The organism is Zhongshania aliphaticivorans (assembly GCF_902705875.1).
GTDB lineage: Bacteria > Pseudomonadota > Gammaproteobacteria > Pseudomonadales > Spongiibacteraceae > Spongiibacter > Spongiibacter aliphaticivorans_A.
Genome location: NZ_CACSIK010000001.1, coordinates 2,306,854 through 2,422,196, shown reverse-complemented (window position 1 = coordinate 2,422,196; position 115,343 = coordinate 2,306,854). Strand labels below are relative to the sequence as shown.

Genomic DNA, 115,343 nt, shown 5'->3' with positions numbered 1-115,343 from the left:
ATAAAGCATCTTGTAGGCGTTTGTTGAATGCGGCTTGTGCGCTGGCGTGGGGCTGTAAGCTGCGAAGCTCGTTATCGAAAGTGTGTTTAATACACTGGGCAATATAGCGGCTCTGTTTTTCTACCATATAAATAATAGAGCTATGACCTAGGTTGGTGTTGGGACCATACAACATATAAAAATTGGGGAATCCGTTTAGCGCAACGCCACGATGCGCTTCGGCACCTTGCTGCCAGGCTTGGTTGAGCTCAATACCATTTTCTCCGTGAACACGAAGAGGGACTAAAAATTCGGTAGCTCGGAACCCCGTGGCGTAAAGAATGACATCAACAGGGCGACTAATTTTATCGTCACTGATAACACCAGAGGCATTAAGCCCACTTATCGGTGAGGTCACCATATCGATGGCGTCACTGTTTAATGCTTGGTAGAAATCGTCACTTACCAGTACGCGTTTGCAGCCGAGTGGATAGTCTGGGGTCATTACATCGCGTAGCGCTTGCTTGTGAATCGTAGAGCGCAAATTGCGTTTTGCCAGCCATTTGATCAGTTTGCTGCGAAGCGAGCCAGACAACATCGCACCATAGAAGAGGCCTTCCTGCCGTAAATAATAATATAGGCGTACTAATTTTTGCGTCCATGGCAGCGTGTGAAAGAGATATTTTTCAGTGGCGCTGTATTCACGATCTCCGCGGGAGAGGATGTAATTTGCACTGCGCTGATAAACGTATAGCTTTTTGGCCTGCTGAGCGACATGAGGGATTAACTGAATAGCACTGGCGGCGCTGCCAATAACGGCAACGTGTTTGCCGCGAAGATCAATATCATGGTTCCAGCGCGCAGAGTGAAAGCTAACCCCTTTAAATTCGTTCGCGTCTTGGAGCTCGGGGGTGTTTGGTTTATTTAATTGACCAAGGCCAGAAACAACAATACGGCTGAGTAATTGCTCGCCATTCGCGAGGGTGACAAGCCATTTACCATTTTCTTGCTGGTAGTCAGCGCTAATTACTTCACTATTGAAACGAATGTGAGGCATTAGATCGTATTTATTAGCGCAGTGTTGAAAGTAGTGTTGTATTTCTACTTGAGGTGAATAAATCCTGCTCCAATTGGGATTGGCTTCAAACGAAAAGCTGTAAAGTGCTGATGGTACGTCACAGCACGCCCCTGGGTAGCTGTTGTCAAACCATGTGCCGCCGACATCACTATTTTTTTCGATGATCTCAAGTTTGTTTACCCCTCTTTTTTTGAGCTCAATCGCCATGCACAAGCCTGACATTCCTGCGCCTAAAATAATTACATCCAATTCTTTCATTTATGTCTCACTTTCTTCTTATTAAATGGCCTTGCTTCGCATTCAATTAGTTGAACATATACGGAGTTAAGCGCTTATTTGTTCATTTCTATGCTTTTTCTCGGCTTGTTTGATGTGGCACTACTATAGAGAGCATAAATCCTGAGTCAGCAAAAATACACTGAATATAGCTTTTGATTTTGTCGTGTAGATGATGGATTGAAGGTTTTTCTGGGTGTTACCTAGCCTTTATGAAATAAATTTTATTCCTATTTAGTCTTTGATAATCATTATCATTTAATGTAATCTTTCGCTTTTAAACTTTGTGCTGTTGGGCAGTGTACTTTTCTGGGTCAGCTTGGTGATAGTGGAATAGGGAAATAAAGGCTGTGGCGCGACAATTAGCAGGAAGGGCGTACAGCTCAAGATCTCGGATGTGTATTGTTGATGTTGGTTTACTTGTGATGAAATCCGAGCATATAAGGTTTGCCCTGTGAAAAAAGGCAAGGAATCTTATTGGGGCTTGCTGTTGGTGCTGCTTATACATGGCGGAGCCATTGCCGCAGTGGTATGGGCGCCGTCACCCAAAAGTAAAACTGTGGTCATGCCAAGCATTCAAGGGGTTTTGATTCCTGCGCCTCCAGCCGAAGCTGTGCAGATACCAAGCGCGAGAAAGACACCACCGCCGCAGAAAGAGATCGAGCGGCCAAAGCCGAAACCAAAACCGAAGCCGAAGCCAAAACCCAAGCCAAAACCAAAATTGCCTCCGCCTCCCAAGGCGCCTCCCTCTGAAACGGCGATAAGCCCTGAGGAAGTGGTCGAGGAGGAGGTTGAGCCACCACCGCCATCACCAAAAACGGCGCGGGTATCGGAAAAAGACAACAAAGCGTTGGGGGCACCGATTACGCCGCCAAGACATGACGCTAATCCGCTAAATAATCCGGCGCCAGCGTATCCGAGTATTTCTCGGAAGTTAAAAGAAGAGGGTGTTGTGATTTTGGAACTGCTTATTTTGCCCAATGGCAAAGTGGGCGAAGTCAGAATTAAGAAGTCCAGCGGTTTTGACCGTTTGGATAAGACGGCGATTAAGGCGGTTAAGCGCTGGCGGTATTTGCCTGCTAAACGAGGCGATCAAGCGATTCCCTATTGGTATTTGCAGCCATTAGAGTTCTCGCTTAATCAGTAAACATTGTCGATTTATTAGAAACACATTATTTGTCTTCGATAAACATTTGAACATAGTTACTTGTAGGAAGTTGATTTTATGGAAAATCCCTATGGCGTAGAAGCGCTCTGGACGCAGGGCGATACCGTTATAAAGGTAGTGGCAATGATGTTGTTAGCCATGTCTATAGCATCGTGGTATGTCATTGTTATTCGCTCCTGGCGTTTGTTTAAGTTGCGCAAACCGACCCGTGCTTTGGCCGATTTCTGGCATGCTCAAAGTTTTGCTGAAGGCTTGCATTTACTTGGGCCTCAGCAGGACAACCCATTTCGGCATTTAGCTGAAGAAGGTCAGTCTGGCCTAGATCACCATGTCAATCACAAAGCTGATTTGCACGGACATTTGCCTTTAGGTGATTGGCTTACCGCTTGCTTGAAGGGCTCCATAGATGAAAGTGCTGAGGGCTTGCAGCGTGGCTTAGCGGTATTGGCCTCAGTGGGTTCTACCGCGCCGTTTATTGGTTTGTTTGGTACGGTTTGGGGGATTTATCACGCCTTGGTTAATATCGGTGTTTCCGGTCAAGCGGGGATTGATAAAGTTGCCGGACCAGTGGGTGAAGCCTTGATTATGACGGCATTTGGTTTGGCCGTGGCGATTCCTGCGGTGTTGGGATACAACACCTTGGCGCGTGGTAATAAGGCGATTATCAGCAAGCTGCATCGCTTTGCACATCAATTGCACGCTTACTTGATTACCGGTGCAGCGCCAGCGAATCGCAGTACAGATAGTGTCAGTCATTTTGTAAAACCACAGCAAAACCGCGAGGTAGTCTGAGATGGCTTTTGGTGGCGGTTTAGATGATGACAATAGCGAGGTAATGAGCGAAATCAATATGACGCCGCTGGTCGATGTCATGCTGGTTCTTCTTATTATTTTTATTATTACAGTGCCTGTTATCACTAACTCGGTGAAGGTTGATTTACCGCGTGCCAGTAACACCCCTAATGACATCAAGCCCGATACCGTTACGCTGTCTATCACTGCTGAAGGTCTTATCCACTGGGATAAAACTGAGCTAACCATGGAAGACTTGGAGCAACGCTTACTAGCTGCTGCTGCCAAGCCTGTACAACCTGAGGTGCATATTCGTGGCGATCGCAGTGCGAGTTATGAGCATGTATTAAAGGTAATGGCTGCGGTACAGCAATCAGGTATTTTAAAGCTTGGCTTTGTTACCGAGCCAGAGAGTTAACATTAATGGCATCTAGCAGTTGCGATATTAATTTGTCGTATAGAGTGTGTGCATCATGGGTTTAGCGACAATGAAAGGGCGCTGGTATTTGGGTTCTTTACGACAGTGGCATTGGATTAGTTCTGCAGTCTGTTTAGTGGGAATGCTGTTGTTTGCGGTAACGGGCATCACCTTAAATAACGCGTCAATTATTCCCGCAACACCATATGTTGTTTCTGTCGAGGCAGTTCTGCCTACGCAAGTGTTGTCTGAAATTGAAGTGCCAGATAATGAAATGGCGCCGTTGAGTGCGGAGCTTCGCACCTGGCTCGAACGAGAGTTGGACTTGTATATTCCTGGTTCACGTCGCGGTGAATGGAGTGACGATGAGGTTTATGTGGCGCTGCCAAGGCCCGGTGGTGATGCATGGTTTAGTTTGGATTTAGACAGCGGTGATATTTTATACGAGCGCACCACAAGAGGCTGGGTTGCCTACTTGAATGATCTTCACAAAGGCCGCGATACCGGAACGGTATGGAGTTGGTTTTTGGATGTGTTTGCGGTGGCTTGCGTGGTGTTTTGTGTGTCGGGCTTGTTGTTATTACAGCGTCACGCGGCTAGTCGACCAACGACATGGCCAATTGTTGGCTTGGGCTTGGTGATTCCCCTGCTCTTGATCCTTTTGTTTGTACATTAAGACATATTTTGAGACGGACATTGTCGAAGACTTCGTCGACGGTAAACGTAAATAGAGGATGGAAGTTCACATGATCAAAAAAATGACGGCAATAACCTTATTAGGTCTTGCGTTTGCTGGTAGTAGCCATGCGGAGGAGATTGCGTTGTCGGTTGAGGTGCCACAGATAGATGTTGCCGAATACCATCGGCCCTATGTTGCTATGTGGCTTCAGAATGTAGATAGCGGCGATATCACCAATATTAAAGTGTGGTATCAAATTAAAGAAAGTGATGAAAAAGGCGAGCAGTGGCTAAAGGATATGCGTCAGTGGTGGCGTCGTAGCGGTCGAAGCTTAGATATGCCCGTTGACGGCATCAGTGGCGCCACCAAGAAACCAGGCGTCCACACTGTGGATATGACTAACTTGAAAAATCTTGCGGCTGGCAGCTACAAATTAAATGTTGAAGCTGTACGGGAAGTAGGTGGTCGTGAAATGTTGAAAATTCCTTTCACATGGCCAGTTACTTCGGCGCAATCATTAGAGGCGCAGGGTGAGACAGAGCTGGGCAAAATTGTACTTCAGTTAAAGCCATAACGGGTTTATTGGTCGCGGTGCCTTAGGGTCGTGACATGTCTATGTATTTGGGAGAAATAAATGATGAAATCTAAACTACCTTTACTTGCTTTATTAGCGATATCTCTGCCTATGGCGGCCAATGCCCATCGTGCATGGGTGCTGCCGGCAGCAACCGTATTGTCAGGTGAGAAAGCTTGGGTCACGTTTGATGCGGCAGTCTCGAACGATATTTTTTACACAGATCACGCACCGATGCGTCTTAAAGGCATGAAGGCTATTGGACCTGACGGTAAAGCGGTAGAAATGCAAAACCCTCATACCGGTAAGTATCGCAGTAGCTTTGATCTGGAGTTGGTTAAAGAAGGGACTTACAAGGTCTTTAGTGCGAGCAGCGGTTTGCGTGCACGCTGGGAAACTGAAGATGGTAAACGTGGTTCGTGGCCTCGCCGCGGTGAGTCACCGGCGCCAAGTGAGTTTGAAAAAGCGGTGCCAAAAAACGCAAAAAATCTTCAAGTGAGTCAAACATCGCGGCGCATGGAAACCTTCGTCACCGCTGGCCAGCCGAATAAAACCGTGTTTGATTTGAAAAAAGTGGGTTTAGAAATGCAGCCTATCACTCATCCTAATGACTTGTTTTCGGGAGAGGAGGCGGAGTTTCGTTTTTATATTGATGGCGAACCTGCCGTTGGTGTTGAGATCACCGTAATTCCTGACGGTTCGCGTTACCGCAACAGCCCTAATGAAATTAAAGTGCTTAGCGATAAGGGTGGCGTGGCAACAATCATATGGCCTTCAGCAGGTAGATATTGGTTAGAGGCTGAATACCAAGATGACAAGGCGGCTGCGCCGGCAACTACGCGTCAAGGTGGTTATTCAGCAACGCTAGAAGTCTTACCTCAGTAAGGTAGTGCTAAGGTAATTTATTGCAATGGCAATGTGGGAGCGTGTAATTTGGGTCTTGCTTGTTTCAGGCCTGTATTTAATGTTGTGCGCTTACTGCATGTGGCGATGGCGGCGGCATCACCATCGCAGTGATGGCGATAATGCCTTTGCTGATACCTCTGCATCGGTATTGGTAGCATACGCCAGTCAGAGCGGTTCGGCGCTGGCCTTAGCGACATCAAGTGCCAAGGCTTTGCAGAGTGCTGGACCGGTACGAGTATTGCCACTAGACCGTGTTGACGGTGATGTATTGGCCGAAACTCAACATGCTTTTTTTGTTGCCAGTACCTACGGTGAAGGCGAGCCGCCAGATAATGGCAATCGCTTTGCGCAGAAATATTTTAAAAAACAATCTGCGCAGTTTTCACATCTCAAATTTGCTGTGCTTGCCTTGGGTGACAGTGCGTATCAACACTTCTGTGCCTTTGGTCATATGTTGCATTCAGGTATGGCAGATCATGGTGCTATAGCTGCGTTTGACACTTTAGAGTTGGACGGTAGCAATGCTGGCACACAATCTGAAATCATGCAGCGCTGGTATCGCCAGTTAGCTCATTTTGGTGATGACGAGACATCGATATCAGAGTTCATACCCGCCGTGGCAGAATATCAGTCATGGCGACTGGATTATCGGAAAGTGGTGAATAGTGGTAGCCCAGGGGAGCCCTTGGTGTACCTGAGCTTGTTGCCGCCTACTAATCAAAATGAACTTGCTGAGCAGTGGCAGGCGGGTGATATCGCTGAAATTATTCCCTTTAATAGCGTAAAGCGCTGCGGTGAAGTGGCGGCGCAGCTAGGGTTTGACCTTAATGCTGAGCTTGAGTTGGATGGTGAGCGTATTACCTTAGGGGCTGAATTGGCCCGTAGGGATTTAGCAAAAATAGCGCGCGCTGACGTGGCCAACTTAGCACTAGAAGGCTTGGCAGGCTGGCTTGCTCAGCTTCCACTGCTGATTAAACGAGAATATTCCATTGCCTCTGTTCCCCACTGCGGCAGCTTAGATCTATTGGTGCGGGTTCAGTGTACCGATGGCGTGCCGGGCGTGGCGTCAAATTGCTTGGGTAGGCATTTGGCAGTTGGCGATACTGTGTCGCTACATATACGCAGCAATCCGCTCTTTCACTCGCCTACCGTGTCTAGGCCATTAATATTGATTGGTAATGGCTCTGGCTTTGCTGGCTTGCGGGCTCATCTACAAGAGCGCGTACATGCTGGATGTAAAAATAATTGGCTGATATACGGTGAGCGCAGCCCAGATGCCGACCGTATCTTTAGTCATGAACTCAATGAGTGGCAAAATAAAGGGTATTTACCCCACATCGATTTAACGTTTTCACGCTGTTCTCGTCAGCCTGCTTACGTACAAGATGCTATTCTGGCGAATGCTGATGAGCTTAAAGCGTGGTTGGCGATGGGGGCGGCGATCTATGTTTGTGGTAGTCGTAATGGTATGGCCGAGAGTGTTGATCAGCAGCTTCGTGCGCTGATGGGTAACAATGCGATTGACGACTTGAGCCGCAGCGGTTTATATCGCCGAGATGTGTATTAAAGGCGTGTATCTCGAGCTTCATAGCTAACTTTTCTTTATCAAAAATATTAAGTGACAAAACAAGGTGTTTTTTTGTCACCTAGTCATTTACATTTGTTGCTGATATCGCGAAGGATTTCTTCCTGAGCTGTGTTTAACTCTAAATACTAAATTTAAATGCTCAGTCTATATGGTCATTTTTGTACTGCAGCGTCCGCAATGGTTTTAATAAATGAATAATTCCCCGCGTTTGAGTGGTGCCCAGAAGGCTTTAATCTGGGCTGTAATTGCACTGATATTTATTGCTGGCATTTGGTATGTGCTGATTCGTACACCGCCTTCGGCGGCACCCACCATGCGGCGAGGCTTTGGTGGTATGACGTCATCTGTCAGTGTCGTTCCCGTGCAAAAGGGTGGCCTAGAGGTGCAGATTCGCTCAATAGGTACGGTGACTCCTTTGAATACCGTTATTGTTCGCAGCCGTGTTGGTGGTGTATTAAACAAAATTGCGTTTACGGAAGGGGCTGAAGTCGCCAAGGGTGATTTATTAGCAATCATAGACCCCGATCCTTACCGAGCTCAGCTTGATCAAGCGCTGGGACAGTTGCAACAAAATCAGGCGCAGCTCGAAAATGCAGAAGTAGACTTAAAGCTCTACCAAGGTCTTTATGAGGAAGACTCAATTGCGCGTCAGCAGCTCGACAGTCAAGCCGCGCTGGTGCGTGAATTACAAGGCGCCAATAAATCGCAGCAAGCCTTAGTGGATGACGCGCGTTTAGAGTTGTCATGGACACGCATTGAGGCTCCTATCGCCGGCCGGCTTGGTTTACGGCAAGTTGATGCTGGTAATTTAATCACGGCCAATGACACGGATGGTCTTGTCACAATAACCCAAACCAAGCCCATTGCGGTGTTGTTTACCGTGCCAGAGGTAGAGGTTTCAGCCTTGGTTAAAGCTTTTAATGGCGGTGAGCCTCTGCGTGTAGAAGCCTTAAATCGCAATGAGCAAACCGTGATTGCCACCGGCAAATTAGTCACCCTAGATAATCAAATTGACACCACAACCGGCACCTTGCGGGTGAGGGCGGTATTTGAAAACGCGGACAACGAACTATTCCCCAATCAATTTGTGAATGTTCGTCTGCGCCTTACTAGCATTGACGATGTTTTAACGGTTCCTGCTGATGCTGTTCAACATGGCTCGCAGGGTAGTTATGTTTATGTAATAGAAGACAGCAAAGCCTATATTCGCCAAGTTACCACGGGTATTGTCGATAGTGATCGGGTTGCCATTACTGACGGCCTGCAACCCGGAGAGCGGATAGTATTAGAGGGCTTGGATCGCTTGCGTGATGGTCGAACAGTCATAGTAGAAGGTGATGAGCCTGTAGCCATGCCCGCACAACAGGAGCGCTCGGGTCGTCCAGAAAGACCTGGTGGGGGAATGCGAGAGGGCAATCGCGGTGAAGGTGGGCCACGAGACGGCATGCCAAAACGTGAAGGCGGTGGAAAAGGCATGAAGGGCGGCGAGGGTGGTCAATCGCGTCCTAGTAGAGATGGTGGTCCTTCAACTTCACCGGCTAATTAGGCGCAGTAATGAATAGTATTTCTCGCCCATTTATTTTAAGGCCTGTTGCGACCTCGCTACTAATGTTGGCTTTGTTGGCAGCCGGTATTTTGTCATGGCGCTTGCTACCGGTATCGGCCTTGCCACAAGTTGAATACCCCATTATTCAAATATATACCTTTCATCCGGGTGCTGGGCCAGATGTGACAGCACGCACGATTACCGCGCCATTAGAGCGACAACTGGGGCAAATTCCCGGGCTAAAGCAAATGGCCTCAACCAGTTCTGGGGGCGCATCTGTCATTACCTTGCAGTTTGCGCTTGAGGTTGATTTGGGCGTTGCAGAACAAGAAGTACAAGCGGCCTTAAATGCGGCCGATAGTCTGCTGCCAAGTGATTTACCTACACCGCCAATCTATCGCAAAGTTAATCCGGCAGACGCGCCGATAATGACCTTGGCAATAACGTCTGAAAGTCTGCCGCTGCCTGAGGTTCACGATTTAGTCGACACTCGCATGGCGCAAAAGCTGGCCCAACTGCAAGGCGTGGGCTTGGTTAGCTTGGCGGGTGGGCAGCGCCCAGCACTGCGTATACAGGTTAACCCAACAGCGGTTGCAGCCTACGGTTTGAGCTTAAACGAAATTCGTTCGGTCATTACCGCCACCAATGTTAATCAACCCAAGGGTAGTTTTGATGGGCCTAACCGGACGACATTGCTAGATGCCAATGATCAGATTCGCTCGGTTAAAGATTATGAAAAACTGATTATTGCCTACCAAGATGGCGCGCCATTGCGCTTAGGTGATGTGGCAAAAATTAGTGACGGTGCGGAAGATCGCTTTCTTGCTGCGTGGGCTAATAGTCAATCTGCGGTACTGCTTAATATCCAGAAGCAGCCCGGCGCCAATGTTATTGAAGTGGCTGATCGGGTGCGAGCGCTATTGCCGCAATTGTCTGCCACCATGCCAACGGCGGTAGACGTTACTGTACTCACCGACAGAACCGATAGTATTCGGGCCTCAGTCAAAGACGTGCAAAAAGAATTATTATTTGCGATTTTTTTGGTGGTGTTAGTGACGTTTGCGTTTTTGCGTAGCATACCTGCCACGATCATTCCGAGTATTGCTGTGCCCCTGTCCCTTGTCGGCACATTTGCCTTTATGTATTTGGCAGAGTTCTCAATTAATAATTTAAGTCTGATGGCCTTAACGATTGCCACCGGGTTTGTGGTTGATGACGCTATTGTGATGCTTGAGAATATTGCCCGCTATCGCGAGGCCGGTGATTCACCAATGACGGCAGCCTTAAAGGGAGCCAAGGAGATTGGTTTTACCCTGATATCGCTGACCTTATCGCTGATCGCGGTACTGATTCCGCTGTTGTTTATGGCCGATGTGGTGGGACGTATGTTCCATGAGTTTGCTGTGACCTTGGCGGTTGCGATTGCTATTTCTTTAGTGGTATCACTCACACTCACTCCCATGATGTGCGCACGCATGTTGCGTGAGCCAATACAAACCGAAAACCACAATACTGGCCTAATGAGTAAAATTATTGCTCGTTACAGCGATATGTTGGACTGGGTACTTGCTCGTCAGCCTGCTGCCATGCTGGCTATGCTGGCCACCATTGTTCTGACTGTGTTGTTGTATTTTGCCGTTGATAAAGACTTCTTCCCCGTCCAAGACAGCGGTGTTATTCAAGTGGTTACTGAAGCGCCTCAGAATTCCTCCTTTGCGTCGATGTCACGACGTCAGCAAGCCTTGGCCGCTGCCTTACTGGAAGACCCAGGGGTGTCCAGTTTGTCATCGTTCATCGGCGTGGATGGTAGCAACACAACGTTAAATAGCGGCCGGATGTTTATCAATTTACCTGCCCACCATTTGCGCAGTGAATCCGTGTTTGATGTTATTGCACGCTTACGTGAACGCGCCGAAGACCTGCCAGAAATAGAGGCTTGGTTCCAGCCAGTACAAGAGCTCAGCATTGAAGACCAAATAAGCCGTACTCAGTATCGCTTTACCCTCACCGCAGCGAGCACTGCTGAACTGGCAGAGTGGGTCCCTAAATTAATGACGGCTTTAGCCCAGCGACCTGAGTTGGTTGATGTTGCCAATGACCTTCAGCAACAGGGCGAGCAAGCTTATATCAATATTGATCGTGATGCCGCCGCGCGCTTGGGTGTCAGCGTGTCATCAATTGCCGATACGCTGCAAAATGCCTATGGCCAACGTCAAATTGCGACCTTGTTTACCCAAGCTAATCAATATCGGGTCGTGCTTGAAGTCGACCCAGTGCAAAGCAGTGGTATTTCCGCGCTAAAGAGCTTGTATGTTCCCACTGAATCGGGTGTACCCGCGCCTTTGAGTAGTGTGGCAACGGTAGAGCAGCGCCCCGCGGCATTGCTCATAAATCATCAAGGGCAATTTCCCGCTGCCACCCTGTCGTTCAACTTAGCCAAGGGCGCATCGCTAGGTGAGGCCGTTGAAGCGATTGAAGCAGCGCAGTTAGATATTGGCTTGCCCTTGGGAATAGAGAGCCGTTTTCAAGGTGCCGCTGAAGCCTTCAGGGCCTCGCTTGCTAATACTTTATGGCTGGTGCTCGCTGCGGTGGCGACAATGTATGTAGTGCTGGGAGTTTTGTATGAAAGCACTATTCACCCAATTACCATTTTATCGACCTTGCCCTCGGCCACTGTTGGAGCTTTACTGGCCTTATTAATCACCGGTCGCTCATTGGATATGATTGCGGTGATCGGTGTGGTGTTGTTGATCGGGCTGGTTAAGAAAAACGGCATTATGATGGTGGATTTTGCCTTAGATGCGCAGCGCAATCAGGGCATGAGTCCCCGTGAGGCGATTCATCGCGCCGCGCTATTGCGTTTTCGACCAATCTTGATGACTACTTTGGCTGCTCTGTTTGGGGCGTTACCTCTTATGTTTGCCGGTGGTTCCGGTGCCGAGCTGCGTCAACCCTTGGGCTTGGTCATGGTGGGTGGTCTACTGGTCAGTCAGGTGTTAACCCTATTTACCACGCCTGTGGTGTATTTGTTTTTTGATCGTTTTCGCACTGGAGAATACTCGGCTGAAGATATGGCGACCACGGATCAACTCGACTCACCGGATGCTAAAGCATGAACCTGTCACGGCCGTTTATTTTTCGTCCGGTCGCGACGGGTTTGCTGTCTTTGGCGCTGGTATTGGTAGGTTTGTTGGCGTGGCGTATGTTGCCTGTAGCGCCGCTGCCGCAGGTTGATTTTCCGGTTATTAGAGTGACGGCGAGTTTGCCGGGGGCAAGCCCTGAAAGTATGGCCAGCACGGTGGCGACACCCTTAGAGCGAGCACTGGGCAGTATTAGTGGTATTGCGGCAATTTCCTCATCGAGTAATAAGGGCTCAACCTCGGTAGTGCTAACCTTTGATCTGGACCGCAATTTGGATGAAGCCGCTCGTGATGTGCAGGCGGCCATAAATGTGGTTCGCGGTGAATTACCCGCCGGTATGCCGGGCAATCCTGAGTTTCGAAAAATAGATCCTTCGCAAGCGCCTATTATGGGCTTGGCGCTAAGTTCATCTACCTTGTCCCCTAGCGAGTTGTACGATGCCGCATCGACAATTCTCTCTCAGCGACTAGCGCAAATTGTTGGCGTTGGCGAAGTGGGGATCAGTGGCGCGTCGCTGCCTGCAGTGCGGGTGCAACTAGACCCCGGCGCCTTATTGCATCGAGGTATTGCTTTGGATGAAGTGCGTAGTGCAATCAGTCAAGCCAATGCTTTGCGTCCCCTAGGGGTTATCGAAGACAGCAGTCATCGCTGGCGAGTGAGCACCAATGATCCGCTGCGTAAAGCGAGTGAATACCGCGATTTAATACTTCGTCATAGTGACGGTGCAGTGGTCCGACTGGGAGATGTGGCAGAGGTAACTGAGTCGGTAGAAGATCGCTATAGCAGTGGTTTTCACAATGATCGTCCGGCTGTCATTCTTATGGTTAGCCGCCAAAGCGGTGCCAATATTGTTGAGACCATAGACGCCATATATAAAGAGTTACCCCGCCTACGTGCCCTTATGCCGTCAAATAGTGAGTTGTCGGTAATAATGGATCGTTCACCGGTAATTCGCGCCACGCTCAGTGAAGCACAGCTCAGCTTATTAATATCTGTTGCGCTGGTGATGTTAGTAGTATGGCTATTTTTGGGCAGTTTACGCACGGCGCTGATACCGTCAATTGCAATTCCGGTGTCGCTGATTGGTGCCTTTGTAGTGATGTATTTTTATGGTTTTTCCTTAAATAATTTATCCCTCATGGCGCTAGTGGTTGCCTGTGGTCTGGTGGTCGATGACGCCATTGTGGTGCTAGAAAATATAGAGCGGCATATTGAGGCAGGTTTGTCTCCTTTGCGTGCCTCGCTACTCGGCGCCAAAGAGGTTGGCTTTACTTTGTTAGCCATGAACCTCGCCTTGGTCGTGGTGTTTGTCTCCATATTATTTATGGGCGGGGTTGTAGAGCGTTTATTTCGTGAATTCTCAATTACCTTGGCGGCGGCAATGTTAATTTCACTGCTGGTGTCGCTTTCTTTAACGCCAAGTTTATGCGCGCGTTGGTTGCGTCCACATTCAAACTTATCTGATAGAGAGCAGAGTAAGGGGGTATTAAGCGGCTTTGAAAATCGAATGGCTGATTATAGTTATGAGATGTTTGAGTCGCTTAAAAACGGTTATGCACGTAGTTTAGACTGGGCGTTACGGCATGGCATTGTGGTTATGCTGATCTTGGCTGGGGTCATTGCCTGCAATGTTTATTTATACTCCTCGTTACAGAAAACAACCTTGCCTCAGCAGGACACGGGCCAAGTGCGTGGTTTTGTTCGTGGCGACGATGGCTTTTCGTTTCAATTAATGCAGCCCAAAATAGAAATTTTTCGTCAGTATATTTTGACTGATCCTGCCATAGCCGATGTGACGGGTACCAGCGGTGGCAGCGGTGGCTTAACCAATGCGCAAATAACTTTAAATTTAAAGCCCTTATCTGAGCGTGGTGTCTCGGCTCAGGCTGTAGTCGACCGTTTACGAGCTGGTGCGCCTAAAGTACCGGGTGCCATGCTGCATATGATGGTGGATCAAGATATTCGCCTGGGTTCGCCGTTTAGCAGTAGTGAGTATGAATTAATACTCCGCTCTGATTCTCTAGAAGCCTTGGATAAATGGAGCCGTCTTGCCTCGCAAGCCATGATGGATTTACCCGAGTTGGTTGATGTTGACTCGATTGGAAATGAAGATGCTAGGCAAGTAACCCTCAATATTAATCGAGAGTTGGCTAAGCAATACGGCGTAGATATGAGCACCGTGGCATCGATGTTGAATAATTCCTTTTCCCAGCGTCAGGTTGCCACGCTATATGATGATATGAATCAGTATCGCGTGGTGATGGAGTTGGCACCGGGCTATACCTCGCAGCCTGCAGTGCTAAGTCAGCTAAACGTGATTGCCAGCGATGGTTCAAGAATTCCGCTGTCTAGCTTTGCAACGTGGGATTATGGCATGGGCGAAGACCGTATTCGTCATGAGGGTCAATTTGCTTCCGAGGGTATTGGTTACGGGCTAGCCCCCGGCGTGACCCTGCCCGAGGCTGAGGAGGCCATTGCAAATGCCTTGGATCAAATTAAATTACCTACCCAAGTGCATGTTGCACCGGATGGTGGTCGTCCGAGTTTTGGCGCTGACTTAAGCCAGCCTTGGTTAATATTGTGGGTTTTGTTGGCAGTGTATTTGGTGTTGGGGGTGTTATACGAAAGCACATTACACCCACTGACTATTTTATCCACGCTGCCATCTGCCGGTATTGGTGCCTTGCTCGCCCTTAAAATTAGTCAGATTCATTTAAGTTTAATTTCTTTACTGGGTTTGTTTTTATTGATTGGCATTGTAATGAAAAATGCCATTTTAATGATTGATTTTGCCTTGCAAGCACAGCGACGTGATGGCTTAGATCCAGATCAAGCTATACGACAAGCAGCACGTTTGCGTTTGCGCGCCATATTGATGACCAATCTGGCGGGCTTATTAGGTGCGGTGCCACTGGCAATTGGTTTTGGTGAAGGTGCAGAGCTGCGTCGTCCACTTGGGGTAACCATTATCGGTGGTTTGGCGGTAAGCCAATTTTTAACCTTGTATACCACACCAATTATTTATTTGTATTTTGAGCGTTTGCGGCAATGGGTATTGCGAACAAAACCTCAAGATCATGGCCTTGCCATTAGCTCATCGACGGCTATTACTAGCGATAAAAAAGTAAAAAATCACTTATGAAATTATTCACTTTAAAATATTTACCGACTCTTCCGCTGTTAGTGAGTTTGGCCGCGTGCACAGTTGGGCCAGACTATCAGCAGCCGGAATCGAGAGTGCCTGCAGAATTTAAATACGAAGCCGGATGGCAAACCATTGCTCCGCAAAGTTGGGCTGCGCAGGGAGATTGGTGGACTGCATTTAAGGACCCAGAGCTTAGTGTATTAATTATTCAGGCCAACGCTGCCAACCAAAATTTAGCGCAAGCGGAAGCACGATATCGAGCCGCTCAAGGCCAATGGCGTTTGGCGCGTGGTGATTATAGTCCCCAGTTGGACGCCTCTCTTAGCGGTAGCCGCGACGGTGGCGATAGTATCAGCGTGACGGAAAGCTATAGCGCGCGGTTGAGCGCGAGCTGGGCTCCAGACTTATGGGGGCGAGTTCGTCGCAGTGTAGAAGCCAGCCGCACGGGAATGCAAAGTAGCGCTGCGGATCTTGTTGCTGCCGGCCTTAATATTCAGCTTGCGGTTGCGCAAAGTTATATCCGCTTGCGGGCTTTAGATGCCCAGCGCCTTATCTTAGAGCAAACCATGGAAACCTATGCGCGCTCAACTGTACTTACACAAAATCAATACAAAGCGGGGATTGTGCCTCGCTCTGACGTTATTCAGGCAGAGACACAGCAGCAAGCGTTAAAATCCGATTTGATAGATTTAGCTAGTCAGCGGGCGCTTGAAGAAAACAGTATTGCGGTGTTGCTAGGTAAGGCGCCGGTGAATTTTACATTAACGCCGGAAGGAAAATTGCCCGAGCTGCCTGTGCTACCGGCTTCGCTACCGTCAACTTTGATATCACGCCGGCCAGACGTGGTATCAGCCGAGCGGCAGCTCGCGTCGGCCAGCGCCCAAATTGGCGTTGCGCAAGCTGCGTGGCTGCCGAGTTTTACCATCAGTGCCGGTTACGGGGCTAATGCGGGGCGATTTGGCGATCTTTTTGATGCGCCGAATGCAATATGGTCTGTTGGCCCTTCATTGGTACAAACCCTGTTTGACGGTGGCGCAAGGCGGGCAAGTAAAGCGATTGCTGTAGCACAATACGATGAGCAGCTTGCGGCGTATCGGCAGACGGTTTTAGATGGCTTAGCGGAAGTAGAAAATGCTTTGGCAACGTTGAGCTTATTAAAAGAAAAAACCGAGCAACAGGCTATTTTGTTAGAGCTAGCAGAAGAGAATGAGCGCATTGTTAATAACCGTTATAAATCGGGTTTGGTGACTTTCCTTGAAGTGGCTACCGCGCAAAATCAAACCTTGAATACGCGCCGAACCAAAGTAGCCACTGAGGCTGATCGCTTGCAAGCGGCTTTACAATTAGCGGCTGTTATAGGCGGGGGCTGGGATCTTGATGATCCAGTAGTGCAGTCGGTGAATCACGCACAATCTCAGAATAAAGAGGGGGGTTAGATATTTTTATTCACTAGCTTAGCTGGCTAGTTTTGCGTGCGGTTATCGTTAATGTGGATAATAGTCTTGTCCAGATAATACTGAGGAATTCAGGTTGTACTCACATGAGTTTGATTTGTTGTCGAGACATAATGCTCGACAGCATCAAATATAGTTAGGCCTATGTGTCAGTTTTGATAAAGAAACGGAGCTGGATCACTTAGAGATCCAGCTCCGAAAGCCTTATTCAATTTTCACCTCTAGTTCCACTTTTCCTTCTGAGAGATAACTGCCGGGAACCGGTTCTGTGGGAGGGGTTCCAGGAAACGCATTAACGGATAAAGAGGAATCCGGCGCGATTAGTACACTTCCGGCAATGCCATAAATAATTAGGTCAGTATTGCCATTGCCAGTGGGGGCGTCTAAGACAAACTCCACCTCAAATGGCGTAACGGTATCACCTTGCTCAGGTTTGCAACTAGCCGAAAATAGCTGTGGTGAACGGTAGTTTCCTTGCTTGTCTTTAATACTGGTATTGCCTTCCTCTTCATAATTGTAGGGGGTCGTGCCATTTTCGTATCGAATTGCCACTATGCTCAAGGGCGCGAGTCCCGTACCGATGTTGCCTTCCAAGCCGGTACAGCTCAGGCTGCCGCTTAAGGTTACCGTTGTTTGTTTAGTGATGTCTTGATAGATGAAGCCGCCGAAACCAATGCCGCCGCCGCCACTTGCACACTCTATATCACCGTTAGAATAGCGCTCACAGTTTGTTTCTAAACGGGCATCGACACTGGCCGCCAATGTGCCATCGGCTCTGCCTTCATAGGTAACGTCTGCATCCATAAGTCCTGATAGTGAAATACTGCTGCAGCTATCATCAGAACCGTTATTGTTATCTTTATCATCGACGATATGGCGCATGGAGTTATGAGTATATCCCCATGTTTTGCTTTCTGTGTGTACATCCCAGAATTCGGACTCAGCGGGTAACTGAGGGACTTCTGGAATAATCGGTTCGTCAAATGACTCCGTTTGATCGTCGGCTATAGACTCCTGCGGACATAATTGGCCTTCGTCGCTATAGGTACCGTTATTATCAATGGAAAAACCGCCGACTGGATACCAAATTTTGCGTATGCAATTATCGGCGACGGTAAAGCGTGATTCATCTTTTTCGTTTGCATCATAGGTGGCTGTGGCGGTAATAACATACTCGCCGTTAGCTTGTGGAGCTACCCAGGTTGCGGTTAAGTCTGTTTCATTTTTAAAGCTACCGCCGGTGGCGCTAAAGTCAACTTCTTGCTCGTCTTCATCAAAACCTGTTAGCTCGGCAATAAGTGGGACTTCATCACCAGCTTCAAGACAGGGAGTATCATCCGGCGTTAATTTAACATCGAGTTCAATCTCAATATCGGCGAGTTTGTCATGTGGTGGGCTACCCGCTGGCAGGGTAGTATTTAGGCTGGTAAAGCGCACCTGTACGGGATATTTCTCGCGATCCGATGTGGGGACAATTGTTGCGGTTAAAAAGTCACCTTCGACGCGTAAATTAGTAACTTCTCCACGACTGACTCCACCGACAACCTCGACATCAAAGTTGGCTGGATCGGCTTCTGAGTTACTAATTGTCGCTGAAATCTCAACTTCTTCACCTGCTTCAGCAATTCGCGTGGTAGAGGGCAGTAATGACAAGACCTGAGAGTTGACATTCACTGGGAGTGTTTTCTTGGCATTGCTTGATGTGCCAAAGGTTTCACCTATAATTTTAACTTCAATCTCAGATAGACCAATATCACTAGGCATGTACTGGTGGTGGCCCACAAGTGAAATAGTACTACCGATAAGCTTCCCTGCGGTGTAGTTTTCATAGGTGGCATCGAATGGGCCGTATTCTGGGGCCTCTACTTTAAAGCAGCTGTCTTTTGTTACTCGGTCTATTTCTGCGTTTACTTCGTTGCCGTAGGCAAAGGTCGCCGTAGATAAAGCCGTACCCACTGGGCCGGGAATAAGCCCTAGGCCCTGGATAATGGTTTGTGCAGCTGCTTTTTCCAGATTGAAATCGATACCCTTTGCGGCTATTTTCGACTGCCATGCTGCTGGGTTAGTGGCTTCGCGATCTTCAACAATTTGGCTGTCACCAGTGACTATAAATTGACTAAACACCTGTGGCAGTGCGGCATTTAGCGCTTCATCAACCGTCGAGACAATAAATAATATATTGCCAACACCGGTGGCTTTACTCCAGTTGGCGGTACCGGCATAGTTAGTGGCGGTCGCGCTATGACTAGTGACGTTTTTGATCGTCCTGTTCTTTGCGGATTTCATTGCCGAGGCCAAGTCGAAAATGTTCTTAATGTTCGGCTTAGTCGCGCCAGGGAATTGTAGACCTCCGCCACAGCTCCCCGTGTTCCGATAAACGCGTTGTTCCTCTTTTCGTATAATCTGCTGACCTTTGCTGCCGCTGTCATTGTGGGCAATGGATTGTACCGCTGGCTCGCTTTGATCCAAGAAAAGTGTGTCATCGAGTAAACGCTCCTCTATGTCGAGTGCCATCAAGAAACGCTCAAGGAGCATGTCAGAGTCAGCGGCGGCCTCATCGGCAAGTGCTTTAATGGAGCCGGGGGCGTTAGGGTCGTCGGCGGTGTCTAGCGCTAGGCGCATAACTGCAGCCATGCCAGTGAGTTCGCTTTCCTCCGCTGCGCGCAGTTGCGCTGGGTCAAGGCCAAGATGCCGAGCGGCTGCTTCCACCCATGAAACTAAGGCAGCTTGAACATCTTGGGCGTAATCGGCTGGGGCGGTGGGTAAGGCATTGATCGTAAACGTTTGCTGGGGGCAGTGGTTGCTTCCATCCCCAATTTCTATCAGCACCTGACCACCTTCAGCGGGAGTATTGGGATGCATAGGCAGTTCAAACTGCCAATCTTCGTCGCCTTCACGAACGCGAAAGAACGCTGGGGTGACAATTTCCGAGTCCTGAGCGTCAATAATGCGTAGGCCGGGGGCTGTCATTGAAGAAGGTAAGCCATTAACAAATATCGTAGTACCCACATCCGCAGCTAAGGTGTCGAACTGTAAGTCTGGGCAGCTAGCTTCTGAGCCTAGCGGACTAAGCGCGGTCAGTGCTGGCTCATCACCGCCACCACCGGATCCACCGCCACAGGCGTTTAATAGAGTGATAAATGTAATGGTGGTAGAAAGTTTGGTGAGTCGCTGCATGGGTAAGTTCCCTGTTTTTCGTGATTGACGACCCACGTGTGTTTTTCTATTGAGGGGCGCTGATCAAATTCCTTTGTGATATTGTGCCATGATGCAGCGGCGTTATGTCAATTGATCAAGGCTATTGAAATCGGCCTTAGTTCACAAAAACATAAAAGTGAGACGGGTTGCCGCTATTTTCTGCTTGCTGGGATGCTATCTTTTGTGGGATCCACCCAAACACTGGTCTGACAAATTGCTAGAGTTAAGCGATCGATGAATCACCGTACAGATGATGAAATGAACTTGTAGAGGCGAGGCAGGCTTCATCTCAAGCAAAAAGAAACTATAATATTGCTACGGTAATATTAATTACAGCGCTAGTTTCTTCTCTATTTATTGGTTATATGCAATTGGCAAAGCCATTATCAATTGAAAGAAAAAAATTAGAAATAATTAGTTCTAGTCTAGCGTCACAAGCAACCCGACGCCCTAGGCGCGGGCTTTTTTTGGCGTTAGGTTTGTAGTTATTCGTATACTTTAAACAATTTAATATAGGAATAAGTCATGGTTGATGGAAGTTGCCTTTGTGGAAAGGTTAGGTATCAGGTAGAAATCAACCCAGATAATGTGCTGAATTGTCACTGCAAGTTTTGTCGAAAAGCTCATGGTGCTGACTATGCGACCATGGCGATCGTGGATTCTTCTACATTAATACTCAATGATGAAAGTAGCTGTTTAAAAGAGCATCAGAGTGGCGCAGGGGGTTATCGAGCTTTTTGTTCAGAGTGTGGAACAAGGTTAATGAACTATTCCCCAGATAGAACAAGTTTTTTCTGCGTTACATTGTCAACTGTCGATACGCCTTTGGATTTGAAGCCTGCTGCTCACATTAACGTGGAGTCAAAGGCCGGGTGGTGTGCCCCTTATGAGGGTATTCCCCAGTTTAGTGCCTTTCCAGAAGGCTTGTGAAATGTATAACAAAACGCTGCGCGTCTGACAGCCTTATGCGTGGTGTTGAGATTTAGAACGCTCTCCGCGTCCACTTTGATTGTTCTAGTTGTCGTCTGCCCTGATCATGGCTGTCTGCTTATTATAAAAAGCCATCACGCTAAACATTTAACATTGTGCTGTGATGGTTGGTTTTATGTGAGTGGGGAGTGAAGGGCTGTTAAATCAGCCCTTGGGCATATTAAAGTTGAAGTAATTCACCCGGCGGCATCGGCGCTGGCAGGTCGCTACGACGGCCGTTGCTAGCCTCTACCGTACGACCGTGTAATACCACATTGTCGATTTGATTTCGGTAATGTGGTGCGGGCAAGGCTGTACTGTCATCGTGGGCAAAGCTGACCATTTGATAACCGAGTACATCGGGTGAGTCGGGGGTGGTTTTATCTTGCCACCAGAATTCAAAAATTGCTTCTTCTGAGTTTAGGTGGATTATGCCATAGCCGTGATCTACCCATTCTTGGTATTGCACGTTTTTGTTGGCAGTGATGCTGGCAAGTTCAAGTGCTCTAGCTCCGGCAATTTGTACCTCTTCTGTACTTCCTGCTAGGGCGTTGGCCACCATTTCATCTGCGCCGCCGCGCCCCATTGAGCTGGGCGCAAATTCTACGCCGACTGAGTCAGCACGATTATTGATCAGTGCGATATTGCCGGTGCCAGCTCGGCCAAAACCAGCCAAGATATTACTTGGGCGAGACCCTGTGCGTAAATTTGGTAAAGGTACTGAAGACTGATAGCGGCTAATGAGTGCATTGTCTGTGACTAAATCGCTGGCCCAGCTGCCGTGCATGTCTCCTGAGAGAACCACGTTGTTTACAATACTGTTGTCTCGCAGGTATTGAAACCACTGGCTTCGTTCTTCTGAAAAATCGGTCCAGCGAGTTGAGATTGGCGAGCCGGGAACAGTGGTCTCAGCTGTTAATGCCGGAATGTTCCAGGGGGCTAGCCATGTTTGATGAGGCAAAATACGCCATGTTTTACCCGCTTCGCTGGAGGCTTTCATTTGCTCGGTAATAAACGTGTACTGGTTTTTTCCGAGTAGTGAATTAGCTCCTTCAAGATGATCAGAGTAATCGGCTGGAAGCTGGTCGTTATCAAGCTGTCGATAGAGTTCAATGTCAGTACATAAAATATCGGCAAGGGGGCCGTAATCCAGTTTTCGCCACAACTGTTGGGGTAATGGTGGTTCAGGATAGCTGCCATCGTCAACCGTTAAGGGTGTGCCTTGAAGGTCGGCAGGAGGGCGGCAAGGGGTCCAAAGCCAGAAGGTATTGATTGTGTCAGCCAGTGTTGTGGTTTGGGTGCCGCGGTCGATGCTTGAGTCGTTCAGCTCATTACCAAAGCTGGGGTCAATGTCGTGATTGTCCCAGATGATGGTCCAAGGGTGCTGTTGGTGGGCACGAAGTAGGTTTGGTTCAGAGCGGTAAAGGGCGTAGCGGCGGCGAACTTCATCAATGTTTAGCCAGTCGCGATAATCTGCGTCATTGATGTCGTTACGGGTTACGCCATCGCGGTCGATTCGGGCGCGAACCTCTTCATCTTGATCAACAAAGTCATAAATATAATCACCAAGGTGAATGACCAAGTCTAGGTCATTGCGGTTTGCAATGTGTCCGTAACCCGACCAGTGGCTAGACCAATAACTTGAACAGGAAACAACGGCTAGGCGAAGTTCGTCGCTGGTGCTGGCCGGGCTGGGAGCAGTTCGGGTACGCCCGACAATTGAGGTTCGTTGAAACGCGCCAAAAGCGTAATAATAACTTGTTTCGGGGTTTAGACCGGCAACATCAACTTTTACCGTCCAGTCACGCTCGGCGGTGGTGATGGTGTTGCCAGAGGCGATAACATCTTGCAGTTCTGGATCTGTTGCAAGTAGCCAGTTTACTTTGGCTTCGGTGAATCCCTGTGGGTCGCTGACTAGTGGGCCGCGTTCATCGGGTAGGGTAATGCGAGTCCAAATGATGACTCTGTCTTGCATGGGGTCGCCGGAGGCTACGCCGTGGGCAAAGGGCAGTAAAGCATCGATTATGGGGTAGTCAAAACCAAGCAAATTGTCAAAATCAGCACTTTGTGGGCTGTTCTGGTCATCATCGGGAAGGGGATATTCGCTATTATGACTGCGATTAGATGAATTGCAGGCTGTGAGAAAGGCTACTGAACTGGCGCTGGCGATACCCACCATACCTTTGATGAGAGTGCGACGTGAAACCGGCGGCATATAACTTGTCTCTGTGTAACGAATTAAGGGGCAGAGCAAGGATCGCAAATGGATATGACGAGCGTAAGACAGGGAGCGTTTCTAACGAAAGTTATTTGCTTGGTAACAATAATTATTGTCTAGAAAACGGCGAAAATCTTGTGATGACTGAAAGTGTTCAGTGTAAGAAAAAGGCGAATAGCTAAAGCGCATGACTTTAACTATTCGCTGTAACAGCTATTTGACCCAAATTTGTTTGCTGTTTACAAATTCACGAATACCGTGGGGGCCAAGTTCACGGCCGTAGCCTGAGCCTTTAATACCGCCACTAGGTAAACGAGAGTCGGTTTTGACAATGCCGTTAATGGCGACTTGGCCAGCTTCAAGACGGTTGGCAATATTGGTGGCGACTTCTGCATTAGTGCTCCAAACAGCCGCACCTAAACCATAGGGTGTTTCATTGGCGAGTTGAACCGCTTCTTCAACATCGGCCGCGCGTATCACAACCATAATGGGACCGAAGGTTTCTTCCTTAAAGGCGCACATACCTTCGGTAACATCAATAAGTAGAGTAGGCGGGTAAAAGAAGCCGGGGTCGTTGCTTAATTCACCGCCCAACAAACACGTGGCACCGGCCGCAATGGTTTCTGTGACTTGGCGGTGAAGGTTTTGGCGAAGGTCTTCACGGGCTATGGGGCCGACGTCTGTGTCGCTTAATAGAGGGTCACCCATAGTAAATTTGGCCATTCTACTTTGAAGTTTTTCAACAAAGACATCATAGACGGAATCTTCGACAATAATGCGTTTTGCCGCGATACACGATTGCCCTGCGTTAATCATACGAGAAAGCGTGGCGACATCTGCGGCCGATTCTAAGTCAGCATCGGCAAGTACAATACAGGGATCGGAACCACCTAGTTCAAGGACGGTGGGTTTGATTTCTGAACCAGCGATTGACGCTACAATTCGCCCTGCATTGCCAGAGCCAGTAAATGAGACAGCGGCAATTCGTGGATCACGTATTGCAGTTTCGATGGTTTCATTGGCTATGGGTAAATTGACGACAATATTGTCTGGTGCGCCGGCATCTGCAAAGACTTTAACAATAGCTGCCGCGCAGGCCGGTACGTTGGGGTCGTGTTTCATGACGCAGGTATTTCCCGCCATTAAGGCGGGCGCTAAGTAGCGAAAGGCCAGCCACAGCGGCGCATTCCACGGCAATATGCCAAGTAAGGTCCCCAGTGGAGGGTGGCATACATAGCTAATACTAGCGTCCGAAGGAAGCGTTTGAGGGGCGAGGTGTTCAGCGGCGTGCTCAGCATAATACTCGGCACAACCAGCGGCTTTTTCAACTTCAGGCCCACCTTCTTTTATCGGTTTGCCCATCTCGATAGCCATTAACTCAGCAAGGTGGTCTTTCTGCTTACGCAGTTCTGCGGCAACTGCGCGCATGGTTTGTGCACGTTCTTCATAGCTACAAGCCTGCCATTGGTCTGCGGCGCGAAAAGCGTCACCAATGTGCTCGTGAAGCTCGGTATTATTGAGAGTTGGGTATTCGGCAATGATTTCACCGGTGCTAGGGTTTTTCGCTGTTAGCATAGCTACCTCGTTATAATGATAATGTCGGCAAAGGCGCCGCCAGTGACGATCTGCATCGTCACGGTTAACTTTTGGCTTTGCTTTTATCGTCTGCTTTGCTGGCTTCGGCTTTTTCGCGTTTGTTTTTACGTGCCTCGTCAAATTCAATGAGTGCGGGCTCGGCTTGTTCAGCCTTTACCGTGAAGTCTCTGTCCATTGTGAAAAAAGATTCACAACCGGTATCGGTGATGTAGATAGAGTCAGAAATACCACAGGTTTTGTCGCCGTCCACACCCCACATCCAAGGAATAATGTGGAAGGTCATACCGGGTTGTAAGACGGTAGATTCGCCCTGTTTAAGACTGACGATGTAGCCTTCATCCCAGCTGGGAGGAAAGGCTATACCAATTGAATAACCTGACCGTGTAATTAGACGGGCGTCACAGTCATTTTCAGAAATGATATTGCGAACTAAATTGTCCGCGTCAGAGACAGTCATTCCCGGTTGCACTTTATCGTGAACAGCGTGTAATGCGTGTTTCATTTTTTCTTGAGCGTGATGCATAGAATCGCTGAGCTCACCCAGTATAACGGTGCGCATCATGGCGGTGTGGTAGCGGCGATAACAGCCGCCAACTTCTAAGAAGACATGCTCGCCGGGAAGTACTGCGCGTCCTTCCCAGGTGGCGTGGCCAATCATGGTACGTGGTCCAGAAGTGACGTAGGGCATGACTGCGGGTGGTTCGCCACCGGCACGAAACATGGCGGCACTGATCGCCGCGCCAATTTCGTTTTCTGTGACGCCTACTTGGCAGGCGTCGATACCTGCTTGCATGCCTGCCTCTGTGGCGATTGCGGCTTTACGCATAAGTTGTATTTCTGCGGGCGATTTACAAATTCGACCCTGTTCAACAATGCCAAAGCAATCCAGCAGTTTTGCTTCAGTCAGTGTGGTGTGCACGCGATCTTGTTGATAAGCGGGGAAGAAGTAGCTATTTCGCTCGTAGCCGATACGTTTCTTAGATAAACCAAATTCTCTAAGGGCGTCTACCAGCATTTGAATTGCGTCACCGGTATCTGGGTAGGGGCGGGTGCGCTCTACCCAGGTGCGGGCGATGATATTAGACTCTTCCATCGCCCTAGTTATCATAAAGGGCTCGTCATCTAACGGCACAACTAAAGCTTGAAAAAATGAATAACCGGTGGTTTGGTAATCGGTAAGGTACATGATGTTTTCTGGGTCAGAAATCACCACAGCATCTAATCGACGCTCGGCAATTCTCAACCGCAATTCGCTTAAACGGTGCTGATACTCTTCAAATGGAAAGGTCATATCATCGCGTTGAATCATATTTAAGCCTCCATCACTTTACGTGTATTGTCGATAAGTATATCTAGCCCGTGTTTTAGGTCTTCATCTGGAATGGTTAGTGGTGGAATCAGTTTGACAACGCGACCACCAGATCCACAGCTGGCAATGAGCAAGCCGTCGGCAAAGCAGCCTTCCACAATGGCTTTGGCCTGTTCGCCGCTACCTACATCCAAACCTAGGATCATACTGCGGCCACGCACTTCCACGCTTTTGAAATCAGTTTCCAAAGGCGATATGGCATCAGCCATTACCTGTGCTTTTTTGGCGACTTCAGTCATTAATTCTTCGTCTTCAAAGTAACTTAGGGCTTCGCTACCTGCGACAAAAGACAGGGATTGTCCGCGGAAGGTGCCGGTGTGCTCACCGGGAGACCAATGTTTATCGATTTCTGGTTTGACCAGATTAAGTGCCATGGGTGTGCCCATGCCGCCAACGCCCTTGGCAAGACAAATGACATCGGGTTCAATTCCCATATTGTCGAAACTGAAATAACTGCCGGTGCGACCGCAGCCAACTTGAATATCGTCAATAATTAATAAAGCGCCCACGTCTTTGGCAAGTTTTGCTAAGGCCTGTAACCATTCTTTACTGGCAACATTAACCCCGCCTTCGGCTTGTATTGTTTCGACTAAGAAAGCAGCCGGTGCGGCGATCCCGCTAGAGGCGTCTGCGTAGTACTCTGCCAGTTGATTTAGATAGTCGGTGCAGTTGAATTTGTGATGAGAGACATTGTTGAGGGGAACCCCAGCAGCGCCGCGAAAGTAGCCATTGGCAGTACAGGCGAGAGAACCCAAGGTCATACCATGAAAACCGTGGGTGAAGGCGGCAATATCTTGGCGTCCGGTAGCCCGTCGTGCAATTTTTAGGGCCGCTTCAACTGCATTCGTTCCTGTTGGCCCCATGAACTGCATTTTGTGACTCATATTGCGGGGTTCGAGAATGGTCTTAACAAATCGCTCCATAAATGCCCGCTTGGCGGTACTGTGCATATCTAAGGTGTGGGTGACTCCGTCGGATTCAATATAGTTAATCATGGCTTTCTTCATGCGTGGATTGTTGTGGCCAAAATTCAATACGCCAGCACCAGCAAAAAAATCGATATATTGCTTTCCGTCTTCATCTATTTGGCGCGCATTACTCGCCTTGTCGAATACCACTGGGTACACTCGGCAATAAGCGCGGATATCTGACTCACGTTGCTCAAAAATACTCATGGGAACTCCTTTTTATAAATAAAGTTCGTCGACATGTCGACGGTATGCTATTTCAAATAGTTTGATCTGTGGGTTTTTCGGGCGTTGTCACACCGCATAGGCGTGAAAACAAATTGCTTACTAACGGAATTAATTTGTCGTTAAAATCGTAGTGTGGGCTGTGGCAGGGAACTTGGTGATGTTTGTCGCCGTCATTGGCTCCAATCAGTGCAAAGGCGCCAGGAATTTCACGTAGATAATAACTAAAATCTTCGGATGCCATAATTGGCGTGGGGGTATTAACTTCAATTGAATCTGGGCCGTAACTTTCCTTCCAAAGCTGCCGCATATATTGCGCCTGCTTTGGATGGTTAATGGTTGGATTGTAGCGCGGGCTTATTTCTACACTACACTCAACACCATAGCTGTGAGCAGTTTGCTGACTTACTTCGATAATAAGTGAATTGATTTTTTCTCGAGTGGCGTCATCCGGCACTCTTATACTGCCACCGAGAACAGCTTGTTGAGGAATGATCGTTGCGCCGCTCTCGGCCATAAAAGAGGTTACGCTGATAACCGCTGCTTGTTGTGGCGCTAAGCGCCGGCTAATGATTTGCTGTAGTGCAAGGGTAATTGCACTTGTCGCAAGTACGGGGTCTCGGCACAACTCTGGTTGGCTAGCGTGGCCGCCTTTGCCGTTAACGGTAATAGTGAAAGTACCGTTGCCACACATAACAATACCATCTGGGCATACTAGTTTTCCAAAGGGAATGGCAGGCCAATTATGCCAGCCATAAATTTCGTCGATGCCATCTAATGCGCCTTCATTAATCATTTCTCGCGCGCCGTGTCCGCCTTCTTCAGCTGGTTGGAATAATAGTGTGACCGGATGCGTTAAGCTTTGTTCATTATGTTTAAGCCATTGTGCGCTGGCTAATAAAGTGGCGGTGTGACCATCGTGACCACAGGCATGCATACAGCCTGAATGCGTGGAAGACCACTCTCTATCTGTTTGTTCAATGATGGGTAGGGCGTCTATATCACCGCGTAGGGCAATGTGTTTCGCGTTGGCCTTAGGGTTTATCGGTTGTAGGGTGGCGATGGTGCCAGTGCCAGCACATTTACGCCAAGGTATGGCTAGTCTATCGAGTGTATTGCGTACCATTTCAGCGGTACGAACCTCTTGCCAGCCAGGCTCGGGGTGGGCGTGTAAGTCGCGGCGCAGAGTCTGTGCGGCGGCCATTGTGTTCAGCCAGAAGTCAGTCATTACGTTTTTACTGTGTCACAGCTTTTGCCTTGGGGCAAACTTACTTTGCACTATTTTTAATATTTTTTTCTAAAGCTCATCTTTGGTGCGTTATTCAATTTAATGGTGCGTTAAGCCAAGTGTAATTGTAAAAATAGAAATTATTGATAATTATTAGATTTTTTATAATTTTCTGAGCTATCACTGGGACGGTGTTTGTAGCGTTATTTTGGGAGTGAGTAAAAAGTCGTCGGCACAATTTCTGCATGTTTTGTGTGTGCACAGTAAGTTGCAGTGCACTGCCTAACTATTTAGGTGCGTGCACTGTGTTGTAAGTTGGTGTTATGAATTATTTATAACAGCACCCGGAGTCTGGTGGGAGCTGGGCTCTGCGTTCAAACGCAGGTATTATTAATGCTTTTAGCAACAGATTTAGACGGTACGTTTCTCGCAGGCGATAATGAACAACGCCTTAAACTCTATCAGCTTATTGCGGCTCATCCCGAAATCAAGCTGGCTTTTGTCACTGGTCGCGGACTTGAATCAGTGCTTCCGCTACTCTCTGACCCTACAATCCCTGAGCCTGATTATATAATTTGTGATGTGGGCTGCACGGTAGTTGATGGGCATACCCAACAGGCGATTCAGCCTCTTCAAGGTGATATAGATAAATTCTGGCCTGGTGATCATGTGGTCGAGCAGGCCGTGGCGCATATTCCCAACTTGCAACGTCAAGATGTTCCCCAAGAACGTCGTTTTTCTTTTTTCTGCGATGCTGCGGCTATCAGTGATGAGCTTGAAGAAGCGGTTCGCGGTTTAGATTGTGACCTTCTCTATTCTGCTGGCCTATATTTGGATATTTTACCCAAAGGGGTGAATAAGGGCTCAACGTTACGTGGTTTGGTTAAACTGCTGGGCTTGAGTGACGAGGATGTCTTGGTTGCAGGGGATACCCTTAATGACCTCTCAATGTATGAGCATGGGTTTATTGGTGTCTGCGTGGGAGAGTCTGAGCCAGCGTTATTGCAGGGCACGGAAAATCGGGCGCGAGTATTTCATGCCGATGAGCCAGGTTGTGGCGGGATCTTACAAGCGTTTGAGCATTTTGGTTTTCTTGGTACAGCAGGTATGGAGGCAGAGCAGCGCGATGTAGCGGTGCCGGGAAAGTCTGATCTGGTGATCGTGTATCACCGGCTACCTTATGAGGAATTACGAGAGAATGGGGTGACCATTCGCCGTAAACCAACCTCACCCAATGGCATAATCCCGACGTTAATGAGCTTTTTTGCCGATGGTCGAGCCGGTTCATGGGTGGCGTGGTCGGTACATGAGCCTGAGGATGGCAAGTTTGAAACCCATACTGAGGTTGATGTAGCCCAGTATCCAAATTTAGTTGCATCGCGGGTAGCGCTGAGTAAAAGCGATGTTGATGTGTTTTATAAGAAATTTTCGAAAGAGGCGTTTTGGCCTACCTTACACACATTTTGGGAGCGGGCAACGTTTAGAGAAGACCACTGGGAGATCTTTCTCGATGTGAATAGACGCTTTGCCGAGGCCGCTGCTGTGGAAGCGGCAGAGGGGGCCACGGTGTGGATTCACGATTATAATTTGTGGATGGTGCCGGCGTTTTTACGCGAGTTACGCCCAGATGTGGTTATTGCCTTTTTTCATCATACTTATTTCCCCTCTGCTGATGTCTTTAACGTCATTCCTTGGCGTCGAGATATTATTGGTAGCTTGTTGCAATGTGACTATATTGGCTTTCATATTCCTCGTCAGTCCGAAAACTTTGTGGATGTTGCTCGAGGTGTGACACCGCTTGAGGTCACGGCCGAAATGAACTGTGCACCGCGATTTTTTACCTACGGTTGCGCGGTGGGGCTTGATGAAATGAGCACGGAAATTAAAGTCAATGACCGTCTCATTCGGTTGGGAGCTCACCCAGTTGGTCTAGATTTAAAACGAGTAGAAAGTGCATTACAGGATGTGAAAGTACAGCAGCGAATGGAGGAGCTGCGTCAGGAGTTACATAGCACACGAATGATATTGTCGGTAGGCAGGCTTGACTATACCAAGGGTATATTGGAACAACTTGAGGCCTACGAGAGGTTGCTGGATGAATACCCTGACCTACACGATAAAGTAACCTTAATGATGGTGTGTGTTCCCGCGGCCAGCGAAATGACGATTTATCGTGATCTACAAAGCCAAATTGAACAAGCCGTGGGGCGGATTAATGGCCGGTTTGCCAAGGTGGGTTGGACGCCGTTGCAGTTCTTTTTCCGCAGCCTACCCTTTGCCGAGTTGGTGGCTTACTACAGTATGGCTGACGTAATGTGGATTACGCCCTTGCGCGATGGGCTGAACTTGGTGGCGAAGGAGTATATAGCGACTCAAGGAATGACCGACGGTGCAGGTGTATTGGTTTTATCGGAGTTTGCCGGTGCAGCAGCTGAATTGCGAGGCCCCATATTGGCCAACCCCCATGACCGTACAGAGCTGGTTAAAACCTGTTATTTAGCCCTTACTTTGAAGCGTGATGAGGCGCGTAGTCGTATGCGCGAGGCTTATGAAGTGGTTCGTCACAATGATATAAAAGTGTGGAGTGACGAATTTATGAGTGCGGTTGAGGCCAGTCGAAGCGGCGCGGCTGATTTAAGTGAAGACATTCCTACTAAGGTGGCTTAGTGGGAAAGTAACACTTAGCGTGCCTGACTCGGTGGCTTGTGATTGACCTAGTAAGCTGAGGTTTTGCTCTGCAATAGTCCGCTCTAAATAGGCAATCATGGCTACCGCGGGCAGTGCTGCCGGTAAATGTATACGTTGGGTAACATCTGTTGAGCTTTTTTCTAGAACAGTATTACAAGTTACAGAATTATCTGGAGTAATCTTTAAGAAAGGCGATGCCGTGGCGTTGTTTTTTTTGAATAGGCCAATCAAGATGCGAGTGCAATCAGCGATTTAGGTATAAATTTAAAAGCTAGTCTATGTAAAAAATAGAAAGTAAGGTGCGGAGCAAAATTAATCTTGCTCTGCACTTTATAGTGGTTTGCTACTATTTAAGTAGCTTGTCTACTTTTTGCCAATTGATAATTTTGAAGTTTTGATTAGCTGCTGGACTCATATTGCGGCCATCTTGTACCACTAATATGCCGTTAGGGTAGCCTGCAATAGGATTAGCGGTAACGGCCAAACCATCAGTTTCTGATGCGCCGTCTAGTCCTAGGTCTGAGTTGGCACCAATGCGGAATTTACTTAACATTTTCCACGGTGCCAGTTGATATACCACATAGCTGTCATCGCCTTGGCTTGACGCAATCAAGTAGTTTTTCTCACCGTAGTAAATATCCAATCCTTCGACATCAGCGACAAGGTTCCCCGATGTCATTGATTCAATTAAGTCTCTTTCACCATTTTCTGGTGCTATTTTCCAAATACCGGTGTCCTCTTGGCCTACGTAAAGCTGTTGATCTGCGGTGTTATAAACACAGCCTTCGGTCTGGGAGTCGAAGTGGTATTCATTGAGCATTTCGCCGTTTTGATAATCACTACTCAATTGCCAATATTGCACTAGGCCTTCAGAGTCACCAGCAAACACGGCAACATTACCGTTAATTTCAGCCATGCAAAGACCATAGGGATCATCCATCGCTAAGGGAATGGCTGACAGAAATTTAATATGGTTTTTATCGGGTTCAGCAATGAAAGTATCAATGCTATGTGTGGTGCGATTGGTGGCAGTGAGCAAAAATCGATGGTTGTCAATTTCGAGGCTGTCGACATTGTTTAAACGGCCACGATTAAGAAAGTGGATTTGTTTGCCTTGGGCATTATATATCCGCAAGCCTTGTTGCTTATCTGTGCCGGCGATCCACAATGTTCCCTGCTTAGATAATAAAATGGCAGGGTCATCTGCTGCGTCTCCAGCGCGATCGACCGAGTCGGTCTCAATATCTGCGCTAATAGTTGGTATGACTGCTTCGATGAGAGAAAGCGTATTTGGTATGACGCTAGACTCAGACGCGGGTGACAGTTGTGCAATGAACTTGCCTTGTTTTGCTGTATCGGTAGGGCGTATAACAGGGTCGGTTTCTGGGTTGCGGTCAATACTCATCGTACCCAAATATGGATCTTGGTAGATCAATGCATCATTGCTAATTACACAGCGCTCTACGTCGGGGTTGGTGGCCAAGCGGCGTACCGAGTTTATGGTTTTTTGCTGTGGGTCTACCCAGTAGTGATGCATGCCACCATCACCATCACTGATAAACACATCTAGGGTTGTCTCGGACATTGGGGCAACACAAATGCCGTCTACGCCATGCTCTAGTGTGGCAAGGTGTGTTGCCGCTAAAGCTGTACTGTTAGCTGGCGCGATCCAAAGTTCTCGACGCGGGTCTTCTGCCCAGACAAGCCAGTCAGTTGTTGCCGCAACGGCTTCAATTTCTTCATGGCTACGATAGATTGACTTACCTTCTTGTAGGATATGCTGCTTATTAAAACTGATTGTGCTGCTATTGGCGTTTTGTGCTGTAGGTAATAGCGAGCAAGCGCTACTGCTTATCACGCAGGCAAGTAAAAGATATTTGCTAATATGTTTCATAAATAATCCAAATAATAATCACAGGTTGTGAGCTAAAGAACAGCTTGCGGTCATTGTTATAAACGTAAATTTAGAAACTGCCACGCAGTGTTAATAAAATTGCGGGGGACGTGTTTTCTACCTCCGTTTCTGTTGATTCGTATTGGCCGCTACTCAAGGCCGCGCTATCATCATATTGGCGAATTAGTTCGTTCTTCTCGGCGTCTAGCAAGTTCTGACCGGATAAGCGCAGGGCGTAGTTGTTATTGTCAAAACGTTTTTCTATGAAAATTTCTAAGTTACCATCGTAGCTAATGCGGTTGATTTCGTTACCTTCGAATTCCTCGCTGTCTCCCTGCTGTTGATAGCTAACACCGTAACTGGCTTGAAGGGCAGCCAATTCATGCTCAAAGCCTAGGTTGTATACATATTTAGCTTGGCCACTGAAACGTCTTTCTAGACCCTCAAAGTAGTCATCTTTCACTTCTGAATCGAGTAGTGTTAGGTTGAAAAATGCTTGCGCTGATGGGGCGTTGATTAAGGTCATTGGCGCGCTGAAATCAAACTCTACGCCCATTATTTTTCCGGTATTGCGATTATTGATGGCCTGACGAAGTTCAAAGTCAGTTCCTCCCACGGTAATGTCGCTTTGGGTGTACTCAATAAGATCCTCTACCTCACGGTAGAAAAAGTTGATTCCAATAACGCCGCTATCAGCAATAAAGTGATCATAACCAAGGTCTATACCTACAGCGCTTTCTGGATCAAGATCACTATTGCCGCGGAATTTCTCATCGTCGATGGTCAGTTCCACGGGGTTTAATTGATCAAATTGTGGCCGGCGTAGAGTACGGGCAATACTGGCGCGAAATTGGTCTTGCTCGTTCATATGCCAACGAATATGAGCAGAGGGATTATAGTCAATGCGATCGTCACTGCTGCGGGTGATGTTGCCGTTAAAGTCACGACCAGTAATTTCAATATCACGATATTCCGCCCGCAAACCGAGTTCAAGTTCAAGGTCATCTCGTAAAGCCCAGCTACCGCTGGCAAACAGGTTAAGACCTTGATCATCGACTTCAAAATCAGCAAATTCGTCGTTTTCGTCATCGAGATTGCCATCATCGTCTAGGACGGCGACATTAAAGTCCCGCGTTTTATTAACATACTCCATACCTATTTTAGATTCGACTGTGGAAAATTGGTGTTTCCAATTTACACCAAGACGGTTTTCGGTATCGTCAATGTCGGTAATTTCCCGTTCGTCCAACTCTAGCGGGTCACCAAAATCCGCTTCAAAATTGGTTTCGTTTTTATCTTGTTTAAACTGGTGGCTGCTAGCGTAAATGTTCAGCTCACCAGCGCTGGTTTTTAGCGCGTAATCCATTCCAAAACTGGTGTTGCTTTGATCGATATCTTCAAGCTGGCTTTCATTAACTACCTCGTCCACCGTGAAGGGGGAGTTGCTGTCGGCACGTTTTAACGCGGTAACGCGAGTATCTTCTTTTTCTTCTCGCTGAGTATCCATATGTAAAATATTGAAACGTAATTTTCCGTCTTTACTTAGTTGAAAAGCCATGTCTGCAGCTAGGGCTACGTCGCGGCTATCCCTAACATCACTCTCTTTAACCTCTTCGCGTTCATCGCCTTCTTGGGCGCCGGCAACCTTGCTTTTAGGGTTGTAGCGCTCTTGGACATTGATGGAGAATCCGTATTCGATTTTATCGCTCACACCCGACATGCCTATAAATCCGCTGCCGCGATTTTCTTTCATGTTCACTGCGCCTACTCGCCAAATACCACCTTCATGGCGAGCACCATCTTTTAAAATAATATTTAAAGAACCGCCAATGCCTTGGCTGCTGATGTCACTGCTTGGACTGCGTATGATTTCAATTTTTTCGACCATTTCAGCAGGGATTCTATCAACAGCAATAGCGCCACTATTTTCTTCACCAGGCATGCGGCGGCCATTAATTAAGACTTGGGTGTAGCGGGAGTCTAAGCCACGTAAACGGGGGAGATCGTATTCACCGACGTCACTGTTAAACGTGACACCCGGTACCCGCTTTAGCATGTCACCCACTGAAATTGGTTCAAAGCGTTGGAAAAAGTCTGCATCGTAGACCAGCTTGGGTGCAGGGGTGTTGACGTGGTTACGCTTAACCACTCGCTTTGCAATGACCTGCACATTTTCCATTTGGCTAGTTTGGGCTTGCTCTTGGGCTAGGGCACTGTGATTTCCAAGCGCCATGGCAACGGCTGACGCGATTAAACTTAATGTGAGTGTAGTTGAGCGATTACGGCTAGCCGGATTCATGGTGTATTCCTTTAAAGTGAAATGTTTACCGAGTAATGACACAGCACCTTAATATTGCTGTGTGACACTTTATTGACGTTGTTTGGTGGCTTTGGCTGTAGACGTGGTTATTTCGTCGTTTAGGGCTGGTTTTGAGCTGATATGACCTTTTGTTAACGGGGTTCCTGGCTACACTGGGTGGCAATAAGACGGCTTGCGGAGGCGTCAGATCTTAAAAGCGGTGTCATTGTTGAAGGTAAAAGTATGAAAAAAGAAAATTCGCTGAGCTTTTCTGACTGGCAGGGCTTGCATCACAAAGTACCAGCACTGAAGTCAGCTGGACGTTATCGCTATGGCCGCGTCTATGGCGCCATGGCATTGGGTTGCGTTTTATTCGCTTTAGCGGCATCAATTACCGGAGAGCTTAAAGCGTGGTCAGACATTGATTGGCTGGATGTTGCCGGAGAAGGCATGGTGGTGGTTGCTGTATTAAGTTGGCTGCATTTTTTATTGCAGTGGCGGCCACCAGGCCCAGTCACACAATGTTTGTTGGCGGGGTTTGGTAGCTTAGGTTTTGGTTTTTATCTTGATGTATTGGATGAGTTTATCCGCTTGGGTGGTTCGGGGTGGGGGGCTTCTTTAGAGTCTGTGGTTACGCCATTGGCGGTATTACTGATTACTTATGCTGTGATTGCGCTTAGTCAAGAGCAGCGGGTATTCGCGCGCCAACAGTTGCGCCGTGAAGCTGGGGTGCGTGATCATCGGGATATTGACCCTGTTACAGATTTATACAGTGGCAGCTATTGTCGCCATGCCTTGGCGGATGCCTTGAGTGAGACCAAAGCGGTCTCTCTTTGGTTGATTGATTTAGATAATTTTAGTGCGGTGAATCGCCTGCATGGATTTGCCTGTGGCGATGCAGTATTAAATCGTGTCGCGGCGACGTTGGTGGCCGCCGTACCAGAAGAAGCTTTGGTGTGTCGCTACGGTGGTGATCGCTTTGTGGTTATTGCTGGCCCCACCGAACGCCCCGGCTTGCAAGGGGCATTAGGGCGGCTTCTCAGTGAGGCAATTCAACTTGCCTTATATCATCGTACGGGAGACAGTTTTGAAATTGCTGTGCGTTTAGCGGTGGTGGAGTCGAGCCCTGGTGAAGATGCTGCTGGATTACTAGCTCGTGCTAATGCCGAAATATTGGCTACAAAGCGACGCGATAATGAACACTAATTCTTATATTGTCGCAACGGATAAGGTTATTCCTGCGTGGTTGCAACCGGTGGCAGTGCTGGACTTATGCGCGGCTCGAGGCATTAATCCCCATGCTTTATTACAAAATACGGCGCTGTTTGCCAGCGATTTACCGTTTACTGGTCGATACCTTAGTCTACGCCAATTCCAACAATTGTTATTAAATGCTAATAATTTGTGGCCGGGTTCAGACTTTCCTTTTCAGCTGGGGCATCAACTGTTGCAGCATGGCTTGGGTCCTGTTGTGACCTTAGTTGATAGTTATACCGCGTTAACGCCACTATTGTCCTTGCTATGTAACTATTCGGCCATCATTTCACCCGCGCTCACTATGCGGTTGGTGGAATCTACCGAAAATAAGCTGCTGTTAATGATTAGTCCCTCGGCGTTTGAGCGAGTAGATAATATTGCGCTGGTTGCGGCCATGACGTCATTAACTAGTATGATTACGCGTTTTTCCGGTGTTGGTGAGTTGCGTTACTTTTTTAGTGCGAGGGAGGGGGCGGGGCGCGAGAATTTTACTGCGCATTTACAAGGTATATGTTGTTTTAGTGCGCCCTTCGACGGCGTACGTATTGAAATAGTTAATAAAGAAAGCGCAGCTGAATGTCAAAGTTTGCGTGGTCGTGTAGCTATTGCCGAGTGCGATGCTTTGCTCTCTGCGCCACCTTACCTCTCTCAACGTCTACGAGAATTATTTGCTCGTCAACATGGTCTTCAATCCGACCTTGCTGGCTGTTCCGAGGCGCTGGGTGTTAGTCAAGCAACCTTAAAGCGTCGTTTACGTGAACATGGGCTCTCTTTTCAGCAACAATTAGATAGTTTTCATCTCGAATTAGCATTGATTGAACTGCTTTTAAAACAGGCGACGGTTGATGATGCTGCGGCACGTTTGCACTTCCATGATAGCAGTAATTTTCGGCGTGCATTCAAACGCTGGACAGGATTGAGTCCTAGCCTGATGAAAGCTAATTTTCATGATTTGATGCTACCTGTATTAAAGTAATAGGACAGATGAGTTAGCTAATTCTTCGCAAGCGCCCCTGTGTTTTGGTGGGAGCTCGATAGGAGTTTGGACAGTTTGCGTTATTTATCTGAGTGAAAGGCTAAAAAAACGGCTTTTATTGCCCTTGAGTGCACCAGTTATTTGCATGCTTGCAGCGCAGTGGTTATGGTTGAGTATCCCTCACAGACTGGAGCCGTCGTATGGCCTTGCGCAATGCTGTGCAGATGATTTGTTATCCTAATCGTCTTGGTAATGACCTCAAAGATTTACACACCGTGATTGAGCGGCATTTTTCAGATGCTATTGGTGGTGTGCACATTTTACCTTTTTTCCCTTCCAACGCGGATGCCGGTTTTTCGCCGCTAACCCATAAAGAGGTTGATCCTGAATACGGGACTTGGGAAGACATTGAGCGGATTTCTTCTAAGTACGATTTGTGCTGCGATGTGACGGTTAATCATATCTCCGACGAGTCTGAAGAGTTTAAAGATTTTATCGCCAAAGGCTACGACTCTGAATACGCGGATCTATTTGTTCACGTTGATAAGTTTGGCGAGATTACGCCAGATGATTTAGCCAAAATCCATATTCGTAAAGAGAAGGAGCCTTTTCGCCGAGTTGATTTTGCTGATGGCAGTACGGGGCGAGTGTGGTGTACCTTCACCGAACATCAGATCGACTTAAATTATGAGTCAGAGCTGACGTATCAATTGATGGAAAATTATATTGGCTTTTTGGCGCAGCGGGGGGTGAACCTCTTTCGGCTGGACGCTTTTGGTTACACCACCAAGCGTATAGGCACGAGTTGTTTTTTGGTTGAGCCCGATGTCTATCGCAATCTTGACTGGATAAACGGCGTTGCGCATTTACATGGCGCAGAAGTCCTGCCAGAGGTCCATGATCACAGCAGTTATCAATACGCCATAAGCCGCCGAAATATGCACCCTTACGGTTTTGCTTTGCCGCCGCTGTTGTTGTTTTCATTGCTTGACGCTAATAGCGTGTACCTTAAAAACTGGCTGCGTATGTGCCCGCGAAATATGGTTACCGTATTAGATACCCACGATGGTATTTGTATTCCGGATGTTGAAGGGGTGCTACCTGAGGAAAAAATACGCGCACTGATCGATAATATTTCTAGTCGTAGTGCTGACCCGATATTGCGACGTTCGGCTGCCAATATCCACAGCGTTGGGGCAATCTACCAATTAACCTGTACTTTTTATGACGCCATGATGCGCAACGACGATGCTTATCTGGCAGCTCGGGCGATTCAGTTCTTTTCGCCGGGAATACCTCAGGTTTATTACGTTGGGCTTTTGGCGGGCTGTAACGATAATGAGTTGATGGACGAAACTGGTGAGCTCAGAGATATCAATCGTCATTTTTATAGTATGGATGAAATTGATGAGGCAGTTGAGCAACCGGTAGTGCAGCGCTTACTGGCATTGATGCGATTCAGAAGTAATTATCCCGCATTTGATGGCCATTTTGAGTTGGGCTATTCCAACGACTCCAGTGTGTCTATGGGTTGGCGACATGGTGAATATTATTGCCATCTTTTTGTCGATCTTAATTTTAACACTGCCACTGTGACTTATTTAGATGAGGAGTCCTTGGCGGAATGTCGCCTGCAGTGTTAACGGTGTTCTCCTGAAGTGATGTTGCAACCGTTTGCAGGGCGCAACATCACTTGATGTGATTTTTGGGAGGGATAACCCCTCCATTCTGATTCACCTGCCCCTTTTCAAACTCTTTTTTGTTTGTCATTAAACTGTCTTTGAACCGTCAATTTCTAGCGACGATATTGTCATATCCGCTTGTTAGTTTGTTTCTCGTATTGTGGCTAGGACCCTAGCCAGAAACTAACTAAATTCGTCAGCGGAGTGTTTATGAAGCATCGTTTAAGTGCGATGGCTATTGCAGCTATAAGCCTGTATGGCCAGCAGGCCATGGCAGCCAGTGATTTACACCGAATTGCATGGACAGCGGATCCAGCTACTACAATCACGATTGCTTGGCGACAGCTTTCTGGTGATGACGCCCACGTTATGATCGGAACGTCGAGCGACGGTTCTGCGTGGGTCCGTGAGGAAATTGATCAAAGCACCTCATTACAGCATCCGGGTGATGCGATTGGCGATACCTTAGATAGTGAGCTTGCTCATATTGCTGGCCTGAACGCGGACACGGCCTACTATTATCAAATTTGCGACAGCGAAGGCTGTTCAGAGACCTCCTGGTTCAAAACCGCCCCTAATAACCCTGTGGACTTTACCTTTATAGCCGGTGGTGACTCGCGAACTAACCAAGAGCCAAGACAGATTGGTATGGCTCTGGTGGGTAAAATTAGACCCTTGTTTGTGTTGTTTAATGGCGACTTCACCGATGTTGGATCACGTGAACAGTGGGAGTCTTGGTTAGAAGATTGGCAGTCGGCGCGCAGTGCAGATGGTCGGGTGTATCCGGTTTTGGCGAGCCACGGCAACCATGAAAATGACGTAATCGATATGCTCAATTACGTGTTTGGCGTCCCCGAGAAAGCCTATTACGGTTTGAATGTGGGTGGCGATATGATGCGTATCTACACCTTGAACTCAGAAACTGAGCCCGGTGTTGGTTACGGTGAGTATTCACTGCAATCAGACACGGTGTGGAATGAACAAACCGCTTGGTTGAGTGCTGACGCGAACGCGTCAACGGCGACATGGAAAATGGCGAGTTACCACCGCCCAATGCGGCCACATACAAGTGGCAAAGCTGAGGGTGAGGGGCGAATTACTGCGTGGGCGCAAACGTTTGTAGACGGCAATTTCGACGTGCTAGTTGAATCAGACACCCATATGGCGAAATACACCTTTCCCGTTGTTTTCGACAGTGGCGAGGGTAGTTACCAAGATTTTAAACGCGATGATTTGAACGGTAGCTTGTTAATTGGTGAGGGCAGTTGGGGTGCACCCACGCGTCCTACGGATGACGACAAACCATGGACAATGGATAGTGCCTCTTTTTGGCAGTTTAAGTTAGTTCATGCCTCACCAAGCAAACTTGATATTCGCACTGTTCGTTTTGGCTCGGAAGTTGAAATGAATGCAGGTACTTTGCCCGACCCAGATGACGTGGTGGCATTGACTCAGGCCGAGCAAGATGCCGATGCCTTTGCTATACCAAGCGGTTTACCACTCTGGAAGCCGCTATCGGGTGAAGTTATCTCCTTGCCGGCGACGGGTTTTGTTGGAGCCGATATTGATAATGTACAGCTGGTGGGTAGTGGCGCGCTATGGCATTTCTTGGACGACGGCAGCAGCCCAGATAACTGGCAGGATAATGCGATTGATGACGCAGCATGGGCAACTGGCCACGCGGCTCTAGGCTACGGCGACGGTGATGAAACGACGGTTATTGGCTTTGGCGGTGACGATAATAATAAATTCACCACCTCGTATTTTCGTCGTCATTTCACCGTGGGCTCACCCGAAGACGTCATAAAACTTACCTTGCGCTTGCAGCGGGATGATGGCGCGGTTGTCTATATCAACGGCCAAGAAGCACTGCGCAATAATATGCCCAGCGGCGATATTAGCAGTTCAACTTTTGCGGTGAATGCTATTGGCGGAACGGCAGAAAGCACGTATTACGAATTTGCCTTGCAGCCTGATTTGTTAATGGCCGGTGATAACGTAATTGCGGTTGAAGTCCATCAGTCTGACGCGGGCAGCTCTGACGTCAGCTTTGATCTGGATTTAACAGCGGTGGTGTCGAATCTGGTGGCAGACGTTCCTGAGGTGACCACAACACTAACGGCAACGGCGCTGTCGACCAGTGAGATTGAAGTAAGCTGGGATGATGTTGCTGAGTTCGATGAACTGGGTTATCAGCTTGAGCGTAAAAACGTTCACGGCTACTGGGATATTTTAACGTGGCGTATTGATGCGGATACTACGACGTATTTAGACAGTCAGTTAGAAGAGGGTGCGAGCTATGAGTACCGTGTTCGTCCCTATAATGCGGCGGGCCTAGCGGCAGCGAGTGAGCCGGTGCTTATCGCCACGGAATCAGATGCGATCCCACGCTTATATGACGAGGGTTTTGACAGCGAAACGTTCGGTGACATGACCACCTATAGTCGTAGTAGCGACAAAGACTGGTCGATAGGCAGTTACGATGGTCAGTTCTACGCTCATGCCAACGGCTACGGTGGCGATACTGCCAGTGATGATTGGTTGATTACGCCGTCATTTGCGCTGGCGTATTATCGCGATGCGAGCTTGGCATTTGAAGCGGCTTACAACTACGGCGGACCATTGCTTAAGGTGATGTACTCTCTGGATTACCAGCCTGACGTCAATGCTGACCCAGCGTCAGCAACATGGTTGGAAATACCCGAATGCGCTGCCGCGGCGGATGACATGTGTTGGAACGAGCCATCAGCAGGTTCTTACACCTTTGAGCCATCCGCAATTGATGTTTCTGGTATCAATGGCGAGTCGGTGCATTTTGCTTTCCAGTACATCTCTGATAGTGGCGACAGTGGTGATGGCCGAATTTGGCAAATCGACAATATAGTACTCCGTGGTGTTTATCAAAATGCCGAAATCAGCGGTAGTGATTTCGCCAGCGGTATTCCAGGTGAGTGGACAAATTACGACGGCGGCAGTGATAAAAACTGGGAGGCAGGTTCAGAAGGCGGCATTGATGGCGCTTTCATTAATGGCTACGGTTCTGCTGGAAACGAGCAAAGTAATGACTGGCTCGTATTTCCACAAACAAGCTTGGCTGCCGGTAGTGACAATGCACTGGAGTTTGATTTCTACAAAAAGTATGACGGACCAGCGCTGAAAATCATGATCTCGACAGATTATGTCGACGGTGCTGATCCGGCTAGCGCAACTTGGACTGATCTCAATATTGAGTTACCTGACCTCTACGATGAGTGGGCGACGATAGGGCCTATTAGTCTAGCGGGCTATGAGGGTAATGTTCATGTTGCCTTTGTCTATACCTCAACCGGCGGCGCCCCTGGTGAAGCGGCGGCGATCGGCATTGGCAATGCGCGAATCGTTAAAGCGTTGGAAGGTGTGGAGCAGCAACGAGAGCTCGTGGTAGAAACCTTTGAGGATCCAACATCTTTGGGCAGCTTTATAGCCTACTCACGTAGCAGTAATGCGGATTGGGTTGTGGAGACGCGCCAAGAGCAGCAGGGAGCGGTCGCGAACGGTTTTGGTGCTGATGACGTAAGTGACGACTGGTTGATTTCACCGAAACTAAGTATTTTAAATTGGCAGAATGCGCTTGCTGAATTTGAAATCTACACCAACTACGGTGGTCCCGCTTTAGAAGTATTAATATCGACTAATTATTCAGGTACTGGCGACCCCTTGGCTGAAGGTGTTACTTGGGATGCCCTGGATATTGATCAAAGCGGCGAAGTAAGTGACGCCTGGAATAGTTACTCTGTGAGTATTGCTCAATACACGGGCGAGGCCTATATCGCCTTCCGCTATACCACCGTTGGAACCGGCGGCGGTGAAGGGCGTCGTCTTGGTGTAGACAATTTTAAAGTGCTGAGTAACTACGGTGAAGAAAGTTTGCGCAGTAGCTTCTCTCTGGCAAAAACTAGCTATACCACGATTGAGCCCGTCAGTTTCAGTGCCTCAGTATCGGGCGGTAAAGCGCCATTTACTTATGCTTGGGACTTTGGCGATGGCAACACGTCAGACCTTGCCGAGCCAAGCCATACTTATGACACCGCCGGAGTTTATAGCGTTAGTTTGAGTGTGGTAGACGCTGACGGTAAAACCTCAATGATTAGTCGAAATGATTTTGTGACTATTATTGAGTCGACAAATGAGGGGGTTGCTGAAAAACAAGGCGATATACGTGTAGCGACCTTTAATGCTTATTTAAATCGCAGCAGTGAGGGTCAAATCCTGACCGACGCGCAGAGTGGTGACGATGCGCAAATTGCGAACGTGGTTGAAATTATTCAACGTGTACGTCCTGAGATCTTGTTACTAAACGAGTTCGATTATGTTGCTGATGGTTCTGCAGTACAGGCATTGCAAGACGAGTACCTGAGCGTTAGCCAAAATGGGGCAGAGGTGATTGACTACCCCTATGTCTATTTGGCGGAGTCGAATACCGGCATTATGACGAGCTATGATTTTAATAATGACGGTGAGTCAGGCAGTGGTGGTGACGATGCCTACGGCTTTGGGGAATTCCCCGGTCAATATGGCATGGTGGTGTTATCGCAATATCCTATCGTGACCGAAGACGTGCGTACCTTCCAAACCTTCTTGTGGAAAGATATGCCCGATGCCTTATTACCTGTTGATCCTGATACGGGTGATAGCTGGTATACCACTGACGAGTTGGCAGTGTTCCGTTTGTCGTCAAAAAGCCATTGGGACGTGCCGGTGCAAGTGGGCGATCAAGTTGTGCATATACTTGCTAGCCACCCAACGCCACCGGTGTTTGATGGTGCTGAAGATAGAAACGGTAAGCGTAACCATGATGAAACTCGGTTCTGGGCTGACTACGTTAACCCAGCGGCGTCGTCATATATCTACGATGATGCGGGTACCACTGGCGGCCTAGCGGCGGACACTCGATTTGTGATTCTTGGTGACTTGAATGCATCCAGCGTAGAAGGTGACGCCACGGGCGACCCGATTGCTCTGTTAACCGATAGCAGCTTTATTGATGGCAGCCCCATGCCGAGCAGTACCGGCGGTGTTGAAAATGACCCTGATAATAGCTATTCGGCCATGCACACTGCAGATTGGATGATGCGTGCTGACTACGTATTGCCTTCGGTATACGGCTTAGAAGTAGAGCAGTCGGCGGTGTTCTGGCCTGGTCAAGCTGATGTGCTGTATCGTCTAGTGGGTCCCGGTGTTAAGAGTTCAGATCATCGTTTGGTGTTTGTTGATATGAGCATTACTGATGAGACCACTGACCCCGGCACAGATCCCGGCACAGATCCCGGTACAGATCCCGGTACTGATCCAGGGACAGACCCTGGAACGGATCCAGGTACTGATCCTGATTCGACCGATGATTCATCAAGTAAGAAAGACGATGATAAGTGGTATGGTAGCAGTGGTTATGAGTTCTTAATGTTTGCTGTGGCTTTGCTTGGACTGAGCCGTTTTCGTAAGCAGAAATAAACCCAAGCAATTCCGCGGAGATCAAGTCTCGCGGTAGCTGGAAACTAGGCCCCGCTAATATGCGGGGCTTTTTTTAAGCTCAATTTAAGCTAGATTACTGCGTATGCTACTGAGGTTTTGGTTTGGATCGAGTGCCGTATAGATCAACCTAGGCACTCAGTTATCGCTTAACAGTTAGGGTGAATATCGGCGGGGTTGGCAAGAGGAGCTTCATGACCAGAATAGCCACGTTGTTATGTTTACTCGTGAGGTTGGGGCTAGCCGAGGGGCGCTAGGGTGAATCTATAATGTGCTGCCAATACCTGCAGCTCGTGTCGTTCATTCATCGTGCGTTTAGTCCGCAATGGGGTGTTGCTTAGTTTTTATTACGGCCATCATCGTAGCGCTAACAGTGATGCCTGCGACTACACCATATAGGTGGGCAGCGGTGGCGACGTTTCCGCCAGTCATTGTGGTGCTGTAAGTCATAGGGCCAATGGTCTGTTCAATAGTGATTTTAACAATAAGGAACGCCGCAATGATGCAGGCAGTTGCTTGACGCCAGGCTACAATACTGCCTCCAGCGAGTAGCGCATAAAACACGCCAGAAAACCCCAAGTAGTATTCCATATTAGGGTTGAAGCATAGCAACGCGATGCTAATTCCAAGGCTGCTAAATACTATCAAGGCCATGAGTCTAGCTGGCTGGCGTAAAACTGGCAGCAAGAATAAAGCGCCGAGAAAAGACATTAGATTGAGTAGCGTATGCTCAGTATTTGCGTGCACCCAATGGCCGGTGAATAACCGCCACCACTGACTCTGAGTGAGAATGGCGGCGCGATCAAACTGCCAGTGCTCTGCATTATCCAATAGATTTAACGCTAGCATTATGACGACGAGCATCGTGATAAGTGCGATCGCTTTTTTGTTTATGCCTTCTTCGCTCACGGGTTAGTTGTTGTTATCTGCATCTTCTAGGACCAAACGGAGTGGGTGGAGATGATAAGAGTGGCGTATTTGCGAGTGATCGAAGACCGCCAGCCACAAATATACGTCGTCCATGACAGCTAAGTCGAATTTTGAACCGGTATTTAATTTGCGTTTTAGTTCCAGTGTCCAGCTGCCGTTTCGCCATTGTGCACCGCTGTCGATATCACCTCGGTCACCGCTAAATTTACCCAGCGATAATACCGATGGCATGATGCTGCCCACGGGGAGGGTGTCAGCACTTGTGCTATAGGGGTTGGTGTCTTGCCATCGCATCCACCAACGACCTTTATCGCTAGTGTCGGCGCTAAGACTGATAGTTTGTAAATGTTGAATTTGTTTTGGGTTGTTGGGCAGGCGGCGTGGTTGAATAATGCCTTCCTCATATAATTCCCAGTTCATTATGTAACCACCGCATTCGTCCTTGACTCGGTAATCGTGATTTTCCCAGCGCAGTAAGTGTTCGCAATCAGGATCTTTTTGATAACCTCCGGTATAGCGAGCAATCTCAGAGGTGGAGGGTAGCGGCGGCCCAAAGTAATTGTCATCGGCTTGGCCAATACTCAAGCCGGTACGTACTGCTTTCCAGTGCCAGACATCGGTGATGCTGCCATCTAGAGTGTAATGTAGGCCTCTTTGGGCGGCGGGGTTGGGTTGGTTTTTTAATGGTTGGGCACCCAAATGAACGGTGCCGGCCCCCGCAATTTCCGATGAGGCTGAAAGCATTAGGGCTAGTTTGTCTTCGTAAAAGGTGTTCTCGTCCGCGACGGTTGCTTGGGTCTGCATGATTTTCCAACCCTCAGCAGTTTTGATCAGTGGCAAGTGTTTTAGGCTTTGGGTGGCATCCGGCCAGCTAATCAGAAAATAAACATAGTGATTGTCGTGAATGGCGCGAATGTTGACCGCTAATGGTGGCAAAGACTGTTCGCCACTTTTGGTGGTATTGACTGTCGTGGGATTAATTTGATTCCAAATTGATTCTCTTGCTTCGCCGTCAAGGTCAATTTTTTGGGCGCTGTAATGTATTGTCAGGCTGTCTTTTTGAGCGCTTTCACCAAGTCCAACTATTGCAACACCAATAATGGCGGCGAGTCCGAGGCTGATGAGGCTGATGCGAGTTTGCATGAGCCTTGGTCGAAAAATACTCAGGAGTCGTTGCCAGCCGCCCTCTGCGATTAGGGCGGCAATGTGCAGTATTAAATAGCTTAGGTAGCTCCAAGCTGCAATGTAGTGAATGGTTCTGAGCAGGTGCTGCAGGTGGGGGGCGGCATTACTGTAGAGTGCGTAGCCAGTAAACAATGAACTGGCGAGTAATAACCATCCCAGCCATATAATCAGCTTGCTCAGGTTTTCTGCTGTATAGATAGGGTTGCGTGGACTAATAATGTATTTTCGCCAGCGCTGACTCATCGCCAAATAAGCAATATATCCAAAGGCTAGGAATATAAGGCTAATACCGACCCAGCTATGCCATTGGTAGACGCTGCCCAGGGGTAGCAAGAAATCAATGGCGGCAGCCCAGCTATCGGGAGAGCCGGCGGCCGCGATTCTCATACCACTAAAGAAGGCGGCTAATAGCCCAAATAATAACAGGAGATGCATTACGCAAATCGTTAGACTAATAGAGGGATATTTGGTTTTTAACATAAGTTGCGAATAATCTGTGTCATGTGTATTTCATGTCATAGTTTATCGCCTTGATGTGACATTCTTAGGTCCTTAAATAAGGCCAACTGCATGGCCGTTTTAATGACAGTGCCGTGACATAGTTAATGTTGACACTGTGTTTTCGTAAAAATGGGTTGGCGGGGTTATTTATAAGGCAACTACACCGGGAATAGGGGTATTAGGGGGTGGACAAGCACGGAAATGTCTATATACTCAGTCGCAGCTAGAAAGTTCGACCTATATTTATGTACACCATTTCGAAGTCCTGTCTGTAGTTTTCGTCCTGTACTTCATAAGTAATAGAATCACTTCCAGCCTAACCGACCTGATTTCAGGTCAAAATTACCTTTGAATATTTTTCAGGAATAAAATTATGTCTACTACTACTGGCACAGTAAAATGGTTCAACGAATCTAAAGGCTTTGGCTTCATCGAGCAAGAATCTGGCCCAGACGTTTTCGCTCACTTCAGCGCTATCTCTGGTTCAGGCTTCAAAACTTTGGTTGAAGGCCAGCGCGTTCAGTTCACTGTTACTCAAGGCCAAAAAGGTCCTCAAGCAGAGAACATCGTAGCACTGTAATTTGCTATAGGCTGGGCTCTCGGGCTCCAGCCAGCTTCAAGCCCTAGTGGATTGAATGCTAAAAGGGCAAGACCTAAGGGTCTTGCCCTTTTTTCTTTTCAGTAACATTATTTGTCTCTATACAGCGCGCTACCGCCGCGTTTTTTCTTTGCGGTATTACAGGATAAATACCGTGAGTCAGACTGCATTTTCGTCCCTTCCCCTTAACGCCGCATTACTCGATAACCTAACATCCTTGGGCTATCATGAAATGACCCCGATTCAAGCCCAAGCTTTGCCACATACCCTACACGGGAAGGATGTGATCGCACAGGGTAAAACCGGTTCAGGTAAAACAGCGGTGTTTGGTTTAACACAGTTGCAAAAGCTCAATGTAAAACGTTTTTGTGTTCAATCATTGGTGCTGTGCCCTACGCGTGAGTTAGCTGACCAAGTTGCTAAAGAGCTCCGTAAACTAGCGCGCACTATTCATAATATTAAAGTGTTGACCTTGTGTGGTGGTATGCCCTTTGGTCCACAAATTGGCTCTTTAGAGCACGGTGCTCATATTGTGGTGGGTACCCCAGGGCGTATCGAAGAGCATGTGCGTAAAGGCACACTAAAATTAGACAATGTGAATACCTTGGTGCTGGATGAAGCAGACCGGATGTTGGAGATGGGGTTTCAAGATTCGCTGGATACCATCATTGGCTATATCCCAAAAGAGCGTCAAAGCTTGCTATTCAGTGCGACGTACCCTGATGAAATTCAAGATGTCGCCATGCGAATTATGCAGCGTCCGCTATTGGTCAAGGTTGAGTCAACACATGATAACGACAGCATTGCCCAGCACTTTTTTAAAGTAGCGGATAATACTCAACGTATTGTCGCTGTTAAATTACTGCTACTGAGATACCGGCCTGATTCTACCGTTATCTTTTGTAATACCCGTCATGAAACCCAACAAGTATGCGACGATTTACGTGAGGCAGGCTTTAGCGTGCAAGCGCTCCATGGTGATTTAGATCAAAAAATGCGTGACCAAACTTTGGTGCGCTTTGCGAATAAAAGCGTATCGGTTTTGGTGGCAACAGACGTTGCTGCGAGAGGGCTAGATATTGATGCACTAGATGCGGTGATTAACTACCACATTGCCCGTGATGCAGAAGTGCATATCCACCGTATTGGTCGTACTGGTCGTGCTGGCGGTAAGGGCATTGCGTGCAGCCTTTACACGGCTAAGGAAAGCGCCAAGATTGCCCGTATTGAAGAGATGCGTGGCAATAAAGTTGTCCCCGAATCCCTACCTGATATTAACCATCTAGATAAACCAACGTTTAAACCGCCTATGGCGTGTTTACAGATAGATGGTGGTAAAAAGCAAAAGGTTCGCCCCGGTGATATTGTAGGGGCGCTCACAGGGCAAAATGGCATTGCTGGCACCGATGTTGGAAAAATCCACGTTTTTGATAATACGGCTTATGTTGCCGTGCGCAATGATGTGGCTGCTGACGCACTGCGTAAGCTGAGTGAAGGCAAATTGAAGGGGCGTAATTTCAGAGTGCGACGTATCCGCGGTTAAGTGTCAGGGCGTGAGGCGCTAGTTGGCGGAATACAGGGAGTAGTTTGTGTTGAGTAAACGGTTTCTTATATTCGGTAATTCGGGTTCTGGTAAGTCGACGTTGGCGAGCGCCTTGGCTGCTAGCAAGGGTATTGCTCATTTAGACCTTGATACCCTCGCATGGTTACCAACTACGCCGCCGCAACGAGCACCGCTTCAGGATGTTGAAGGTGAACTGCGCAACTTTGTACAAAGTCATTCTGCCGAGGAGAGCGGCTGGGTTGTTGAAGGCTGTTATAGCGATTTGTTGGCACTACTTAGTGCTGATGCGGATCATATTTTATTCTTAAATTTGCCCGTAGACGCCTGCATTGAAAATGCCAAAGCGAGGCCGTGGGAATCACATAAATACGCCTCCAAGACGGCACAGGATGCCAACTTGGCAATGTTACTAACGTGGATTGGCCAATATACTCATCGGGGTGATGAGTTTTCTTTTTCGGCTCACCAACAGTTTTACGATGCTTTTACGCGTCGTAAAACCATGATCAGTGAAAATATGCATTTTGACAGGGTGCTAGATGGGCTTATTAATGGTTGTGCCGGGTGAGTTTGTCTAGCATGCCCATAGCAAATGCCGAAAGTACAAACGTTAAGTGAATAATGACGTACCACATTAATTTATCATTTTCGATTTTATCGGCATTCATAAATATTTTGAGAAGGTGAATGGATGAAATCGCGACGATTGAGGCTGCAACCTTGTTTTTAAGGCTTCCGGTATCCAGCTTGCCCAGCCAGTCTAATTTTTGATCACCTTCCTTTAAATCGATTTGTGAGACAAAGTTTTCGTAGCCTGAAAACATCACCATCACAAGTAATCCGCCCACTAGCGATATATCGATGAGTGATAACACCAACAGAACCAAGTCCATTTCTGATGTCTCAAAAATATGTGGAAGGACGTGGAATAATTCTTGGAAAAACTTAATCGTTAGCGCCAATATGGCGAAGCTCAAACCTAAGTAAATGGGTGCGAGCACCCAGCGAGCAGAATATAAAATGCGTTCAAATACTTTTTCCAGCATGGGGGAATGCCTACGTTACTAGTGGGAAAATTGGCTGCTTATTTTAGTGCTGCGACTGCAAAACGGGAAGTCATTTACGGATAAAACAGATGTAACTGACAGTGGCAGCAAGCAGAGAGCGCGACACTGGGTTAGGAGTGTCGCGAGCTGATTAAGCTTTTGGTGCGCTGTGGGCTTGATTGCCTTTGTTGCGATTACCATTAGGTCTGCTATTTCTGCTACGGGGGCTGGCGGGGCGTTGGCCGTCGCGATGCTCGCTGCGGTTTTTTGGGCGAGGCTTGCGAGGTGGTCGCTGATTGAGTCGAGACTCGGGCAGAGGATGAGTGGGAATAAAACCTTCAACAACTTCCCTTGGCAATATTTCCTGTATCAGACGCTCAATATCCGTGAGAAGTTTGAAGTCATCAAGGCATACCAGTGATACCGCGTTACCCGTTGCACCAGCGCGGCCGGTTCGGCCAATACGGTGTACATAGTCTTCAGGCACGTTTGGTAAATCAAAGTTAACAACTTGGGGTAGCTGGTCAATATCCAAGCCCCGTGCGGCAATATCAGTTGCAACTAGTGCACGAACGGCGCCGCTTTTAAAGTTGGCTAGGGCCTTGGTGCGCGCTGCCTGACTTTTATTGCCATGAATGGCTGCCGCGGTAATCCCCACTTTGTCTAGCTGTGTGGCTAGGCGATTGGCGCCATGCTTGGTCTTAGAGAAAATGAGAACCTGTTGCCAATCATTGCTTTGAATAAGGTGAGTTAATAAGTTAGGTTTTTGACTCTTATCGACAGGGTAAATAAATTGGCTAACGCTTTTAGCAGTCGAGTTCTCAGGGCTTACGGAGACCTCTACTGGGTTGTTAACTAATCCTTTGGCGAGGGTGCGAATGTCGCCTGAGAATGTGGCCGAGAACATGAGATTTTGTCGCTGTTTGGGTAACACCGCCAAAATTTTGCGAATGTCATGAATAAAACCCATGTCGAGCATGCGATCTGCTTCGTCAAGCACCAAAATTTCTAACTGTTGAAATTTAACCGCATTCTGGTTGTAAAGATCGAGTAGGCGACCGGGGGTGGCAACGAGTACATCTACGCCACGGCGCAGTTTCATCATTTGTGGATTGATTTTAACGCCGCCAAAGACCACGGCTGAACGCAATGGCAAATGCTTGCCGTAGGTGGCCACGCTTTCGCCAACTTGCGCGGCTAATTCACGAGTGGGTGTTAATATCAAAACGCGTGCTTGGTTTGCTTGGGCACGTTCACCGCGAGACAAAAGCTCTAATATGGGCAAGGTGAAGCCAGCCGTTTTGCCTGTACCTGTCTGAGCTGCGGCCATTACATCCCGGCCCTCCAATACAGCGGGTATGGCCTGTGCTTGGATGGGGGAGGGTGTGTCGTAACCTTGCTCGGCTATAGCCGCCAAAATTGGGGCAGATAAGCCCAGAGAGGTAAAACTCATATAATCATTCACTCAAAATTGTCGCGTGTCGCGGCGTGATGGTCGTTGCCAGGGTGACAGCGGGCGTGCAGCTTACTGGAAATAGGGCATTTTCGCCAGACTTGAAAGGTGTGAATAGGGCCGCTATGGGTAAGCTGTGGTGCGTGGATAATGCCTGTTTGCGTGGTGAATATCACCTAAAACCAAGCAGTATTGCTGTTGTTTTTTGTTTGATTAGCTTATGGACGAGGCTAGTGAAACGGGTGGTTCGCTAATTATTTTTATTAAAATACTGCTTGGAAAGAGTGGCAGATTGATTGTATGGCGCGGATCTACAACTCATTAATCGTTTCTTCTGCACCCACGCTGATCCATATTGACCTCGCTTTGGCTAGTATCGTATACCAATGCTGAAATGTAATTGTTAAATCCAGTTCTCATCAATGGTTTGAAACGCCAAAGCGAAGTGGTGTTACATCGTTCTTTTAAAAATGAGTGATGTGTTTATACCGCCAAAAGCAAAATTATTGCTCATAATGTAATCTACATTTATGTTTCGTCCATCATTGACTAAATAGTCGAGCTCGCCGCATTCTGGGTCAATGTTATTTAGGTTTGCGGTGCCGTGAAACCAACCCCTGTTCATCATCTCAATTGCAGTCATGGCCTCTAATGAGCCGCAAGCGCCAAGGGTATGGCCTGTAAAACTTTTCAGTGCGCTGATTGGGGTCTTGTTGCCAAATAATTTTGCAGTTGCTTGCGACTCGGCAATATCGCCACGGTCTGTTGCTGTGCCATGGGCGCTTATATAGCCAATTGCAGATGCGGGTAGATTGGCAATTTTCAGTGCTCGCTGCATGGCGATAAACATTGTTTCAGTCTGTGGTTGTGTTACATGACTGCCATCGGAGTTTGTTCCAAAACCGACGATTTCAGCGAGTATATTTGCTCCACGTGCAATGGCATGTTCCCGCTCTTCAAGAATTAAACTGCAAGCACCTTCGCCAATGACTAGGCCGTCGCGGTCCCGGTCAAATGGGCGTGGCGATAAATGAGGTTCATCATTGCGAGTGCTGGTAGCGTAAAGAGTATCAAAAACGGCAGCTTCGGTTGCACAGAGCTCCTCACCACCGCCGGCAACCATGAGTTCTTGGTGACCATATTTGATTGCTTCGTAAGCATAGCCAATGCCTTGGCTAGCAGATGTACACGCGCTTGACGTTGGTATAACACGACCTTTTAATTCAAAAAATACGCCTATATTTACAGCGGCGGTATGGCTCATCATCTTAAGGTAAGAGTTGGCGTTGATACTGGCACTAGCATGGTTTATCAGCATATTGCCAAAGTCAGACACGGCGTCTGGGCTGCCGGTAGATGAACCATAGCTGACCCCCATGCGACCGTCTTGGATGCATGGGTCGTTAAGTAATCCTGCGTGTTCTAATGCGAGCTCAGTTGCGCGAGTACTCATTAGAGCCACACGACCCATACTACGAATTTTCTTACGTGCGTAGTGTGTAGGCCTTGAAAAATCGCTTACTGGTGCGCCAAGCCGGGTATTGAGATCAGGGTATTTATTCCATTCCTCCATCACTTTTATACCGTTTGTGCCTGAGCGTAGGTGGTCCTCTATGGTTGACCAGTCTGAGCCAATTGGGGATATGCCTGCCATACCGGTAACGACAACTCGACGCATTAGCACATACCTCCGTTAACAGAGATTACCTGACGGGTTATGTAAGCAGCCTCTGGTGAAAGTAAGTATTTTACTAACGAGGCTACTTCTGAAGCCTTGCCCGCTCTGCGGGCTGGAATCATATTCATCACTTCTTTACTCAATATGTCGTCTGTCATTTCTGTTTCAATTAGGCCAGGCGCAACACAGTTGACGGTTATTTCACGTTTGGCGAGCTCTAGAGCCAAGGATTTACTGGCGGCAATAATCCCAGCTTTTGAGGCGCTATAGTTTGTTTGGCCGCGATTACCCATTAGCCCTGATACCGATGCAAGCGTAACAATACGGCCTGGTTTGCGACGTCTTACCATAGGCATAATGAGTGGGTGTAAGACGTTATAAAATGCGTCTAAGTTTGTGTGTATAACGGAATCCCAGTCCTCACCGCTTAATGCAGGAAATGCACCATCGCGAATAATACCTGCGTTACAAACCACGCCATAATAAGCGCCATGAGTCTCTATGTCTGTCTCAAGTATTTGCTTGCATTGATCTCGGTCAGTAACATCGAATTGAAGGAGGCGAGCATTTCCACCAATGCTGGCTATGTGCTTTTGAAGCTCCTCCGCTTGGCTTCGTTCTTTGCGGTAATGGATAACAACTGAGTAGCCTGCTTGGGCAATTTCTAGCGCAATGGCGCGTCCGATACCTCGACTTGAACCAGTGACAAGTACGCTATTGTTCACGATAAATTCTCCAGCATAAATTGATCCACGTTGTCAGGCATAAATACATTGAGATTGGATTGCACGCTTATGTTGTGACCAGTGATCTGGCACTGAAATATTTGCAGGCCGGTATTACCATCTGTTACTGCTTCAACAGATACGTCTAATAGACTGCCAAGAGGAAAGTGGCTACACATTGGCTCATAACGTCGAGTGCTTACAAGGAAGCCAATTTTAACTGCACCACCGGAAGTTCGCGCTTTTAGACCTGCGTAGGCGGCTATGGCTTGTCCCATATATTCTATGCCTACCCAGCTTGGTACGCCCTCAGTTTCAGCAAATAAAGCGTCTTCATTAATACGAACTTGAGCGGTGATGCCGTTGGGTCGTTGCGAAATAATAGTATCCAAAAGTGACATGGCACCGTCATGAGGAATAAAAGGGGCAATTTTGATTGGTGCTATAGCGCTGTCAGTATTGTGATCACTCATGGCATTCTCTGGTCATAATTAAAGACAAATTATTGCCGCCAAAGGCAAAGGAGTTGCTCATTACGGCCTTTGCCGGTGCGAGCCCAGGGCATCCTAACCCCGTTAAGCCTGGTATTTTACTATCTTTAATGCCGTCCCATAAATGTGGCGGCAGTTGCTTGTCTTCTCGCTGGACAGTGAGCCAGCAAAAAGCGGCCTCGATTGCACCGGCGGCGGCTAATGTGTGGCCAGTTAAAGGTTTTGTCGAACTGCATGGAACGTCATTGTTGAACACGCGATGAATTGCAGTGCCTTCCATTAAGTCATTTTGTAATGTGGCGGTGCCGTGAAGATTGATGTAATCAATATCTGCGGCCTGTAAATTGGCATTGTGTAGCGCTTTTCTGATTGCGGCTTCGGCGCCTTTGCCCTCTGGATCTGGCGATGAAATATGGTGGGCATCTGATGTTTCGCCATAACCTGCTAGTCGCACCTTGGCATGTTCGCGGCTAACAATAAAGACTGCCGCGCCTTCGCCAAGATTTACACCGTCACGGTTGGCGCTAAATGGGTTGCAATGATTTTGTGTTGTTACTGCCAATGCGTCAAAACCGTTTACTGTCATGCGGCATAGGCTGTCTACACCACCGGCAATAACGGCGTCGCACATCCCAGTTTTAAGCAATCGCGCTGCACTGGCCAAGGCTTTTCCTCCAGATGTACAGGCTGAGGAAACACTCCAGCATGGACCATCTATGCCTAGCCAATGGGCTAAAAAACGACTGGATGCCGCTAGTTCCTGATTGCGATAGTGATAGTCGTCGCTTAAATAGAAGCCATTTTCATTCACCTGCATATCGTCTTCACACTCGGCGATACCCGATGTACTGGTGCCAATAATGATGCCGATACGATGGCTGCCTAGGCGTTTGATTAATGCCTCTATCTCCTGACGCATGGGTAGGACAGCTTGGGCTAAAATTCGATTGTTTCGTGTATTTTCGCCACCGATTGCAACATCAGGGATATCTTTTACTCGCCCTAAGGGAATGGGCTTGCCAGGAGAATAGTCATCGCTGGAGCGGAGTGGGCTAGTAATATTTTGAGAGAATAGCGCGTGGTCTACTTCCTTAATAGTATTACCTAACGCACAGCAAATACCGGCTTGATGTAGATAAATGGGCGTCGAGTTCACAGGACAGTCCTTGAAAGCGTTTTGATTTCTAGTGTTAATGGCTGGCCGTCAATATAAATGTGGCGTTGGCGGTTGTTTGAGTCATTTTGCACATATTTTATAGTTAATTTAACGCTGTCGTTATAACGTAAAGTTCGAGAATTTTCTTTAATAATTACAGTCCATTCTGGAGCAAGTGAGTGCCAATCTGATGCCTGTAATTGGTCAAGATAAATGGCGAGTAGTATGTGTTTGCTCAGACGTGTATCCCAGTCAGGAGGTGCATTTAAGGTGTGTAAGCCAGCTTGGTCCTGCCTAAATGTTGCTAGGTTATGACCTAAAGGATCTAAAATAACAACAGTGAGGTGGTCGTTTAGCAGCTCTAAAGCACTGAGAAGCTCAATTGATTGCTCGCTGCCAGAAATACGGATAGTTTCTAGTGACTGCCAACAACAATTAAGTGTGGTAAACGAAGGCGTATCCAGATGGTATAACGCCCTTTGATCCTGACTTGCGCAGGCTTGTAGCAACGCCAAGCATAATAGGATAACTAGCCTTGACATAGGGATACCACAGTTTGAAGCCGCTTTGGTTGGCTAACAAAGGGATTGCTTTGATCCCAAGCATACCCTGCTAAAATAGAACAAATCATACCGCGTACTTCCGGCTGGCGTCGGTATGAAAAAATGACATCCTGAAATGATCCGTCGTACCACGCGTTTACATAGGCGCGAAAAGTATCGATCCCAGACTGTAGGGGGTGAGCATATTCTTTTTGCCAGTCAACCTCTTGGCCTGATAATTGACGATTTACCAGAGGCGCGGCGAGGCTAGCCGATTTCATGGCGATAGTAACGCCGGATGAAAATACGGGATCCAAGAATTCGGCCGCATTTCCTAGTAACGCAAAGCGTTTTCCCCAAAGTGATTTTACTTTGCACGCATAGCCTCCCAAGACGGAGATGGGGGTGTCAAATTGTGCATTACTGAGTAAATGGCGTAGTTCTGGGCTTTCGTGTACTGCATTTTTTAATAATGCTTCAGCGGTATTATTGTCTAGATCAAAATATTCCTGTGCGGCGACAACACCAAGTGAGCAGCGACCATTACTAAAGGGAATCAACCAGTACCACACATCTTTATGTTCTGGGTGTACAACAATCAATATTTTATTACGGTCATAATTTTCGTCGCTAATATTGTCTTCGATATGCGTAAACAAGGATCGACGAACAGGAAAGTCTGATGGCATTTCTAAGTCTAATAAGCGTGGTAACACACGTCCAAAACCTGAGGCATCTAGTACAAAGTTACTGTGTAGAGTATGGGCCTCCCCATCCTCATCTTTATAGTTTAATACCGGCAGGTCGGCATCATCATAACCGAATCCGTCTATGCGTTTGCCAAATCGAATATCAGCACCGCTAGATATGGCTTGATTGGCTAGTAGGTGATCGAAATCTGCTCGCTGGACTTGGAATGTTGTACCAGGGCCTTCACTAAATTTTTGAGTAAAGTCAAATGCGCCGGGTAAATTGTTACGACTAAATGCAGCACCATTTTTAAATTGAAAGCCGGCATTATTTACTGCCTCAAGCATTCCTGCTTCTTCTAAAAAAACCATGCACTGTGGAAGTAAGCTTTCACCAATAGAAAAACGTGGGAAATGGCTTTGTTCTAGTACTACAACCTGGTGCCCAGCTTTACAAAGTAGCGCGGCAGCGACACTGCCTGCAGGTCCAGCGCCTATAATTGCAACATCACAGTGTTCTTTCATGACAACTTTTCCTTGTTACATAGGGAGGGGGAGTTCTTGGTATTGTGATCAATATTTACGTTGAAAAGGTAAAATATCAAGGGGCAAATTAACCAAGTGCAAATAAGACCTGTAAATACGACGCTACCAAATTGATGCAAAATGGGCACTTCACTCAGTGCGAGTAAGCCAAAGGCAAGTGTCGACGTTATTGTAGAAAGGCTAGCGGCTAACCAAGTTTCAGAGTTTAACCCTAGCTCTAAATAAAATACTGCGGTATCTACTGATAAACCAATAACAAGGAGTAGCGCAAGAATATGAAATAAGCTAATACCAGTACTAGCCCCTAATGCAATACTAGTTGTAATCGAAATGCCAAGTGTGATGAGTGGTGCAAAAGCGTTGGAACGGTAGATGGCTAACATTATTAGTGAAAATGTTATTAAGAATACACCGAGCGCAAGGCTAGTCTCATGGCGAAAAAGTTGTAGACTTCGTGATAAATTTTCGACGTTGTCAATATAGGCTATTTTAGCTGTGGAGCTAACGAACTCATTGAACTCTTGAGTAATGGGTATATTGCGAGGAAGCAATATACGGGTTTCACGTTCTTGGCTCATTAAAAATGCTGGTGCTAATGTCTTTACATCTTGTGGTAGATTTTTTAGTAATAAACTTGGATTGAACGTAATGTTATTTAACTGCCATGCACTACAGTCATTGGCAAGTAATTTACATAATTCATTTAGGGCGCCGTGAGGACCATAGATTTTTTCTTGGATTAAAGAAAAATCTGATTGCTGTTGCGAAATAGAGGGAAGCACTAAGCCAATGACATTGGCGTTGGGTGTGGGTACCCCTAAGTTGTTTAGTGTATGTCCTACAGTAGCACTAAGATTTAATAATTCCTGGCTGTTTTCTGCAGTGATTTTTAAATATCGTTGATTATCTGGGAAATTGAGGAGTGTTTGTACTTTCACTTCAGATTTTAATAGCGCTTGGCTCGATGAATTTAGGTTTCTAATGTCATCACTACCATTCTTATTAATGACAACCGTCATCAATATGATAAAAATAATGAGTAGTACAAGGCTTGTGACACGCTTAGCTTTAGCAAGTTTGAGATAATATGGCGCTATATACTTGGGGAAAATATTAAGTGATCTAGAAAAAGACCTTGAGTCGTGAAAATAGAAGCTTAATACAACTATATTTATAGCGGCTGCGGCAAGCCCTGAGCACATAAAGACAGCTATTTGTTGTAAACCTGACAGCGGGGATATTAGTTGGAAAATATAAGCTAGAATACTTGTTGCCGCACTAAATATTAGCCCCCTTAAAATTCGTTTTCCTGTCAATTTAGCGTCATTCAGTTGCCGGTATTTAATAAGAAAGTGGAAGCAGTAGTCTACAGCTAAGCCAAGAAGTGTTGAGCCAAAGGCAATGGTTATAAGGTGAACTTTCTCAAAAATTAAAAAACATGATGTAAGGCCGATAAGTACGCTAATACCCAGTGTAGTAATAATAGCGAATAATGCGGCTGATGAGCGAAAAACGACAATAACTAATATTATGATTGCGAGTATAGAGCCGGCGCCAACGGTAGATATTTCTTTTTTGGATAGGCTTGCTGCTTCAGCGGCATGAAATATCACCCCAGATTTTAGAATTTTGATATCTGGGTTTTGTAATGTAAATTCTTTAAGGGTGTCTGTAATCGCTTGTTGCTTGCTTGGCGAGAATGGGCTGGTATTGAGCTTGCCAGAGACGATATACCACAGCTGGTTTCCGTCTTTTAATGACGGGATTTCTGATGCACGGAATTGCTCTTGAGAGGGTAGTAATTTATTAAACCAATCACCAGCAAGATTAAATGGGTCAATTTGAATATTATGAGGGTGATAAGGCTGTGCTGGGCTAAATAGTTCGGTGTAGCGTTTTTTGGCAATATTTTGGGGAGATTCGATTGTTAGCCGATGACGCCAATCTGCAGTGAGTAATTGATTAACATAGGGCCTATAGAAATCCTTGAGTCGTTGCAATTCATTACCATTGTGACTGTCAATGTCAACGCTCTGTAGTTTTGTTAGTTTGCTTTGTAACTCAATGCTGGCATTTAAAGCTGTCGTCGGAGAGGTGTTGTTACTGGCAACGAGTATAATAAATTTACGCTCAACCCCTATTGCGGCAATTGTTGGTTGGTTAAAGTCAGCGGAGATTGAGCTGGGTAATAGACCTAGAATATTACTTTCAAATACTTGGTCCTTGCTAATATATTGTATACAAAATACGGCGGCACATAGCAGAATTGCAAACCAGGTTGCGATGAATACGCGTTGCTTAGGCATTAGGCTTGTAGCTGAGCTCATTCAGCAGACCGTTTTATTTTCTGATCTATTAGATATATTTCATTGCGATCGCCATTGGTTTCTTGTACTGAGATAAAATTAACACTGTGCTGACCTGTAATATCGATATAATTGATATGCTGCCGTAATACGTCGCTTTTCGGTGTTAAATGTAGCTGCCAACTTTTTTCAATTTCCCGCTCTTCAATATTAAAGGTGTCCAAGAGGGTGGTAAGGTTTCCAGAAAATATTCCGAGAAATAACTGGGTCAGCAATTCAGTCCCTGAAATTGGATTAGTGTTGCCTTTGTCATCAATCATGCGTAAGCCGTTGTTGTAAGATACCTCTAACGTACTCTCGACTGGCTGATTTACCTTCCATATTAGGCCGTTTTGACGCTGGTAATGAAACTCCCCTGATGATCTGATCGGAATGCTTAAGACAGCGATGTGTCGTGATTGAGTAAACTTACCGCTGATACTGTTAGTGTTCTTTGCGCTGTTGGCAAGTTGATCTAATGCATTGGCGGCATAGCTACTGTAGCTAATAATGCTGAGCATGAGAAATATGGCACATTTCATATTGTCTCATCCACACCTAGCTTACGAAGTAATACCGCGGGAGAGGCAAGTTGTAACTCGCGACTTTCCATGTCGACAGCTACCTGAATAGTGTAGCCCTTTGTTAGACGCTGAGACGATTCGGCATCAAATATTTTATAGTCTATTCGCAGGCGATTTTCCCATTCTGTAATTGTGGCGTTAACTCGAACTTTTTGACTAAAAAGTGCAGGGTTAATATAGCGGATCCTCATATCTACAACGGGCCAAAAGTAGCCAGACTCGCTCATTTGTAAATAGTTATAATTTATTGTTTCTAATAATGCACATCGAGCGACTTCAAAGTATTTGGCATAGTGTCCGTGCCACGCAATTTGCGCAGAATCGACGTCATGGAAGGGGATATCAATAATCACATCTATGCTGTGTTTTGTAGCCATGTTGTTAAAATTGCTCATTATTGATTGTCCATCTGAGTAGTGTCTTGAGCCCAAAATGGGTAAAAATTAAACCATTGCCAAGGTGCTAATTTGCAAAAATACTCTAGTCGATAAACATGCTTTTTCATTAGCGTGTCAAGCGCTAAACTGCGTTGTTTTCGATTAGTTATTTCGCCTTCAAACAAAGGTTCAAAATAGATGTGGTAGCGCCCTTTTAGTTTGATGCAATGTAGAGCCAATATTGGGCATTGCAAAGTCAATGCCATTGAAAAAGGCCCTGTAGGGAAAGCGGCGGGTTGACCCAAAAAATCAATTATTTTCACTGCTTTGGGATTGTTGATAGGGGTTCGATCACTTGCTACCGCTATAAATTCACCTTGGGTTATCTTTTCGCTTAGACGAATTGCGGTACCGATATTTAAATCGCCTACTTGCATCAGTTCTACTTGTGAATCACCGCTGTAGCGACTGAGTACTTCGTTAAATTTTGCCGTGTGTCGACTATGGTGAAGAACGGTAAGTTTCATACCGTTGTGCCCTTCCGAGAGGGCATGACATATTTCGAAATTACCTAGGTGAGAGGTGAATATCACTCCCCCTTGGCCTTGATTAATCATGTCTGAAATATAATTATCACCATGAATGGTGACATCTTCTCGTCGGATATTACCCATCCATACGCTAAATTTGTCTAGTAGGCTTAGCCCGAAACTCCAAAAATGATAGAAACTGTGATGAAGTTTAGGTTTGGGGAATGTATTGTCTACGCGATGCATTTTTTCCAAATATTGGATTGATGCATGACGGGCATCACGACGCAATACAAAATAAAAGAACATAACCGGAAATAAAATAATGATGAATAACCAGCGTCCACCAAATTTATAGCATGTTAGTAAAAATGAAATCCCATTTTTTGAACCGTGCTCTTTGATTGAGAACCAGTTTTTCGTGTTCCTCATGAATTCGCACCGCTGAATTTACGAGTTAGGAGTCTGGGTAGGCGCCATAACATGCCTAAGAACAATTTGGCATGCATTTTTGAAATTAGAATATTGTCTTTTATTAGTCGGAAATGTGAAATGCCATCTTGCGGATAGCGAACATTAGTTTCATGTTGAGTGATAGGGAGGGCTGACCAGTACCATTTAACAACAAATTCAGAGTCAAATTCCATTCGATCTCCAATAGTAGATGTGCTTAGCAGCGCCGTACTTTCGCTTACTGGATACACTCTAAAACCACACATGGTGTCTATAATACTTGTTGATAATGTGTTTATCCAAATCCAAATATGGGTTAGATATCGAGCGTAATAACGATGGCTTGGTACGCTCTCATCGTAAGACGGGTAGCCTAAAACTAAGGCTTGAGGTGCTTCCTTCGCTACATTGAGAAAGCGCTCAACATCATCAAGGTTGTGCTGCCCGTCGGCATCTATTTGTATAACGTGACTATATTGATGGTGTTTAGCTGCAATGATGCCACTTTTAATTGCTGCACCCTTGCCGCGGTTGTTGGGGTGCGTAACGAGTTTAATCGTTGAGTTGTTGGCAATAATGTTTTGCATTACATCTTTACATGCTTGATTACTACCATCATCAATCAGGATTATCGGCAGTCCTTTATCTAGTAAATTTTTACAGGTGTCGGCCAGTACTAGTGAATGATTGTAAACAGGTATTAACCCACAGGGCTTAAATACGTTGTGGGGAGTACTAATCATGGTGAGTAAACCCAATTCGGCCACTAGCGAGTGATTGTTCTAGGCTGTTTCTATAACTAAATAATAGTCGGCGTTTGTCTGTGTCCCACTTTAGTTCAAGATAGATTGTGTCACCAGGATGGATGATTTTTTGAAACTTGATAACTTCCAAACGTTGAAATTGACCTAGCTCAGAAAATTGTTGTTTGGCAAAATGCATCACCCAGCTGATTTGCACAACGCCGGGAAGTATTGGATTACCTGGAAAGTGACCGTTAAAGTAAAAGAGCTGGTGAGGCACAAAGAGTGTTAGCTTGGCGCAACTGTCAGTAATGCCAGAATCGTGTGCAATGAGCTCCGGTAAACGTGGTTGCCGCTCGCTGAAAAAGAGATTCTCTAACACCTCGGTTTGAATTTTACCCTGGCTATTCATGGGCATTGTAGATAAATACCGCCAGTATCGTGGTTTGGCAATTGACTCCACATGGCCGTCTATGTGTTGGAGTAATACGTCGTTTACACTCTTTCGGCCTTTGTCAGTTAAGTGGTAATTCCCCTCTGAATTTAAGCATATCACCGCCGCAATTCGAGATTTTCGGTCGTTTAGTAATATGGTGCGCGCTTCGCAGATCCATGGGTGTGCTAGTAATCTGTCATTGATGCTATTTAGTGATATTCGTTTTGCTCCAACTTTAACAATTTGATCGTCTCTGCCCTTTAAGTAAAAGCGTTGCTCGTCTAATTGTTCTCCAATATCGGATAGGGATAGCCAATCACCGTCACTACAGCCTGCTGCAGGAGAGGATATTTCTATATGCTGGTGATCATTAATCTGTAATTTAGTGTTAGGTAATAGCTGCCATGCTTTATTGACAGTTTGCTGACGTTGAGCGATAGCCCCAGTTTCAGTGCTACCATAAATTTCGATAACTGCTTTTCCGAAATGGTGTTGGCTTCGCTCTGCTGCAGCAGAGGGCAGCGGCGCGCCAGCACTAAAAACAGCCGCACAACGAGAGGGGGTTGATGTGTCCAAATTCACGGGAAGATTTGCCAGTTGAACTGGGCTGCTTATCAATGTGAAGGAGTCACCAGGTAAATTATCCAGGGATTCTAAGTAGGGCAGACGTGTGTCAATAAAGGGGTTGCCACGAAGAAACGGCCAAAGTAGCCCAAATGGAAGCCCGTACATGTGGTGCCTAGAAACGGAGCTAGCAAAGAGACTGGACAGGGGCGTTTCTTTCCAGCAGCTTTCCAGTGTTTCTATTTCGGCGTTAAGCTGACTGAATGTTTTGGGGCATGGTTGAGCTTGGCCGGTAGAGCCAGAAGTGTAGATAATTAAGGCTAAGTCTGGATTTAATGGATAGTTTTGCTTTGCAGCCAGAACAAAGTTTTCTGTGTCATCGAGAGAGGGTATCGCTTTGGGGCATATAATTGTATGTAGATGGTTTTGACGTGTGCTTGACGGGAACACGGCAACTTTCTTGAGTTGCCATATTGCCACTAGCACTGCGAGTAGCTCTGTACCACTATTTTGATGGACGGCAATAGCAGATTCAGGAATCGTATTAAGGTGCTCTTTCCAATGCTCTATTCGCTTGTCTATTTCAAGCCACAAAACCGGATCGACTCCGCGATAAGCAATAATTTTATTATTGCTGTAAATGGGGGCTGAGGTTTCGCAAAGACTTCTAAGCGCTTTAAGTACTGACATTGTTTGTTTTTACTCGTTGGCGTACCAGCCATTCGGCGGCCATTAGCAGAGCCATTAAAATATAGGAAATCATGCCATTGTATAGAGCCCAAAATTCTCTACTTTGAGTCAGAGAATAAAGGGAAAGCAAGCCATTAACGAGGAAAAATACACACCAAACTAATGTTACTTTGCGGGTATAGCGTACGCCACTTTCAGGTAAGTCGGGATCGGTTTTTCTGGCTATAGATTCGATAATGCTGGGCGGATTGATGTAGCTCCAGGCAAAGAGAGCAAGAAATACAGCATTCACGAGTATTGGGTAAGCGAGCAAGCCTACCTCCGAGGCATCGATGAAAGTAATGAAAATCGCTAACAGCGCTGCGCCGGACCAAAGCAAAAGCATTCGCCGTGGGAACTGGCCACCCAGGAAGCGAGCGCCAGCGGTAACGACTAATAGTGTGGTCAGCCATCTCGGGTCAAAGAAGGCTAGACCAACATAAACCATTACAGGGTAAAGAAGAAATAGCAGACCGAGGGCAATGCGAATGCCTAGGCTTTTAGTCATTTTTTAGCAATTCTTCTACTGCATTGACGATATCACCGATTGTCCTAACTGATTTGAAATCATCGGGTGCAATTTTTTTCCCGGTGAAATTTTTTAACTCAACGATCAGGTCGACTGCGTCTATGCTGTCAATATCGAGCTCATCGTAAAGCTCTGCGTCTTCAGTTAATTTCTCTGGGGGAATTTCAAAAAGGTTGCTCATTACGTCAACGATATGTTGGTAAATATCTGCTCTAGAATGCATGGTGCTTACCCTTCAACTGTTCGATTGTTCTCAACTAACTTGGCAAGTTGACTAACGCTTGAAAAATAGGTTTTTACATCGTCGGCATCTGGGTTTAATTTGATACCGTATTTTTTTTGCAGGGCAACGCCTATTTCAAGGGCATCGATAGAATCGAGACCTAGGCCCTCATTGAAAAGCGGTTCGGTGTCAGAGATGTCGTCAACTGATATATCTTCCAAGTCTAGGGCCTCGATCAACAGGGCTTTCAGTTCTTGAATTAATTGCGGGGTACTCATACTTTGGCTTCCTGTGAGAAATACTGTTCTAAGTGTTTTGTGAGGTGGCGGGCGGCAAGTGTAGCAGGTGTATCTAGGTATTCACTGATATTGATGTCGTCTTTTACCGTGATTGATACCGTGAAAGTTCGCTCTGGGATGTGATACCACTTGTGCTGTTTGCTTAATGTTGCAGGGTTACACTGTATTATGACTGGTGTAATGTTTGTTTTCTTGCGTATCGCAATGTTGGCAGCGCCTCTTTGCATTTTTAGTGGTTGCCCCGCGGTGCTGCGAGTTCCTTCTGGGAAGACGACTAAAAGTCCTCCAAAATCGCTTTCAGAATCTAATAAGCCAGTGCTGTCGTTGTTTGGTATATAGCCTGTTAGGGATATGAATCCGCGCATGGCGGGGTTTCTGAGCAAGCGTTCTTTGACCACGCAGTTAGCATTTGGGATTAAAGCTACAAGAAATACCACGTCAATGAGTGTTGGATGATTAGCCAAGACAAGCCCATTTTGACGCTTTAGTTTCTCTTCACCCTTGATGTCCCAACGTAAGACACCAAGCCCTCGCATGATATAAACGAAACTTTTGAATGAAAAGTGGACAAGTTTACGTGCGGCATTTTGTCTTTTGTCACGGGCAATTAGATACAGCACGGGCGTGGCGATAGCTGGAATCACCACGCCACCTATGCCAAAAAGCAAAAAAGAGATTGCGGTTGCGATTAGGCGCCAATAGTAATTGAGTCTAGATAACAGGGTCATAATATTAGTGTTTGGAGATCATCCATTGATTATTATTATGACTCAAATTCATGCTTCTATCGGTGAGAGAGCTTAGAAAGTTACCAAAACGCAGTGCGGGGTAGTTAGAAGAAGTGTCGAGATTGTCGGGCATACGTTTTGACGTTCTAGAAATTGTAGTAAGACTCAAGGTGCTGCCCTTAGTAACAACAAAGCAACATGCGTATGGTTGCTCCACAATCTCATCACTATCTCTATATATTTCGGGGAGGCTTGTATCACACAGAATACACAGGACTTTATCGTGTCCCTCGGAAAGTAAGCCGCAAGCTTCTAACAACACTGGAATAAGCCCTTCATTTGCTGCAATCGTAGAGATATTCCCTGTCAACTTTTGATGAATGGAGACCACGCCGCAGATGGCATTGTGCACAGCTAAGCTAAAACTCATGGGGGAGACGGCCTGCCCAACTGTTAGCTCCTGTAACACTGATAATGTGCGCTCTATATCGCCGTGACGGCTAGAGTAAACTAAAGGAGTGTCTTCACCTTGGCTGCAGTGACGCATAATGATACTGGCGCAGGCCCTTCCCAATAGATTTAATCGGCGTCGAAGCATCGGGGGGATGAGGTGTACGTCGGGACTGTCAGAAAGAGTCAGTTGAGTGCTGTCTTCTAATCCTTGAATCGGTACATTGGTCCAGCCTGACCATTCAGAAATTGCAAACGATATAGACATTCCTCGTCCATAAGTGCTAGGGCGATGTACTGCCGCGTGTACACGACAAGTGCTTTGTGATTTAGTTCTGGATTCTACCAGATATCGCTTCTTTAACAAGCAACGGTAGTGTCGTTGTAAGTGTGTAGGGTGGTTAGACATCCGGCAAGCAGTTGACTAAGATATGATGGATTTCAACGCCTTGTCTTTTCGAGGCCTTTAACTTTAAGGATCTATTAGCATGAAACGGATAATTCTTTTAGCTTTGATTATGTGTGCATCTGTGGTAAATGTCGCCTACGCTGCCGATAAAAAGCACGTATTGTCTATTGCGGAAGCGATGCAGACGGAAGATTTTAAGGCTAGTTTGAATGCGGGAGTTAAGTTTTATTTTGGTGGACAATCTTTCCCAACGCCTGTATCTCAAATGGGGGAGCGGGTTACCAATAAGAAAACGAATGCTTTTAATAAAAGTGACCGCCAAGCGTGTGAATGGGTATTGTTGTCAGCATTAATTGCACTTCAAGACAGTGCTGTAGCTGCAGGTGGCAATGCGGTTGTCAATATTGAAAGCTATTATAAGCGTAATGTGTTTTCTAGCGAAGTTGAATACGAGTGTCATACGGGGACATTTATCGCCGGTGTTGCATTAAAAGGTGATGTTGTTCGTTTGCCATAAGTAAACTGGTTTTGACAGATATACGCATGCGCTAGTCCACGCGTGCGTATATCTGATGCTTTAGATTGTTGGGCTTGCTGTTCCTTCCTGGTATGCAAATTATGCTGCCTGCAGTGAAAAAATTGTGTAAATAACGTAGAATTCTCCCCCCTTCGCGATAGCGTTTTTATCGTGCTCATTTTTCAGCCAGAAGACCTATATTGATGTCGAATTCGCCCTTTCAGCAGGAAATTGCTAAGCGCAGAACGTTTGCGATTATTTCTCACCCAGATGCTGGTAAAACCACGATTACCGAGAAGCTGATTTTGTTAGGTCAGTTGATACAGGTAGCAGGAACGGTCAAGGGCAAAAAAAATGATCGTGCGGCGACCTCGGACTGGATGAGTTTGGAAAAAGAGCGAGGAATTTCTGTTACTTCGTCCGTGATGCAGTTTCCGTATAAAGACCGAGTGGTGAATTTACTTGATACCCCAGGTCACGAAGATTTTTCTGAAGATACCTATCGAACGTTAACTGCAGTCGATTCTGCCTTGATGATTATTGATGGCGCCAAAGGTGTGGAAGACCGAACCATCAAATTAATGAATGTCTGTCGTTTACGTGATACTCCGATTCTGAGCTTTGTGAATAAGATGGATAGGGATATTCGAGACCCCATTGAATTATTGGATGAGGTTGAAAGTGTACTGGGTATTGCGGCGGCCCCTATAAATTGGCCTATTGGCATGGGGCGCGATTTTAAGGGGGTTTACAACCTTTACACAGATGTCATTCATGTGTTCCAAGCCGGCAAGGGCTCTGTTGTTGCAGAGGATATCCAGATTAAAGGCCTAGAGAGCGATGAAGCCAAGGCGCTGCTGGATGATGAGTATAATAATTACTTAGAAGAAATTGAATTGGTGCGCGGAGCGAGCCATGAATTTGACCTGAGTGCTTATTTGAGCGGACAACTGACGCCAGTGTATTTCGGTACTGCGCTGTCTAACTTTGGTGTTCGTGAAATGTTAGATGGTTTTGTGGATTGGGCACCGGCACCACTAAATCGGGCAACGGATCAGCGTGAGGTTGATGCTAAAGAGGATGCGTTTGCTGGCTTTATCTTTAAAATTCAAGCAAATATGGATCCTAAGCACAGGGATCGAATTGCTTTTATGAGGGTTTGCTCGGGCACTTATCGCAAAGGCATGAAGATGCGCCATGTACGAATTGGTAAAGATATAAAGATAGCTGATGCGGTGAGCTTTTTGGCTGGAGATCGAGAGTTATTGGAAGAGGCGGTGTCGGGCGACATTATCGGTCTTCATAATCACGGCACGATACAAATTGGCGATACTTTTACCGACGGCGAGGAGTTGAAGTTCACGGGTATTCCCCATTTTGCGCCAGAGCTATTCCGGCGAATACGGTTGCGTGATCCTTTAAAGTCTAAGCAGTTGCAAAAAGGTCTGCAGCAGTTGTCAGAAGAAGGGTCTACACAGGTATTTATGCCGCAGCGCAATACTGATCTTATTGTGGGGGCGGTGGGTACGCTGCAGTTTGATGTGGTAGCGTATCGCCTAAAGGATGAGTATAAGGTTGAGGCGCTTTATGAACCCATCAATGTTTATACAGCGCGCTGGGTAGATTGTGATGACCCTAAAAAATTCGAAGAATTTAAACGTAAATGCGCAGATAATCTTGCCATTGATGGTGGTGGTCATTTGACATACTTGGCGCCGACGCGGGTTAATTTGTCGCTGACGGAAGAGCGCCACCCTGAAGTACGGTTCAGGGCCACGCGTGAACACTAATAAAATTGCTGCTAGGAAAGCTGACTGTAAGCTGAATATCAGCGATTAGGGGTAAAATAATTCCGGTTAAAATTACGTGATTCTATGCTTGTTATAGGGGGATGCTTCCTTACAATGAGTAGCAGTTAAACGTTAAGACTAATGAAGCGAGGGATGTATCACCATGAACATGAAAGAAATAATTATTGCAGCAACTTTAGTGGGTTTAAGTGGCAGTGTTATGGCTGCTGAAGGCAGTTTTTTGAGTCGTATAGGCTTGGGTGGCGGTGACTCAAAAGCTGAAGCCGAAGCTAATGTAAGTGTTGATACTAATCTCGACGAGAAAGCGGCTAAAGCAAAAGCGAGCGCGGAAGCTGGTCATGACAAAATGAAGGCAAGTGCCGAAGAGAAAAAAACTGAAGCCAAAGCCAAGCGCGAAGAAATGAAAGCGAAGGCAGAAGCCGAAAAGGCAGAGCGTAAGGCAGCCAAAAAAGAACGCGAAGCTCAAGCAGAGATCGATGCCGAGGCAAGCGCTGAAGAGCGTGCAGCTGCAAAAGCAGAGGTTAAAGCTAAAATGGAAGAGAAAAAATCAGCATTACGTAGTTTGACTAACATTAAAATCGACGCAAATGTTGAGGCGGGTGCTGAAGCTCAATAATGTGAGTTTCAACTGCTGATAAAAGGGCCCTAAGGGTCCTTTTTTTTGTCTGTAGATAATTGAAAGATCAGCGAGCGGGTAGTGGTGTGGGTCGTTTTGTATGAAATATCCAAATTGTAAGCCTCCGCACAAGACTGCGGAGGCAGGTTTATATTAGTCAGAGGTTTTCGCAAGACAGACTTCTAGCGGAAATACAGGGTAGCCGTCTATGGATGCGCTGCGATCGGCGTAAATGGTCTTTTCGCCGAGTAATGTATCAATTTTGAGGGTGGTCACGCAGGAGCCTTCTCCGCTGCCTGATAGTGAGTAACCGAGGTCGCAGTCAGAAAATGATGGTGCTTCGGGTGTCATTTCTATACCGCCGGTGACGTCACAGCTCGTTGCTGCGCACACTGTAATCTTGCCCGTGCTGGGAAGATCGAGTCCGATTGGTCCTGTAAGTGGTGTGGCAATGCCCGCAAAGAAGGTATCTGAAGCAGGTAATTCAACGCATTTTTCTATTGTGACGGATCGGTCAACTGATGGATTGCTTAGTACGTCTGAGAGGGTGCTTAACAGTCCTGCGCTGGTTATTCCTGACATTAGTGTGATGCCTGTAATAACGACAGTTTTGAATATAGGAAGTGTCTTACTCATTTCTATTCTCCATAGTTTGTATTTAGTGTGCCAGTCCTTGAGTGTTTTAGTTGGCACCGGTAATTTGTACCTCAAAATTGCACCAAGAATCTATAAAAAAGTGACTTAGTATTTTATATATGTATATTANTAATTAAAAAATACATATAAAACAGTAGTTTATATATTTAAAACTATTAGTTAGTGTGTCGTAACTATTTATGATTGTGTAATTGATATTTGCCGATTACATTTCGACATTATAATGTTCTTTGTTTAGATGGCTTGAGCTAGCTTGATGCTTGCCCGACAATGGGCGTCTGACTGAAGAGTATTGGTGACTGTGAGTAAAGTAGTAAAAAAACCGCTACGTTTAGATCGTTATTTATCTAGTGTGACGGATTATTCCCGAAGTGATGCTAAAAAGCTGATTAAATCCGGCGATATAGCTGTGGGTGGCGTCGTTGTGACAGATGTTCGGTATATGGTGTCTTCAGATGTCCTAGTTAGCTTGAATGGGGCGGCATTGCGTCATGTGGGACCGCGATATTTGATGCTAAACAAGCCTATTGGCTATATTTGCGCTGCTCGTGATCGTCGACACTCAACCGTCTTGGATTTGCTGGATGAAGATAATCCTGAGCGCTTACATGTTGCCGGGCGATTAGATATAGATACAACAGGACTGGTGTTGTTAACAGACGACGGTAGTTGGTCGCACGCGATTACGTCTCCCCATCGTAAATGCTGGAAATCCTATTATATCGAAACTGCGGATGTTATCGATGATCGGACCATAGCGCATTTTGCTCGTGGTGTATTTTTGAAAGATGATAAAGTACGCACGCTTCCTGGTGAGTTGACTATTCTGGCGGACTGCAGCGCTAGGCTAAAAATTTGTGAGGGGCGCTATCATCAAGTAAAGCGGATGTTTGGTGCTGAAGGGAATGCGGTCGTTCGCTTACATAGAGAAGCCATTGGTGAAATACAATTAGATCCGCACCTAGCTGAAGGTGAGTATAGGTATTTAACCGAGACCGAAGTGGCGAGTGTTTATAATGTGAAAAATGTGGGCAGCGAATAATGTATTGTTTACTCGGCGGTGACGTCGATTTGGGGAAGGAAAGTATAAAATATGGCTAAACCTCGGCAGGGCACTTTAAAAAATGCTGACGGGCTTGGCTCTGATAGTGCATTAGCGGCGCTTTATAGCCAGTTTTCCTCCTTAGGGTCTCAAGTGTGGTGGTTTGCTGATGAGCATATTGCTGACATGTCTCTGCCTTTTGCAGATAACGCCTGGCAATGTTTTACCAATCGTTGTGATATTGCTAAACAGCTACAAGATACCGGTTACCAAGTTCTATTGGGTGATTTTGATATTCCGCTCGAAATGCCTTCACCGCAAACTATATGCTACCGGGTATCCAAAGAAAAAGCCGTGGTGCACCATATACTCAATCAAGCTTTAGCGCGCTTACCGTTAGGTGGCTGCTTATTGTTAAGTGGGCATAAGAATGATGGCTTGCATAGTTATGCAAAAAAAGCGGCGGCGTTAATTGGCACTCAGGCTGAGATAAAAAAACAAGATGGTGGTGCGTATTTGGCCAAAATTATAAAGCAGAGCTCACCGCAAGAGCGGTTAAATGATAGCGACTACCCGCGTATACGAGAGATAGCCCAAACGCCGCAATTATTTAGTAAGCCGGGCGTGTTTGGTTGGCAAAAGCTGGATCGTGGTAGTGAATTGCTGATTTCACAATTGCATAGCTACCTCGCTAAAGTTGAGCGCTTACCAACTCGGGTAGCAGATATTGGCTGTGGCTATGGGTATTTATCGGTGATGGCGGCACAAATACTACCGGATGCAGAATGGTTATTAACTGATAATAATGCGGCGGCGATATTGGCCGCTCAAAAAAACTGCAGTGTTCATCATCTAAAGGCTGAGATTGTACTGGCAGATTGCGCTGCAGGGCTGCAAGGGCCTGTTGATTTAGTGCTGTGCAACCCCCCGTTTCATCAAGGTTTTGCAGTGGCGGGTTCATTGACCGATCGTTTTTTGGCAGCAGCGCATCGCTTATTAACAAAGCAGGGGTGTGCCCTTTTCGTTGTAAATCAATTTATACCGCTTGAGCGCAAGGCGCTTGGTTTGTTTGGGGCTAGCCAAGTTTTGCTAGAGCAAGATGGTTTTAAGGTTGTTAGTTTACAAAAAGACTAATGTGTTGGAGCTTAAGTTGTGGGCTCAGGTGCTTCTTCATTTTTCAGAGTTGGTGTTCCTTGCTCTGTGGGTGCCGTTTCGGGGGTGGGGTTTAGAATATCGTCCGGCAGTTCTTCTACGGTCGGAATCTCATCAATGTCACCGTCACAAGCGCTACCTGAGTAGATCGCACGTTTTAGAAGGCCTTGGGCTAATAATGATAGCCCTCCGGTATAAAATGCTGCACCGGTAGACAGGCCAGAGGTGAACATTCCGCTAGGATCGGCGACTATTTTTGGCTTGTTAAAGGTGCCGCCAAGTCGAACTAAACCAGCAGCCGCGCCGATATTGATACCCACGCCAGTTCGGGCAATGGGAGAGACACCCAGTAAAAACTCTTCGTTACCAATATCGATATTACCTGTGCCAATAATTTTGGTTTGCTTGGTTTCTAGGGCAATAGCATCGTCACTGATAAATTTTCCTTTGCTCCCCTTAAAGTGGACGGCAACACATTCAATGGTTGTGCTGGTCTTCTTCTCGGAAAAGGGGTTAAGTTTGTCTATGGTTTCTGTGAGAACGTCAGACCCAATAAGGTTTAAGGCATTGCCTTGTGCGACCAGGTCGGTAATTTTTAAGTCCAATTTGGCAGTCATATTGGCTGCTAATTGATGTGGACTAAGTCCCTTGCTGTCAGCATCTAGGCGAATCCGGCCGCTGCCTTTATTGATCCCCGCCGCTTTATCTAGCCCCAACTTTCCGTAGTCGTCAGCGTCAATGCTGAAACGTATATCTAGCTCAGGTATTTCTTTGCTGGCGTCCAGCTTTAATGCTACTTTCGCCTCGCCGCCATCAAAGTTAATGACGGTATCTTTCAAGTTGAACAGGCCGTCTTGCAGGGTGGGGGCAAGTCTGGCTTTTTGGATAAGATTGTAACCGGTGTCGATGTCTTCAAGGCGCAGGGTAAGGGCGGTATTAATTGATTTGAGCGGGCTTAAGGCAAAAGGCTCCTTGCTGATAAGTTTCTTTTTTGAAGACTGACTGGGGCTAGTATTATCTACCTTGGCATCGGTCTCAGGGCTGAGAAAGGCGAGATCTATTTTCCGTAAGAAGATGTCGCCTTTTAATGTAGGCAGCGCGGCATCGGTTTTAGCCGGTGTGTACTGAATATCTAGCTCTGTGCTTTGCTCCCCTAGTTGACTATTACCTTTCACCGTGTACGAGTCTTGGGTGGTTTTGAGGTTTGCTTGTAGAGACAGTGAGCCGGCTTCTTGCCACGGGAGTTGGGCTAACTGCCAAACAGCTTGGCTACTTGGGGCATCAGCAACAACGTCGAGCTCGTTGCCGACAATCCCATTTACATTAAGTTTACCTGAGACTTCGCTAGTGATGCCTGCTTGTGTCATTGTTAACGACACCTTGGTGTCGGCGCCAGTGGTGGTTTTTGAAAGTGGCTCTAAATGAACGTTAGCTGAGAATTCATTGATGTCTCGTTTTTTTGCTATTTCCTGAATTTGTGAGGCGTTAATGGCAGCCTGAATAGATTTGTGAAGTGTAATATCTGATTTAAGATTACTGACTTGCCAGCCCAATATAGTGAGTTTTTCAATGTCGAGCTCAAGATTTACATTGGTTTCCTCTAGCCATGCCCAGTTAATCTCTGCCTCAGTTTCGTCTTTGGAATTTTGATTGGACGAATTCTGAGATGGCGCAGCAATCTTGTTTTGTGAACTTGTTGTGTCTTCTGTTGATTGCTGAGGGGGTAACAAGCTATCGATATCTAAGGCTGTGGAGCGTAAGTTTGCGGTTACGGCTGAGTTCTCAGCATTGATGCTGATATCACCGTTGATCGTGTTGTCGTTAAGTTTGAGAACGATATTATTGAGCTCGTAATTCGGTGAAATTTTGATATCACTTGAAAATTTGGTTTTGGGTAGTGGTGGAATATCAGTACCTGCTAACTTGGCGATCGCGTTTGCGCTGCGAAGGTCCAAACTTAAGGACAGGGTACTGCCTTCTAGTTTGGGGTTAAGGTATAGCTTTCCGTTACTGCTTATATCTAGGTCTTGATGGTGAAGGGATAATTCGTAGCCGAGTATGCCTTTTTGGGGATCAAAGAGTGTGATGGCGCTATTGAGTTCCACATGTTGCTCAAGGTAGTCAAGGCTAATATAAAAGTCACCATTGCCTTTTTCTATTCGTTTTGCACTAAGCTCTGGTAGCGAAATTTGGCGTTGGTCGTCATCTTTGCTGCGCCAGTTTAGGGTAACATCCTTAATCGAAATTTGATTGAAATTAAAATCGCCAGGAAGTAATGGCCCCTCGTTTGGCTCATTTGCGCTTGGAGTTTCTTGTGATCCTTTGAATTGACTACTTATCCAGTTGAGTTCGCTCGATTCATTTTGTTCTACATTGACCGTTAATTGATTTGCGTTTAGCTCCCAGAAGGCAGTGTGACTAAATGGGCTTTGGGTTAGTGAAATCGTAATGTCAGCAAGACTTAATAATTCTGGACGGGGCCACTCAGGATTTTTGATACTTAGCCCACTGATTTCAAATCGAAGTGGGTTAATGTGTGATTGAATGTCCGCAATGTCGACATTCAAACCGGCAAAACGATGGGCGCTGCTACCGATTAATCCTCGCAGTAAATGCGGCTGTATGAGTGCGATAGACACGACGCACAACAGCACGAGGATGAAAAGGCCTAGACCAAGTAGCAGTTTCTTAATCACAATAAAGTCTCTGTTGAGATATCTCTGTGTATGAGATACCAAAGTGTTACGTGTAATACCATGCAAAATTATTTACGAAATATAGCAGATAGTAGATGTTGTTATGTGCTCAGAAGTTGCGATCACATTAACATTGCCATGCTTTAGATGGTACCGTTGCGGCCTTTCTGTTTCGCGCTCTGCTTAGCCAATAAAAGGGTTGGTGGTGCCTAGGTGTTAATAAATGTAGAGGGGTACGGGGTGAAGTGGCCTGAAAAGTTGGTGCAAGCGAGGTTGCTTAAACGTTACAAACGCTTTTTAGCTGATGTGGTTTTAGACGACGGTAGCGAGCTAACTGTACATTGCCCAAATACGGGTGCGATGACAGGGTGTGCGACGCCAGGTGGTCGCGTTTTCTTACTGCATAGTCAAAACCCCAAACGAAAGTACGCTTATACCTGGGAGTTAATTGAAAGCAGAGCAGGGGGGATGATTTGTATTCATTCAGCGCGGGCCAATGACTTGGTTGCTGATGCGCTAGCTAGTTCTGGTATTGCTTCTTTAGCTATGTATCCTAATATAAAGCGTGAAAAGCGTCTCACCTCGGGGAGTCGTATCGATTTCCACCTTTCCTCTACTGATAAAACCGTGCCGGATTGTTATGTTGAAGTGAAGTCAGTAACGCTGGATTGTGGAGGCGGCGATGGCGCATTTCCCGATGCAGTCAGTGCTCGCGCAGTGCGTCATATTCAGGAATTGCTGTCTCTTAAGCAGGAGGGGGCAAGAGTCGTCTTGCTGTTTGCTGTACTCCATGAAGATATCAGTAGTGTTCGTCCAGCCGCTGAAATTGATCCACGATATGCGAATGCACTAAAAGCCGCTGTTGAAGAGGGGCTTGAGGTGATTGCCTATAAAGCAAGCATTAATGAGGATGAAATGGTTTTATCTGAGCCGCTACCAGTGAGTGTAGCTTAAGCGGTGACTTCGCTATTAAAGGATTCCAAAAGGACAACCCAGCCGTCTTGGAGTTTGCAGGGGATTTTCTCAAGTGATTTACCATTGCACGGCCCAGCGACACATTCCCCAGATTCAATAATGAATAAGGCACCGTGGGTTGCACACTGAATGAGGGAATTGTCATAGTCGAGAAATTGATCTTCTTGCCAGTTTAATTCTATGCCAAGGTGAGGGCAGCGATTGCGATAAACCACCACCTCCCCTCGCTGACGGACGACAAACAGAGAGTCATTACCTTGTTTAAACCCCTTGGAGCCAGGGTCTTTAATGTCATCTAAGCGGCAAAGTATGTGCATCAATCCAAGACCTTAATAGTGGGGTTCTATAAAACGATCGTCGCCTTCACTTTTAAAGGCATGTCTAATAGCGGGCAGCATCCGGTCTACCGCGTTGCGCCCTTCGATAATAGCCTCTGCCGCGCTGCTGAACTCCAATAAACCTATATGGCCAAGTCTGGGCCACAGCATAATATCGGCGGGCTCGCCAGCGAGACGGCTACGGGTTATGCGGTCCTGCATAATATTAATTGCGCTCATCATCACGCCGACAGTGCCGGGTGGTTCTGGTTGTTTTTGGGTTTCACTAGTATTGCGGAAGCTGTTAGCAGCTTCTTTTATTGACGACGTGAACCGGCTGAAAGCTGCGCTTAGTGAAGGGTCATCCTCTGAGTCCTCGTTGACGATTAACTCTTCGTCTTCAGACTCTTCCTCTTCAATAGACTCTTCATTAGTAGGGGCTTTGGCATCAGTAACGACCTTTTGGCGACCAACTAAATCGCTATTTAGGTCGACGCCAATGATGATATCTGCCCCCAATGCCCGACACACCGAAACAGGTACGGGGTTGACTAGGCCACCATCGACCAGCCAGGAGTTGCCAAAGGCAACGGGGGTTAAGATACCCGGAATTGCCATTGATGCCCTTACCGCATCCCACAGGGGGCCTCGTTGTAACCACACTTCACGGCCCCGCATTAAGTCTGTGGCAACGGCTGCAAATGGCGTTGTTAACGTTTCGATATCGGGGTTTCCGTATTCGTTTTCAAAAAACTCAATTAGGCGGGTGGCATGTGCCACACCACCTGTCACGGTTAGGCTAACACTCATATAGTGCAGCACTTGCGTTGTACTAAGGGACTGAATCCAATCGGTGAAGTGTTCAAGCTTTCCGGTTAGGTAGCAGCCGGCGATAACGGACCCAATAGACGTGCCGCAAATAATATCGGGCTGGATACCCAGCTCTTGCAGCCGTTGAATGACGCCAATATGAGCCATTCCTCTGGCAGAGCCGCTACCTAAAGCAAGGGCGATTTTCTTGTTACCCAGGGACAAATCTTCCACGTTGTACTACTCCGGAATTTCAACACAGATCAATTGTCGGTAGTATGATGCCAGTTCTAGTTTGAACTCAACTGAACGGATAATTTGTACCTAAAATATTATGTTAAACCGACACCATAAAGAAGTTAGCCAAGATTTGGTATTGGGCTTTGATGAGTCAGTTATGGCTACGCTAGACGGGGTGCTTGTTCATCGGGGCATTGTGGACTCATTCACCGCGCTTAAAGCGCAGGCGGCGGACGCTGGTTTTGATTTACGTCTTGTGAGTGGCTTTCGTAGTTTTGATCGCCAGCTCGCCATTTGGAATGCAAAAGCGTCGGGGCAGCGCGCCTTACTCGATGATCAGGGCGAGGTATTGGATTGGGCGGCGTTATCTGATCTAGAAGTGGTGATGGCGATTTTGCGCTGGTCTGCCTTACCAGGTGCTTCTCGACATCATTGGGGAACAGATATCGATGTCTATGACGCAGCAGCTGTGGCTCCAGATTACCAAGTGCAGCTTACCCCTGCAGAAGTGGCGGATGATGGTGTTTTCGGTCCCTTGCATCGTTGGCTGGACAGGGAGTTTGCTGAAGAGCGGGGGCATGGTTTTTTTAGGCCGTATAATGTTGATCGCGGCGGCATTGCACCGGAGCGCTGGCATTTAAGTTATGCGCCTTTATCGGCGCAGTGCGACTTGGCCATGCAGGCAGAGCTTCTTCAAGTCGCTTTGGAGCAACGAGAAGATGTTTATTTGAAAGAAGTCATTTTAAAAGAATTAGCTAATATTTATCAGCGCTTTGTGGTGGTGCCGACAAGCTGCTATCCATCACCTTATGCCGATATGTTAAGAGAGCGTGATCTGGTATGAGTATCACTGTAGACGAATTATGGTCAGCGATGACCGCTGAGGCCCGTGAATACGGGCGTAATGAGCCAGTATTGGCCAGTTTTTACCACGCCAGTATTTTAAATCACGCGAATTTTGCCGATGCACTGAGTTTTCATATTGCCGCTAAGCTGGATTGTGATTCAGTACCGGCAATGTTGATCAGAGATGTGTTTAATGAGGCCTTTGTAAACGATAGTGACATCGTTAGGGCTGCGGCTTTGGATATCTGCGCTCATTTTGAACGCGACCCCGCCTGTGATCACTACGGCATGCCATTTTTATACTTTAAGGGCTTTCAAGCTATACAGGCTTACCGGATTGCTAATTGGTTGTGGCGGCAAGGGCGGGAGTCATTGGCGCTGTTCTTGCAAAACCGGATAGCGAGTGTTTTTGATGTGGATATTCATCCTGCTGCGGTTATTGGCAGCGGAATTATGATTGACCATGCCACGGGCTTGGTTATCGGCGAGACGGCCATTGTTGGCAATAATGTGTCGATGTTGCACTCAGTTACGTTGGGTGGTTGTGGCCGAGGGCCAGGTCCACGTCACCCACGAATTTGCGATGGCGTATTGATTAGTGCTGGTGCAAAAGTATTAGGCAATATTGTTGTGGGTGATGGTGCAAAAATTGCAGCGGGTAGCGTGGTTCTAAGTAATGTTGCAGCTCACTCAACGGTGGCTGGGGTGCCGGCCAAGCAAGTGGGTGCGCTGTCGGCGGAACTTCCCGCGCTGAATATGGATCAATATATCAATGAAAATCAGTAGGCTGTGATCAGTTTTAGCTAGCAAGCTAAAGTACATAGATTTTAATTTGGGTTATAGTAACGGAATACATAAGAGCGAGGTTATTGTGAGCGTTAAACTACTGGATAACAAAGCATTCTATGGATATAGAGTGCGCCGTACCGTAGCGGGCAAGTTGTATCAGGAGTATTTCTCGCTAAAAAATGGTGGTGCTCGCCTTGAAGGTCGGCGTAAGAAAAGTGTTGAAAATGAGGCTCTTGCGCGTGACGCAGTATTAGAGGCTCAACAAAAACGCTATTTGGACGAGACCAAAGAAGAGCGTTGCTTTAAAAGTGACGGTACTGTTCGAGGTATTAGCTACCTCTTGAAAACCGAAAAAAGCGGTAACTTAACACCCATTTTTCAGGTTGGGGTTGCATCAAAAGTGGTCAATAAGACTGTATGCACCAGTTTTTCATTAAATGCGCACGGCAGTGGCGATGCTTGGCAGCGAGCGGTAGAGGCTTATGCCAAGCACAAGTCGATTCGCAAAAATACTAAGTTATATCAGCGTTTATTAAAGGCAATGCCAAAGGTTTCATAACTGCCTGGCTTGTTTAGGTTGTAAGGATGAATCATAAAGGGGCTATCGAGGTGTCGATGGCTCTTTTTTTTGCGATTAATTTATTCAAGGATAACGGGGAGGGGCGGTAATGCTGGGGGCTGACTCTAATACTGAGCGGTAGGGATAGCGAAGCCACGTGCTGCGGCTTCGCTATTGGTCTTAGCCTTTGTAGGCTGCAGCCGCTTTCATAATTTCGGCTTTGGCTTCTTCACTTCCAGCCCAGCCGTCAACTTTAACCCACTTGCCTTTTTCAAGATCTTTGTAGTTCTCAAAGAAATGCTCGATTTGCTTAATGAGTAGCTCAGGCAGGTCAGAGGGCTCTTTAACGTCTTGATAAAGTACTGAAAGCTTGTCGTGTGGAACGGCCAACAGTTTTGCGTCTTTGCCAGCTTCGTCGCTCATATTAAGTATGCCAACGGGACGGGCACGGATGACAGAACCTGGTACAACGGGGTATGGCGTAACAACCAATACGTCTAATGCATCGCCATCTTCTGATAGTGTGTTAGGAATATAGCCGTAGTTTGCAGGGTAAAACATCGGTGTTGCCATGAAACGGTCGACCATTAAAGCGTCGAATTCTTTTTCAATTTCATACTTGATAGGGCTGCTGTTGGCAGGGATTTCGATGGCAACGTAAATATCGTTAGGTAAATCTTTGCCAGCTGGGATTTGGTTATAGCTCATGGTCGGCTTCCGTTTCAGGTTACATTTAGATTGAAAAAACTGCGCAGATTATAAACTGTGCGTAGCAGGATTGCCAAAGTGTTCGGCCCTATGCTGTATTACTAGTGGCTAGTGCTAGGCAAGATTAAACGTTGGGGCAGGGTTTTTGCAGAAGGAGGGCACGTCATATGGGCAGACAGGGTCTGCCTTTCTATGACATGCCTTATGTCGCGTTAGTACTGAGACTCAGGCATTGCCACGACAATACCATCCATTTCATCAGTCACAAATACTTGGCAGCTTAAACGGCTGGTTTCCTGGGGCTCCAGAACGCAGTCAAGCATGTCGGTTTCGGTGCTGTCTGGCTCTTCAGTTTTGGCTACCCAAGCAGGGTCAATATAGCAATGGCAAGTTGCACAACTGCAGCAGCCGCCACACTCACCAAGAATGCCGTCAACACCATTGTCAACAGCGGCCTGCATAATACTAGTACCAACTTCCGCGTGTACTTCTTGGGTGTTTCCGTCGTGTGATTTGAAAATAATTAATGGCATATTTGTGTTCTCGTACTTTGAATTAATTGAAGACGTCTTTGATTTCAATAGACTCGTCAGCTAGCTTTACTGGGTCAGCTGTCTGCCCAGTGGTTAGCGCACGTTTACTCATCATAAATTCTTTCGGGCGGTTAACTGCATCAACAGCAATAAACCGGCCTTCACAGAAATAGAATGCCGCAAAACTACGCCCTTGCTCACTGTTACCGCGAATAATCACCTCATCAAAACCTTGTGATAATCCCGCAATTTGAAGTTTTAAATCGTATTGGTCTGACCAGAACCAAGGTAAGGCATTATACGCTACGGGTTTACCGCAGATGCTTTTTGCCGCGATTTTAGCTTGGTCAGTCGCATTTTGTACCGACTCAAGTCTGAGTTTGCGGTCGTAAATCGGGTTGTAATGATTACTACAATCACCGGCTGCAAATATATCAGGGTCGTTGGTTGTCGCAAATTCGTCAACCGCAACGCCATTGTCAATGGTAAGGCCAGCAGCTTCGGCTAGTTCAATATTTGGGATGACACCGACGCCAATGACAACAAGATCCGCCGCAACCGTCGTGCCGTCAGCTAAACGCACCCCTTCAACATGCTTGTCACCAACAATCGCATCAACGCCGGCTTCAGTGCGTATGTCGACGCCTTCTTCAGTGTGGATGCGGGTGTAAAAAGCGGATACCTCGGGTGCGGTAACTCGCTGTAGTACACGTGACATGGTTTCTATCACTGTCACGCTCATGCCAATCTTACGCAATGATGCTGCGGTTTCTAAGCCGATATAGCCGCCACCAATAATGACTGCCGATTTGCCTGGGCCAGTAAATTTGTGGGTTTGCTTAACATCATTTAGGTCACGCATATAGAACACACCGGCAAGCTCGCTGCCTGTGAACGGGATTTTACGAACGCGAGCGCCAGTGGTAAGGGCGAGTTTGGTGTAAGAAATTTCTGCGCCATCCTCTAGGGTCACTTTCTTTGCATCGCGATCAATGTTGGTAACCCGAGAGCCCAATAGCAGATCAACGTTATTTTTGACGTAAAAATCAGCGGCGCGAATCAGCAAGTCTTCTTCGGTTTTTTCACCCACAAAAAAGGCTTTTGACAACGGGGGGCGGTGATAAGGTAAATGTGGCTCGTCGCCAATTAGGGATATTTTACCTTCCCAGCCCTCTTGGCGGAGGCTGGATACTAATTGGGCTGCAGCGTGGCTGGCGCCGATAATAATGCAATGTTCACTCATAATTATGTTCCAGGAGGCTCTTGTTCAGATTCATGTTGCCTTACGGACAGCCGTAAAGTTCATGGATTTTGTGTTATTGGCACATAAGCTTGTGCTTGCCTTAGTCACCGCCTAGCTCAAAGCTGCATCAACAGTGTGATAACTAGTCCTTGCTCTTGGACGGGTGCATCCTTACATGACGTGTTTCCGTTGGCGTAACACCGCACTGGTCATTAATAAGGAGGTATTAAGTTCAGCGAACCTCGGCATAAATGAACAGGGCTGCAGAACAGGGGGCGTATTGTCGACGATTTTTAAGGTGATTGCATCGGTTCAGAGGGTAAATCTTACTTAGACCGTGATTTTCTTACTTAAAGCATGTTGTTGGGCACTAAAATGCCGGTTATAGCACTATTTTGGTGCTATCTTTTTCAAATGGTTGGTGGGTGATTTTGGGGCGATAGTGGTTTTTTTGTGACAATATGGTGCGATGATTGGAAGGCCCTCTGTGTCTCCAGAATATAATTCCATGCCTTCGAATGCTTTATTTTGAATACCATCGATAAGTGTATTAATGCGCTCTAGCATTTGTGTACGAATATTTAGCTATTCATTGTATATAAGGTTCATTTTACACTGGCTCCTGCAGCTCGCATAAACCAATAAATCAAATGTGATAGCGGAGTTAGGCATGCCAACCGTTGAAGATTATAAAAACTTAGAAACAGCCAAAAGATATAAGAAAACCTTTTCTGATGGCTTGAACCAAATTGATCCCGATGTTCTGCAAAAAACGCTGCAAACTTTGGATAAGAATGGGTATGTCATTATTCCAGATGTTCTCTCTGAGCAAACTCTAGCGGAAATCAAGGCAGCGGTGGAGCCGATGCTAAATGAAACCGGGCGCAACTATTTTGAAGGTGAGAATACCCAGCGGATATATTCAGTTATCGCAAAGACCTTTGCCTGTAACGATCTTGTGGATCATCCACTAATTATGGCGTTATTGGATAGTCTTTTTAATCCGGGCTATCTCTTATCTCAATTACAAGTCATCAATATTCTGCCTGGCGAAAAACAACAGCCAATCCACACAGATGATGCTTTTTATCTTATCCCTCGCCCTCGACAACCCTTAGGTGCGGCTACTGTGTGGGCTATTAATGATTTTACCGCAGATAATGGTGGGACCATTGTCATTCCGGGTTCACATCAATGGGGTGAAGAGCAGCCTACACAAGCCCAGCTGCAAGAGCAGATTAATTGTGAAATGAAGGCGGGTTCGGTGGTGTTTTTTCTAGGTACGCTATGGCACGGCGGCGGCGCTAATTGTTCTGATCAGCGCCGCCTTGCCGTTACCGCACAGTATTGTGAAGGTTTTTGCCGGTCTCAAGAAAATTTCAGTCTCTCTATTCCAAAGGATCGCGTCGCTAAATGCTCAGAAGATATAAAACGCCTTTTAGGTTACTCCATTTTCGGCCCGTTCATGGGCATGGTCGATGGTAAACACCCTAAGCGATTACTTGAATAATTCGGTATTTCGCTCGATGAAACTTGATGTCATATCTTGCCAAACGCACGACGGTGGCGGGCGTTTGGTTTTTAGTAGACATAGCTAGGCTAGGTGAGATGCGTTGCTTATTTATTGTCCAGAAAATGTTGCAGGCCGTTTTTCATTGAACGCGGCGACGCCTTCGTCAAAATCAGCGGTTTGTCCGGCCTGCTTTTGGAGTTCGCGTTCAGTTTGCAAGCTGCTTTCCCAGTTGGCATCTACCGCCGCCCAGACGGCCTTGCGAATGAGGCTTAACGCGACAGTGGGTCCGTTGGCTAGGGCTAGGGCGGTTTTAAATGCCTCCGCTTCTAATTGATCATCACTGACCACCTGATTGATTAGCCCCCAGTTTAACGCTTTGTCAGCGCTTAGGCGGTTACCGGTAAGCATAAGCTCCATTGTGCGAGCGCGGCCAATGGTACGGCTGAGTATGTGGGTCGCGCCACCATCGGGAATCAGCCCTATACGAGAGAAAATTTGGATAAAGGCGGCATTCTCGCTGGCAATGATCATATCCCCCGCCAGCGCTAAAGAGGCGCCAAAGCCGGCTGCACTACCCCGAACGGCGGTAATCCAAGGTATAGGCAGGTTTTTAAGCTTGATCATGATGGGGTTTAAAAAATTTTCTAAGATGAGGCCAATATCGCGTTGATCGCGATCAGCAGTCATGGGGGTTAGCGGGTTGCTAGGGTTTAGTGACGCACCCGAGCAAAAGCCGCGGCCTGCGCCAGATAAAATCATGGCGCGGGTATTTTGAGCAAAGTAGTCAATGGCCTCGTTGATTTCTTCAACCATACCGGGTGTTAAGGCGTTTAACGTTTCAGGTGCATTTAGGGTGAGAATACCTACCGATTCACGGACCTCAACAGTAATTTCTTTAAAGTTCATCTTTTATTGTCCTTTTCTAAGGTGAGTTGATGCGCCGTGCCTTAGGGGGTTGAGCTTGCAAAGGCGGTAGCTGTTTTATTTTGGGGGTATTTTGCATGTCTTGGCGCTTATGCGCCAGATTCCAGCTAGAAAAACTGCCTTCTAGGTAATCGGTGTTAAAGCTTGTTGAGTAATGGCTGCTTTCGGTATATTGGCCAACGCTAGCCATCAAGCTGCTTTTTGCTTTTGAAAAATGACATAAAGCTCATTGCCTCTCTTGATTTATTTCTTTCTAAACGGTTTACCAATCTCGCTATGATGTTTTTAAGACACACCCCATGCTGACGGAAGAGCAGTTAACGGTGACTCGCCACCTTCGTGGGCATGCCCGCGTGACAGCAGTGGCGGGCGCGGGTAAAACCACAACCATGGTTCGCTATGTCTTGGAGCGCGTTAAGTCGGGGATGGACCCAAGGCTAGTGCGCGTTGTGATGTTTAACAAAGCGGCGCAGGAGGACTTTAGTCGCCAATTGCGTCAAGCCGCAGGAACTTCTCAAAATCTACCTCCGGTGCGTACCTTTCATGCCATGGGGCGTAATTTGGCTATCGCCCTGGTGAAAGAGGGTTATTTACCGCAATTTGATCCTAACCCGCTGGGAGATGCCCAAGCCGGCATTGAGATGTTAAAAGCATTGCAGGCCTCTGCAGGAACGTCGGCGCAACGATCGGCTATACGTGATGAACAGCAGCAGTGGCTTGACGCATTTGCGGGGTTTGTCGATCTTGCTAAGTCGACCTTGAAGTCGCCTGAGTCGAGTTTTTTAACGGCGGGCTACCCCGAACAGTACCACTTGTTTATAGAGGCGTTTGAACGCTTTGAGCAGTGGCGTAAAAGCGCCGCCAAAGTGACGTTTTCAGACTTTCTGTATGACCCTTGTAAGGCCATTGCAGCAAATCCCAAGCTGGCGCAGTTTTTGGCAAATCGGGTGGAATTATTTGTTGTCGATGAATTTCAAGATATCAACGATATTCAGTTTTTTTTGTTGAAAACCCTCGCCGGAGAGCGTGCGCGCTTGCAAGTAGTTGGGGATGCAGACCAGTGTATTTATGAATTTCGTGGCGCTCGCCCAGAATATATGTTGACGCATTTTGGTGACAGCTACCCTCATAGTAGTTATAAAATGTCGCGGACTTTTCGCTACGGACATAGCCTTGCTTTAGCGGCGGCACAGCTGATTTCTCAAAATCAACGGCGAGATCCGGTGTTATGTATTAGCGGAGAAAATGCACCTAAAACGCGGCTTGAGCTTAAAGAACAAACAGCAGATGGTTATTCCTTGGCAGAGGTCTGTTTGGCGGAATATAAACAGGGCCGAGCTTATAGCGACATGGTGTTTTTATGCCGTACCTGGGCTCAGGCGGCACCGGTAGAATTGGTGCTCTTACAGCGCGGTATACCCAATCGCATTGCAGGAGGGAGTCGGGTTTTGGAGCGGCATGAAATAAGAGTGCTGCTTGTATTGTTAAAATTGATGGCAGGACAGTTTTATCAGCAAACCCGGCAGGATTGTGAGCAACAAGTTTTTGAGCTTTTGCGATTTTGTGAATTGAAAATAAAGCATGAAGTACTTCGCCGATATGCCACTAGAGTGATGGCAGAAGAGCGCGGATTTACCGCTTTAGGCTTGTCTGATGACAGCTTGTCCATTTATCAAGAACAGCGTTTACAGCGTGTCGCTAGCGCACTGACAAAGATGCTCGCTTCACCATCAGCCGGTGAAGGTATCACGCTTTTTTTGCAAGATTTAGATTTGCTTCAGGCCATTCGTGATAATGCCTTAAGTAGTGAAGAGGGTGAGAATAGGGCGGCCACGATTGTGGCCTTTGTGGGTTTTGTCGCCATGCAAACAGAGCAAAGCCCCGCCGCTATTCTGGCAATGATAGAGGGGCTGCGTATTGCTGATGGAGATCGTATATACGGTGCTTCGTTGCCGGATGCGGTCACCATTACTACCATGCATCGCAGCAAGGGGTTGGAGTGGCCGGTTGTTATTATACCGGGGTTGAGCGCCCATTATATGCCCTATCAAGCCGGTAAGCGTCGTCGTGCAAATGAGGAGCAGCAGGAGTCTGAACGGCGCCTTATGTATGTGGCGATGACGCGTGCGATTAATGTTTTATACCTTTTTGCTCCGGGGATAAATTGCCGCAATGGGTGGGACGGTGGCCTTAGGCCTGAACTAAATTTACTGCCAAGTCCTTTTGTAACGGAAATGAATGTTCCTTTGTCATCCGAGTTAGGTGCCTTATTAGACCAAGGGCTTGAGTATGTTAAAGATACACCTCTCGTATTGAGTCAGACAGCGGCACGCTATCTAGATGTGTTGGACGTTGAGTGCATGGGCAATGTTGTCGAGGTCAATAGCTTTGTATTCGCCGCTCTAGTTGAGCATAGCGTGCATGGCCGTGGTCGCATTATTACTGTTGATGATCATGGTCTGGAGGTACAGTTTTCAGCTAAGCGAGTATATTTTTCATCGCTCTTGGTCTGCGAGGTATTAACCCTTGTTGACGAGGTGGACGAAACTTCCTCACGGAATGAGCTTAGTGGTGTGGCGGCTAGTGAGATGACGCAAGGGGCTTTTGCTTTGGGAGAAACCTTGGCCCACAGCAAGTATGGTCGAGGTATTGTTGTGGATGTCGACAGCCGGTTTATCCATCTCCGTTTTCGCGACGGCGTTAAAACCTTTCGCAAGGATTTATTTCGTGCAACGCGTGTGGGTTAAATTTACTTGCTAGGAAGCATTTTCACTGTTGTAATTGAAGCAGTGAGGGCGCAACCCTGTAGTAGCGCGTGTGCCGCAGATGCTATCTGCGGCGAAGGGCAAGGCGCATTTCGCCGCGATAGTGACCAGACCGGTGATTAGCTCGGTAAAATAATGTCTGAAAAACTGCTAACACACTGATGGGGGGTGTGTTGCGCTATGGGGGGCTGCCGTTGAACCCAAGCTGTACTCATGCCAATTTCAGCTGCGGCATCGACTTCTTCCAAAGTGTCCGATAAAAATAAAATTTCATTGGCAGGAAGACCAATAGCTTGCTTTATCACTCGGTAAGAAGCGGCTTCGCGCTTTGGCCCGGTTGTGGTGTCGAAATAGTCAGTAAACAAAGTTTGTAAGTCGCCACCTTCATTAAAACCGAAGAAGAGCTTTTGGGCGTAGATTGAACCAGACGAATACACATATAAGTTTATGTTTTGCTGCTGCCAGGCTGTTAGCTTACTGAGTGCGTCTGGGTAGATATGGGCCTGATAGTCGCCATTGCGATAGCCGTGCTCCCATATTAAGCCTTGCAGGGTTTTTAATGGGGTCACTTTTTTGTCGTCGGCGATCCACTGTAGAAGCTGGGTAATTAATGCTTCGGTATTGTGAACATCAATACCACTTTGTTTTGCAGTGTCGGCAAGTGCGGCTGCTACGGCTTTGTGGTCATGGTTTTGGCGAATAAAATCAGGGAGCTTTTTACTGGCATAGGGGAATAGCACGCTATGAACAAACTCAATTGAGCTGGTGGTGCCTTCAATGTCGGTAACAATAGCGTTAATCATAAGGGTCTTCCTAGCACTGAGCGAGAGTATCCAGCCGTGAATAGCGATCTGCGATATCGTTACCGGTGTAATTTGCTACCCAACCGTCGGGGTTGTTGAAAAAGCGAATGGCAACCAAGTCTGGTTGCGGCCCAAGATCAAACCAATGTGATGTGTTGGCGGGAACGCTCAGCAAGTCACCTTTTTCACAGTGGATTTCGTAGACACAGTTATCGATATGCAATGCGAATAGGCCTTGGCCTTGCACAAAGAAACGAACCTCATCTTCACTATGAGTGTGTTCGTCTAAAAATTTTAAGCGCAGAGCGTCTTTTTGGGGATTGTCTGCAGCAATACTAATAACATCAACACTCTGGTAGCCCTGCTGGTCGATGAGTCGTTGTACATCACTTGCATAGGCATTTAAGACTGTGTCTTGGCTGTCGCCGGCGGCAATGTCACTGCGAGTTTGCCACTGTTCAAAGCGGACGCCCACGGCAGCTAAACGTTCGCTGATATCGGTAGCATTTTGGGTACTGAAGAGACATTGCGTTGCGCTGCTGTCGGTGTAAATAGTGAGTTGGCTCATTGCTGGTCTCCGTGAGAAAAGCGCATTAGTTCTAATTCACAGCGCAATAAAAAATCTACAGCTTCTAAGTTACGCATACAGCTATCTAAATCGTCACCCCAGCAGTACACACCGTGACCGCGAATCAAATAGGCAGGGCAGGAGGCATGCTTTGAAAAATAGTTATCGACTTGTTTTGCTAGGGCACTGATATCTTGGTTATTGTCGAATAGAGGAATATCGACTTGGCTGTTGTGGGTATCGATACCATCAAATGCTTTGAGTAATTCGTAATCACTTAAGGTGATGGCATCGCGGGGTTTTACTAATTTGGAAATGATGGTGACCACAGGGGAGTGGCAGTGCAATACCGCGCCGATGTTTGGAAAGCGTTGATACAGACGGGTATGCAACTCCGTTTCAGCTGAGGGCTTACCTTCGCTGATGGGCTGCGCATTGAGGTCAACAGCAATAAAATCGGTAGGGCTAAGACGGCCTTTATGTTTACCTGAGGCAGTGACAATGGCTGAGCTAGCATCAAGACGTGTTGAAAAGTTACCGCTTGTGGCAGGCACCCAGCCGCGCTGATAGAGCTCTTCTCCTGCGGCGGCAAGGGCAATGGCCTGCTGATAAAAGTATTTGCTGTCGATCATGTCGATACCTGTGTCTTTATTTGTTTTGCGCAAGGTGGGCTAGCACCCTTTCACGATTGGGTTGATGGATGATGCCGTGTTCGGTGACGATAGCATCTATCAATTGCGCGGGTGTGACATCAAAAGCTGGATTGCTTGTGGCTATGTTTGTCGGTGCAACTTGGTGACCAAAGCTGTGGCTTATTTCATTTCCGGGGCGTTGTTCAATGGGTATTTGTGGACCATCAATATGTGCATCAAAGGTGCTGGTGGGGGCGGCAACCATCACCTTGGTGCCATGATATTTGGCGATGATGGCCAAGTTGTAGGTACCAATTTTATTGGCGGCATCACCGTTGGCTGCAACACGGTCCGCGCCAACAATAATCCAGCTGGGTTTGTGTTCACGGATTAAGTGAGCCGCCGCGCCTTCGATGGCGAGGGTAACGGGAATGTCGTCTTGCATTAACTCCCAGCTTGTTAATCGAGCACCTTGTAACCAGGGCCTTGTTTCTCCAGCAAAGACCCCCTTAATTTTACCGTCGCGGTGTGCAGAACGGATAACGCCTAGGGCGGTGCCGTAGCCGCCTGTCGCCAGAGCACCGGCATTACAATGGGTATACACAATACTGTTATGGGGGATTAAACTGGCGCCAAAATCGCCAATCCGTTGATTAATGGTGACGTCTTCAGCGTGGATTTGAATGGCAAGTTCGCGAAGGGCTGCTAATACTTGGCCACCATTGCCTTGCTCCTCTATCACTTGGTCACAGCGGTTTAATGCCCAGAATAGATTGACCGCCGTTGGTCGGGAGTTGGCAATGGCTTCGCGTGCAGCACTGAGCGCAGCGCACCAAGCTGCAACACTGGCAGGTTGGGAGGCGAGTTGTTGGGCGGCTAATACCATACCGTAAGCGGCAGTTATGCCAATGGCTGGCGCGCCGCGTACCACCATATTGCGGATGGCTTCGGCCACCGCGAAGGGGTCGTCGTAGTGGAGATACTCACATCTGGCAGGCAAAATGCGCTGATCCAGCAATTGCAGTTGATTGTTTGACCAAATGATCGCGCTAGGGGTTGCCACGGATTATCTCCATATTTTTGGGGCGCCAATTATAAAGCAGTGTTGGCCCTGCTCCTAGACTTGTTGGCCGTGGAACTCTTGGGTCTTGCCATTGCGAGGTGCATTGGAATTACGCATGATGTACAACAGACTTTTATTTTGAATACAGAGGTATTAAATGTCAGCGTATTTGATCTGGCTTGTGCCAGCGGCGCTTATTGTTATTGTATTGGCGATTATCGCTGCGCGCTTACTTTGGCAATTACACCAGCAAAATCAAGCGCAGCGTTCTGCGCTGCAGCAAGCTGAACAGGAGTCAGTGGCAGAGCAGCTGGATGCCCAAAGCGGCATAGAAGTACTGGCGCGTTGTTATTTGTCTGGGCAAGTAGAAACTAGTGAGTTTGTATTGCGCACAGCGGTGCTGGCGGAAACCGCGATGTTAGATTCATCCTATGACAAGAATACTCAGGTGTTTACAGAAATGGCCGCGGCACTTTCACATATTCCAACCCATCAAGGGTGGAAGGCCTTGTCGGCAGAGCAGCGCGCAGAATATGGCGCAGAGATGGCTTTACTCGAAGGTAAATACAGTGAGCGGTTGCGCGCAGCGGCCAATGAATTAATCAATTAATGGCCGCTACTCTCTTTGTGGCTGCGGTGGACTAGGGTACTTAAACCGTCAACCATATTCTGTTGGAATTGTAATTGCGCCTCTAGTTGCTCTGGTTGTAGCGGGTCTACGCCGAAGATGGAGTGGTGGAGTGGGGCGAGGGTGACATAGCCTAAGATCATGCAATGGAAGGCCATGGCTGTCGGAACGTTAATCCATTCTTTTTCTGGGTTGCTAGCAGGGTCGCTAATGGTAGAGAAAAATTTGCGATACCAGCGGTCACTCAATAGGTCTAGAGTTTCGTCGCGTGCGAGGGTGGCGTGTTGAACTATTCGTGCGGTATTCGGCTTCGTGGCCAGGTGCGACATAACCTGATGGATTTGTTTGCGAGTTTCTGCAAAGTCAGCCTCGGCAGCCATACCACGGGTGGCATCGGCTAGCGGTGCAAATAAGCGCTGACAAACCTGTTCGTAAATGTCTAATTTATTACTGAAGTGCTTATAAATTCCAGGGCTACTGATACCGACTTGGCTGGCAATTTCACTGACGGAGGTTGCGCCAAATCCCTGTTGCGCAAAAAGATCTTCTGCAATATCGAGAATGAGTTCTTTGGTATTTCGGCGTGTCGCCATAGTGGTGTCCTTGTTGCTCTATATTATAGTTGAGACCTCGGTACGAAGGTTTGTTAGTCCTTTGGCGAAATATTTCCCTGCCGTGGCGGCCAAAATATCTTTGCTAGTTAATTTTTTTGCAAAGCTATTTTGGTGTTTTGAGTGCCGCGAGAAAACCTTCCCTTCGTATACCCGTCTCTCTTGCTTTACTATTATTGCATTACCATTGTCACTAGCGCTGTTGCACTTATAACACTGACAAGTAATAGCGCTATTGCTTGCCAGCGATAGCGTCTACTTAATGATTTTGGTTCAGTGCTAGCAATGATATAGGGTTGTCGCCGGTTGGGCGAATAATTGATGGTATGCACCGGTGTTGGCGCAGCTTCTTGTCGCTGCTGGCGCTCCGCTTTACGACGTGCTTCTGCTCGCACGAGTTCCCATTCTTGTAAATCGATTTCTCCGTCGTTATTGCGATCAAAACGCGCTATGAGATTGTCGTAGTCTTGCTTCCACTCGTTAAGGATCTTCGCCATATCACTATCTATGATGGTACCTGGACTGGGCGGGTGACGGGTTTCGAATAGGCCAATCACATAGAGTAAATCTTCAGGGCAGAGTAGCTCCTCGGTATAACGGTAGCGTTGGCCAAACAGATTTAGGCCAGAGGCCTGTTGTGGGTGGCGAGAGCGGCCACGCCAGCTTCGCTTGCGTATTGTGCTCACCTCCGCCTTGTTGGGCATTACATAACATTCACCACTGCCGTCAGAGAGAAGGAATGCTTGGCTGCTGGTTTTGCTCTCGATGCTGCGCCAGCTGCTGTTCTTTCCTGAGGACTCATAGCGTTCGATTTTGTAGCGATACCAGATGCAGGGAGTATGGGTGAGGTTGCTTAGTAGTAGTTGTTCGGGGCCGGCTTTTGCCATGCCAATAAGCTCTACATATCCTTGATGTGCAGAGCGTATCTTCGAGGTTGGTGTATCTTCAATTACCCTCGCTGCCATTAAACGATTGATGCTCATAATGGCTGTGACGATGGCGATTACGGCGCAAATGGCGAGCGCGAAATAGTCTGTTTCCATGTTAGCTAAACAGTGATTTCACATCGACATCAGTTAGCTCTTCTTTATTAAATTGAAGTAATTCAAAGGCCTTAAAATTGAACCAGCGAGCGATGATTACATCTGGGAATTGTTCGATGCGGACGTTGTTGTTATTCACCGCCTCGTTGTAGACTTCGCGTCGGTCGGCAATGGCATTTTCTAGTGCTGAAATACGGTGTTGTAAGGTAGTAAAGGTACTGTCAGCTTTTAATTCTGGATAGTTTTCTGCCAAGGCAAATAGTTGGCCCATTGAGGCGCGAAGGCCGGTTTCGGCCTGACCTAATGCTTTCATGTCGTGGCTAGATTGGGCCTCGGCAACATGTTGTCTGGCGGCAATGACCTTGGTGAGGGTTTCCTGCTCATGGCGCATATATTGTTTGCAGGTCTCAATGAGTTTTGGCAATTCGTCATGGCGCTGCTTGAGGACGACGTCGATATTGGCTAAATGCTTGGCGACATTGTGTTTAAGGTTAACAAGGCCGTTGTAGAGCATGATGATGTAGGCAATCGCAAAAACGAGCAGGCAGAGGATAACTATAAGACCGATTTCCATATCCATTCCTTTTGTAGGCTTGCTAAGGGTGCGCTAGTTGTAGCGCTTTGAGTATAAAATGAAATTACGTTGCTTAGGTATTTATGTCGAAACTAATCGGCATATTTTTGATGCCATTAACAAAATAAGAGCGGATATAGGATATTTCACCCTGCAAGCGTGGATTTCTTAATCGTGGGATGATTTCTTCAAACATGACTTGGAGTTCGAGTCTTGCCAAGTGTGAGCCAATGCAAAAATGTTGGCCAATACCAAATGAACGGATTTGCTGACTGAGCTTTGGCATTCTTTCGCTGCGTCTAACATCGAATGCCATGGCATCGTCACCGAATACGTCCTCGGAATGATTCACCGCATGATAATGGAGAATGACTTTGTCACCGGGACAAAGTTGTTGGCCACCCAGCTCGATATCTTCGGTGGCGGTTCTACGCATTTGAATAAATGCAGTGTTGTAGCGCAGGATTTCATCAATAGCGGGGGCAATTTTACTGGGGTTTTGAACCAAGTAGTCAAGCTGGTCTGGGTGCTCCATCAGTAGGCGCATGCCATGGGAAATGACGGTTCGTGTAGATTCATTCCCGCCGACCAGAATAAGGATAAACATCCATGCAAAATCTTCTTCTGATATTGCTTCACCGTCGACATCGCCGTCAAGCAGGGCGCCGGTGATGTTGTTCATTGGTGTTTTGCGATGTTGAGCTGCCAGCGTGAGGGCGTAATTAATACATTCGCCGGCGGCAATTTGGCCGTCTTCGATACTGGTGCTCATGTCGGGGTCGTCAGCGAACATCATGGTGTTGGTCCAATCGAAGAACTGCTTGCGATCGGCAAGGGGGACGCCGAGTAATTCTAAGATGGCAACCAGAGGTAATTCAGCGGCAACTTCTTCGACAAACTCACATTCACCGCGTTTAACAACTTTGTCGAGTATTTCTTTAGCATGGGCGCGAAAGGCTGGCTCGTAAGAGTTAACTCGTTTTGGGGTGAAGGCCTCACGAACAATCCGGCGGACTTTTTGGTGTCTAGGCGGATCCATATTGATAATGGTGTGGGAGTGAATAAAGTCGACTTCATCCTGGGGCATTTCCATGGGAAACGCGGTTCGTTTTGCCGAGGAGAATAACGCGGGATTTTTACTCACAAAGTCTAATTCTTGCTGGCCGACTACAGCCCAATAGGGAACGCCAGTGATGGGGTCATCCATTTTAACAACCGGCCCTTGTTGGCGCATATTCTTGAGTGCTTGGTAGGGCATCCCCTGGGCGTAGGTGTCGGGGTTTAATAAGTTGCTAAAAGGGCATTGGGACATAGCTAGATTAACTCAATGGCGGTGGCTTGTTATTTACGTCAACAAAACTGCGGTGGGCAGTTTTGTTGAAATACGGTTTGTTTAAAGCTTAATTCCGCATCCAATCCGGAGCGGGTAGACCCATGTTCTCTAAAAAGACGGGGTTAAATAATTTGCTTTTGTAGCGGTCGCCATAGTCACAGAGAATCGTCACAATGGTGTGGCCGGGGCCGAGTTTCTTAGCCAGTTGCACGGCGCCAGCAATATTAATTGCCGACGAGCCACCAAGGCATAACCCTTCGTTGCGTAACATGTCGAAAATATAGGGGAGGGCGTCCTTATCATTTATCGCAAAGGCCTCGTCTACAGCGGCAAGCCGAAGGTTGTCGGTCACTAAGCTGATGCCGATTCCCTCCGCAATAGAGCGACCTTCACCACGTAATTCACCGTTGGTAAAGTAATTGTAAAGTGATGATCCCATGGGGTCGGCAATGCCAATTGTGATGTCAGGTTTGTGGCTCTTTAGCGCACGACTGACACCAGCAAGGGTGCCGCCAGTACCGACAGCGCAAATAAAGCCGTCGATATTACCGCCGGTTTGCTCCCAGATTTCTTGTCCGGTGCTTGATTCGTGTATGGCGCAGTTTGCGGTATTATCAAATTGACGAGCCCATATTGCACCATGAGGCTCAGATTCATTTAACTCCTCAGCTAGACGCCTTGCGGTATGAATGTAATGGTTGGGATCATTGTAATTGGTGGCGTTAACCAACCTGAGGTCGGCGCCATAGAGGTCTAATAATTCAATCTTCTCACGGCTTTGACTATGAGGCATAACCACCACACTTTTATAGCCTAGCGCGTTGGCGATAAGAGTTAAGCCTATGCCGGTATTACCTGCGGTACCTTCAACAATGGTTCCCCCTGGTTTTAGCGTGCCTTTTTTCTCAGCGTCACGAATAATACCCAAGGCGGTACGGTCTTTGACAGAGCCACCGGGATTAAGAAACTCGGCCTTACCGAGAATGTTGCAGCCAGTGAGCTCAGATACTTGCTTGAGGTGAAGTAGTGGGGTGTTGCCAATAAGGTCGGGCATTGATTTGGTGCTAGGCAAAAGCATGTTTCTCTCCGTATTTTTCAGTCTTAATGGTATAGCTGAGAGGCGGCAGCGGCAATGCTAATTATTGTTCTTGGCTGTGCTAGTCTGTCTTATCGTTATGGTAGATGCTTATTGGTGTGTCTGGTCAAGTATAGAAGCTTGCCCGAATAAGGAGTGGTTTAAGGACTTATTTAGACCACAAATTTGTATTCAGCTGTGCTGGGTACGGTATTTTTAGTGGCGTGTACCGCGTATCTTATGCCTTTGGAGAATGTTCTGGTTTTTTATTGGGCTTATTGATTGTTGGTGGGGTATTTTGAGATTGCCTTGATTGTGGCAATGTCGTGGTCATAAAAGTGAAACTGGATGAGCTAAAATCTAAACGACTGGATTTAGCGTATAGGATTTGAATTAAGGGGTTTTTTAATGGCAGGAAATGCCGCTGAGCCTGAGCGCAATGGTGAATTTTGGGCTGATTGTGTGGCTCGTATTACAGAGAGTCGCGATAAAGACAGTTTTATGTTGTTATTCGATCACTTTTCCCCTCGCGTTAATGCGTATTTATTGGGGCAGGGTGCGGCTGCTTCCATGGCTGAAGACCTTACTCAGGAAGCGCTATTGGCGTTGTGGAACAAAGCACATCTTTATCATCGCGAGAAAGCGGCAGTCAGTACATGGTTATTTCGTGTGGCAAGAAATCTGTGGATCGACAAATTACGTAAGCAGCGTGGTATTGCTTATGAATCAGATGAAAATTTAGCTGAGACTGCTGATTCTGAGGTAAGGCTTAATGCTGACGGCGAACGACTCAAAGCCGTGTTAGACACCTTGCCGGTTAATCAAGCACAGGTTGTCTATAAATCCTATTACGAGGGCAAGAGTCACAGTGAGATTGCCGAAGAGTTAAGTATGCCATTGGGCAGTGTAAAATCGAGTTTGAGGCTGGCGATTAGAGCATTTCGCCAGCATTTTGGAGAAAATGACGTATGAGCGGCATAGAGCACCACCCCAATGAAGAAACGTTACTGAGCTATTCAGCCGGATCCTTACCTGCTGCTTTGGCATTAGTGGTGGGGAGCCATTTAGAGTTCTGCGCTGAATGCCGTGCAAAAGTGCGTGAAGGTGAAAGTTTGGGTGGCGAATTAATGTCGGCCATGGCTCCCCAGGCACTGTCAGAGCGGGCTCGTTTAAATGTTTTACAGCAGCTAGAAGTGCAGTCAGCGCCCATCGCAACGCAGGCTGTTGGTCGTGTTGAAGTGGTGGGCGACAACTCTCAAGGTCAAATGCCAAGCTTATTACGGAAAATGCTCAATGAGAGCGATTTTGATAAATTGCCTTGGAAAAAGACAATTGCACCGGGTTTAAAGCAGGTTGTTATAGATTGTGGTGAGGGAAATGCTCGCTTATTAAGGATAGCGGCGGGGCAGCGAATGCCGGTTCATAGCCATAGGCGCAGTGAGTTAACAATGATCCTTAGCGGCGGTTATAGCGATAAACTAGGGCAATTCAATGCAGGTGATGTGGCAGATTTGGACGGCAGCGTTGAGCACCAACCTATCGCAGATGATGATATGGACTGTATTTGTTTAGCTGGAATGGATGCCCCCTTAGTGTTTAAAGGATGGTTGGCAAAATTGGTACAGCCCTTTGTAGGGATGTAAGTTAGCTATTTTAATGGTAGATGTAAAAAAGGCAGCCTGGAGCTGCCTTTTTTACATTGATATGCAGTTAGTATTGGTAGATTACATCGAGACCATAACTAATTGGTGTACCCCAGATTACGCTTCGATCGCTGTGGGGAATATTATCAATAGCTGTAATTTCATACTCCTCATCAGTTAAGTTTTTACCCCATAGCCCAAGATAGAGCGTACCGTAGTTGCTTAACTGGATCTCGCTAAAGCTGATGCGACCATTAAATAGACCGTATTCTCCTATGTAGACGTTTTTGGCGTTTGCATCTCTAACGCCGCCCCGCCGCTTATCCATGTAGTTATAGCTGAGGTTGATGGCAAGTTGTCCCCAGTCGTATTGACCAACTGTGTAATCTGCCGATGCAGTATAGGATTGCTGAGGGGCAGAGTAGAAGCCAAAGGTATCGGTGAGATCATTGCCAAACTCATCAAATGCCTTGGTCACTTCGGTGTCCAGGTATGCGTAATTCAGCATAAACATCAGGTTTTCAGTGGCAAGGAAAGTGATATCGGTTTCAAAGCCTTGCATTTCTGCTTCACCGGCATTGGTGACCTTGGTGTCTGCGACTGTGCCGCCAAGAATAAAGTTGAGCTGGATGTCAGTGTATTCACTAAAGAACACATTCGCGTTTACACGCAGACGACGATCCATCAATTCGCTTTTAATACCGGCTTCTAATGAGGCAACGTGTTCTTCGTCAAAACCATCGGCAAAACCGAAGCCATATACATTCCCATCTGGCGCAGCCACAGCCGTGTCGTCACCCTTACCGGCGGTGCCTTCGGCGTATCCAGTACTACCACGCTGGGGATCGCGAGTATTAAAGCCGCCAGATTTGTAGGCTTGAACATATTTACCGTAAACATTGATGTCGTCGGTGATATCGAATTCAGCAATAAAGCTGAAGGAGAGGTCATCGAAATCCTTTTGGCCAAGTATATTGTCAAAGCTACGGTCACCGGGTAGTAAGAATCCAGCTTGAGCGAGTACTGGTGATAAGGCGCTTAGATCTTCTGTGTCGATAGCTAGGTTAAGTGTGCGTGATTCAATATAGGTTTTGTCTGTTTGGTTTTTGAGGGCTTCTCGTGAGTCATCTGAGTAACGGGCGCCAAAGGTTAAGTGCATGCGTTTGTCAAACAGGTTTGGGGTCCATGTGAATTGGCCAAACACTGCTTTTGCTTCGTTTTTAATGTCATAACGCTGTGACAACATGTTAACCATGTGCAAATCGCCTGCGCCGACGAGTACGCCGACAAGAATTTCCCCTAGTACAGGGATGGGAATAATGTCATTGCTGAGTTTGGCGCTGAACTGATGGTGTAACGGTGAATTATCTTCGGTTGCCTCTTCTTCGAAGTAATAGGCACCTAATATATAGTCTAAGCTGTCGTTAAACAGTGAACCACTTAGTTGGAACTCATGTGAGAATTGCTCTTGGCTGATGACAGGAATCACCAGAGGTAAGCAGTCTGAGCCGGTTTGTGCTGTTACGGCTGGGCCACAATATTCATGGGAATCGACCCGATAGTCTTCAGACCCCGCTCCGCCACCCAAATCTGCATACGAAGCATCTCGTAATTCTCTGTATGCACCAATGTATTTAAATTGCATATTGTCGAAGTCTTTTGTCAATATAAATGAATGACCTTCTATATCGGTGGTGGATTCTTCGAAGTTTCTTGATGTCGCCATACTGTCAAAGCGATCGGCGCTATGAATTGATTCGCTAACCGCAAATTCGCGTATTGGTTCAGCCTGTCCCTTATTTTGAATTGCAGGATTAATGGACTGATACATGGTGTTGTAATATTCAAAACCGGAATTGTCGTAGGCGTAATCCAGCGTCATGCTGTCACTTATATCCCAGCGTAAATCGATGCGATAACCGTTTACCTCTTTGTCACCAAAGTCTCCGCCTGGTCCCGTGTTATCAATAAAACCATCGGACTGGGTAGTGAGATAGGCGACCTTTGCAGCCAGAGTATCGCCCAGAGGAATATTTGCTGACGTTTTGGAGGTAAATAAACCACGATTACCGACTGTGAATTTTTGTTTTAACTCGAAGGCGTCAGTGGTGGGGCGTTTGGTTACGAGATTAATTGCGCCACCTGTTGTATTTCGGCCATATAACGTTCCCTGAGGACCGCGTAATACTTCTATTCTTTGTAGCTCTGCGACGTCGAGCGCGGTGCCTGTTGATCGGGCAATATAAACGCCATCAACATAAATACCTACAGGTGGATCCTGTGTGACTTGAACATCGGCAATACCGATACCCCTGATGAAAATCCGCAATGTAGCATTGTTGATGGGAAAAGGTTCTATTGTGAGACTAGGTACTTTAGAACCAATGTCGCCGAGGCTGCTTATACCATCTATCTCTAGACGCTCTTCACCGAAAGCGGTGAGTGAAATAGGGGTGTCTTGCAGTGATTCCGCTTTTTTCTGAGCCGTGACGATCACTTCTTCCAGTGCGTATCCAGATTTCTTTACTGTGTCCTGCGAGTAAACGGGGTTGCTCATACAGACGGTTAGTGCACATAGGCTAGATGCAATTGGCGTTATTTTTTTCACTAAAGCGCTCCGTGTCGGGTCGTTATTGTTATGTGTTCTTGTTATTAGTTAAAGCATATTAACCATTAAATAACAACGTAGGCATAATCCGCTTGAAGTATGTTTTATCGTATATCCGGCACTGGGAATACCTTCCTGACCCGCAGATTTATTAACTTTCGTTAATATTGATGTTTTGCGTTTATATTATTAGTTGAATTTGAGCATTATTGCTAATTATTAAAGGTGGGTTTTGTTTATTGTCAATATTCTGCTTTAATTTTCTTCGTGGTGGGTGAGGAGGTTAAGCAATATCACACTTATTTGCGCTGGTGATTTGGTCATGTTTTGTTGGAATTGCGGAGTAGGTTTTTGGTTAAAACTGGCCACCAAAATCATTGNCGTTTAATTCGCTAAAGCGATTTAAACCATTGTGCAGTGACATCATTCTAGGGAGCGGTATGAGGCGTTTTTTTAGCTGTGTGTACTTGCGTAAACACGTGATAGAGCAAATGCCTTACAAACCCTGAAGAAGCAACGCTGATACGTATAATTCTTTATTTTACTAATTGTCTGGGTTTTATGGTGCTAATGACAAACCGGCTCAAGGTTTGGGGTTTCACTCTGCACTTACGATGCGATTCCGGCCTGACTGTTTGGCGTTATAAAGCGCTTTGTCGGCACGCTCGAAAAAGGCGCTTTGATTAGCATCTTGCCGACGATCGAATTGAGCAAGGCCAATACTTACGGTTAAGTCGATTTTGACATCATCACTGATCCTAGTTGGCTGAAATTGGATGGCTGAGCGAATACGTTCGGCTACACCCCAGGCTTCATTTTGGTCAGTGGCGGGCAGTAATACGACGAACTCTTCTCCGCCATAGCGGCCTACTTGATCGTATTCGCGAAGGTTGGTGTTCAAGATATTAACAATATGCTTGAGTGCCATATCTCCACCAGCATGACCATAAGTGTCGTTGACCTTTTTAAAGTGGTCGATATCCAAAATCATGAGTGAAAATGTTGTTTGTTTTCGGGTGGATTCTGCGATTGAATTTGCAAACAGCTCATCAATCATCCGCCTATTCCAGCATTGAGTGAGTGCGTCGCGTGATGCAAGCTGGTTAAGCGTTTGTTCCAAGCGTACGATTCGGCTACCGGCAGCCGTACGCACTTTTAAAACGCGATGATCAAAGGGCTTGTTAAGAAAATCATCGGCACCAGCCTCCATAGCTTCTACGATGGCTTCGTTGCCTTCTTTTCCCGTAAGCATCAGGATATAAAAAAACTGGCCGTCATCTCGCTTGCGTATTGATTTGCACAGCTCCGGTCCACTCATGCCGGGCATGGACCAGTCTATTATAAGTAAATGAGGGGCGGTTTCTGCTTCTAACTTTTGCAGGGCCTGATCACCATTTTCCGCCACAATGGGTACAAAGCCCCATTCTTCAAGGGCCGTACAGAGTGCGAGGCGAGTAATCGCGTCATCATCAACAATTAGCACATCCATATAATATCTATATACCGGCCATTTCTTTTAGTTCAGCGCTCAAGATATCAAGCTTTGATTTTGTGTGGTCCCACTCGTCAAACCATTTATCTAGAGGCACGATGGGTGGCTTATTGTCTCTTGCTATCATCTCTATATAGGAGAACTCTTGATAATAGTCACTTGTTACAAAGTTGCCAAGCCCGCTTTTTAAGCGATGAACCGCATTCGCTAGTTCATCTCGGTTAGCTGCTTGGTAAGCATGTTCGATGTTAAGAATCATATCCGGAAGCTCATTTAAAAATAGTTGTGAGACAGTCGAAATGAGTTTCTGGTTGTTCTTTGTCATACTTCGCATACGATTGCGATCAATTATCATTATGTTCCTGTGCGTTGTGGTCAGTCACTCAATATTCACGATTGGTGTCGCTGATATTCTTCCTAGTAAAGGCCGTGACGCTGATACATAAAGTAGGTAGTTTAACCGCGTAAAGGAAGAAAAATGCGGTAGTGGTGTGTTGCTCAACTTTATGAGTGACTTCCAGAGGGTAAAATAGTTTGCAAAGCTACACAAGCTACTTATTCCCTCTGCGATAATTGTGTATTTCCAACCTCACTAGGCGCTTAAGGCGGTTGCACTTAGTAGTAATGCCACTACGAGCGCGATAGCAGGAAGAACCCCCATGCTAATTTGAGCTGCAGCGCCAGATGCGACAAATAAAACAATATTGGCTGCGACTGGTATACCGATGTTGATGGCTTTTGAATTTGTCATGGTGTTCCCCTTTTTTAAACAAAGAGACTGCATACAACGGTGTTAAGTAATTTGACTATGAGTAATAGTATAGTTCCGATCTGATTAGTTACGATTCGAAAATATACTTATTAATAAGTGTAAAATGCATATACAGGTTTATGGTTTTGCAAGGGCTTGAGATGGTTGCAAGCAAAGATGTTTTTAAACGGTTTATAGCGGTTGGAGCAAAGCGTAATGGACGTAAATGCAATATATTCAGTAAGTCCATGGTTTGCGGTACTGCTAATTGCGGTAGGAATCGTTGCCGGAGTGATTAATACACTGGCGGGTGGCGGCTCAAATCTAACGCTTCCGGCATTAATGTTGATGGGCTTGCCTGCAGATGTCGCAAATGCGACCAACCGAGTGGGTGTGTTAATGCAGTCTGTTGCGGCGGCAAAAGACTTTGACAAGCATGGTCAGTTAGCTCGGCATGATCTTTTAGGTATATTAAAGCCAACATTACTAGGGTCGCTGGTAGGGGCTGTAATAGCGGCTTTTGCACCTAGTGATTGGCTGAAACCCGCTTTATTAATAGCAATGGTATCTATGGCCTTGATCATATTGATTCGGCCAAACATAGTAGCGCCGCCACTGGGTACGAAAGCATTGTCCGTCTCAGAGAGTCCCAAGGCCTGGGGTATGCTTTTCGTGGCCGGTATTTATGGTGGTTTTGTGCAGGCTGGAGTGGGCTTTATTCTTATTGCGGCTTTAGCGGGTGGATTGCGTTACGACCTCGTCAAAACTAATGCTATTAAATTGGTATGTGCTGCGGCATTAACGTTGACGGCCTTGGCTGTGTTCGTGTGGCAGGGCTTGGTTGCTTGGCTTCCTGGATTAATACTGGCAGTGGGCACTGTTATTGGCGCTAAGATCGGGGTTAGGGTTGCTTTAAATATAAGCCCACAAGGTTTAAAGTGGTTTTTGTTTATAATGACTGTCGCCGCGAGTGCAGCGGCATTATTTAAAACTTAACACTATCGTCAGTACAATTACGAATACCTCCTTGTACATCAAATTAGTCTACTGTGATCATAATCTTTGTCTGTATTTTTCGTCATTTAAAGGTGACTGATGCAGGTGATTGCAACTTAAGCCCAGCTCAATAAGAGGGTGCGACTAATTTATGGCCAATATACTAGCCGTCGACGATTCTCCATCCATGCGCCAATTGGTCTCCATGACATTACGTAGGGCAGGACATGAAGTTCATTCACTGGAAGATGGAACGGATGCCTTGTCGTTCGCCAAAAACCAAGGGGTGGATGTTGTATTGACTGACGTTCATATGCCAAATATGGATGGCATTACTTTAACGTCAGAATTACGGAGGTTGCCCTCTTACCGCTTCACCCCGATTTTGATGTTAACAACAGAATCTTCATCCGATATGAAAATGCGCGGTAAAGAAGCTGGTGCAACGGGATGGATAGTAAAGCCATTTGATGCCGAGGCACTGTTGCGCATACTTGATCGCGTACTTGAGCCAAAAGGGATCTGATATGGCTATCGATCTCGATATGGCTGAAATTCATGCAATTTTCTTTGAAGAAAGTGCAGAGGGCGTTGATGTTATGGAGTCAGGTTTATTAAATCTGACGCCGGATAATATAGATGTTGAGACAATAAATAATATATTTCGCGCTGCTCACTCAATGAAAGGGGGCGCCGCGACATTTGGTTTCTTAGAAATTTCAAATTTTACCCACGGTGTAGAAACACTGTTAGATGAAATGCGCGGAGGTCAGCGAGAAGCGAGTGAAGACGTTATAGAGGTTTTACTTGCCTCCGTAGATTGTATTCGGGATATGTTAGATGCAAGTCAGCATCAGCGGGAAGCTAACAAAGAGATTATTGATTCAGTGCAAGTAAGAATCGATGCACTGCTGGATAAAAAAACCACAACAGGTAGTGGTGAAGTAAGCACTGAGCCGGACCAAACGGTTTCAGAGGCATCCGCTGAGTCGGGTTGGAAAATACGCTACGCACCAGAAACGACAATATTTAAAACCGGTAATGAACCTAAGCGATTGTTTCGAGAGCTGGCGGCGATGGGGGAGATCTCATTGGTATCGTCTTTAAGTCAGGATGCCAATTTTGAATTAATGGACCCCGAAGCATGTTATGCCAGCTGGGAGATTGAACTCCGGGGTAATATCGAAAAAGCGGCTGTGCTTGATGTGTTTGAGTGGGTGAGTAATCAAAGCGAGATTAGCATAGAGCCCTTGTTAGAACTGGCAACGGCAGAACAGCACGCTCCCAAAACGATTCCAGCTTCGTCACCTATAATTGCCGAATCAGCAGAAAAACCAGCAACATCCAAGCCGGCGGCGACCCATGCGCCTGCAAAAGATAGCGGATCGATTCGAGTTAGTATTGATAAAATCGATATGCTGCTAAACCTTGTTGGTGAGTTAGTTATTACTCAATCAATGCTCGCCAGATTTGGTGATAAGGAAAGTACAGATCCTGAAACACAGGGTTTACGTGATGGTTTGCTTGTTCTTGAACGGCATACTCGTGAGCTGCAAGAGAGCGCCATGCAAATTCGCATGCTACCCATCGGTGCCAGTTTTAGTCGTTTCAAGCGTTTAGTGCGAGATATGAGTACCAAACTCGGCAAAAAAGTTGAGTTAAAACTATCGGGTGAAAATACAGAATTAGATAAGACTGTATTAGAAAAAATGAGTGACCCCCTAGTGCATTTGGTTAGGAATTCGCTAGATCACGGTATTGAAATGCCGGCAGACCGTCTAAAGGCCGGTAAGCCAGAGGTGGGGGTTTTACATTTGAGCGCTTACCATGAGGGGGGCAATATTGTCATTAAGGTGAGTGACGATGGCGCTGGTTTGAATCGTGAAAAAATTCTAGCCAAAGCCATTGAGCGGGGCATTGTTGCCGCTTCAGACTCACTCAGCGATGAGCAAATTAATAATCTTATTTTTCAGCCCGGGTTTTCGACTGCAGACAAAGTCAGTGACTTATCTGGTCGCGGTGTGGGCATGGATGTGGTTAGGCGAAATATTATGGATTTGGGCGGGAGAATAGATCTTCAGTCTACGCTTGGAAAAGGTTCTACTTTAAAAATCAGGTTGCCGTTAACCCTCGCGATACTAGATGGTCAATTGGTGCGCGTGGGCAGTCATGTCTATATTTTCTCGCTACTTTCTATTGTTGAGACGGTTTTAGTCTCGAAAGGTCAGATTTCAACACTTGCTGGTAAAGGTAATGTTTATCGTTTACGGGATGATTACATCCCCGTGACAAGATTGAGTGATGCTTTCAATACAGCCTCAAATTCAATGCTGAATCATGCAGAAGGAAAGAATGGTGATTTATTGGTGGTAGTGGAAAGCGACGGCAAAAAATTAGGGCTATTTGTTGACGAACTATTGGAGCAGCAACAGGTGGTTGTAAAAAGCTTGGAAGAAAATTATTTACCTGTTAGCGGCCTTGCCGGAGCAACCATCTTGGGTGACGGTAATGTTGCCTTGATTATTGATGTTCCCGGACTAGTGCACAGTATTGATGTATCTCCGGTCGAAAAAACACTTGAGATCAGTGCAGCATAGATATCAGAGGATAAAGTATGAGTGTAGAGAGTTTAGAATTATCACCGTCGGATATGCTTCACGCGGATACCAATCAGTACTTGACGTTTATGTTGAATGGCGAGGAGTACGGTGTAGAAATATTGCGGGTACAGGGTATTCAGGGTTGGGATACAGTGACACCTATTCCAAGTTCGCCGAATTATGTTTTGGGGGTGATGAATTTAAGGGGGGCGATTGTCCCTATTATCGACCTACGTAAACGATTTGATATGGAGTCGATAGAGTTTGGTCCAACCACCGTCATTATTGTGGTTAGGGTTGAAAATGGCGATAAAGAAAGAACCATTGGCATGGTGGTTGACGCGGTTTCTGAAGTATATCGGGTAGATGAGCAAGCTGTACAAGCGATGCCTGATTTTGGTGGTGCGGTACGCGCTGATTTTATAAAGGGCCTCTCTACGGTTGACGACAAAATGTTAATACTGCTCGATATTGATAAGCTACTTTCGATTAAAGAAGTAATGTCCACCGCTGCTTAAGCATTATTGCATCAACGTGAGCGCGCGGGATAAAGGAGATACATGGCTGACTCTAGCGAATTTGTCATTTTACTGGGTGATGAACCCAGTGAAAAAGTGACTGAAAAGACAGAAGAATTTGTATACTTACTCGATGCTGAAGCAGGCCGCGATAATGCTGACGTAGCGGGTAAGGTCTATGTGCTTCCTGCTGATTCTTCTATCGTGACGGTTATGGCTATTTATCAAGATTTAGCTGAGATAGATTCGACACATGAGGCGTTTACTATTGACGCGTCTAAGGTAGAAAACTGCGATACCGCATCCTTGCAATTATTGTCATCCTATATGCTTCACGCCAAGCAAAAAGCCAAAAAAATTAACTGGCATAAGCCGTCAGATTATTTTTGTGAGCTGGCTGCAAGCCTAGATTTCTCTAAGTATTTGGGCTTAGATGAAGGTGGCAGTGCTTCGCTAGGCTGAACGCTATGAATAAAGTGAATAGTGAGCATAGCGAATCAATAGAGCGGACCTTGATAGATATTCTATCCAAGCAAGTGGCCGCTGTTATTAAGACCTCTTCCGATGAGGTAAACAATATACTGTCATGTTTTACTCACATAGATGACAAGTTACTTAAATTGGATGATGTTGATTTTGCAAAGCGTGAAACAATGCAAAGTGTGAGAAGTGAGATAGACAAAATTACTGTCCATATGCAAAATTTCGATATTTTTCATCAGCGATTAGAGCATATAGAGAATGTGCTCAACATGATGAATGCAGAAATACCTGCGAGTGTGCACCAAGTCTTGGTTGAGCGATTGGATGATAAAGTCAAAAAGATATACTCATCTTCAGAAGAGTTAAATGTTCATCGCGGATTTGATGATAACTCAAGCTCACCTTCTGAGCTTTTTTAAAGTATGGCTAATGGGCAAGCTAGACGCAGATCAAGCATAAATTATCCAGATATAAAACGACACTGGGACGGTGTGCATTCTGTGTATGCTGCCCGAGTTCTGCCTGGACAATATTACGTATCAGGCCGTGAAGATGAGATGATTACAACAGTACTCGGCTCATGTATATCGGCGTGTATCAGGGATAATGTGCTGAATATTGGTGGATTAAACCACTTTATGTTGCCGGAAGGGGATACAGACATGGATGGTATGGCTGCGCGATATGGGGCCTACGCTATGGAACATCTCATTAATGATATTTTAAAAGTCGGCGGACGTAGAGAAAACCTCGAGGTGAAGATATTTGGTGGCGGAAAAATGATGAGGGGGTTAAGCGATGTTGGTGGTAAAAATATCGCTTTTGTTCGTTCCTTTCTGGCTGTTGAAGGCTTGCAGGTTGTGGCTGAAGATGTAGGCTTGGAGTTTTCACGAAAAATCAATTATTTCCCAACTACCGGTCGAGTATTAGTTAAGCGACTGAGATCCCTGCATGCAAATATGGTGATTAATGAAGAGGCTGAATACGAGCGCAAACTCCATGATAAGCCTACGGCCAATGACATTGAATTGTTTGATTAGATGTTTAAGCCGAATAATAGCAATGATAATGATAAGTTGTGCTAGGCAATAAAGACATTAAGTAATTCTTCAACCTCACTCTTAACATCGGTCAGAATCTCTGCAGCCTTCTCTGGGTCAATGTTTAATTGAAGCCAAGCATTGGCATCGATTTCAGGGGCATCTTTTAAAGTATAACTTTGTATCTCTGCTAGAACAGCAAGACTATTTGCGATATGAACCACCATGACCAAGTCTGGGGTAGGTGATATTTTATCTGGTTCGTGGTGAGCATATAAGCATTCTTGTAGGGCGCGGGGTAAATCCCAGCGCATTGCTAGCTCAAGTCCTACATTGGTGTGGTCGTAACCAAGGACTTCTTTTTCGCAGAGGTAGGTGCTTAGGCCATCGAAATCGAGAATTGACTTAGATAAAAATTCCTCGGACTCATCGGCGAGATTGGAAAATATAATCAACTGCCCTATATCGTGTAGCAACCCTGCGGTAAAAGCCGTTCCCGGATCTATTCCACGACATAACTTTGCTATCTTTTTTGAGATAACCGCACAATATAGGCTGTGCTGCCAAAAGTCTTTAATAGTAATAAGGTCGTTAGTTAGTCCGTTAAAGGATTTTGCTACCTCGACGCCTAAAACAATCTCATTAATTTGTCGGTAGCCAAGGCGAGATATAGCCCGAGTAACAGTCGTTACCTCGATACCTGTGTTCATAGATGCGCTATTTGAAATGCGTAGTAATGCCGCAGTGAGCGCAGGGTCGCGTTCAATGATGTTAGCGACTTCTTGCACGGAATTGTCACCCTTACTCAGGGCGGTGTTGAGTGCAATGGCAACATCAGGGAATGAGATGAGTGAAGTGGTGTGACTCACCAAATCGTGTGCGTTGGACATGGATTAATAACTCTTTTTTGAGTTTACCGGTGTTCCATCATGTTAAAGCTAACTCTTATGATAGCTATTCTGATGTTTCTTCCATATAGGCTCAATAAGTATCATCACTAATAGGGTGTTTGGTTTTGCTGTGATGAACTACGCATTATTGAAATTTCAGTCTAACAGGAAGATTAAGTATGAATATTATGGTTGTTGATGACAGCGCCGCTATGCGTAATATGATTATACGCACTTTGCGTCAAGCTGGGTTTGGCGGCAATGATATTACTCAGGCTGAAGATGGTTGTGTTGCGTTTGAATCGATCAAGAATCAAGTTCCTGATCTTGTGCTTGCTGATTGGAATATGCCAAATATGACGGGTATTGAATTGTTGGAAGCAATGAATGAAGAAGGTATAAAAACCAAATTCGGATTTATTACCACTGAGGCCACGTCAGAAATGAGAGCAAAAGCAACGGCAGGTGGTGCAAAATTTTTAATCTCTAAGCCTTTCTCGGTAGAGTCATTCGAAAAAGTATTGGCTGCAATAATGTAAGCGGGAAAACCAAGATGTCCAATAAAATAATTGTTCCCAGTCAGTCAAGCGTTTCTGAGATGCTATCTATGCTCTACGGTGTAGAGGTTGATGTTGACGAAGTTTCCAGTGTAAATTTTTCAGGTGTTTTTATTGCCACCTTCATTAATGACGATGGTGGTACGGTTGCCTTTTGCGCCGCAGATCCATCTTTTGTCGCTTATTCTGGTGCCGCACTATCAATGATGCCTGCTGGTGGCGCTGAGGACATGATTGAAAGCGGAGAATTTAGCAAGACCTCTATTGATAATTTCTATGAGGTTATCAATGTTTGCTCAAGACTGCTCATGTCTGATTCATCTATGCACTTAAAATTAGATAAGGTTTTAAGCCCAGCAGAGGGTGAAGTTGTTGTTAATGATTTCACCGCATCTACAACTGTTGGGTTTAGTTTGAAAATACCTAGGTACGGTGTTGGAAAAATGGCATTTTGTATTAGCTAAATCAGTCAGTCACTAGATGGTGTTGGAATGAAAATATTTACATTGCTAGGTTTTCTTTCAATAGGTGTTGGAGCCTTGGGGGCTGTTTTACCCTTGCTCCCAACAACGCCATTTATGATTTTGGCTGCTATGTGTTTTTCAAAGTCATCTGAGCGTTGGCATAACTGGTTGTTGAACAATAAAATTTTTGGATCATGTATTCAAAAATGGGAAAGCCAGCGCTGTGTAAATTGTAAGACCAAAATTATTTCATTGCTTTCTATGGCTGTTATGGGCGGGGCTTCCGTCGGTTTTGCTAGTCATGGTGTGTACTTTAAGGTGATTGCTGGATTGCTTATGTGTGTTGGTGCCTACAGTGTTATCAGGCTTACCAGCTGTGAATCTGTCGCGGTTCAAGCATCTGATAAAGCGGTTACACAGGGGTGAAGGGGCTAATCCGCTATCTCTCTATTACAGTACTCCTTTTTAAAGGGAGGGCTGAATGAGAACTGAACTGGTCAGTCAAAAGTTTGAGTTCAGCTTTAACGAGTCACATTTCGACAAAATTAGAGAGCTTGTCTTTAGTCACACGGGGATAAGCCTTGGTGATGAGAAAAGACAACTTGCTTACAGCCGATATTCAAAGCGTTTAAGGGCTTTGGGAATCGATGATTTTGACGATTATATTGATATTGTTCGCTCAGGGAATGAGTCAGAAATTCCTTTATTTGTTAGTGCAATTACAACTAATTTCACCAGTTTCTTCAGGGAAAATCACCATTTTGACTTCTTGGTTAATGAAGTTAGGCGCTTATTGCTTACTCAAAATTCAATTCGAATTTGGTCAGCTGGATGCTCAAGTGGCGAAGAACCTTATTCGATCGCTATGGCCTTACTCTCCGGTGTTCCAGGTGTCGAAAGTGCAGATGTAAAAATACTTGCCACCGACCTTGATTCAGAAATATTAGATAGGGCGTTTCGTGGTGTTTATCCAAAGGAAAAAATAGAGGGTGTTGACCAGAATATGGTCAAGTCATGGATTAAACATGGCAGCAATGACAATAAGGGTTACGTAATGGTACATCCCAAGGTTCGCGGGATGGTTAGCTTTAAACAGCTAAATTTATTGGAAAGTTGGCCCATTAAAAACTCATTCGACATTATTTTTTGCCGCAATGTGGTGATTTACTTTTGCAAGGAAGTTCAAAAAACACTGTTCAGTAAATTTGCGAATAACCAAAAGAAAGGCTCCCAATTAATGATTGGGCACTCTGAAAATCTTGCTGGTGTGTGTGATTCATATAGATTAATTGGTAGAACTATCTACGAAAAAATATAGCTTTTTTGGCTTTTGCTTGGGTGCCTGCCGCATTGGTTGCTGCTCCCTGTTGAGGAGATAAGACATGGTTACAAAAACTAAAGTTGGCACGAAACCAACCGCCAGAACAGCGACTAAGGCGGCCGTTAAGGCAACACCTAAAGCTCGCCCTAAAGCTGGCGTTGCCAGAAAAGCGCCCGCCAAACCAAGGACCGCGGCAACACGCGTTTCTGCTAAAGCTGAACTCGACGCTTTACGAAAGGAGCGAGATCAGTGGAAAAGTGCAATATCTCATGCTGTAACTCCACTGATGATTGTCGACGATCAACGTTTAATTACTTACGTTAATGCCGCTGCTATCTCATTAATGCAGGAGCACAGCGCAATCTTTTCTGCCCTAGCCGGAGATATAGATGAAGAAGTCCTGAAAGGTAGCTGTATTGATGCCATTTTTGCACAAGACGCTTTGTATCAGTCTAGTGATATAGGGGGTTTATTAGATTCGCCTAGATCTTTAGATATCACCGTAAACGATGTTGTTTTTAATCTTAGAGTTGCATTGTCCAAAGATGAAGCGGGCAGTAGCAATGGAACAATTATTGAGTGGCGAGAGGTAACGGAACAGCGCATTAACGATGAGCGTGTAGTGCGTCTGCAAACGGCCGTTGACAGGGCGATGACGGCAATTATGATGATTGACCGTGATTTAACCGTAACCTATGTTAATGATGCTACCCGAAAATTATTGGCCGGTTATAGCGAAGAGTTGCGCACCGTTTATCCTGGCTTTGATGTTGAAAATATTGTTGGCACATGTATCGATATTTTTCACAAGAATCCAGCTCACCAGCGAGGCATGCTGAGTGACCCTGCAAACCTTCCCCATTCTGCCGATATTACAGTTGGTTCATTGATTTTTAATATCAATGTGACATCACAAATTGGCGTAGATGGTTCTTATATTGGCAATACCCTTGAGTGGCTTGATGTTACAGAAATTCGTGCAAAAGAAACCGAGGTAGCTAGGCTGCAAACCGCCGTAGGCAGTGCAATGACGGCGATTATGATGGTTGATCGGGATCTGGTGGTCACTTATGTGAATGATGCAACTGCATCATTGCTAGGTAGTCACCGCGATGCTATGGCAGCGGTATACCCCGGATTCGATGTCGACAATATTGTTGGCACATGTATCGATATTTTTCATAAGAACCCAGCACACCAGCGGGGTATGCTCAGCGACCCTTCTAATTTGCCACATTCGGTGGATATCAATGTTGGTAACTTAATATTCAATATAAACGTAACGGCACAAATTGGCGCAGATGGTTCGTATATAGGTAACACCTTAGAGTGGTTGGATGTTACTGAGACCCGTGCTAAAGAAACTGAAGTCGCAAGGTTACAGACTGCGGTTGGCAGCGCCATGACCGCAATTATGATGGTCGACCGTGATCTTGTTGTGACCTATGTTAACGAATCTACGCAAACCTTGCTTGGGCGTCACCGCAATGCGATGGCGGCGGTATATCCCGGATTTGATGTCGACAATATTGTTGGCACGTGCATTGATATTTTCCATAAAAACCCTGCACACCAAAGGGGGATGTTGAGCAATCCAGCTAACCTTCCTCATTCTGTGGATATCAATGTTGGCAGTTTGATATTTAATATCAATGTCACGGCGCAAGTGGACGCGGATGGGGCGTATATTGGTAACACCCTTGAATGGCTTGAAGTCACCGAGCTTCGGGCTAAAGAAATTGAAATAGCGGGTTTGCAGTCTGCGGTAAATGGGGCAGAAGCTAACCTCATGATGTGTGATGCCGATTTAAATATTACCTACGCTAACCCAGCGGTTTTGGATATGTTACGCAAGCGTGAGGACATCTTAAAAGCACGGTTCCCCGGTTTCTCTGTCGATAATTTGGTGGGTCAATCCATAGACCAATTCCATAAACACCCAGCTCATCAGCGTGGTTTATTATCTAATGTTAAAGATTTACCTGCCCGCGCAGAGATAAAAATTGCTGACCTAGAGTTTGAGGTAAACGCGACGGCCATTCTGGGCGCAAATGGCGAATACATGGGCAATATGGTCGAGTGGAAGGATATTACGGAACAAAAAGATGCCGAGCGTCAGATAGCCTCGTTAATTGAATCTGCATCTCAAGGTGAATTGGATCAGCGGCTACCTGCAGAGCGTTATGAAGGATTTATGAGCCGCTTGGGTATTTCTGTGAATGGCTTGATGGATGCCATCGTAAGCGAGCAACGCAATGCTGAAGAGCAGATCAACGAACTATTAGACGGGGCGATTTCGGGTAAGCTAGATAGCCGAATTGATGACGAAGAGACGGTTGGATTTTTACGTCGCTTAGCCACTGGGCTTAACCGTTTAATGGACGCGATCGTGGCGCCCTTGGATGAGAGTTCTCGGGTGATGGCGGCGCTGTCTGAAGGTGATCTTGTTCAAGTCATGAATGGCGAGTACCACGGCCAGTTTGCCGGTATGCAAGATGCGCTTAATCTGTCGGTCACCAATCTTCGCGATATGGTCATTCAGATTAGAGAGGCGTCTACTGGTATCCAAAGTTCAGCTTCTGAAATAGCTCAGGGCAACTTAGACCTCTCTAACAGAACTGAAGCGCAGGCGGCCTCTCTAGAGGAGACGGCATCGAGTGTGGAGGAATTCACCGCAACGGTTAAACAAAACGCCGAGAATGCCTCACAAGCTAATAATCTAGCCTCTAGTGCCAGAAGTCAGGCTGAGAAGGGGGGAGAAGTTGTCGGCAGAGCTGTAGGAGCGATGCGCGAGATTAACTCTTCCTCTAAGCGTATATCTGACATTATTGGTGTTATTGATGAAATTGCTTTCCAGACTAATTTACTCGCCTTGAACGCGGCAGTAGAGGCGGCGCGTGCCGGTGAGCAAGGTCGCGGATTTGCGGTAGTTGCATCAGAAGTTCGCAATCTAGCCCAACGCAGTGCCCAAGCCGCTAAGGAAATAAAAACACTTATAAAAGACAGTGTTGAAAAAGTGGATGAGGGCACCAAGTTAATTGACGAGTCAGGCTCGACCCTTGGTGAAATTGTTAGCAGCGTGAAGAAGGTGTCTGACATTATTGCTGAGATTGCCCTCGCTAGTCAGGAGCAGTCGTCCGGCATTGAGCAGGTCAATAAAGCCATTGCTGAAATGGATAAAGTCACCCAAGAAAATGCAGCCCTTGTTGAACAGGCGGCAGCGGCGAGCCAGTCAATGGATACCCTTTCTCGTGGCTTAAGTGATCAAATGACCTACTTCAAAACCACTGAACAGGATTTTGACATACCTGCGCCTCGGCAGATGAATACAGGAAGCCCAGCGGGCGCTCAACGACATCTCCGCGGTGTTGCTCCCCGGCCTAAGCCTGCTGCTGTAAAACCGCCGGTTAGAAAGATGGCAGGGCGCGATCATAGTGATGATTGGGAGGAATTCTAAGAGCGCTGTTATCGATTTGAGGTAAGTATAGGCCCCCTATCGATAAACTTTAGGCCTAGTTCGAGGTAGGTGGTGAGGTATTGGGGGCCGAACTTTAGTTCGGTCTCGACTTGGGGGTGGTATGTTTAGGGCTACAACGTTAGGGAGCACGGAAAAAC

The 115,343-nt window shown here is 46.6% G+C and carries 99 protein-coding genes (2 of these 99 only partly in view); 47 read left to right on the top strand and 52 right to left on the bottom strand.

The genetic code is table 11. The features are described 5' to 3' along the window. Positions 1-1,315, bottom strand: the 5' portion of a protein-coding gene (locus tag AELLOGFF_RS11025; RefSeq protein WP_159268791.1) for a flavin-containing monooxygenase. 143 nt of this gene lie to the left of the window's left edge; only the first 1,315 of its 1,458 coding nucleotides appear in the window; its start codon is at positions 1,313-1,315; the stop codon falls past the left edge of the window. 472 nt (positions 1,316-1,787) lie between these two features. Here AELLOGFF_RS11025 and AELLOGFF_RS11020 point away from each other — a divergent pair, with 472 nt between their 5' ends. From AELLOGFF_RS11020 to AELLOGFF_RS10970, 11 genes are all read left to right on the top strand, one after another. Then, positions 1,788-2,480, top strand: a complete 693-nt coding sequence (locus AELLOGFF_RS11020) for an energy transducer TonB (protein WP_235035666.1) — start codon at positions 1,788-1,790, stop codon at positions 2,478-2,480. Between the two features lie 78 nt (positions 2,481-2,558). After that, a complete protein-coding gene (locus tag AELLOGFF_RS11015; protein WP_159268790.1) occupies positions 2,559-3,293 on the top strand; it encodes a MotA/TolQ/ExbB proton channel family protein in 735 nt (244 codons plus the stop codon). 1 nt (position 3,294) lies between these two features. Further along, on the top strand, positions 3,295-3,711 hold the full coding sequence (locus tag AELLOGFF_RS11010; protein ID WP_159268789.1) for an ExbD/TolR family protein: 417 nt from the start codon (positions 3,295-3,297) through the stop codon (positions 3,709-3,711). A gap of 55 nt (positions 3,712-3,766) precedes the next feature. Next, complete coding sequence (locus tag AELLOGFF_RS11005) at positions 3,767-4,387, top strand: PepSY-associated TM helix domain-containing protein (RefSeq protein WP_235035665.1); 621 nt, start codon at positions 3,767-3,769, stop codon at positions 4,385-4,387. A gap of 70 nt (positions 4,388-4,457) precedes the next feature. Further along, the gene (locus tag AELLOGFF_RS11000; protein WP_159268788.1) at positions 4,458-4,964 is read left to right on the top strand and encodes a DUF2271 domain-containing protein; all 507 of its coding nucleotides are present in this window, start codon (positions 4,458-4,460) and stop codon (positions 4,962-4,964) included. 60 nt (positions 4,965-5,024) lie between these two features. After that, the gene (locus AELLOGFF_RS10995; RefSeq protein ID WP_235035664.1) at positions 5,025-5,849 is read left to right on the top strand and encodes a DUF4198 domain-containing protein; all 825 of its coding nucleotides are present in this window, start codon (positions 5,025-5,027) and stop codon (positions 5,847-5,849) included. Between the two features lie 25 nt (positions 5,850-5,874). Continuing rightward, complete coding sequence (locus tag AELLOGFF_RS10990; RefSeq protein WP_159268787.1) at positions 5,875-7,437, top strand: flavodoxin domain-containing protein; 1,563 nt, start codon at positions 5,875-5,877, stop codon at positions 7,435-7,437. 211 nt (positions 7,438-7,648) lie between these two features. Further along, entirely contained in the window at positions 7,649-9,004 is a 1,356-nt protein-coding gene (locus AELLOGFF_RS10985) for an efflux RND transporter periplasmic adaptor subunit (protein ID WP_159268786.1), read from the top strand. 8 nt (positions 9,005-9,012) lie between these two features. Continuing rightward, a complete protein-coding gene (locus tag AELLOGFF_RS10980) occupies positions 9,013-12,120 on the top strand; it encodes a multidrug efflux RND transporter permease subunit (RefSeq protein ID WP_159268785.1) in 3,108 nt (1,035 codons plus the stop codon). Next, a complete protein-coding gene (locus AELLOGFF_RS10975; protein WP_159268784.1) occupies positions 12,117-15,287 on the top strand; it encodes an efflux RND transporter permease subunit in 3,171 nt (1,056 codons plus the stop codon). The genes AELLOGFF_RS10980 and AELLOGFF_RS10975 overlap by 4 nt, the downstream gene beginning before the upstream one ends. Further along, positions 15,284-16,726, top strand: a complete 1,443-nt coding sequence (locus tag AELLOGFF_RS10970) for an efflux transporter outer membrane subunit (RefSeq protein ID WP_159268783.1) — start codon at positions 15,284-15,286, stop codon at positions 16,724-16,726. Before AELLOGFF_RS10975 ends, AELLOGFF_RS10970 begins: the two co-directional genes overlap by 4 nt. Before the next feature lie 222 nt (positions 16,727-16,948). Here AELLOGFF_RS10970 and AELLOGFF_RS10965 read toward each other — a convergent pair whose 3' ends face one another. Continuing rightward, entirely contained in the window at positions 16,949-19,921 is a 2,973-nt protein-coding gene (locus AELLOGFF_RS10965; RefSeq protein WP_159268782.1) for a hypothetical protein, read from the bottom strand. A gap of 546 nt (positions 19,922-20,467) precedes the next feature. Between AELLOGFF_RS10965 and AELLOGFF_RS10960 the strand changes: the two genes are divergently transcribed. Next, positions 20,468-20,872 (top strand): GFA family protein, encoded by a 405-nt coding sequence (locus AELLOGFF_RS10960; protein ID WP_159268781.1) that lies wholly within the window; start codon positions 20,468-20,470, stop codon positions 20,870-20,872. A 220-nt stretch (positions 20,873-21,092) separates the two neighbouring features. On the opposite strand, the gene AELLOGFF_RS10955 is transcribed toward AELLOGFF_RS10960, so the two are convergent. The 5 genes from AELLOGFF_RS10955 to doeB2 form a co-directional block, all read right to left on the bottom strand. Next, positions 21,093-23,126: an alkaline phosphatase D family protein gene (locus tag AELLOGFF_RS10955; protein WP_159268780.1), complete on the bottom strand. Its 2,034-nt coding sequence runs from the start codon at positions 23,124-23,126 to the stop codon at positions 21,093-21,095. A 216-nt stretch (positions 23,127-23,342) separates the two neighbouring features. Then, entirely contained in the window at positions 23,343-24,704 is a 1,362-nt protein-coding gene (locus AELLOGFF_RS10950; protein ID WP_159268779.1) for an NAD-dependent succinate-semialdehyde dehydrogenase, read from the bottom strand. A 64-nt stretch (positions 24,705-24,768) separates the two neighbouring features. Then, a complete protein-coding gene (gene doeA / locus AELLOGFF_RS10945) occupies positions 24,769-26,034 on the bottom strand; it encodes an ectoine hydrolase (RefSeq protein WP_159268778.1) in 1,266 nt (421 codons plus the stop codon). 2 nt (positions 26,035-26,036) lie between these two features. Continuing rightward, the gene (locus AELLOGFF_RS10940; protein ID WP_159268777.1) at positions 26,037-27,269 is read right to left on the bottom strand and encodes an aspartate aminotransferase family protein; all 1,233 of its coding nucleotides are present in this window, start codon (positions 27,267-27,269) and stop codon (positions 26,037-26,039) included. Between the two features lie 52 nt (positions 27,270-27,321). Next, complete coding sequence (doeB2, locus tag AELLOGFF_RS10935; RefSeq protein ID WP_159268776.1) at positions 27,322-28,515, bottom strand: N(2)-acetyl-L-2,4-diaminobutanoate deacetylase DoeB2; 1,194 nt, start codon at positions 28,513-28,515, stop codon at positions 27,322-27,324. A 393-nt stretch (positions 28,516-28,908) separates the two neighbouring features. Here doeB2 and ggpS point away from each other — a divergent pair, with 393 nt between their 5' ends. After that, on the top strand, positions 28,909-31,182 hold the full coding sequence (ggpS, locus tag AELLOGFF_RS10930) for a glucosylglycerol-phosphate synthase (RefSeq protein ID WP_159268775.1): 2,274 nt from the start codon (positions 28,909-28,911) through the stop codon (positions 31,180-31,182). A gap of 367 nt (positions 31,183-31,549) precedes the next feature. Here the strand turns inward: ggpS and AELLOGFF_RS10925 are convergent, their stop codons facing one another. Both AELLOGFF_RS10925 and AELLOGFF_RS10920 read right to left on the bottom strand, forming a co-directional pair. Further along, positions 31,550-33,097 carry a phytase gene (locus AELLOGFF_RS10925; protein WP_159268774.1) on the bottom strand — a complete coding sequence of 516 codons (1,548 nt, stop codon included), beginning with the start codon at positions 33,095-33,097 and terminating at the stop codon, positions 31,550-31,552. A 70-nt stretch (positions 33,098-33,167) separates the two neighbouring features. Next, complete coding sequence (locus AELLOGFF_RS10920; protein ID WP_235035663.1) at positions 33,168-35,396, bottom strand: TonB-dependent receptor plug domain-containing protein; 2,229 nt, start codon at positions 35,394-35,396, stop codon at positions 33,168-33,170. A 243-nt stretch (positions 35,397-35,639) separates the two neighbouring features. Between AELLOGFF_RS10920 and AELLOGFF_RS10915 the strand changes: the two genes are divergently transcribed. The 4 genes from AELLOGFF_RS10915 (at position 35,640) to AELLOGFF_RS10900 (ending at position 44,801) form a co-directional block, all read left to right on the top strand. Further along, positions 35,640-36,602 (top strand): GGDEF domain-containing protein, encoded by a 963-nt coding sequence (locus AELLOGFF_RS10915; RefSeq protein WP_159268773.1) that lies wholly within the window; start codon positions 35,640-35,642, stop codon positions 36,600-36,602. Beyond that, entirely contained in the window at positions 36,592-37,629 is a 1,038-nt protein-coding gene (locus tag AELLOGFF_RS10910) for a helix-turn-helix domain-containing protein (protein ID WP_159268772.1), read from the top strand. The genes AELLOGFF_RS10915 and AELLOGFF_RS10910 overlap by 11 nt, the downstream gene beginning before the upstream one ends. A gap of 200 nt (positions 37,630-37,829) precedes the next feature. Continuing rightward, entirely contained in the window at positions 37,830-39,272 is a 1,443-nt protein-coding gene (gene gtfA / locus AELLOGFF_RS10905) for a sucrose phosphorylase (protein WP_159268771.1), read from the top strand. A gap of 249 nt (positions 39,273-39,521) precedes the next feature. Further along, positions 39,522-44,801: a choice-of-anchor J domain-containing protein gene (locus AELLOGFF_RS10900; RefSeq protein ID WP_159268770.1), complete on the top strand. Its 5,280-nt coding sequence runs from the start codon at positions 39,522-39,524 to the stop codon at positions 44,799-44,801. A 333-nt stretch (positions 44,802-45,134) separates the two neighbouring features. Here the strand turns inward: AELLOGFF_RS10900 and rrtA are convergent, their stop codons facing one another. Continuing rightward, on the bottom strand, positions 45,135-45,728 hold the full coding sequence (gene rrtA / locus AELLOGFF_RS10895; RefSeq protein ID WP_159268769.1) for a rhombosortase: 594 nt from the start codon (positions 45,726-45,728) through the stop codon (positions 45,135-45,137). A 3-nt stretch (positions 45,729-45,731) separates the two neighbouring features. Continuing rightward, positions 45,732-47,369, bottom strand: coding sequence for an ethylbenzene dehydrogenase-related protein (locus AELLOGFF_RS10890; protein WP_159268768.1), 1,638 nt, complete (start codon positions 47,367-47,369; stop codon positions 45,732-45,734). Between the two features lie 439 nt (positions 47,370-47,808). On the opposite strand from AELLOGFF_RS10890, the gene AELLOGFF_RS10885 reads away from it, so the two are divergent. From AELLOGFF_RS10885 to AELLOGFF_RS10875, 3 genes are all read left to right on the top strand, one after another. Then, positions 47,809-48,015, top strand: a complete 207-nt coding sequence (locus tag AELLOGFF_RS10885) for a cold-shock protein (RefSeq protein ID WP_008251819.1) — start codon at positions 47,809-47,811, stop codon at positions 48,013-48,015. Between the two features lie 172 nt (positions 48,016-48,187). Next, positions 48,188-49,576 (top strand): ATP-dependent RNA helicase DbpA, encoded by a 1,389-nt coding sequence (gene dbpA, locus AELLOGFF_RS10880; RefSeq protein WP_159268767.1) that lies wholly within the window; start codon positions 48,188-48,190, stop codon positions 49,574-49,576. Positions 49,577-49,622: 46 nt separating this feature from the next. Continuing rightward, complete coding sequence (locus AELLOGFF_RS10875) at positions 49,623-50,165, top strand: AAA family ATPase (RefSeq protein WP_235035662.1); 543 nt, start codon at positions 49,623-49,625, stop codon at positions 50,163-50,165. On the opposite strand, the gene AELLOGFF_RS10870 is transcribed toward AELLOGFF_RS10875, so the two are convergent. From AELLOGFF_RS10870 to AELLOGFF_RS10780, 19 genes are all read right to left on the bottom strand, one after another. Next, positions 50,146-50,640, bottom strand: a complete 495-nt coding sequence (locus AELLOGFF_RS10870) for a TIGR00645 family protein (protein ID WP_159269369.1) — start codon at positions 50,638-50,640, stop codon at positions 50,146-50,148. The genes AELLOGFF_RS10875 and AELLOGFF_RS10870 overlap by 20 nt on opposite strands. 154 nt (positions 50,641-50,794) lie before the next feature. Beyond that, positions 50,795-52,096 carry a DEAD/DEAH box helicase gene (locus AELLOGFF_RS10865; RefSeq protein WP_159268766.1) on the bottom strand — a complete coding sequence of 434 codons (1,302 nt, stop codon included), beginning with the start codon at positions 52,094-52,096 and terminating at the stop codon, positions 50,795-50,797. A 451-nt stretch (positions 52,097-52,547) separates the two neighbouring features. Then, entirely contained in the window at positions 52,548-53,774 is a 1,227-nt protein-coding gene (locus AELLOGFF_RS10860) for a beta-ketoacyl-ACP synthase (RefSeq protein WP_159268765.1), read from the bottom strand. Next, on the bottom strand, positions 53,774-54,499 hold the full coding sequence (fabG, locus tag AELLOGFF_RS10855) for a 3-oxoacyl-ACP reductase FabG (RefSeq protein WP_159268764.1): 726 nt from the start codon (positions 54,497-54,499) through the stop codon (positions 53,774-53,776). Before fabG ends, AELLOGFF_RS10860 begins: the two co-directional genes overlap by 1 nt. After that, positions 54,496-54,972 (bottom strand): hypothetical protein, encoded by a 477-nt coding sequence (locus AELLOGFF_RS10850; RefSeq protein ID WP_159268763.1) that lies wholly within the window; start codon positions 54,970-54,972, stop codon positions 54,496-54,498. Before AELLOGFF_RS10850 ends, fabG begins: the two co-directional genes overlap by 4 nt. Then, positions 54,965-56,146, bottom strand: coding sequence for a beta-ketoacyl-ACP synthase (locus AELLOGFF_RS10845; protein ID WP_159268762.1), 1,182 nt, complete (start codon positions 56,144-56,146; stop codon positions 54,965-54,967). Before AELLOGFF_RS10845 ends, AELLOGFF_RS10850 begins: the two co-directional genes overlap by 8 nt. Continuing rightward, the gene (locus AELLOGFF_RS10840; RefSeq protein WP_159268761.1) at positions 56,143-56,688 is read right to left on the bottom strand and encodes a DUF3261 domain-containing protein; all 546 of its coding nucleotides are present in this window, start codon (positions 56,686-56,688) and stop codon (positions 56,143-56,145) included. The genes AELLOGFF_RS10845 and AELLOGFF_RS10840 overlap by 4 nt, the downstream gene beginning before the upstream one ends. After that, the gene (locus AELLOGFF_RS10835; RefSeq protein WP_159268760.1) at positions 56,676-57,902 is read right to left on the bottom strand and encodes an NAD(P)/FAD-dependent oxidoreductase; all 1,227 of its coding nucleotides are present in this window, start codon (positions 57,900-57,902) and stop codon (positions 56,676-56,678) included. The genes AELLOGFF_RS10840 and AELLOGFF_RS10835 overlap by 13 nt, the downstream gene beginning before the upstream one ends. Beyond that, the gene (locus AELLOGFF_RS10830; protein ID WP_159268759.1) at positions 57,899-60,250 is read right to left on the bottom strand and encodes an MMPL family transporter; all 2,352 of its coding nucleotides are present in this window, start codon (positions 60,248-60,250) and stop codon (positions 57,899-57,901) included. Before AELLOGFF_RS10830 ends, AELLOGFF_RS10835 begins: the two co-directional genes overlap by 4 nt. Continuing rightward, the gene (locus tag AELLOGFF_RS10825; protein WP_159268758.1) at positions 60,247-60,810 is read right to left on the bottom strand and encodes an outer membrane lipoprotein carrier protein LolA; all 564 of its coding nucleotides are present in this window, start codon (positions 60,808-60,810) and stop codon (positions 60,247-60,249) included. Before AELLOGFF_RS10825 ends, AELLOGFF_RS10830 begins: the two co-directional genes overlap by 4 nt. Further along, positions 60,807-61,247 (bottom strand): acyl-CoA thioesterase, encoded by a 441-nt coding sequence (locus AELLOGFF_RS10820; RefSeq protein ID WP_235035660.1) that lies wholly within the window; start codon positions 61,245-61,247, stop codon positions 60,807-60,809. The genes AELLOGFF_RS10825 and AELLOGFF_RS10820 overlap by 4 nt, the downstream gene beginning before the upstream one ends. Beyond that, positions 61,247-62,191 (bottom strand): lipid A biosynthesis acyltransferase, encoded by a 945-nt coding sequence (locus AELLOGFF_RS10815; protein WP_159268757.1) that lies wholly within the window; start codon positions 62,189-62,191, stop codon positions 61,247-61,249. The genes AELLOGFF_RS10820 and AELLOGFF_RS10815 overlap by 1 nt, the downstream gene beginning before the upstream one ends. Continuing rightward, complete coding sequence (locus AELLOGFF_RS10810; RefSeq protein ID WP_159268756.1) at positions 62,188-62,955, bottom strand: glycosyltransferase family 2 protein; 768 nt, start codon at positions 62,953-62,955, stop codon at positions 62,188-62,190. The genes AELLOGFF_RS10815 and AELLOGFF_RS10810 overlap by 4 nt, the downstream gene beginning before the upstream one ends. Further along, positions 62,948-64,645, bottom strand: coding sequence for an AMP-binding protein (locus AELLOGFF_RS10805; RefSeq protein WP_159268755.1), 1,698 nt, complete (start codon positions 64,643-64,645; stop codon positions 62,948-62,950). The genes AELLOGFF_RS10810 and AELLOGFF_RS10805 overlap by 8 nt, the downstream gene beginning before the upstream one ends. Then, positions 64,632-65,192, bottom strand: a complete 561-nt coding sequence (locus tag AELLOGFF_RS10800) for a hypothetical protein (RefSeq protein WP_159268754.1) — start codon at positions 65,190-65,192, stop codon at positions 64,632-64,634. The genes AELLOGFF_RS10805 and AELLOGFF_RS10800 overlap by 14 nt, the downstream gene beginning before the upstream one ends. After that, positions 65,185-65,436: an acyl carrier protein gene (locus AELLOGFF_RS10795; protein ID WP_159268753.1), complete on the bottom strand. Its 252-nt coding sequence runs from the start codon at positions 65,434-65,436 to the stop codon at positions 65,185-65,187. Before AELLOGFF_RS10795 ends, AELLOGFF_RS10800 begins: the two co-directional genes overlap by 8 nt. Positions 65,437-65,441: 5 nt before the next feature. Further along, positions 65,442-65,714 carry a phosphopantetheine-binding protein gene (locus tag AELLOGFF_RS10790; protein WP_159268752.1) on the bottom strand — a complete coding sequence of 91 codons (273 nt, stop codon included), beginning with the start codon at positions 65,712-65,714 and terminating at the stop codon, positions 65,442-65,444. Continuing rightward, on the bottom strand, positions 65,711-66,379 hold the full coding sequence (locus AELLOGFF_RS10785) for a lysophospholipid acyltransferase family protein (RefSeq protein ID WP_200842643.1): 669 nt from the start codon (positions 66,377-66,379) through the stop codon (positions 65,711-65,713). Before AELLOGFF_RS10785 ends, AELLOGFF_RS10790 begins: the two co-directional genes overlap by 4 nt. 88 nt (positions 66,380-66,467) lie before the next feature. Next, on the bottom strand, positions 66,468-67,181 hold the full coding sequence (locus AELLOGFF_RS10780) for a beta-ketoacyl synthase chain length factor (protein ID WP_159268751.1): 714 nt from the start codon (positions 67,179-67,181) through the stop codon (positions 66,468-66,470). 220 nt (positions 67,182-67,401) lie between these two features. Between AELLOGFF_RS10780 and AELLOGFF_RS10775 the strand changes: the two genes are divergently transcribed. From AELLOGFF_RS10775 to AELLOGFF_RS10765, 3 genes are all read left to right on the top strand, one after another. Then, positions 67,402-67,839: an excinuclease ATPase subunit gene (locus AELLOGFF_RS10775; RefSeq protein ID WP_159268750.1), complete on the top strand. Its 438-nt coding sequence runs from the start codon at positions 67,402-67,404 to the stop codon at positions 67,837-67,839. Between the two features lie 203 nt (positions 67,840-68,042). After that, entirely contained in the window at positions 68,043-69,629 is a 1,587-nt protein-coding gene (locus AELLOGFF_RS10770; protein WP_159268749.1) for a peptide chain release factor 3, read from the top strand. 163 nt (positions 69,630-69,792) lie between these two features. Continuing rightward, a complete protein-coding gene (locus AELLOGFF_RS10765; protein ID WP_159268748.1) occupies positions 69,793-70,266 on the top strand; it encodes a hypothetical protein in 474 nt (157 codons plus the stop codon). Positions 70,267-70,419: 153 nt separating this feature from the next. On the opposite strand, the gene AELLOGFF_RS10760 is transcribed toward AELLOGFF_RS10765, so the two are convergent. Further along, entirely contained in the window at positions 70,420-70,902 is a 483-nt protein-coding gene (locus tag AELLOGFF_RS10760; protein ID WP_159268747.1) for a hypothetical protein, read from the bottom strand. 322 nt (positions 70,903-71,224) lie between these two features. Between AELLOGFF_RS10760 and AELLOGFF_RS10755 the strand changes: the two genes are divergently transcribed. Both AELLOGFF_RS10755 and AELLOGFF_RS10750 read left to right on the top strand, forming a co-directional pair. After that, a complete protein-coding gene (locus AELLOGFF_RS10755) occupies positions 71,225-71,965 on the top strand; it encodes a pseudouridine synthase (protein WP_159268746.1) in 741 nt (246 codons plus the stop codon). A gap of 51 nt (positions 71,966-72,016) precedes the next feature. Beyond that, positions 72,017-73,099: a class I SAM-dependent methyltransferase gene (locus tag AELLOGFF_RS10750; protein WP_159268745.1), complete on the top strand. Its 1,083-nt coding sequence runs from the start codon at positions 72,017-72,019 to the stop codon at positions 73,097-73,099. Between the two features lie 11 nt (positions 73,100-73,110). On the opposite strand, the gene AELLOGFF_RS10745 is transcribed toward AELLOGFF_RS10750, so the two are convergent. Continuing rightward, complete coding sequence (locus AELLOGFF_RS10745) at positions 73,111-75,813, bottom strand: AsmA family protein (protein WP_159268744.1); 2,703 nt, start codon at positions 75,811-75,813, stop codon at positions 73,111-73,113. 240 nt (positions 75,814-76,053) lie between these two features. Here AELLOGFF_RS10745 and sfsA point away from each other — a divergent pair, with 240 nt between their 5' ends. After that, a complete protein-coding gene (gene sfsA / locus AELLOGFF_RS10740; RefSeq protein WP_159268743.1) occupies positions 76,054-76,767 on the top strand; it encodes a DNA/RNA nuclease SfsA in 714 nt (237 codons plus the stop codon). Here sfsA and AELLOGFF_RS10735 read toward each other — a convergent pair. After that, complete coding sequence (locus AELLOGFF_RS10735) at positions 76,764-77,105, bottom strand: Rieske (2Fe-2S) protein (RefSeq protein WP_159268742.1); 342 nt, start codon at positions 77,103-77,105, stop codon at positions 76,764-76,766. The two genes, sfsA and AELLOGFF_RS10735, sit on opposite strands and share 4 nt — an antisense overlap. A gap of 12 nt (positions 77,106-77,117) precedes the next feature. Next, on the bottom strand, positions 77,118-78,149 hold the full coding sequence (locus tag AELLOGFF_RS10730) for a patatin-like phospholipase family protein (protein WP_200842642.1): 1,032 nt from the start codon (positions 78,147-78,149) through the stop codon (positions 77,118-77,120). A gap of 163 nt (positions 78,150-78,312) precedes the next feature. Here AELLOGFF_RS10730 and AELLOGFF_RS10725 point away from each other — a divergent pair, with 163 nt between their 5' ends. The 3 genes from AELLOGFF_RS10725 (at position 78,313) to AELLOGFF_RS10715 (ending at position 80,349) form a co-directional block, all read left to right on the top strand. Next, the gene (locus AELLOGFF_RS10725) at positions 78,313-78,999 is read left to right on the top strand and encodes a M15 family metallopeptidase (protein ID WP_235036457.1); all 687 of its coding nucleotides are present in this window, start codon (positions 78,313-78,315) and stop codon (positions 78,997-78,999) included. Continuing rightward, positions 78,996-79,787, top strand: coding sequence for a serine O-acetyltransferase (gene cysE / locus AELLOGFF_RS10720; RefSeq protein WP_159268740.1), 792 nt, complete (start codon positions 78,996-78,998; stop codon positions 79,785-79,787). The genes AELLOGFF_RS10725 and cysE overlap by 4 nt, the downstream gene beginning before the upstream one ends. Before the next feature lie 85 nt (positions 79,788-79,872). After that, the gene (locus AELLOGFF_RS10715; protein WP_159268739.1) at positions 79,873-80,349 is read left to right on the top strand and encodes a hypothetical protein; all 477 of its coding nucleotides are present in this window, start codon (positions 79,873-79,875) and stop codon (positions 80,347-80,349) included. 180 nt (positions 80,350-80,529) lie between these two features. On the opposite strand, the gene ppa is transcribed toward AELLOGFF_RS10715, so the two are convergent. The 3 genes from ppa to AELLOGFF_RS10700 all read right to left on the bottom strand — a co-directional run bounded on the left by ppa (position 80,530) and on the right by AELLOGFF_RS10700 (position 82,833). Continuing rightward, the gene (gene ppa, locus AELLOGFF_RS10710) at positions 80,530-81,057 is read right to left on the bottom strand and encodes an inorganic diphosphatase (protein WP_159268738.1); all 528 of its coding nucleotides are present in this window, start codon (positions 81,055-81,057) and stop codon (positions 80,530-80,532) included. Between the two features lie 212 nt (positions 81,058-81,269). Further along, positions 81,270-81,590, bottom strand: a complete 321-nt coding sequence (locus AELLOGFF_RS10705) for a 2Fe-2S iron-sulfur cluster-binding protein (protein ID WP_159268737.1) — start codon at positions 81,588-81,590, stop codon at positions 81,270-81,272. A 22-nt stretch (positions 81,591-81,612) separates the two neighbouring features. Continuing rightward, on the bottom strand, positions 81,613-82,833 hold the full coding sequence (locus AELLOGFF_RS10700) for an NAD(P)/FAD-dependent oxidoreductase (protein WP_159268736.1): 1,221 nt from the start codon (positions 82,831-82,833) through the stop codon (positions 81,613-81,615). A 670-nt stretch (positions 82,834-83,503) separates the two neighbouring features. On the opposite strand from AELLOGFF_RS10700, the gene AELLOGFF_RS10695 reads away from it, so the two are divergent. Continuing rightward, positions 83,504-84,343: a phytanoyl-CoA dioxygenase family protein gene (locus tag AELLOGFF_RS10695; RefSeq protein ID WP_159268735.1), complete on the top strand. Its 840-nt coding sequence runs from the start codon at positions 83,504-83,506 to the stop codon at positions 84,341-84,343. Positions 84,344-84,454: 111 nt separating this feature from the next. Here the strand turns inward: AELLOGFF_RS10695 and AELLOGFF_RS10690 are convergent, their stop codons facing one another. Then, positions 84,455-85,252 (bottom strand): enoyl-CoA hydratase-related protein, encoded by a 798-nt coding sequence (locus tag AELLOGFF_RS10690; RefSeq protein ID WP_159268734.1) that lies wholly within the window; start codon positions 85,250-85,252, stop codon positions 84,455-84,457. A 317-nt stretch (positions 85,253-85,569) separates the two neighbouring features. On the opposite strand from AELLOGFF_RS10690, the gene AELLOGFF_RS10685 reads away from it, so the two are divergent. Next, positions 85,570-88,017: an ATP-dependent helicase gene (locus AELLOGFF_RS10685; protein ID WP_159268733.1), complete on the top strand. Its 2,448-nt coding sequence runs from the start codon at positions 85,570-85,572 to the stop codon at positions 88,015-88,017. Between the two features lie 137 nt (positions 88,018-88,154). Here the strand turns inward: AELLOGFF_RS10685 and mtnC are convergent, their stop codons facing one another. Genes mtnC through mtnA form a run of 4 tightly spaced genes read right to left on the bottom strand, consistent with a single transcriptional unit; the run spans position 88,155 to position 91,101 of the window. Next, positions 88,155-88,838, bottom strand: a complete 684-nt coding sequence (mtnC, locus tag AELLOGFF_RS10680; RefSeq protein WP_159268732.1) for an acireductone synthase — start codon at positions 88,836-88,838, stop codon at positions 88,155-88,157. 10 nt (positions 88,839-88,848) lie between these two features. Continuing rightward, complete coding sequence (locus AELLOGFF_RS10675; protein WP_159268731.1) at positions 88,849-89,406, bottom strand: 1,2-dihydroxy-3-keto-5-methylthiopentene dioxygenase; 558 nt, start codon at positions 89,404-89,406, stop codon at positions 88,849-88,851. Next, entirely contained in the window at positions 89,403-90,071 is a 669-nt protein-coding gene (locus tag AELLOGFF_RS10670; RefSeq protein WP_235035659.1) for a methylthioribulose 1-phosphate dehydratase, read from the bottom strand. The genes AELLOGFF_RS10675 and AELLOGFF_RS10670 overlap by 4 nt, the downstream gene beginning before the upstream one ends. Beyond that, positions 90,055-91,101 carry an S-methyl-5-thioribose-1-phosphate isomerase gene (gene mtnA, locus AELLOGFF_RS10665; protein ID WP_159268730.1) on the bottom strand — a complete coding sequence of 349 codons (1,047 nt, stop codon included), beginning with the start codon at positions 91,099-91,101 and terminating at the stop codon, positions 90,055-90,057. The genes AELLOGFF_RS10670 and mtnA overlap by 17 nt, the downstream gene beginning before the upstream one ends. Before the next feature lie 157 nt (positions 91,102-91,258). On the opposite strand from mtnA, the gene AELLOGFF_RS10660 reads away from it, so the two are divergent. Beyond that, positions 91,259-91,711 (top strand): DUF2489 domain-containing protein, encoded by a 453-nt coding sequence (locus AELLOGFF_RS10660; RefSeq protein WP_159268729.1) that lies wholly within the window; start codon positions 91,259-91,261, stop codon positions 91,709-91,711. On the opposite strand, the gene AELLOGFF_RS10655 is transcribed toward AELLOGFF_RS10660, so the two are convergent. The 5 genes from AELLOGFF_RS10655 to AELLOGFF_RS10635 form a co-directional block, all read right to left on the bottom strand. After that, the gene (locus AELLOGFF_RS10655; protein WP_159268728.1) at positions 91,708-92,322 is read right to left on the bottom strand and encodes a TetR/AcrR family transcriptional regulator; all 615 of its coding nucleotides are present in this window, start codon (positions 92,320-92,322) and stop codon (positions 91,708-91,710) included. The two genes, AELLOGFF_RS10660 and AELLOGFF_RS10655, sit on opposite strands and share 4 nt — an antisense overlap. Before the next feature lie 191 nt (positions 92,323-92,513). After that, positions 92,514-93,383: a GIDE domain-containing protein gene (locus tag AELLOGFF_RS10650; protein WP_159268727.1), complete on the bottom strand. Its 870-nt coding sequence runs from the start codon at positions 93,381-93,383 to the stop codon at positions 92,514-92,516. Between the two features lies 1 nt (position 93,384). Further along, positions 93,385-93,957, bottom strand: a complete 573-nt coding sequence (locus tag AELLOGFF_RS10645; RefSeq protein WP_159268726.1) for a LemA family protein — start codon at positions 93,955-93,957, stop codon at positions 93,385-93,387. Between the two features lie 73 nt (positions 93,958-94,030). Next, entirely contained in the window at positions 94,031-95,269 is a 1,239-nt protein-coding gene (locus AELLOGFF_RS10640) for a cytochrome P450 (protein WP_159268725.1), read from the bottom strand. Positions 95,270-95,357: 88 nt separating this feature from the next. Further along, positions 95,358-96,368 (bottom strand): cysteine synthase A, encoded by a 1,011-nt coding sequence (locus AELLOGFF_RS10635; RefSeq protein WP_159268724.1) that lies wholly within the window; start codon positions 96,366-96,368, stop codon positions 95,358-95,360. A 405-nt stretch (positions 96,369-96,773) separates the two neighbouring features. Here AELLOGFF_RS10635 and AELLOGFF_RS10630 point away from each other — a divergent pair, with 405 nt between their 5' ends. Together AELLOGFF_RS10630 and AELLOGFF_RS10625 are read left to right on the top strand one after the other, a co-directional pair. Beyond that, positions 96,774-97,337: a sigma-70 family RNA polymerase sigma factor gene (locus AELLOGFF_RS10630; RefSeq protein WP_159268723.1), complete on the top strand. Its 564-nt coding sequence runs from the start codon at positions 96,774-96,776 to the stop codon at positions 97,335-97,337. Beyond that, positions 97,334-98,008, top strand: a complete 675-nt coding sequence (locus AELLOGFF_RS10625) for a ChrR family anti-sigma-E factor (RefSeq protein ID WP_159268722.1) — start codon at positions 97,334-97,336, stop codon at positions 98,006-98,008. The genes AELLOGFF_RS10630 and AELLOGFF_RS10625 overlap by 4 nt, the downstream gene beginning before the upstream one ends. Before the next feature lie 67 nt (positions 98,009-98,075). Here the strand turns inward: AELLOGFF_RS10625 and AELLOGFF_RS10620 are convergent, their stop codons facing one another. From AELLOGFF_RS10620 to AELLOGFF_RS10605, 4 genes are all read right to left on the bottom strand, one after another. After that, positions 98,076-100,616, bottom strand: a complete 2,541-nt coding sequence (locus tag AELLOGFF_RS10620; RefSeq protein ID WP_159268721.1) for a TonB-dependent receptor — start codon at positions 100,614-100,616, stop codon at positions 98,076-98,078. 598 nt (positions 100,617-101,214) lie between these two features. Beyond that, entirely contained in the window at positions 101,215-102,105 is an 891-nt protein-coding gene (locus AELLOGFF_RS10615; RefSeq protein ID WP_159268720.1) for a diguanylate cyclase, read from the bottom strand. 7 nt (positions 102,106-102,112) lie between these two features. Next, on the bottom strand, positions 102,113-102,463 hold the full coding sequence (locus AELLOGFF_RS10610) for an Hpt domain-containing protein (protein ID WP_159268719.1): 351 nt from the start codon (positions 102,461-102,463) through the stop codon (positions 102,113-102,115). 237 nt (positions 102,464-102,700) lie between these two features. After that, positions 102,701-102,859: a hypothetical protein gene (locus tag AELLOGFF_RS10605; RefSeq protein WP_159268718.1), complete on the bottom strand. Its 159-nt coding sequence runs from the start codon at positions 102,857-102,859 to the stop codon at positions 102,701-102,703. 216 nt (positions 102,860-103,075) lie between these two features. Here AELLOGFF_RS10605 and AELLOGFF_RS10600 point away from each other — a divergent pair, with 216 nt between their 5' ends. From AELLOGFF_RS10600 to cheD, 7 genes are all read left to right on the top strand, one after another. Then, a complete protein-coding gene (locus tag AELLOGFF_RS10600) occupies positions 103,076-103,855 on the top strand; it encodes a sulfite exporter TauE/SafE family protein (protein WP_159268717.1) in 780 nt (259 codons plus the stop codon). 151 nt (positions 103,856-104,006) lie between these two features. Next, positions 104,007-104,381, top strand: a complete 375-nt coding sequence (locus tag AELLOGFF_RS10595) for a response regulator (protein WP_159268716.1) — start codon at positions 104,007-104,009, stop codon at positions 104,379-104,381. Between the two features lies 1 nt (position 104,382). Then, entirely contained in the window at positions 104,383-106,452 is a 2,070-nt protein-coding gene (locus AELLOGFF_RS10590; RefSeq protein WP_200842641.1) for a chemotaxis protein CheA, read from the top strand. Between the two features lie 17 nt (positions 106,453-106,469). Next, complete coding sequence (locus AELLOGFF_RS10585) at positions 106,470-106,973, top strand: chemotaxis protein CheW (RefSeq protein ID WP_159268715.1); 504 nt, start codon at positions 106,470-106,472, stop codon at positions 106,971-106,973. 42 nt (positions 106,974-107,015) lie between these two features. Further along, positions 107,016-107,435 carry an STAS domain-containing protein gene (locus tag AELLOGFF_RS10580; RefSeq protein WP_159268714.1) on the top strand — a complete coding sequence of 140 codons (420 nt, stop codon included), beginning with the start codon at positions 107,016-107,018 and terminating at the stop codon, positions 107,433-107,435. Positions 107,436-107,440: 5 nt separating this feature from the next. Continuing rightward, entirely contained in the window at positions 107,441-107,875 is a 435-nt protein-coding gene (locus AELLOGFF_RS10575) for a hypothetical protein (RefSeq protein WP_159268713.1), read from the top strand. Positions 107,876-107,878: 3 nt separating this feature from the next. Then, complete coding sequence (gene cheD, locus AELLOGFF_RS10570; protein WP_159268712.1) at positions 107,879-108,496, top strand: chemoreceptor glutamine deamidase CheD; 618 nt, start codon at positions 107,879-107,881, stop codon at positions 108,494-108,496. A 41-nt stretch (positions 108,497-108,537) separates the two neighbouring features. On the opposite strand, the gene AELLOGFF_RS10565 is transcribed toward cheD, so the two are convergent. Beyond that, positions 108,538-109,386 (bottom strand): HDOD domain-containing protein, encoded by an 849-nt coding sequence (locus AELLOGFF_RS10565; RefSeq protein WP_159268711.1) that lies wholly within the window; start codon positions 109,384-109,386, stop codon positions 108,538-108,540. A 179-nt stretch (positions 109,387-109,565) separates the two neighbouring features. Between AELLOGFF_RS10565 and AELLOGFF_RS10560 the strand changes: the two genes are divergently transcribed. From AELLOGFF_RS10560 to AELLOGFF_RS10535, 6 genes are all read left to right on the top strand, one after another. Further along, positions 109,566-109,925 carry a response regulator gene (locus tag AELLOGFF_RS10560; RefSeq protein ID WP_159268710.1) on the top strand — a complete coding sequence of 120 codons (360 nt, stop codon included), beginning with the start codon at positions 109,566-109,568 and terminating at the stop codon, positions 109,923-109,925. A gap of 14 nt (positions 109,926-109,939) precedes the next feature. After that, on the top strand, positions 109,940-110,407 hold the full coding sequence (locus tag AELLOGFF_RS10555; RefSeq protein WP_159268709.1) for a hypothetical protein: 468 nt from the start codon (positions 109,940-109,942) through the stop codon (positions 110,405-110,407). A gap of 27 nt (positions 110,408-110,434) precedes the next feature. Further along, the gene (locus tag AELLOGFF_RS10550) at positions 110,435-110,833 is read left to right on the top strand and encodes a YbaN family protein (protein ID WP_159268708.1); all 399 of its coding nucleotides are present in this window, start codon (positions 110,435-110,437) and stop codon (positions 110,831-110,833) included. A 55-nt stretch (positions 110,834-110,888) separates the two neighbouring features. Further along, positions 110,889-111,725, top strand: a complete 837-nt coding sequence (locus AELLOGFF_RS10545) for a CheR family methyltransferase (RefSeq protein ID WP_159268707.1) — start codon at positions 110,889-110,891, stop codon at positions 111,723-111,725. A gap of 64 nt (positions 111,726-111,789) precedes the next feature. Further along, positions 111,790-115,185 carry a methyl-accepting chemotaxis protein gene (locus AELLOGFF_RS18160; RefSeq protein ID WP_159268706.1) on the top strand — a complete coding sequence of 1,132 codons (3,396 nt, stop codon included), beginning with the start codon at positions 111,790-111,792 and terminating at the stop codon, positions 115,183-115,185. 121 nt (positions 115,186-115,306) lie between these two features. After that, positions 115,307-115,343, top strand: the beginning of a protein-coding gene (locus AELLOGFF_RS10535; protein WP_159268705.1) for a protein-glutamate methylesterase/protein-glutamine glutaminase. Its footprint extends 1,070 nt past the window's final position; the window shows 37 of its 1,107 coding nt (coding positions 1-37); the start codon lies at positions 115,307-115,309; its stop codon lies beyond the right edge, outside the window.

What these genes read in the sequence shown, in the direction of transcription:
- AELLOGFF_RS10975 (WP_159268784.1), top strand. Translation starts at nt 12,117, where the DNA reads ATGAACCTGTCACGGCCGTTTATTTTTCGTCCGGTCGCGACGGGTTTG.
- AELLOGFF_RS10690 (WP_159268734.1), bottom strand. Translation starts at nt 85,252, where the DNA reads ATGAACTTTAAAGAAATTACTGTTGAGGTCCGTGAATCGGTAGGTATT.
- AELLOGFF_RS10645 (WP_159268726.1), bottom strand. Translation starts at nt 93,957, where the DNA reads ATGGAAATCGGTCTTATAGTTATCCTCTGCCTGCTCGTTTTTGCGATT.
- AELLOGFF_RS10545 (WP_159268707.1), top strand. Translation starts at nt 110,889, where the DNA reads ATGAGAACTGAACTGGTCAGTCAAAAGTTTGAGTTCAGCTTTAACGAG.
- AELLOGFF_RS10615 (WP_159268720.1), bottom strand. Translation starts at nt 102,105, where the DNA reads ATGGATGTGCTAATTGTTGATGATGACGCGATTACTCGCCTCGCACTC.
- doeA (WP_159268778.1), bottom strand. Translation starts at nt 26,034, where the DNA reads ATGATTCAACGCGATGATATGACCTTTCCATTTGAAGAGTATCAGCAC.
- AELLOGFF_RS18160 (WP_159268706.1), top strand. Translation starts at nt 111,790, where the DNA reads ATGGTTACAAAAACTAAAGTTGGCACGAAACCAACCGCCAGAACAGCG.
- AELLOGFF_RS11010 (WP_159268789.1), top strand. Translation starts at nt 3,295, where the DNA reads ATGGCTTTTGGTGGCGGTTTAGATGATGACAATAGCGAGGTAATGAGC.
- AELLOGFF_RS10635 (WP_159268724.1), bottom strand. Translation starts at nt 96,368, where the DNA reads ATGCTTTTGCCTAGCACCAAATCAATGCCCGACCTTATTGGCAACACC.
- AELLOGFF_RS10760 (WP_159268747.1), bottom strand. Translation starts at nt 70,902, where the DNA reads ATGAGTAAGACACTTCCTATATTCAAAACTGTCGTTATTACAGGCATC.
- ggpS (WP_159268775.1), top strand. Translation starts at nt 28,909, where the DNA reads ATGCTTTTAGCAACAGATTTAGACGGTACGTTTCTCGCAGGCGATAAT.
- AELLOGFF_RS10725 (WP_235036457.1), top strand. Translation starts at nt 78,313, where the DNA reads ATGGCTACGCTAGACGGGGTGCTTGTTCATCGGGGCATTGTGGACTCA.
- AELLOGFF_RS10590 (WP_200842641.1), top strand. Translation starts at nt 104,383, where the DNA reads ATGGCTATCGATCTCGATATGGCTGAAATTCATGCAATTTTCTTTGAA.
- AELLOGFF_RS10865 (WP_159268766.1), bottom strand. Translation starts at nt 52,096, where the DNA reads ATGAGTTTTACCTCTCTGGGCTTATCTGCCCCAATTTTGGCGGCTATA.
- cheD (WP_159268712.1), top strand. Translation starts at nt 107,879, where the DNA reads ATGGCTAATGGGCAAGCTAGACGCAGATCAAGCATAAATTATCCAGAT.
- AELLOGFF_RS10890 (WP_159268768.1), bottom strand. Translation starts at nt 47,369, where the DNA reads ATGCATCTCCTGTTATTATTTGGGCTATTAGCCGCCTTCTTTAGTGGT.
- AELLOGFF_RS10815 (WP_159268757.1), bottom strand. Translation starts at nt 62,191, where the DNA reads ATGAGGAACACGAAAAACTGGTTCTCAATCAAAGAGCACGGTTCAAAA.
- AELLOGFF_RS10735 (WP_159268742.1), bottom strand. Translation starts at nt 77,105, where the DNA reads ATGCACATACTTTGCCGCTTAGATGACATTAAAGACCCTGGCTCCAAG.
- AELLOGFF_RS10700 (WP_159268736.1), bottom strand. Translation starts at nt 82,833, where the DNA reads ATGAGTGAACATTGCATTATTATCGGCGCCAGCCACGCTGCAGCCCAA.
- AELLOGFF_RS10585 (WP_159268715.1), top strand. Translation starts at nt 106,470, where the DNA reads ATGAGTGTAGAGAGTTTAGAATTATCACCGTCGGATATGCTTCACGCG.
- AELLOGFF_RS10960 (WP_159268781.1), top strand. Translation starts at nt 20,468, where the DNA reads ATGGTTGATGGAAGTTGCCTTTGTGGAAAGGTTAGGTATCAGGTAGAA.
- AELLOGFF_RS10910 (WP_159268772.1), top strand. Translation starts at nt 36,592, where the DNA reads ATGAACACTAATTCTTATATTGTCGCAACGGATAAGGTTATTCCTGCG.
- AELLOGFF_RS10810 (WP_159268756.1), bottom strand. Translation starts at nt 62,955, where the DNA reads ATGATTAGTACTCCCCACAACGTATTTAAGCCCTGTGGGTTAATACCT.
- cysE (WP_159268740.1), top strand. Translation starts at nt 78,996, where the DNA reads ATGAGTATCACTGTAGACGAATTATGGTCAGCGATGACCGCTGAGGCC.
- AELLOGFF_RS10990 (WP_159268787.1), top strand. Translation starts at nt 5,875, where the DNA reads ATGGCAATGTGGGAGCGTGTAATTTGGGTCTTGCTTGTTTCAGGCCTG.
- AELLOGFF_RS10595 (WP_159268716.1), top strand. Translation starts at nt 104,007, where the DNA reads ATGGCCAATATACTAGCCGTCGACGATTCTCCATCCATGCGCCAATTG.
- AELLOGFF_RS10660 (WP_159268729.1), top strand. Translation starts at nt 91,259, where the DNA reads ATGTCAGCGTATTTGATCTGGCTTGTGCCAGCGGCGCTTATTGTTATT.
- AELLOGFF_RS10650 (WP_159268727.1), bottom strand. Translation starts at nt 93,383, where the DNA reads ATGGAAACAGACTATTTCGCGCTCGCCATTTGCGCCGTAATCGCCATC.
- AELLOGFF_RS10940 (WP_159268777.1), bottom strand. Translation starts at nt 27,269, where the DNA reads ATGAGTATTTTTGAGCAACGTGAGTCAGATATCCGCGCTTATTGCCGA.
- AELLOGFF_RS10550 (WP_159268708.1), top strand. Translation starts at nt 110,435, where the DNA reads ATGAAAATATTTACATTGCTAGGTTTTCTTTCAATAGGTGTTGGAGCC.
- AELLOGFF_RS10830 (WP_159268759.1), bottom strand. Translation starts at nt 60,250, where the DNA reads ATGAGCTCAGCTACAAGCCTAATGCCTAAGCAACGCGTATTCATCGCA.
- AELLOGFF_RS10780 (WP_159268751.1), bottom strand. Translation starts at nt 67,181, where the DNA reads ATGTCTATATCGTTTGCAATTTCTGAATGGTCAGGCTGGACCAATGTA.
- AELLOGFF_RS10885 (WP_008251819.1), top strand. Translation starts at nt 47,809, where the DNA reads ATGTCTACTACTACTGGCACAGTAAAATGGTTCAACGAATCTAAAGGC.
- gtfA (WP_159268771.1), top strand. Translation starts at nt 37,830, where the DNA reads ATGGCCTTGCGCAATGCTGTGCAGATGATTTGTTATCCTAATCGTCTT.
- AELLOGFF_RS10795 (WP_159268753.1), bottom strand. Translation starts at nt 65,436, where the DNA reads ATGCATTCTAGAGCAGATATTTACCAACATATCGTTGACGTAATGAGC.
- AELLOGFF_RS10560 (WP_159268710.1), top strand. Translation starts at nt 109,566, where the DNA reads ATGAATATTATGGTTGTTGATGACAGCGCCGCTATGCGTAATATGATT.
- AELLOGFF_RS10770 (WP_159268749.1), top strand. Translation starts at nt 68,043, where the DNA reads ATGTCGAATTCGCCCTTTCAGCAGGAAATTGCTAAGCGCAGAACGTTT.
- AELLOGFF_RS10575 (WP_159268713.1), top strand. Translation starts at nt 107,441, where the DNA reads ATGAATAAAGTGAATAGTGAGCATAGCGAATCAATAGAGCGGACCTTG.
- AELLOGFF_RS10900 (WP_159268770.1), top strand. Translation starts at nt 39,522, where the DNA reads ATGAAGCATCGTTTAAGTGCGATGGCTATTGCAGCTATAAGCCTGTAT.
- AELLOGFF_RS11015 (WP_159268790.1), top strand. Translation starts at nt 2,559, where the DNA reads ATGGAAAATCCCTATGGCGTAGAAGCGCTCTGGACGCAGGGCGATACC.
- mtnC (WP_159268732.1), bottom strand. Translation starts at nt 88,838, where the DNA reads ATGATTAACGCTATTGTTACCGACATTGAAGGCACCACCAGCTCAATT.
- AELLOGFF_RS10800 (WP_159268754.1), bottom strand. Translation starts at nt 65,192, where the DNA reads ATGACTAAAAGCCTAGGCATTCGCATTGCCCTCGGTCTGCTATTTCTT.
- AELLOGFF_RS10820 (WP_235035660.1), bottom strand. Translation starts at nt 61,247, where the DNA reads ATGAGCAATTTTAACAACATGGCTACAAAACACAGCATAGATGTGATT.
- AELLOGFF_RS10970 (WP_159268783.1), top strand. Translation starts at nt 15,284, where the DNA reads ATGAAATTATTCACTTTAAAATATTTACCGACTCTTCCGCTGTTAGTG.
- AELLOGFF_RS10655 (WP_159268728.1), bottom strand. Translation starts at nt 92,322, where the DNA reads ATGGCGACACGCCGAAATACCAAAGAACTCATTCTCGATATTGCAGAA.
- AELLOGFF_RS10675 (WP_159268731.1), bottom strand. Translation starts at nt 89,406, where the DNA reads ATGAGCCAACTCACTATTTACACCGACAGCAGCGCAACGCAATGTCTC.
- AELLOGFF_RS10580 (WP_159268714.1), top strand. Translation starts at nt 107,016, where the DNA reads ATGGCTGACTCTAGCGAATTTGTCATTTTACTGGGTGATGAACCCAGT.
- AELLOGFF_RS10860 (WP_159268765.1), bottom strand. Translation starts at nt 53,774, where the DNA reads ATGCGTCGAGTTGTCGTTACCGGTATGGCAGGCATATCCCCAATTGGC.
- AELLOGFF_RS10565 (WP_159268711.1), bottom strand. Translation starts at nt 109,386, where the DNA reads ATGTCCAACGCACACGATTTGGTGAGTCACACCACTTCACTCATCTCA.
- AELLOGFF_RS10925 (WP_159268774.1), bottom strand. Translation starts at nt 33,097, where the DNA reads ATGAAACATATTAGCAAATATCTTTTACTTGCCTGCGTGATAAGCAGT.
- AELLOGFF_RS10685 (WP_159268733.1), top strand. Translation starts at nt 85,570, where the DNA reads ATGCTGACGGAAGAGCAGTTAACGGTGACTCGCCACCTTCGTGGGCAT.
- AELLOGFF_RS10610 (WP_159268719.1), bottom strand. Translation starts at nt 102,463, where the DNA reads ATGATAATTGATCGCAATCGTATGCGAAGTATGACAAAGAACAACCAG.
- AELLOGFF_RS10765 (WP_159268748.1), top strand. Translation starts at nt 69,793, where the DNA reads ATGAACATGAAAGAAATAATTATTGCAGCAACTTTAGTGGGTTTAAGT.
- AELLOGFF_RS10825 (WP_159268758.1), bottom strand. Translation starts at nt 60,810, where the DNA reads ATGAAATGTGCCATATTTCTCATGCTCAGCATTATTAGCTACAGTAGC.
- AELLOGFF_RS10965 (WP_159268782.1), bottom strand. Translation starts at nt 19,921, where the DNA reads ATGCAGCGACTCACCAAACTTTCTACCACCATTACATTTATCACTCTA.
- AELLOGFF_RS10995 (WP_235035664.1), top strand. Translation starts at nt 5,025, where the DNA reads ATGATGAAATCTAAACTACCTTTACTTGCTTTATTAGCGATATCTCTG.
- AELLOGFF_RS10555 (WP_159268709.1), top strand. Translation starts at nt 109,940, where the DNA reads ATGTCCAATAAAATAATTGTTCCCAGTCAGTCAAGCGTTTCTGAGATG.
- AELLOGFF_RS10805 (WP_159268755.1), bottom strand. Translation starts at nt 64,645, where the DNA reads ATGTCAGTACTTAAAGCGCTTAGAAGTCTTTGCGAAACCTCAGCCCCC.
- AELLOGFF_RS10750 (WP_159268745.1), top strand. Translation starts at nt 72,017, where the DNA reads ATGGCTAAACCTCGGCAGGGCACTTTAAAAAATGCTGACGGGCTTGGC.
- ppa (WP_159268738.1), bottom strand. Translation starts at nt 81,057, where the DNA reads ATGAGCTATAACCAAATCCCAGCTGGCAAAGATTTACCTAACGATATT.
- AELLOGFF_RS10920 (WP_235035663.1), bottom strand. Translation starts at nt 35,396, where the DNA reads ATGAATCCGGCTAGCCGTAATCGCTCAACTACACTCACATTAAGTTTA.
- AELLOGFF_RS10980 (WP_159268785.1), top strand. Translation starts at nt 9,013, where the DNA reads ATGAATAGTATTTCTCGCCCATTTATTTTAAGGCCTGTTGCGACCTCG.
- AELLOGFF_RS10915 (WP_159268773.1), top strand. Translation starts at nt 35,640, where the DNA reads ATGAAAAAAGAAAATTCGCTGAGCTTTTCTGACTGGCAGGGCTTGCAT.
- AELLOGFF_RS10605 (WP_159268718.1), bottom strand. Translation starts at nt 102,859, where the DNA reads ATGACAAATTCAAAAGCCATCAACATCGGTATACCAGTCGCAGCCAAT.
- AELLOGFF_RS11000 (WP_159268788.1), top strand. Translation starts at nt 4,458, where the DNA reads ATGATCAAAAAAATGACGGCAATAACCTTATTAGGTCTTGCGTTTGCT.
- AELLOGFF_RS10835 (WP_159268760.1), bottom strand. Translation starts at nt 57,902, where the DNA reads ATGAAAGAACACTGTGATGTTGCAATTATAGGCGCTGGACCTGCAGGC.
- AELLOGFF_RS10955 (WP_159268780.1), bottom strand. Translation starts at nt 23,126, where the DNA reads ATGCCGCCGGTTTCACGTCGCACTCTCATCAAAGGTATGGTGGGTATC.
- AELLOGFF_RS10840 (WP_159268761.1), bottom strand. Translation starts at nt 56,688, where the DNA reads ATGTCAAGGCTAGTTATCCTATTATGCTTGGCGTTGCTACAAGCCTGC.
- AELLOGFF_RS10705 (WP_159268737.1), bottom strand. Translation starts at nt 81,590, where the DNA reads ATGCCATTAATTATTTTCAAATCACACGACGGAAACACCCAAGAAGTA.
- AELLOGFF_RS10985 (WP_159268786.1), top strand. Translation starts at nt 7,649, where the DNA reads ATGAATAATTCCCCGCGTTTGAGTGGTGCCCAGAAGGCTTTAATCTGG.
- AELLOGFF_RS10625 (WP_159268722.1), top strand. Translation starts at nt 97,334, where the DNA reads ATGAGCGGCATAGAGCACCACCCCAATGAAGAAACGTTACTGAGCTAT.
- AELLOGFF_RS10640 (WP_159268725.1), bottom strand. Translation starts at nt 95,269, where the DNA reads ATGTCCCAATGCCCTTTTAGCAACTTATTAAACCCCGACACCTACGCC.
- AELLOGFF_RS10600 (WP_159268717.1), top strand. Translation starts at nt 103,076, where the DNA reads ATGGACGTAAATGCAATATATTCAGTAAGTCCATGGTTTGCGGTACTG.
- AELLOGFF_RS10630 (WP_159268723.1), top strand. Translation starts at nt 96,774, where the DNA reads ATGGCAGGAAATGCCGCTGAGCCTGAGCGCAATGGTGAATTTTGGGCT.
- doeB2 (WP_159268776.1), bottom strand. Translation starts at nt 28,515, where the DNA reads ATGACTGACTTCTGGCTGAACACAATGGCCGCCGCACAGACTCTGCGC.
- AELLOGFF_RS10790 (WP_159268752.1), bottom strand. Translation starts at nt 65,714, where the DNA reads ATGAGTACCCCGCAATTAATTCAAGAACTGAAAGCCCTGTTGATCGAG.
- AELLOGFF_RS10775 (WP_159268750.1), top strand. Translation starts at nt 67,402, where the DNA reads ATGAAACGGATAATTCTTTTAGCTTTGATTATGTGTGCATCTGTGGTA.
- AELLOGFF_RS11005 (WP_235035665.1), top strand. Translation starts at nt 3,767, where the DNA reads ATGGGTTTAGCGACAATGAAAGGGCGCTGGTATTTGGGTTCTTTACGA.
- AELLOGFF_RS10695 (WP_159268735.1), top strand. Translation starts at nt 83,504, where the DNA reads ATGCCAACCGTTGAAGATTATAAAAACTTAGAAACAGCCAAAAGATAT.
- AELLOGFF_RS10950 (WP_159268779.1), bottom strand. Translation starts at nt 24,704, where the DNA reads ATGCTAACAGCGAAAAACCCTAGCACCGGTGAAATCATTGCCGAATAC.
- AELLOGFF_RS10850 (WP_159268763.1), bottom strand. Translation starts at nt 54,972, where the DNA reads ATGAGTGATCACAATACTGACAGCGCTATAGCACCAATCAAAATTGCC.